Raw genomic sequence first — 113,466 nt, 5'->3', positions numbered from 1 at the left:
CGCGCCCTGCCTCCCACTTGTTGAACGGGTCGGTGTCATGGGCGAGCAGGAAGGCGCGGTCCTGCGCCGACAGGTCGCGCTCGACGATCACCGGCGCGGAGAAATCGCGCAGGATCGAGGCCACGGGTTTCGCGGCCAGCCCCTCGAAGGTGAAGCTCTGTTCGGCCTCGGTGAGTTCGAGCACGCGGGTCGGCACGACCTCGTCGCCATTGGGCGAGAGCAGCCCGACCGCCACCGGGATCACCAGCGGCTGCTTGTCCGGCTGGCCGGGCGTCGGCGGGGTCTGCTGCGAGAGGGTGAGCGTGTAGGTGCCGTCTTCGAAGCATTCATCGACCGCAAGGCGCGGTGTGCCGGCCTGGGAATACCAGCGCTTGAACTGCGAGAGATCCCGCCCCGTGGCGTCCTCGAAGACCTTGAGCCAGGCCTCGATCGTCGTCGCCTCGCCATCGTGGCGCTCGAAATAGAGATCGAGCGCCCGGGCGTAGCCCTCGTCGCCGACGAGACGCTTGAGCATCCCGATCACCTCGGCACCCTTTTCATAGACGGTGGCGGTGTAGAAATTGTTGATCTCGACAAAGCTTTCCGGTCGCACCGGATGGGCCAGCGGGCCATTGTCCTCGCGGAACTGACGACCACGCAGCGCCAGCACGTCATTGATCCGCTGCACGGCGCGGGAGCGCTCGTCGCCGGAAAACTGCTGGTCGCGGAAGACGGTCAGCCCTTCTTTCAGGCAGAGCTGGAACCAGTCGCGGCAGGTGATGCGGTTGCCGGTCCAGTTATGGAAATATTCATGCGCGATGATGCCCTCGATGCGCTCGAAATTGGCATCCGTCGCGGTCTCGGGCGAGGCGAGCACGGCGGAGGAGTTGAAGATATTCAGCCCCTTGTTCTCCATCGCGCCCATGTTGAAATCGTCCACGGCGACGATGTTGAAGATGTCGAGATCGTATTCGCGCCCATAGACCTCCTCATCCCATGTCATCGAGCGCTTGAGCGCGTCCATGCCGAAGGCGCATTTCTTCAGGTCGGGCGCGCGGACCCAGATATTCAGCTCGACCTCCCGGCCCGAGCGGGTGGTGAAGCGGTCGGGATGGTTGACGAGATCGCCCGCCACCAGCGCGAAAAGATAAGCCGGTTTCGGCCAGGGGTCGGACCATTCAGCCCAGCCCGCGCCCTCGGCCGTCTTGTTGCCGTTGGAGAGCAGCACCGGCAGGTCGCTCTCGATGCGAATATCGAAGGGCGCCATGACGTCCGGGCGGTCGGGATAATAGGTGATCTTGCGGAAGCCCTCGGCCTCGCATTGCGTGCAATACATGCCGCTGGACATGTAGAGCCCTTCCAGCGCGGTGTTGGTCTCGGGGCTGATCTCGACCTCGGCCTCCCAGGTGAACGGACCGTCAGGAATGGCGACGGTGATGCCATGTTCGACCGTGTGCGGGGAGACCTCCTTGCCGTCGATCTTGGCCCAGATCAGCTTGAGCGTTTCGCCATGCAGGAAAAACGGTCCGTCGGCGTTCTCCGGATTGGGCACGAAGTCAATTTTCGAGATCACGCGTGTCGCCTGCGGGGCGAGGCGGAAGGTGAGGTGAACCTGCGTTACGCGGTGGGTGAAGGGCGCGTAATCTGCGAGAAAAACAGTGGTCTGGCTGTCCTGCGACATCAAGAAATCTCCGGCTGAGAGTCGCGCGCACCCTAGTCTTCTGTGGCGGCAGCGTCCATCGGGTTGGCGGAGAGGCCAGCGGGACGTTGGGCCAGCAGGAACATCCCAATGGAGCGCTGACCGGCACGGCTCCCGTCACCTGTTCCTGCAAGCGAGTCGAACTCTTCAGTCTGCAGGTCTACAGGACGACCGAAAGGGCGATCCAAAGCCCCCAGATCAGCAGAACGCTGCCCGACGCCAGGTCGAGCCAGCGCATCGCGTCGGCATTCATCCGGTTTCCGACCCATCCAGCGAGTTGGACCAGCATCAGCCACCAGAGCGCGGACCCCATGAAAACACCGATCACCAGCAGATATGGCGCTGTCGGATTGCCGGAGGCGGCCGAGCCGAGGGCCGCGATCATGCCGATAAAGGCGAGGATCGTCATCGGATTGGAGAGCGTCAGCGCAAAACTCGTGGCCCAGGCAGACAACACGCCGCGATAGGGGCGCCCATCGCTCACCGCCACCGGTTCCGCCGCGCGAACCGCAATGAAATAACCGCGCAGGGACAAGGCGCCGAGCGTGGCGATCAGCAAGCCGCCGGCGATGGCCAACGAATCCGCATAGGAGACGAGCAGACCCGTCGCCGCGAACCCCGCCGCAACCATGAGCCCGTAAAGACCATCGGCGGTCGCCGCGCCGAGCCCCGTCGCGAGCCCTGCCGCGCGTCCATCCATCAGCGTCCGGCGAATGCAGAGCAGGCCAATGGGGCCGACAGGGGCGGCAATGGCGAAGCCGATTCCGATCCCCTTGACGAGCGGCTCGATCAACCTCCGGCCTCCCGGTCGAGCCCGTCAATCGGGATGGCGCCGCTTTCCTTCAGAGCTTCCAACGATACGAGCGTCTCTGTTCTGCGAATGGCGGGCAGGGGCTTCAGGACCTCCTGCAGGAAGGCCTGCAGGTTACGGCTATCCTTCACGCGGATCTTCATCAGGTAGGAATGCGGCCCGCTCACATGATGAAGCTCCATCACCTCCGGGCGCGCGATGAGCGCGGCGCAGGCCTCTGCCTCGCCGCTATACTCCATGTCGATCAGCACCAGCGCGCAGAGCGCGGCGCCAACAGCCTCCGGGTCCAGCCGCGCCTGCCAACCTGTCACAATGCCCTGCGCGACGAGGCGCCGGACACGCTCATTGGCGGAGGAAACGGAGAGACCAACCTCCTCGGCCAGTTCCGCGCTTGACGCGCGGCCGTTGACCTGAAGAAGGCTGCAAATTTTTCGGTCTATTCTGTCCATGTCTGTCTATTTGACGGAAAAAATATAATAGTGCAATAAAAGAACCTGAAGTATAGTGAAAATTTGCTATACTTGCTGGATTAGCCCGACCCGCTTCGGTAGATCCGCGCCGATCCGATCCGAGAATGCCCGCCCTTCCCCAGACTGGCTATTCCTGTCAAAATGGCCCACAACATCTGGCAACCAACACCAAGAAGAGCAGCAGTATGCCCGACGATCTCCTCTCCGGCGGCGAGAGCCCCCAAGCCTATGACGCGTCCTCCATCGAGGTGCTCGAAGGGCTGGAGCCTGTCCGCAAACGCCCCGGCATGTATATCGGCGGCACCGATGAGCGCGCGCTGCACCACATGGTCGCCGAGGTGCTCGACAACTCCATGGACGAGGCCGTCGCAGGCTACGCCAACCGGATCGAGGTCGAGCTGCACGCCGATTACGCCGTCACCATCCGCGACAATGGCCGTGGCATCCCGGTCGATCCGCATCCGAAATTCCCCGACAAATCGGCGCTCGAAGTCATCCTTTGCACCCTGCATGCGGGCGGCAAGTTCTCCGGCAAGGCCTACCAGACCTCCGGCGGTTTGCACGGCGTCGGCGCATCGGTCGTCAACGCGCTCTCCGACAGCATGGTCGTCCAGGTCGCCCGCGACCGCCAACTCCACGAGCAGCGTTTCTCCCGCGGCCTCCCGCTCGGCCCGGTCGAGATCGTCGGCAAGGCGCCCAACCGGCGTGGCACCACCGTCACCTTCCATGCCGACGAGGAAATCTTCGGCCATCACCGCTTCAAACCGGCCCGTCTCTTCAAGTCGATCCGTTCCAAGGCCTATCTCTTCTCCGGCGTCGAGATCCGCTGGAAATCCGAGATCGACGACGGCGAGACCCCGACCGAAGCCACCTTCCACTTCCCCGGCGGCCTCGCGGACTACCTGCGCGAAACCATGAACGGCTCGACGACCTATGCCGAGAACCCCTTCGCCGGAAAGGTCTCCTTCCAGGAGAAATTCGGCGAGCCCGGCTCCGTGGAATGGGCGATCAACTGGACGCCGACCCGCGACGGCTTCCTCCACTCCTATTGCAACACCGTGCCGACCCCCGAAGGCGGCACGCATGAGCAGGGCTTCTGGAACGCGATCCTCAAGGGCATCCGCGCCTATGGTGAGCTCAGCAACAACAAGAAGGCCGCGCAGATCACCCGTGACGACCTGACATCGGGCGGCTGCGCGCTGGTTTCCTGCTTCATCGCCGAACCCGCCTTTGTCGGCCAGACCAAGGACCGCCTCTCCACCGAAGCCGCCGCCCGGATGACTGAAAACGCCGTGCGCGACCATTTCGACAACTGGCTGGTCTCCGACCCGAAATCCGCCGGCTCCATCCTCGATTTCCTCGTCCTGCGCGCCGAGGAACGGCTGCGGCGCCGGCAGGAAAAGGAAACCGCCCGGAAGTCGGCCACCAAGCGGCTGCGCTTGCCCGGAAAGCTGGTCGATTGCTCGGCCACCAACCGCGCCGGCACCGAGCTTTTCATCGTCGAGGGCGACTCGGCGGGCGGCTCGGCCAAGATGGCCCGCAACCGCAAGACGCAGGCGCTGCTGCCCCTGCGCGGCAAGATCCTCAACGTGCTCGGCGCCGCCTCCTCCAAGCTCGGCTCCAATGCCGAGATCTCGGACCTGACACAGGCGCTCGGCACCGGCATCGGCACGAGATTCAACCTCGACGACCTGCGCTATGACAAGGTCATCATCATGACCGACGCCGATGTCGACGGCGCCCATATCGCTGCGCTGCTGATGACCTTCTTCTTCGCCCAGATGCGCCCGATGATCGACGCCGGGCACCTCTACCTCGCCTGCCCGCCGCTCTACCGTCTCACGCAGGGGGCCAAACGCGTCTACTGCCTCGACGAGGCCGAGCGGGACGCGTGGATGGAAAAGGGGATCGGCGGCAAGGGCAAGATCGACGTCTCCCGTTTCAAGGGCCTCGGCGAGATGGACGCCAAGGACCTCAAGGACACCACGATGAACCCGGCGACCCGCAAGCTCATCCGCGTCAGCATCGACGAGGACGAACCGGGCGAGACCGGGGATCTGGTGGAACGGCTGATGGGGAAAAAGCCGGAACTGCGCTTCCAGTATATTCAGGAGAATGCGCGGTTTGTGGAGGAGTTGGATGTTTGAGGTATTGCGGTGCGGGTCTTCAAATTCTGTAACCTAGAGTTCGGCCGAGACAACCTCAAACGACACCGGCTCAAGATTTCAACGCTTTCTGACCTCAACGATCCCTTTGAGTTTCGAGGTTTCAAGGTCAAAGGAAAGGCTTCGCGTCTAACTTGGGATCGAACGCGGTCAAGCCTACTGTCAAACAAAGGGATCATTTGCTTTAGCCGCGATTGGAGCGATCCAGTTCTTTGGAGCCACTACGCCGACTCGCATCGCGGCCTTGCGCTTGGCTTCGATATTCCCGATGACTTATTGGTTGGCGTCGACTATCGAAAGAAGCGAAAGAACTATGGCGATATCTCTTCGTTGTCGAAGAACGAAAAAGAAGCACTCATTCTGAGTTCGTTGGCCACCAAATACAAACGATGGGAGTACGAAAACGAAGTTCGCGTTTTTGTATCAATTGAAACTAAAGATCCAGAAACAAAACTATTTTTCAAGAACTTCGACGAAAAACTAGTTTTGAAGGAAATCGTAATAGGTCCTCTCGCCAAGGTCTCATCACATGAACTTCGGAAGGCTTGCGGACAGCCAGACATAAAAGTCACCACGTCTAGGTTAGCCTTCACAAAGTACGGCGTCGTATCGCAAGAGAACCCAAAGTTTTGGAAGTAGACCGAAGCCACAGCTTTCTTGTCCATTCGCTCGTTTCCGAGGGCCGCGCCCGACCCTGGGTGGGCGCTTCGCAACGCCGGTTCAACGCGATTTATCCCAAAGCCCCGAACGACGTCTCAATGACGCAAGACCTTGCCAGAGCGCCCTCCCGGGGGAAGGGTCGGGCGCGGCCCGGGCTAGTCGCCCGGGCCAACATTTGATCGGCGAGCGACCTCGAATCCGAAGGTCAGCCCGTCCGCGCCCGCTTTCTCCTCGCCGCCGCCACCCCTTCGCGCTATGCAGCGCGGATGAATACCGACAATTTCGAAATCTACCTCACCGCCACGCCCGGGCTTGAGGCCACGCTGTGCGAGGAGGCGCTGGAGCGCGGCTTTGCCGGCGCGCATGTCTCCGAGGGCGGCGTGGTGTTTCGGGGCGGCTGGCCAGATGTCTGGCGCGCCAACCTGGAGCTGCGGGGCGCGACGCGGGTGCTGGCCCGGCTCGGCGCCTTCCGCGCCTTCCACCTCGCGCAGCTCGACAAGCGGTCGCGGAAATTCCCCTGGGGGAGCTTCCTGCGGCCGGGTCAGGCGGTGCGGGTCGAGGCGGTGACGAAGAAGTCGAAGATCTACCATGCGGGGGCGGCTGCGCAGCGGATCGAACGGGCGCTGCGCGAGGAGGCGGGTGTCGAGATCTCGGCGGAGGCCACGTTGCGGCTGATGGTGCGGATCGACGACAACCTTGTGACCATTTCGGCGGACACGACGGGCGAGTCCCTGCACAAGCGCGGCCACAAGGAATATGTCGGCAAGGCGCCGATGCGCGAGACCATGGCGGCGATGTTCCTGCGCCAATGCGGGTTTGACGGGACCGAGCCGGTGCTCGACCCGATGTGCGGCTCGGGCACCTTCGTTCTGGAAGCCGCCGAGATCGCTGCCGGGCTGCTCCCCGGCCGCACGCGCAGCTTTGCCTTCGAGGAGCTGACCAGCTTCGACGCGCAGTCCTGGGAGGCGATGCGCGCGCCCGGGGAGCGCCGCCCGGTCGAGACCCGTTTTTACGGCTCGGACCGCGATGACGGCGCCATCCGGGGGGCTCTGGCCAATGCCGAGCGCGCCGGGCTGTCCGATCTGTGCAGCTTTACTCGCTCTGCTGTCGCCGACCTGCAGCGCCCCGAGGGACCGCCGGGACTGGTGATGATCAACCCGCCCTATGGTGCCCGGATTGGCAACCGCAAGCCGCTCTTCGCGCTGCACGCCGCACTCGGGCAGGTGCTCAAGGAGCGTTTCCGGGGCTGGCGCGTCGGGATCGTAACCTCCGACGGTGGATTGGCGAAGGCGACGAGCCTCCCCTTCGAGTCGCTCGGTCCGCCGGTCGCACATGGCGGATTGAAGGTGAAGCTCTATCGAACGGGCGCGCTCTAGGCGTTGCGGGGTGCCGGATGGGGCGCGAGAAGGTTCCATCGGGAGCCGTGCCAGCGCCTGCCCGTGGGGTGGCGCTGCAACATCCGGGGACTGCACTTGATCCCGGTCAAACTCGAAGAAGTTCAAGCCGGTGCGCGCGGATGACAAAGCGCCAGCCCGCGGGGACGGGCAGGCGCTGCCTCTCGGCGATTGCAAGCAATCGCCTGCCGGTTGGGCATTGCAGGGCAATGCCCAATAGGACGGCGGCTTCGCCTTTATTCCGTGCCTGACGGCGCATCGGCCCCAAACCCGCGATTGGTTCAGAGCATGCGCCCAGCCTCAGCCGAGCTTCTTCGCCACGATCTCGTTCACGGCCTTCGGATTGGCCTTGCCGCCCGTCGCCTTCATCACCTGTCCGACAAACCAGCCCGCGAGCTTGGGATTGATCTTGGCCTTCTCGACCTGGGACGGGTTGGCCTCGATGATCTCGTCCACCACCTTCTCGATGGCGCCGGTATCGGTGACCTGCTTCATGCCGCGGCTTTCGACGATCTCGGCCGGGTCACCACCTTCGGTATAGACGATCTCGAACAGGTCCTTGGCGATCTTGCCGGAGATATCGCCCTTGGAGATCAGGTCGATGATCCCGCCGAGCTGGGCGGCGGAAACCGGGCTGTTGGTGATGTCGTGATCTTCTTTTTTCAGCCGGCCGAAAAGCTCGTTGATGACCCAGTTGGCGGCGAGCTTGCCGTCGCGCCCGGTGGCCACGTCCTCGAAAAAGGCGGCTGCCTCGGCTTCGGCGGTCAGCACCGAGGCGTCATACTCGGTCAGCCCAAAATCGCTCACGAAGCGCGCCTTCTTCTCGTCCGGCAGTTCCGGCAGGGTCTTGGCAATGCCGTCGACCCAGTCCTGTTCGATCTCCAGCGGCAGCAGGTCCGGACAAGGGAAGTAGCGATAGTCATGCGCTTCTTCCTTGGACCGCATGGAGCGGGTCTCGCCTTTGTCAGGGTCGAAGAGGCGTGTCTCCTGATCCACTGAGCCGCCATCTTCGAGGATGGCGATCTGGCGGCGGGCTTCGACATCGATGGCCTGCTGGATGAAGCGCATGGAGTTCATGTTCTTGATCTCGCAGCGCGTGCCGAGATGGGCGAAGTCCTGTGTTGCCTGGTATTTCTCGTACTGGCCGGGGCGGCAGACGGAGACGTTCACGTCGGCCCGCAGGTTGCCGTTCTGCATGTTGCCATCGCAGGTGCCGAGATAGCGCAGGATCTGGCGCAGCTTGACCACATAGGCCGCTGCCTCTTCGGGGCCGCGAATGTCTGGACGGGAGACGATCTCCATCAGCGCCACGCCGGTCCGGTTGAGATCGACGAAGGACATATGCGGGTCCATGTCGTGGATCGACTTGCCGGCATCCTGCTCGATATGGATGCGTTCGATGCGCACGAGGCGGGCAACGCCGGGCGCCATATCGACCAGCACTTCGCCTTCACCGACGATCGGGTGGTAAAGCTGCGAGATCTGATAGCCCTGCGGCAGGTCCGGGTAGAAATAGTTCTTCCGGTCGAAGGCGGAGAAGAGGTTGATCTCGGCTTTGAGGCCCAACCCGGTGCGCACGGCCTGCTCGACGCAGAACTCGTTGATCACCGGCAGCATGCCCGGCATGCCGGCATCGATGAAGGCCACGTTGGAGTTCGGCTCGGCGCCGAAGGTGGTCGAGGCGCCGGAGAAGAGCTTGGCCTTGGAGGCGACCTGGGCATGAACCTCCATGCCGATCACCAGTTCCCAATCTTCCTTCGCACCGGAGATTACCTTGGGTTTGGGGGCTTCGTAGGTGAGGTCGAGCATTGCGGCAGGTCCCTTTGACTGATCGCAGCGGTCTTAGACCGGCATGCCGTCCGGGGCAAGACGGCACGGCTCAAAGCGGGCGCTTCGGCACGTCGAGGGAGGGTAAAAGCGGCGGTTCGAGCGCAAGATGCCGCCGATTGTGACTGCCCCCCTTTGCCAGTGCGGCCGATCCCGGGTATTCCGGGCGCAATGAGTCCGCTGCCACGAGATATCAAAATGTTCCATACGCTCCCTCGCGCTGTGTGCGCATCGTTCCTGCTTGGGGCCTTTGTCCTGAGTGGCTGCGCCGAGACATCTGGCGATACGACCGCCTCCACGAAAGCGCCTACGGTTGATTACGACATGCGGTGGGACCATCGGACTGAGTCCGATGACTGGACGAAGAGCGCCCTGTCCGCACTGCGCAGCCATGGTTCGGTCCTGCCCAGCATGGTGCCGCGCGATATCGAGACCTGGTGCCCGGGATATATCGATGCCAGCCAGGAAGATCGCGAGGCGTTCTGGATCGGGTTGATCTCGGCGCTGGCCAAGCATGAGAGCACCTGGAACCCGAGTGCTGTCGGCGGCGGCGGCCGCTGGTTCGGGCTGGTGCAGATCGCGCCGCCCACGGCGCGCGGCTATAGCTGCAAGGCGACGAGCGGGGCGGCGCTGAAGAACGGGTCGGACAATGTCAGCTGCGCCATCCGCATCATGTCCCACACGGTGGCGCGCGATGGCGTTGTCAGCCAGGGGATGCGGGGGGTGGCCGCCGATTGGGGGCCGTTCCATTCGTCGAGCAAACGCTCCGACATGATTGCCTGGACCAAGGCGCAGCCGTTCTGCCAGCCCAATGCGTCCCTCGTGGAAGAGATGAAGGACAAGGGGCCGATGGTTCTGTTCAAGGGCAAGAGCGAAGGCTGATCGGCGGTCCGGCGTCGCCGGGACCGGGAAGACGGAGCCGGCATGGGCAGGTGTCGCCATTGCGGCCTTCCGTCCCGAAACCGCGCATTTGGCGCTCGGCCCCGATGTTCCTGAACGGCTCACGTCATCGCAAGCTATAGACCCGAATGAGAAAGGCCCGGCGCTCTCGCGCCGGGCCTTCTTCATTCGGTTGACCGAATAGCCGCCTCAGCCGCCCCAGATATAGACGGCGAAGAAGAGGAAGAGCCAGACGACATCCACGAAGTGCCAGTACCAGGCCGCCGCCTCGAAGCCGATATGGCTCTCGGGGGTGAAATGGCCGGCACGGGTGCGCAGGTAGCAGATGAACAGGAAGATCGTGCCGATGATGACATGCGCCCCGTGGAAGCCGGTCGCCATGAAGAAGTTGGCGCCATAGATGTTGCCGGCAAAGCCGAAGGCGGCGTGGCTGTACTCATAGGCCTGGAAGACGGTGAAGATCAGGCCGAGCACAACTGCGATGATCAGGCCCATCTTCATGTCCTTGCGGTTGTTGTTGTCATGGACCAGCGCGTGGTGGGCCCAGGTCGCCGCACAGCCCGAAAGCAGCAGGATGAGCGTGTTGATCAGCGGCAGGTGCCAGGGATCGAAGGTCTCGATGCCGGCGGGCGGCCAGACGCCGTCAACAGCCGGGCTTTCCGGCCCCATCGGGTAGAGCGCGTGCTTGAAGAAGGACCAGAACCAGGCCGCGAAGAACATCACTTCGGACATGATGAACAGGATGAAGCCATAGCGCAGCCCGATCAGCACCACCGGGGTGTGATCGCCCGCCTTCTCTTCGGCAACGGTTTCGGAAAACCAGGCAAACATCGTGTAGCAGACGCCGATCAGCCCGGCGAAAAACAGGAAGGGCGTGATCTCGTGCATCCAGAGCACAGCTCCGAAGAGCATCACGAAGCCGGAGACCGCGCCGATGAACGGCCAGATCGACGGCGGCAGGATGTGGTAATCGTGGTTCTTGGCGTGAGCCATAGTAAGGTCCCTTTGCGCGTTTCTTGTCAGGGGCTGGTCAGTCTGTTCAGTCGTTCAGGACCAGCGCCGCCTGCTCTTGCGGCAGGTCGATTTCGTGGAATGTGTAGGAAAGCGTGATGCGCGGCGCGTGCTTGGCGTCGCGATCATTGACGATATCGGGGTCGACATAGAAAGACACCGGCATGATGACGCTCTCGCCGGGCTGAAGGACTTGCTCCTCGAAGCAGAAACAGTCGATCTTGACGAAGTAGCTGCCGGCGTCGAACGGGGCCACGTTGTAGCTGGCGGAGCCGGCCACGGGGCGATCGGTCGGATTATGGGCCTCGTAGAAGGCCAGGCCGGTCTCACCGATCCGGATCTCCATCTCGCGTTGCATCGGCTTGAAGGACCAGGGCATGCCCCGTTCCAACGAGCCATCGAACCGGACCTTGATGGTCTTGTCGAGAACGATGTCGGAGCCGGCTTCGGACGTGTTTGTTGTGCCGCCATAGCCGGTGACACGGCAGAAGAAGTCGTAAAACGGCACCGAGGCCCAGGCCAGCGACCCCATCAGCACGACCACGCCCAGCGTCTGGGCGAGGGTGCGCTGCGGTCCCTGGAGCCTACGGAAGATCACTGGCCAGACTCCCCGTTCGCAGAGGTGTTGACCATGCCCGTGCCGAGCACGTCCTGCCCGCCGCCGACCTTGACGATGGTCATGCCGAAGACGATGCCGACAAAGGCGATCAGGATCAGCCCGAGCCCCATGTTGCGGCCCCGGCGGCGGTCGTGCATCTCATGGGTTGCGCGGATCATGAAAAACCTCCCCAAAAGCCGAAGCTGCGCAGGGCGGCATCGACCAGAAGTGCGGTGAAATGGGCGAAGAGATACCACAGCGAGAGCTTGAAGAAGCGCTTCTCCTCGCCATAAGCGTCGGCTTCTGCCTGCGCCGTGTCGCGTTTCCAGATTTTCCAGGCGCCCACGAGGAAGCGGAAATTCATCACCAGGGCGCAGGCCAGATAGGCCGGTCCGCCGATGGAGGTGAAAGCCAGCCCCAGCGAGGTGACTGCGAGCAGCACCGTGTAGGCGAGGATATGGCGGCGCGTGGCGTCGTGACCGTGGGTCACGGTCAGCATCGGCACCTTCGCCTCGTCGTAATCCGACTTCATGAACAGCGCCAGCGCCCAGAAATGCGGCGGCGTCCAGATGAAGATCAGCGCGAACATCAGCACGGATTCGACAGACACCCCGCCCGTTGCAACTGCCCAGCCGATCATCGGCGGGAAGGCCCCGGCGGCACCGCCGATGACGATGTTTTGCGGCGTCCAGCGCTTCAGCCACATCGTGTAGACCACGACATAGAAGAAGATGGTGAAAGCCAGCAGCGCGCCGGCAACGATATTGGCCGACAGCGCCAGCATCATCACAGCGAGACCGGACAGCGCGAGGCCCAACCCGAGCGCTTCGCCCTCGGAGACCTTGCCGGCCGGGATCGGACGCTTCTGGGTGCGGCGCATGATGCGGTCGATATCTGCGTCCCACCACATGTTCAGAGCGCCGGAGGCGCCGCCGCCAAGGGCGATGAAGAGCACAGAGGTGAAGATCAGGAAGGGATGCACGGGCGTCGGCGCCACGAGCAGACCCACCAGCGCGGTGAAGACCACCAGCGACATGACGCGGGGCTTCAGGAGCGCGAAGTAATCCTTCAGCTCCGGCTCCGCGCCACGGGTCGCGGCGGGCGCGACGCTATGCAGGGACGTATCGGACATCTGCGGTTACTCGGCAGAGGCCAGGTTCAGGTCGCGCGGCTTGCCCGCATATTCCTCGATCGCACCGTCGAGCCACTGCTCATAGGCCTCTTCGCTGACAACTTTCACGGTGATCGGCATATAGGCATGGGCGATGCCGCAAAGCTCCGAGCACTGACCGAAATAGACGCCTTCTTCCTCTGCCTTGAACCACAGCTCGGCAAGGCGACCCGGTACGGCATCCTGCTTCACGCCGAAGGCGGGGATCGTCCAGGCATGGATCACGTCGGCGGCGGTCACCTGAACGACCACGGTCTTGTTCACAGGAACGACGACGGCAGTGTCGGTCGCGAGCAGGAAATGCTCCTTCTCGTAGCCAGCCGCTTCGAGCTCGGCCACGACCTCGTCGGTCAGTTTGTTGTCGGCATCCTGGCCGATCATGTAGCTGTCGAACTCGAATTCGTGGTCCTGGTATTCATAGGTCCAGTACCACTGGTTGCCGATCGCCTTGATGGTGATGTCGCCTTCCGGGATGATCTGCTGCTTGAACAGGACAGGCAGCGAGAAGGAGCCGATGAAAATCAGGATGATGATCGGAACAACCGTCCAGGCAATCTCGATCGGCGAGTTATGCGTGAACCGTGCCGGCTCCGGATTGGCTTTGCGATTATGGCGCAGGAAGACATAGCCCATCAGTCCCATGACGAAGAGCACGATTGCAAAGATGATCCAGTTCAGCAGCCCGTCAAGAAAGTGGATATCGCGGGCAAGCTCGGTCGCAGCCGGCTGGAATCCGATACCGCCGGGCACCGGTGCCCCCTTCACTTCGAGAGTGCCTGCATCCTGTGCCAGCGCAGTGCCAGTCACAAAAAAACTCGCAAGGGCAGCCGACAGGCCGCTCTTAAGCGTCAAAAGTCGCATCAATATTTTGTCCCGTTCGCTAAGCGGCTTGCGCCGCGACGGGCCCCCTCCCAGATGGCACTTGGCCAGCAGGACCCAGAGCCCGCTTGTGTCCTCGCGGCAGCAGACCATATTAAACAAAACCGCACAAGCCGGTGATTTGAAATTTCGACTCACTCGCGAATGCACAGGACCCTTGCACCGGCAACAGGAGCCATCCCCTTGACCTCAATCGAAAATACAGCTTTTCGCCCGTTTGAGACCCATCTGGAGCGCGAGACGGCGCTGTCCGTGCTGGTTGATGCCTGCCAAGGCGCTGATGACGGGGAGATTTTTCTCGAAAGGCGGCGCTCGGAAGCCCTGGTATTCGATGATGGTCGGGTGAAGACGGCGAGCTATGACGCGGCTGAAGGTTTCGGTTTGCGCGCGGTTCGGGGCGAAACAACCGGCTATGCGCATTCGACCGAGATCAGCGAGGCGGCCCTGAAACGCGCGGCCGAGACGGCGCGTCTGGCGGTGGGAGATGGCGGCGGAACGCTGGCCGAGGCGCCTCTGGCGACGAATCGCCGCCTCTATGGGGATGCCAACCCGATCGCGGATGCCGAATTCCCCGTGAAGATCGAGACACTTCGCGAGATCGACGCCTTTGCCCGCGCGCTCGATCCCCGGGTCGTCCAGGTCTCCGCGACCCTCGCCGCTTCGCTGCAGGAGGTCACCATCCTGCGTCCCGACGGAACGCTGGTCACCGACAGCCGCCCGATGAGCCGGCTGAATGTGAGCGTGATCGTCGAGCAGGACGGGCGGCGCGAACAGGGCGGGACGGGCGGCGGCGGTCGGGCAGGCCTCGATGGCCTGATCGACCGCCCCCACTGGGAGGCCACGGCCCGCGAGGCGCTGCGCATCGCGCTGGTCAATCTGGAAGCCGAACCCGCCCCCGCCGGCGTGATGGACGTGGTGCTTGGCCCGGGCTGGCCCGGGATCCTGTTGCATGAGGCCATCGGCCACGGGCTCGAAGGTGACGCCAACCGCAAGGGCAGTTCCGCCTTCGCCGGGTTGATGGGCCAGCGCATCGCCGCACCGGGCGTCACCGTGCTCGACGACGGCACCATCCCGGACCGACGTGGGTCAATTTCCGTCGATGATGAGGGCACACCCTCAGGCAAGAACGTGTTGATCGAGGATGGCATCCTCGTCGGTTATATGCAGGACCGGCAGAATGCCCGCCTGATGGGGGTCGCCCCCACCGGCAATGGCCGGCGCGAGAGCTACGCCCACCCGCCCATGCCGCGCATGACCAACACCTACATGCTCGGCGGCGAGGCAGATCCTGGCGAGATCCTCGCGGATCTGGAGGATGGCCTCTACGCGGTCGGATTCGGCGGTGGGCAGGTCGACATCACCTCCGGCAAGTTCGTCTTCTCCTGCACCGAGGCCTACCGGGTGAAGAACGGCAAGCTCGGTGCCCCGGTCAAGGGCGCCACACTGATCGGCGACGGTGCCACGGCTCTGCGCCAGATCACCGCGATCGGCAATGATATGGCGCTCGATCCCGGCATCGGCAATTGCGGCAAGGCCGGCCAATGGGTCCCGGTCGGCGTTGGCCAGCCGACTTTGCGGATTGGAGGTCTGACCGTCGGCGGATCGGCTGCCTGACCCGGCTACCAACGTTAACCCGCGACCTCTTCCGCAGGGGGGGGCGCGGCGAGGACGTTTCGAGGCCAATGGGAATTTGAACCCAATACCAGAAACTTGCGAGATAGTCGGGAATCTTGTTCATCCGTTTACCCGTGGTTAACGCTTTCACCTTAGCCATGATGTCAGCAAGAGATGGAGTAGCGACGGTTTGGAGATAGTTTCTTCCCCACCCCCCCTCGCACCACCCACCTCGGAAGGAACCAGATTGTGCTGGCTTCGTCTCTTGCGCTCTCACCGCGTCGGGACGAGCACCTTTTTCCGCTTGATGACAGAGACTGATGGCGACGCCGCCGCCGCGCTTGACGCGCTGCCCGGCCTTGCCCGCTCCGCAGGCGTCTCCTCCTACAGCCCTTGCCCGCTGGAAACGGTCGAGCGCGAGTGGCAGGCGGGCGCGCGCGCGGGCGCAAAGCCAATCTTCATCGGCGAATCCGCCTATCCCGCGCTGCTTCAGCACATTCCGGATCCGCCCCCGATGCTCTGGGCGCGCGGGGACACCGATCTCACCGCCCGCCCCGCGCTCGCCCTTGTCGGAGCCCGCAACGCCTCAAGCCTCGGCCGCCGCGCCGCCCGTGCGCTGGCCGAAGGACTGGGCGCGGCGGGCCATGTTGTTGTCTCAGGCCTTGCCCGTGGCATTGACGGAATCGTGCATGCCGCCGCGCTGGAAACCGGAACCATCGCGGTCGTCGCCGGTGGGGTCGATGTCATCTACCCGCGCGAAAACGCCGACCTCACCGCCCGGATCGCGGAATCCGGCCTGATCCTCTCTGAAATGCCCATGGGCATGCGCCCGCAGGCGCGCCATTTCCCGCGCCGAAACCGCATCGTCGCCGGCATCTCCCAGGCGACCATCGTCATCGAGGCCGCCCTGCGCTCCGGCACGCTGATCACCGCCCGAATGGCGCTCGAACAGGGCAGGGACGTGCTGGCCATCCCCGGTCACCCGCTCGACCCGCGCGCGGCCGGTTGCAATAAGCTCATCCGGGACGGCGCCACCCTGATACGTGGCGCTGAGGATGTGCTCGACTCCCTCTCGCCGATCGTCGCCCCGCCGCGCCCCAGTCGCGCGCAGCCAGAGCGCGACGCCGCGCCGGAACCGGTTGCGCCTCGCCGACCGGCCCCGACCGAAGATAGGGACGACGGCGCAACCGTCCGTGCGCGGATCCTGTCGTTGCTCGGCCCGGCTCCCGTCGCCGAGGACCAGCTTCTGCGAGACCTCGCGCTGCCCAGCCAGAAGGTCGCCGGCGAACTTCTGGAGCTCGAAATGGAGGGCGCTGTTCAGCGCCAACCGGGCGGGCTTTTGGCCCTTTCTGCATAAGGTCGGAAAAAACCCACCCGTAGGGTGCGCGCTTTTCTGCCCCGACACCGCATTGACAAGCTCTCGCGACCGCCACATGTATCCCCGCCAGTTGAGCGACCCATTTCCGAAGGTTTTCCCATGCCCGTCGTCGTTGTCGAATCGCCTGCCAAGGCCAAGACCATCAACAAGTATCTCGGCGACGATTATACCGTGCTGGCCTCCTACGGGCATGTGCGCGACCTGCCGCCCAAGGACGGATCGGTCGATCCGGAGAATGAATTCGAGATGCTCTGGGAGATCGGCAACGATTCGCGCAAGCATGTGAAGGCCATCGCCGACGCACTCAAGGACGACAATGCGCTGATCCTCGCAACCGACCCCGATCGCGAGGGGGAGGCGATTTCCTGGCACCTGGAAGAAGCGCTGCGCAAGCGCCGGGCGATCAAGAAGGACACGCCGGTCTCCCGCGTTGTCTTCAACGCGATCACCAAAACGGCCGTCACCGAGGCGATGAAGAACCCGCGCCAGGTCGATCAACCGCTGGTCGATGCCTATCTCGCCCGCCGCGCTCTGGACTATCTCGTCGGCTTCAACCTCTCGCCGGTGCTCTGGCGCAAACTGCCCGGCTCGCGCTCGGCGGGCCGCGTACAGTCGGTCTGCCTGCGGCTGATCGTCGAGCGGGAGATGGAGATCGAGGCGTTTCGGCCCCAGGAATACTGGACCGTCAAGGCCATCCTATCGACGCCGCGCGGCCAGACCTTTGAGGCCCGCCTGACCACGCTCGCGGGCAAGAAGCTCGACAAGTTCGATATCGGCAATGACACCGCGGCCGAGATGGCCGTGCAGGCGATCAATTCGCGCGATCTGACCATCTCCGCTGTCGAGGCCAAGCCCGCCAGCCGGAACCCGTCCGCGCCCTTCATGACCTCGACCCTGCAGCAGGAAGCCAGCCGGAAATTCGGCATGGGCGCGCGACAGGCGATGAACGCCGCCCAGCGTCTCTACGAAGCCGGTCTTATCACCTACATGCGGACCGATGGCATCGACATGGCGCCGGAAGCCGTATCGGCTGCCCGCGACGCGATTGCCGCGCGCTATGGCAAGGAATACGTCCCTGCCAGCCCGCGCATCTACAAGAACAAGGCCAAGAACGCGCAAGAGGCCCACGAATGTATCCGCCCCACGGATATGACCCGCGACGCGGCGAGCCTGCGCGTCTCCGAACCGGATCAACGCAAGCTCTATGACCTGATCTGGAAGCGGACCCTCGCGAGCCAGATGGAAGCGGCGAAGATGGAACGGACCACGGTCGATATCGCCAGCGCCGACGGTCAGGTCGGTCTTCGCGCCACCGGTCAGGTTGTACTCTTCGACGGTTTCCTGCGGGTCTACGAGGAAGGCCGCGACGATGTCGCCACCGATGATGACGACAAGCGTCTGCCGCAGGTGATGCAGGGCGAGCCGGCCGAGAAGCGGCAGGTCACGCCGGAGCAGCATTTCACCCAGCCGCCGCCGCGTTACACGGAGGCTACGCTGGTCAAGCGGATGGAGGAGCTCGGCATCGGCCGGCCCTCGACCTATGCCTCCATCGTCACCACGATTCAGGACCGTGGCTATGTCCGAAAGGAGAAGAACCGGCTGTTCCCCGAGGACAAGGGCCGGCTCGTCATCGCCTTCCTGATGAACTACTTCCGGCAATATGTCGGCTATGAATTCACCTCCGGGCTGGAAGCGGAGCTGGACCATGTCTCCGCCGGCGAGGCCGATTACAAGGCGGTGCTGACCGCGTTCTGGCGCGATTTCTCGGCCGCCGTCGCCGAGACCGCCGAGTTGCGCATCACCGAAGTGCTGGAGAAGATCAACGAGGTGCTGGAGCCGCATCTCTTCCCGCCGACCGAGGATGGCAGCAACCCGCGCACCTGTCCCAATTGCGGCAATGGGCGCCTGAGCATGCGCACAGCGCGTTCGGGCGGCGCCTTCATCGGTTGCTCGAACTACCCCGAATGCCGCTACACGCGCCCCTTCGGCCCGCCGGGCACGGAGGAATCCGGCATCGGCCCGGATGGCAAGCTGCTGGGCATGGATGGCGAGGACAAGATCACCCTGCGCGATGGCCGCTTTGGTCATTACGTCCAGCGCGGTGACCTCACCGAGGAAAACCCCAAGCCCAAGCGGGCAAGCCTGCCGCGCGGCTGGCAGGCCGAGGACATGGATCTCGAAAAGGCGCTGACGCTGCTCAGCCTGCCGCGAGAGATTGGCGAGCATCCCGAAGGCGGGATGATCACCTCCAATTTCGGACGGTTCGGACCATATATCGCCCATACCGCCGAAGGTGCTGAAAAACCGACCTATGCCAACCTGAAAGATCCGGGAGAGGTCTTCGAGGTCGGCATGAACCGCGCCGTGGAGATGCTGGCCGAGAAACGCGCCAATCCGGGCGGGCGGGGTCGCACGGCGGCCAAGCCACTCAAGGAACTGGGCGAGCATCCCGATGCCGGCGGGCCGGTCAATGTCATGGAGGGGCGCTATGGTCCCTACGTGAAATGGGAAAAGATCAACGCGACCCTGCCCAAGGACACGGACCCGCTGACAGTGACCATGGAGCAGGCCGTCGAACTGATCACGGAGAAGGCCGGCAAGAAGCCGACGCGCAAGAAGGCGGCGCCGAAGAAGAAAGCTGCCGCGAAGAAGAAACCAGCGGCCAAGAAACCCGCGGCGAAGAAGACGGCGAGCAAGGCCAAGACGGAAGAGTAGGGCGGGGGGTGGTCCACGGACCAGGCCGCCGTTATCTGCGATTTCAAATCGCCCTGGCTGACGGGCACCGTGACCGCGCTGGACCGTGGCCCGGCGCCCCTGTCCGGAGCCAATCAAAGCTCATCTCCAATGTTCCGGACTGGCGCATCCCGGTCGCCGGCCGGGTGCGCTGACCTCTCTTTTTGACCGCTTTGACACCTAGGGTCCGGCCCAATAGGGTGCCGCGAAATATGGACAGCCGGTGAAAATGATGACGGATCTCCCAGAATTCTATTTCCGCGTGCGCGAGAACGGCGCGGCTGTGTTCCGGATCGATACGGAAAATCGCCAGCGCCGCATCGACATGGAGCAGATCGCCGTGCTCAACATCCGCAATGGCGATGTCCGTCCCCAGGGCGCGCGTGTCCTGAATGATCATGAGCGCGCCGCCATCGACGCCTGGATGGAGGAGCGGCGTGCGCTGCTTGCCCGGCGCGATGTCGACGACATCCTGCGTGCGGTCGATCACATGAACATCACCACGCAATGGGTCCAGTCCAAGGCCACGGATAAACAGCTCGAAGAGATCACGGACTCGCTTCTTCTGGCCATGCACGATCTGCGCTCGACCCTCGTGCGCAAGAAGGCCGACAGGCTGAGCAAGGTACAGACAAGCCGGGACTGACGCCGTTCAGCGGGCCGATGCGTCCAGGGCCGGAAGGCTCCGCGCCCAGAAGCGGAACATCAGCAGGATCCCGGCTACGACCAGCCCGAAGACGAGGCCTGACCAGATCCCCATAACGCCATATTCCATCCGTATTCCAAGGATATAGCCCGAGCCGAGACCGATCGGCCAATAGGAGATCACGGAGATGATCAGCGGTTTGCGCGTGTCCTGGATGCCGCGCAGCAGCCCATGGGCAATGATCTGACCACCATCGGCAAGTTGAAACAGGGCGGCCATGGTCATCAGCCCGACCCCGAGCGCGAGGATCTCCGGTTTGCGTGGATCCGACGGGTCGATGAACAGGCTCAGGAACAGCTCCGGCCAGGTCAGGAAAGCGGCGATGGTCACCGCCGACACCACGACCGACATCGCGATGGCAACTTCCGCGCCACGCCGTAGGTGTTGAAAATCCTTTCGCCCCATCGCCTTGCCGACCCGGATCGTACAGGCGTTGGACAGACCCAAATGGACGAGGAAGGTTGCCGAGGCACATTGCAGAGCGATTCCGTGCGCGGCCAGTGGAATTGCGCCGAGCCAGCCGACCATCACGGCGGAGAACGTGAACAGCCCGACTTCGGAGACGGTGGTCAGACCGATCGGCCAGCCGAGCCGGAAGACCTGTACGAAAGCCGGCCAGTCCGGGCGCCAGAACCGCTGGAACAGCGCGTGTTGCGGGAATCTGCGCGCTGCATAGAGCGCAAGCCCGAGCAGCGAGACGATGTGGACCGAGAGCGAGGCCACGGCCGCGCCGCGGACGCCCATTTCCGGGAAGCCGAAGGACCCGAAGATCAGCAGGTAGTTCACGCCCGCATTGACCAGCGCAGCGATGATGGTGACCCAGAGAACAACCTGCGCCCGCTCCAGAGCCGAGAGGTAGGATTTCAACACCATCACGCCAAGCGCCGGCACGATGCCCCAAGCCGCAATGTCGAGGTAGAGCGCGGCATCAGCGGCGATCTCAGGTGTCTGCCCGATCGCAAGCAGGATCGGCTCGGCGAAGAGCAGCGGCGGCAGGGCGACGGCCGAGTAGAGGAGCGAGATCCACATCCCCATGCGTGTCACGCGCCGGATCTGGGCATCGCCCTCGCCATTCTCGCTGGCGGCGGCCACGAGCGGCATGACGGCGAAAGCAAAGCCCGAGCCCATAATGAAAAGGGTGAAGAAGAAAGACCCGGCCAAAACGACGGCTGCCAGCGCTTCGATATCGTACCAGCCCAGCATGATCGTGTCGGTCACCTGAACCGCGAATTGCGCCAGGTGCCCGCCGACAAGAGGCAAGCCGAGAACGAGCAACGCGCGGGCGTGCCCGGAAGGGGTCATCGATTTGGACATAACGCCCCCTTAGGCCCGCTGGCGGCAAACAACAAGCCGCCAGATTCACCTGATCGGCAGGAAACAGCCGCACATCTCGGGTCAGACCTTTCAAAAGGCTCTCTCGCAGCGCTCCGCGCCTGCGGGACATTTCCGGGACCATCTCGGCGGCTTGGAGCGGCCACTCCTGCGCAACGCACGGACGTCATGCGGGCGCTCGAATAGGCTCACTGCTGAAATGACGCCGCGCCAGACCTCGGTTCGAGGTTGGCGAGCCGTCCCGTGACGTGCGTCAGTTGGCGCTGCCACTCGGGGCGCAGGAGGTCTCGATCAGGCTTTCGAACTTGTCGGTCAGCCATTTCAGGGCCGTTTCCTGATCCGCGATCTCGCCGCTGACGCTGTCTTTCATCGAGGCAAAGACCTGCGCCGACCGGCTGTCATCGACGGGCGCGTAACCCTCGTTGCCAAGGGCGAACTCGTAGACCACAAGGGCGATCACCACGAGCAGCATGCCGCGAAGCACACCGAAGAGGAACCCCAGGCCCTGGTCGATCGCATTGAGCGCCGAGCGTTGCACAAGCGAGGAGAAGACCGGCGTGAACAGCGCGAAGACGATCAGCGCCAATGCGAAGACGCCGGCAAAGGCGGCGATGGTCGAAGCGGTACAATTGTCGAGGAAATCCGAGAGCACCGGGATCTCGCGCACCAGGGGTTCGACCTGTGGCGCGAAGATATAGGCGAGTACGGCCGCCGCAATCCAGCCGGCGATCGCCAACGCTTCACGAACGAAGCCGCGCGAATAGGCGAGGATTGCCGAAAACAGAATTATGACCGCGACGCCTGCGTCGACGATTGTGAAGCCTTCCATGTGCTTACCTTCCTGCCCCCGGACAGTTCCGTTACCGGCGTCTAACCTGCGCCGAATATTTCACCCACAAACCCCGCCAGATCCGTGATCCGACGCAAGGACACACCCTCCGGCAGGGGCCCCGCGGACCGCTCCGGAAGAGTCGCTTGGGAGAAACCAAGTTTTCGCGCCTCTTTCAACCTGTTTTCTGTCTGACCCACAGGACGCAGCGCGCCCGAGAGGCTGATCTCGCCGAAGACGACCATATCCGCCGGCAGGGCAGCGTCCTCTCGGGCGGAGAGCAGCGCGGCGGCGACAGCGAGGTCGGCGGCCGGTTCGTTGACGCGCATGCCGCCCGCCACGTTGAGATATACATCGAGTCCGGCGAAGGGAATCCCGCAGCGCGATTCCAGCACCGCGAGGATCATCGCCAGCCGCGAACCGTCCCAACCGACCACTGTGCGGCGCGCCTGTGGAGTGGGAGATGGGGCGACAAGAGCTTGAAATTCAACGAGAACCGGGCGTGTTCCTTCAACGCCGGCAAAGACCACCGCGCCCGGCGCGCGGGCTTCTCGATCCGACAGGAAGAGTGCCGAGGGGTTGGACACCTCGCTCAACCCGCCGCCGGTCATCTCGAAGACACCGATCTCGTCGGCCGGCCCGAAACGGTTCTTCACCGCGCGCAGGATGCGGAACTGGTGGCCGCGTTCGCCCTCGAAATAGAGCACCGTATCGACCATGTGCTCGACAACGCGCGGACCGGCGATCTGTCCCTCTTTGGTCACATGTCCGACAAGCACGACTGCCGTGCCGCGCCGTTTGGCGAAGGTTACGAGTTCATGTGCGGCCGAGCGGACCTGGCTGACAGAGCCGGGCGCGGCCTCGACATTGTCCGCCCACATGGTCTGGATCGAATCGATGATGGCGAGATCGGGCCTTGCCTCGTCCAGGGTGGTCAGAATGTCACGCAGGTTGGTCTCGGCGGCGAGTTTGACATCGGCCTTGCCGAGCCCGAGTCGTTGCGCCCGCATTCGCACCTGCGCGCTGGCCTCTTCACCAGAGACATATACCACCGAGAGCCCGGCTTCGGCAAAGCGCGCCGCGGCTTGCAGCAGCAGGGTCGATTTGCCGATCCCGGGATCGCCCCCAACCAGCGTCGCGGAGGCCGGGACAAGTCCGCCGCCGAAGACGCGGTCCAGTTCCTCCATCCCTGAACAGGTGCGAGGCGGCGGGGCCTCTTCGGTCGCGAGATCCATCAGTTCGAGTCGCCGCCCCTTGGTTCCGAGCGATTTTTTCGCCGGACCGGAGGAGAGCGGCGTCTCTTCCTGGATCGTGTTCCAGGCGCCGCAGGCGTCGCAACGCCCCGACCAGCGCGGATGTTTCGCGCCACAGGCGCTGCAGGTGAAGATCTGGGATTTGGCCATGCGCCTTTCCTGCCCCAGCGGCGCGGCGCGGGCAAGGGCGAGTCCGGGGGCGTGTCAGCTGCGCTTTTCGGTCAGGAAGCCGATGGCGAGCGAGGCGAGGATGCAGGCGGTGAAGAGATAGAGCCCCCAGGCGGTCTCAACCGAGCCGACGCCGACGCCCTTGGCGAGCACGATATAGAGCGCGATCAGGAAGATATCTGCCATGGCGAGCTTGCCAAGGACGTGCAGCGGGGCCAGCAACCGCCGCCGCGCAAACCGGAAGTGGACGAGCGCCAGGCCGACGGTTTTCAGATACGGCGCGAAGAGGGCGAAGACGGTCACGGTCAGGGCCAGGAAGACATCGGTCTTCCAGAGCGACTGCAGTCCGGAGATGACAGAGATCTCGCTCATCCCGAAGAGCGGCAGCAACCCTGCTCGCATCAGCGGAGCGAACCAGGCGACAGGATAAAGGATCAGGAGCGCCAGATTGGCGAGTTTCAACGGGCTCATAAGCGCGCGTATAGGGGCTTCCGGAGCGAACTGAAAGGTCGGGAAGAGCTTTCCCTGCAGCAAAGCGGAGCAGGGTGAGGCAGGCACGTTTCGGAAACAGTCCGTCGTCCATCCGGAGGCGCGGCTCGGCTTTCGGTCGCCAAAAAGAAAGAACGCCGGGGAGGTTCCCGGCGTCCTTCGATTTTTCGCCCTTAGCGCCATTGCCGCCGCAGGGCTGCGATCAGACCAGCGTTGCCGTGGTTGCGGCCCGGAGATCCTCTTCGGAGACTCCCGGCGCACATTCGACGATCTTCAACCCGCCCTCTACCACGTCCAACACACCAAGATTGGTGATGATACGGTCGACGACGGCCTTGCCGGTCAAGGGCAGGGTGCACTCGTGCAGGACTTTGCTCTCGCCCTTCTTGTTGGTGTGATCCATCACCACAACAACGCGGCCGACGCCGGCAACGAGATCCATTGCCCCGCCCATGCCCTTCACAAGCTTGCCGGGGATCATCCAGTTCGCGAGGTCGCCATTCTCCGCCACTTCCATCGCACCGAGAATCGCCATGGCGATCTTGCCGCCACGGATCATGCCGAAGCTGGCAGAACTGTCGAAATATGCCGTCTGGGGCAGCTCGGTGATCGTCTGCTTGCCGGCATTGATCAGGTCTGCATCTTCCTCGCCCTCATAAGGGAAGGGGCCCATGCCGAGCATGCCATTCTCGGATTGCAGCGTAACTTCAATGCCTTCGGGGATGTAGTTGGAAACCAGCGTCGGGATGCCGATGCCGAGGTTCACATACCAGCCATCCTGAAGTTCCTGCGCGGCCCGCGCCGCCATTTCATTGCGATCCCAGGGCATTACGACGCCTCCTTGCTACGGGTGGTGCGCTGCTCGATGCGCTTTTCGTGCTCGCCCTGGACGATGCGGTGCACATAAATCCCCGGCAGGTGAATGAGGTCGGGGTCGAGCGAGCCGGTGGGCACGATCTCCTCGACCTCCACAACGCAGGTCTTGCCGCACATTGCCGCCGGCGGGTTGAAGTTCCGCGCCGTCTTGCGGAAGACGAGATTGCCCGTCGGGTCGGCTTTCCAGGCCTTGACGATGGAGAGATCGGCGAAGATGCCCTCTTCCATGATATAGGTCTCGCCGTTGAAGTCCTTGTGGTCCTTGCCCTCGGCGATCACGGTGCCCACGCCAGTCTTGGTGTAGAAACCCGGGATGCCGCAGCCTCCGGCGCGCATGCGCTCGGCCAGCGTGCCCTGCGGGTTGAATTCCAGCTCCAGCTCGCCGGAGAGATATTGCCGCATGAACTCCGCGTTCTCGCCCACATAGGACGACATCATCTTCGTGACCTGCTTGGTCTGCAGCAGGATGCCGATGCCGAAATCATCGACGCCGGCATTGTTCGACGCGAAGGTCAGGTCCTTCACGCCGCTATCCTTGATCGCATTCAAAAGCAGCTCCGGAATGCCGCAGAGGCCAAAGCCCCCCGCGGCAATGAGCATTCCGTCTTGCAACAAACCGTCCAGCGCCTCGGTGGCGCTGCCGTATACCTTGTCCATGGAGAACCTCCCGTTATCCCATTGGGTACAGGGTAGTGGCGGCAGATCCGGCGTCTGTCAAATGAATGCTGCGATGCGGCAGGTGCCGAAAGGGGAATCTATGTGCTGCGTGGACACGGCTCCTGACAGAACGCTGTCAGGAGGGCTATGCGAGAAGGTCGCTATCGGATTTTATGAACCCAAGGAGTTACCGATGAGCTATCTGCCGCAACATGCAGTCGTCTGGACCGAAATCCCTGTGAGCGATCTCGACCGGGCCATGGCCTTTTATGCCAAGACGACCGGGATCGGCCTCAAGAAGATCACGGATATGGGCCCCAACCCGATCGCGATGTTCGTGACCGAGGATGAGAAGAGTGGCGTGGCGGGCCATCTCTATCCCGGCAAGCCGGCCGGCGACGGCAGCGGCCCGACCATTCATTTCGCCGCAGCCGGCTCGCTGGAAGAGGCGGTGGAGCGGGTGACACAGGCCGGCGCGACGGAGATTTCGCCGGTCATCACCATCCCGCCGGGGCGGTTCTTCTACTGCAATGACCCCGACGGTAACTCTATCGCCTTCTTCGAGGCCGCCGCCTGATGCGGCGGGCCGACCGCCTCTTCCAGATCGTGCAACATCTGCGCGGCGGTCGGCTCGTCACGGCGCGGCAACTGGCTGAACGGCTCGAGGTCTCGGAGCGGACGATCTATCGCGACATCGCCGATCTCCAGGCCTCGGGCGTGCCCGTCGATGGTGAGGCCGGGGTCGGCTACGTGATGCAGGGTGGTTACGAGATGCCGCCGCTGATGTTCTCGCGCGACGAGATCGTGGCGCTGGTCGCCGGAGCGCGGCTAATCCGCGCCTGGGGCGGTGCCTCGATGGCGCGCGGGGCGGAGGAGGCGTTGGTGAAGATCGCCTCCGTGCTGCCGGAACCAGAGCGCGAGAGGGCCGCCGCAGTGCAGGTTCACAGCATTGCACCGGAGATGACGGATGCCTTGCGTGAGCGTGTGGACTTCCTGGAGGCGTCGGTGGAGGCGCGCAAGCTGCTGGAGATCGCCTATTCCGATGCCGAGGCCCAACCGAGTCGCCGGCGAATCCGCCCGCTTGGTCTGTGGTTCTGGGGAAAGGTCTGGACCCTGGTGGCCTGGTGCGAGTTGCGGGAGGATTTCCGCATGTTCCGGCTCGACCGGATCGGCGCATTGACGGAGACCGGCGAGACGTTCCGCGCCGAGCGCCGCAAGAGCCTGGCGGAGTTCTATCGACGGATGGAGCGCGAACGGTCCACGGGCAGCGGGTGTGATCTGTAGGCCGGAATTGCGGGTGTTAGGCAGAGCGCGAACGAGATGTCGGTGGCCCATCGATGTTTGGGGGTAACTACGCTGCGCGGACGAGGGCGCGGTTTCCTGTGTTTCTGTGAGAAAGGTCGATGGGTCTTCAACCTTGGCTTTCCCAAACAAAAACGCCGCCCCCCGAAGGGAGCGGCGTGATTTCTGGTCTGGTATGGCTCAGCTGAGCGAGGCGCAGAAATCCTTGATCCGGCTGCAGGCTTCCTTGAGATTCTCGTCCGAGGTCGCATAGGAAACGCGGAAGCAGGGTTCCAGGCCGAAAGCCGCACCGAAGACGACGGCAACGCCCTTCTCCTCCAGCAGCGCCGTGGCGAAGATCTCGTCATTCTCGATCTTGACGCCCGCCGGCGAGGTCTTGCCGATGCAGCCCTCGACGGAGGGATAGACATAGAAGGCGCCTTCCGGCTTCGGACAGGTGATGCCCTCGGCCTCGTTCAGCAGGTCCACGACCATGTCGCGGCGACGCTTGAAGACCACATTGTTCTCGGGGATGAAGTCCTGTGTCCCGTTCAGCGCCTCGACCGCGGCCGCCTGGCTGATGGAGCAGGGGTTGGAGGTCGATTGCGACTGGATCTTGCCCATCGCCTTGATCAGCTTCTCGGGGCCGCCCGCATAGCCGATCCGCCAGCCGGTCATCGCATAGGCCTTGGAGACGCCGTTGCAGGTCAGCGTGCGGTCATGGAGCGTGGGCTCGACCTCGGCGGGCGTGCAGAACTTGAAGTCGTCATAGACGAGATGCTCGTACATATCGTCCGTCATCACCCAGACATGCGGGTACTTGACCAGCACATCCGTGAGCGCTTTCAGCTCGTCCCAGGAATAGGCCGCGCCGGTCGGGTTCGACGGCGAGTTGAAGATGAACCACTTGGTCTTGTCGGTGATGGCAGCTTCGAGCGCCTCCGGCGTCAGCTTGTAGGAGGTCTCGGCCGTGGCCTCGACGATCACCGGCTCACCACCCGACAGCAGCACCATGTCCGGGTAGGACACCCAGTAGGGGGCCGGGATGATGACTTCGTCGCCGGGGTTGAGCGTGGCCATCAGCGCGTTGATCAGGATCTGCTTTCCGCCATTGCCGACGGACACTTGCGCCGGCGTGTAGTCCAGCCCGTTATCGCGCTTGAACTTGGCGCAGATCGCCGCCTTCAGGGCGGGCGTGCCGTCCGGCGCGGTGTATTTGGTGTCGCCGGCATCAATCGCGGCCTTGGCGGCGGCCTTGATGTTGTCGGGCGTGTCGAAATCGGGCTCGCCTGCGCCAAGGCCGATCACGTCCTTGCCGGCGGCCTTGAGTTCGCGGGCTTTGGTCGACACGGCGATGGTCGGCGACGGTTTCACCCGGTCGAGGGTCGCGGACAGAAAAGACATTCAGGGCCTCCGGTCTTGTTGTCTCAGGGTAAGGTCCGCAGGCTTCTTAGGCTTGCACTCCGGGCCATTCAAGGATTAACCGACCGCATGGAGACCCCGATGCATGACAAGACCGACTGGTATGGCGCGGAAACCGCGACATTCGGAGACCGTGTAGCTGGCGCGCGCGAAGCGCTCGGGCTGGATCAGCCGGGCCTCGCCCGGCGACTCGGGGTCAAGGTGAAAACCGTTCGTGCCTGGGAAAACGATCTCAGCGAACCGCGCGCCAACAAGCTGCAAATGCTGTCGGGCGTGCTGGGCGTGTCGCTGATGTGGCTGCTCAATGGAGAAGGCGAGGGGCTGGACGGCCCCGCCGAGGAGGAGGCGACGCTTGTGCCAGAAGTGCGCGCATTGCTTCTGGAAATGCGCCAGATCCGTGCCGAGGTCGATGATGCGGCCGATCGGCTGGCCCGTGTCGAGAAAAGGCTCCGGACGGCCCTTTTGGAGGCGACCGAGGAATGACTGAAGAAACGCGCGAAAACCGTCTGAAGCGGCTGCTTATGCGCTCCTGGCGGCGGGGCATCAAGGAAATGGACCTCGTTCTGGGGCACTACTCGGATGACAAGCTTGCGGGCATGGACGATGCCGAGCTGGATCTCTACGAAGCGCTGTTGGGCGAGATGGATCAGGACCTGCTGCGCTGGATCACCGGGTTGGACCCGATCCCGGAGCAATATGTCGAGCTCTTCGCGAAGATCTCCGAACATGCCAAGGCTCACGGTACCGCGCATTGATTGCGTCGATTGTCGTAGTTTTTGAGCCGACTTAACGGCTTGTTGGGACTTTTGCCTCTATGAATTGGCCAAAGAGAGAGCCAAGCGGAGGCCAGCAATGAGCATTCACAGCAGTGTCGCACCCGGGCGGGGCCATGGGTTCATGACGGGGTATCTCGATACGCTGGCATTGGTCGAGCGCCTGCACCGGTTACTGCTGGACGTGATCAAGGACGAGTTCGAACGTGTCGGGATCCTTGATATCAACGCGGTCCAGGCGCTCCTGCTGTTCAATATCGGCGATAACGAGGTGACGGCCGGCGAGCTCAAGACCCGCGGCTATTATCAGGGCTCGAACGTCTCCTACAATCTCAAGAAACTGGTGGAGATGGGCTACATGCATCATCAACGCTGCGAGATTGACCGGCGGGCGGTCCGCGTCCGTCTGACGGAGAAAGGACGGGAGATTCGCCGTATCGTCACCGAGCTCTTCGAACGCCATGCCGGCGGATTGGTGGATCGCGAGATCATTACCATGGAAGGGCTGGAGGATATCACCACGGCTCTCCGGCGCATGGAGCGCTACTGGACGGACCAGATCCGTTATATTTACTGACGGTCTTTCCGAGGCGCCATCCGCTATTCGGCATTCGGACGACCTTCTTCAAACCGCTCGCTGGTTGGACCGGCGGGCGGTTTGCCGTTTTGGAACGGCCTTGGAGGCGGTTGACGTCGGAGGTTGTTCCCGAAGCTCTCCCAAGACGGTGAGACCGGAGGTTTCGGCGTTGGTGATTGGGGCGCGGGAAGGAGGGAGGAGGCATCTGCTGACGACAGATGAGTTGCTCAGAGAGGAATCGGTGCGATCAGGCACGTGTCGTTTCGATATGCGGGGCGCGAGGTTAGGTTTCTCGGATCGATCAGGTCAGTTTTGGAAGCGAAGTGGAGCCTGTCCAATGACGATGACCTGTAACTCCTTGAGAAGTTTTCGTTTCATTGCCTCGGCATAGTCGTCGTATCCCTCGGCGACCTCGACAAAGGCATCCGGCCCGCGCAGGACATAAGCGCGGAAATATGCCGTGAGCTCAGTTGCCTCCCGCGCCTGCGCGCCAACCGCGCCGGGACGATTCGGGCCAATGATCAGGGCGTTGACATGCAACCCCGCGAGCGCGGCGTCATCGGCGTCCTGGGGGCGTGGGCCATCATTGTTCTTTCCGTCGCCAGAAATGTCGAGAACATTGCGCGAGCAAGCAGGGGCCGCGCTCAGCCGGGTTGCGGCGAAAAGCATCGCCGCGCCCAATCCGGTACTGACAGACATCTCGCGGCGCGTGGCCCGGCGCAAGTGATCGGCGAGTGTCAGGAGGTCCGCCTCGTTCCGCATCAGTTTCCAGTCAAACACCAGGCGTTGCGATCCGCGGCCGCTCCATTCGAAGACAGAGATCGCGACCGGGATCTGCGGCATGGAAAGCAACGCGGCCTGGACCTCCGGGTCCAGAAGCGCTTGGGCCAGCCCGTCGAGTTGCAGCCGGTACTCGCTGGAATCGACCGAGCCAGAGACATCCAGCCCCAGTTGCAACGACATTCGGCAAGGGCCCTGCGCCGCAAGCGGCGACGCAGAGAGCAGGCAGGCCAAGCCGAGCAGCATGGCCAGCCGACCGAAGACCCTACCAGTGGCCAATGTTCTCCATGCTGGTCCAGGGCTCGGCGGGTTCCTTGCTCTCGCCGGCCTGCAGCAACTCCACGGAGATATTGTCCGGCGAGCGGACGAAGGCCATCCGGCCATCGCGCGGAGGCCGGTTGATGGTGACGCCATTGTCCAACAGGTTCTGGCACATGGCGTAGATATCCTCGACTTCATAGGCGAGGTGGCCAAAATGCCGGCTGTCGGAGGGCAACTCGTCATCACCATCCCAGTTCCAGGTCAACTCGACCGGGCAATCCGGCTGGTCCGGCGGCGCCATGAAGATGAGCGAGAAACGGCCCCCTTCGCTGTCGTGGCGCCGGGTCTCCTCGAGACCGAGGAGCTTGTAGAACGCCATGGATTTTTCGAGATCCTTCACCCGGACCATCGTGTGCAGATAGCTGATCTTCATTGCCGTCTTCTCCCGTAATTCGGTTGTCCGCACCCTAGCGGGATTTGCGGCGAGAGGAAATCGGCAAGCGGGTCAGAAATTCGAACGGAAGCCGAAATGGACGCCGGTATCGACCGTGTCATAACGGTCGTCAGTGGACTGGGTTTCCGCGTGGCGCAGGGTCACGGTGGGGGAGAAGCCGTAATAATCGACCTGGTCGAAAAACAGGCTCAGGCCGAGGGCGCGGCGGTGGTCGAGGCGCTCCGTGTCGCGCAAAACGATGAAGGGGCCGACCGTGTCGAGGGTCGGGAAAGCGTCGTAGAGCTTTTGCTCATAGTCGAATTCCAGGGTGGCACGGGCTTTCGCGACAGGTTTGGGCAGCGTGTAGGCGATGCCGGCGAGCTTGCGGGTGTAGTCGAGCGACCCGAGATCGGAGTGGCTGTCGCGCAGGCCGAAGGAGAGGCGCAGCCCGCCGCCATTTTCGAACTCGTGCAGCAGCGTTGCGCCGGCATGATAGGAACGTTGGGTGGCGTCATCGATGACCCGGTAGAAATGCTCACCGCCGGCCTCGATCCGCAGCAGGGTGCTCTTCGACAGGATGAAGGGGCGGCCGACGGAGGATCGGGTGTAGCGCGAATAGTCCTCGCCGCCATACCAGCCGCGCCCGTAGAGGAGCGAGAATTCCAGCGGGGTCCTCCAGTCGCCCGGCCGCCATTTGTGGCGCAGGCCGATCGCGACGGAGCTATAGGCAAAATCGTCGCCCTCGGCATCGGGGGCGATCTCTTGTGCCTCGTCGGAGAGGATGTAGCTCTCGTGGAAGAGGTGCAGGCCAACCTCGGTCTGGTGATGCTTGCCTTCGGAGAAGCGGTAGCGCGTGGTGACCCGGCCGGAATAGGAGAGCCCGGACAGCGCCCTTGCCGCCCCGTCGAGCACGACACCCTGCAACCCGCCATAGCTGATCGTATCATGGGTGGAGCCGTCATTGACGTTGGAGGTCGGTGCGAGCGAGAAGCTGAGCCGGGTGTTCCAGCGGTTGCGGCTGCGCACATACTGGAAATCGCGAATGGCGCGGGCGCGGGCTTCCTCGTTGGGGGCGTGTTCGCTGGCCATGCGCAGCCAGAGTTGCGCGCGTGTGCGGGCGCCGAGCGAGGAGAGGGCCTGGGCTCGGGCGAGGGCGGCGGCGTAGATCTCGGGATCGGTTTCGGCCAGCCGGTAGGCGGCGCGCGCCTGTTCGAGCGCCGCGTCATACTGGCCGAGATCGCGCAGGGCGCGGGAGTTGAGAACCATCGCTTCGACATCGGCGCTGTCACGCCCAAGCAAAGCGTCGGTGAGGCGTCGGGCCTGTTCGGCATTGCCGGTCTCGAGCGAGAGGACAGCCGCGTCACGCATCTCAACTGGCGAGAGGGTCACGGTCTCGGCCCACGCGGACAGGGCGCCTCCCACGGCAAGGGAGGCGCCAAGCGCGAGGCTGAGCCAGCGGCGGGCACGCAGCCCACTGCCGGGTTTATCGATAGAGAATGAAACCACCGGTCTCACGAGCAGTCACGCCTTCATAGCGGGGGTCATCCGACTCGATGACGATCACCCCAACGATTTCTTCGGCGCTGTTGCCGGAGATAACCGCGTAGTAGTTCCCGGATTCAAAGGTCTCGAGCGCGCCGCTGCTGTTGTAGTAGTAGGAGGCGAGTTCGCCGGTCAGTTCGCCATTGTCGGAGAGCACGCCTGGCCCGATTGAGAATGTAACTGTCGGAAGCGAGTCAGAGCTGCTGCCAATGGCTGTTAGGATGTCGTCGGTAACGTCGTTGCCGCTCGTGTCATAGACGCGGCGGTTGTAGACCGACCCTTGAACGGCGCTGCCGTCGTTGAAATCCTCGAAATCGATGGCGACATTCATGTCTCCGGTGACATATTCGAGATCGCCACGGCTTTTGAAGTCACGCAGGCCGGCATAGTCACCCGTATAGGACGCCTGGCCTGAGGTCGGCAAAGTGACCGAGCCGTTGCGCGCATACATGTAGCCACCGAAGCCGTAATCCACGTAGGCGCCGGTACGCACGATGGCGAATTCGGTCTGGCCGCTGGTCGAGACACCGTAGAGCGCCTTGTAGTCGGTCAACTGGCTGATCTTCTCACCGGTGACCGAGTCGTAAAACGTGTCAGAGGCTTCATACAAGGCGAAGGGGCCAAGCGAGGCGACCTGATCATCGCGGTCATAGACGTTGTCGGCGTCGAAACCGATATTGTCGACGGTGAACGTATCGTTCTCCGCATCATAGCTGACGGAGGTTACGTAGCCGTTCCCGGTGCTTTCGTCCTGTTCCTCGTAACGTATGATCGAATCCGACGCGGTTTCGGTTTCATCGTCCTCCGTTTCGGAGTCGTCGGTTTCTTCGTCGCTGCCCGGATTGTTGACCGGGTTTGTCCCGTCGCCATCTCCGCATGCCGCAAGCATGCCGAGCAGCGCTAGGAGTAGCGCCAGGTTCTTTGTCATTGGACTGCTCTGCCTCGGTTTGTTTTGTCCAAAACTGCGCAAAGGGGAGTCCGACTGTCAACTGTCAACACTCAGTGTGGAGAAAGAATGGAGGCCCTGTGACTCAAAAGCTTGATAGTAAAGGCCGGATCAGCGTCGCAGGTATTCGTGCAATGTGCAGGCCGGATCTTGGGTTCGTAGGATGGCTTGTCCGGTCTCGCGCCACTCGGCAGGGTCGAATTCCGGGAAGACCGCGTCCGCTGCGTCTATCGTTATCCCGACCTCGGTGATCATGAGGCGGTCTGCCTGTGGCAGGAGCGCTCGGTAAATCGCTTCGCCGCCGATGCCGTAGAGGCGGTGATAGCCGGCGGATCGCGCGGCGTCGATGGCGGCAGCGGGGGTGGCGAAGACATGCTCGGCCAGGGTCAGATCCGAAGAGACGACACAATTCAATCTCTTTTTCAAAGGTTTGACGGGAAGGCTTTCCCAGGTGCGTCGACCCATGATGAGCGCGCCGCCGAGCGTTTCGCGCTGGAAGTGGGCGAGATCCTCGGGCGCGAACCAGGGGATGGTGTTGTCCTTGCCGATGGCGTCGTTGCGGGCGCGGGCCGCGATCAGGGTCAGCATCAGACGGCCACCGGGGCGCGGATTGCCGGGTCCGGCTCATAGCCGATGACCTCGAAATCCTCGTATCGGAAGTCGAAGATCGAGCTCACGTCGCGTTTGAGGCGGAGGCGCGGGAGCGGTTTCGGCGTCCGGGCGAGTTGGGTTTGGACCTGTTCCATATGGTTGGAATAGATATGGGCGTCGCCGAATGTGTGGACGAAATCACCTGGCTCATAGCCGGTGACATGGGCGAGCATGGTTTGCAGCAGCGCGTAGGAGGCGATGTTGAAAGGCACGCCGAGGAACATGTCCGCGGAGCGCTGGTAGAGTTGCAGGTGGAGCTTGCCCGACAGGATACGGACCTGCCAGAGCGTGTGGCAAGGCGGCAGTGCCATATCGGGAACGTCGGCGGGGTTCCAGGCGGAGATGATGAGGCGACGGGAGTCGGGGGATTTCTTTATGGTTTCAACAAGATCCGTAATCTGATCGACCTCGCCCGCATGAAAGAGCGGACGGCCATATTTCTTCGTGCCGGTGGCTTCGAGCTTCGGGAAATGGCGCCATTGATGGCCGTAAACGGGACCGAGATCGCCGTTTTCGTCGGCCCATTCATCCCAGATCGAGACGCCGTTCTCCTTCAGGTAGCCGATATTGGTGTCGCCGGAGAGGAACCACAGAAGTTCGTGGATTATGGAACGAAGGTGGAGCTTCTTCGTCGTGACGAGAGGGAAGCCGTCCGAGAGCGGGAAGCGCAGTTGCAGGCCGAAATGGGAGATCGTGCCGGTGCCGGTTCGGTCGCTGCTTTCGTGCCCTTCGTCGAGGACGGTGCGCAGCGCGTCGTGATACTGCTTCATGTCAGCTCCCTGTGGTCCTTCCGGGCGTGACCGAATCCGCCGGTCCTCGCAGTGTTTCCCCCGCTATAGCGCGTGGACGCGCGGAACGGCAACGATGGGAGCGCGGTTCCCGCTGCTGGGGCTGGCCGGGGCAGGGGCGCCGTCACTGTGCATAGGCCGCACTGACCGTGGCAATGCGCCAGTTACAGTGCCGAATGGCAAAACCTCAGCGGGCGCGGATTGTCGAACATCCACACCCGTTTCTGGGTCGGATCAGCCGATCGCTGCTTCGAAAGCGCCGTGATAGAGCGCGGAGAGGTCCTCGAGCGGGGCCTCGGAGCCGCCCATTCGGACCGTGTCGCCAGTGAAGCGGCCAACGGTCTGAAGCGGCACACCGGCTTGTCCGGCCGCGACCATGAGGGCTTCGGCCTTGTCGAAAGAGCAGGCGATCAGGTAGCGGCCCTGGTCTTCGCCGAAGAGAGTGGGCGTGTCGGCTGCGTCGAGAATGATGCCGACGCCGGCACTTTCGGCCATCTCGAAGGCGGCGAGGGCGAGGCCGCCATCGGAGAGGTCCGTGCAGCCGTCGATCCAGTCGCGATTCTCGCGGATGAAATCACCGTTACGTTGCTCGGCGGCGAGATCGACCGCAGGTGCATCGCCATCTTCTCGGTTGAAGACCTCGTAGAGGAGGGCGGATTGACCGAGATGGCCTTCGGTTTCGCCCAGAAGCAGCAGGACATGGCCGTCGCGGGCCTCGCGGCCGATCATGTGGGAGAGGTCGTCGATCAGGCCGATGGCGCCGATGGTCGGCGTCGGCAGGATCGGCTCGCCATCGGTCTCGTTATAGAGCGAGACATTGCCTGAGACGATGGGCATGTCGAGTGCCGCGCAGGCGGCGCCGATGCCCTTGATAGCGCCGACGAACTGGCCCATGATTTCCGGCTTCTCGGGATTGCCGAAATTCATGTTGTCCGTTGTGGCCAGAGGCTTGGCGCCAACGGCGGTCAGGTTGCGATAGGCTTCGGCCACGGCCTGTTTGCCGCCCTCTTCGGGGTTCGCGCGGACATAGCGCGGGGTCACGTCGGAGGTGAAGGCGACGGCCTTGTTGGTGCCGTGGATGCGGGTGATGCCGGCGCCGGCGCCAGGGTTGCGCACCGTGTCGCCCATGACCGATTGGTCATATTGTTCGTAGACCCAGGACTTGCAGGCGTAGTTGGGCGAGCCGATCAGGGCTTTAAGCGCGTCGATGGCGTCGATTTCCGGCACGGCGTCCATGTCGGCCGCAGGCGGCGTCTCGACCCAGGGACGGTCGTATTCCGGCGAGGACCCTGCCAGTGTTGCCAGCGGAAGGTCGGCGACAAGCTTCCCCTTGTGTTCGATGAGGAAGCGGTCTTCGGGAATGGTCTCGCCGACGATTGCGAAGTCGAGTTCCCACTTCTCGAAGACGGCCTTGGCAGCGTCTTCCTTCTCGGGGCGCAGGACCATGAGCATGCGCTCCTGGCTCTCCGAGAGCATCATCTCGTAGGGAGTCATGTTTTCTTCGCGCTGCGGCACGCGGTCGAGATCGAGCTTGATGCCGAGCTTGCCCTTGTCGCCCATCTCGACAGCGGAACAGGTGAGGCCTGCCGCGCCCATGTCCTGGATCGAGATCACGGCGCCGGTCTGCATCAGCTCCAGCGTGGCTTCCATCAGGCGCTTTTCGGTGAAAGGGTCGCCGACCTGCACGGTGGGGCGCTTCTCCTCGATGGTCTCGTCGAACTCGGCCGAGGCCATGGTGGCGCCGCCGACGCCATCACGGCCGGTCTTGGCACCGAGATAGACGACGGGCATGCCGACGCCGGAGGCGGCCGAATAGAAGATCGAGTCGGTCTGGGCGAGACCGGCAGCAAAGGCGTTGACCAGGCAGTTGCCGTTATAGGCGGCGTGGAAGCGAACCTCGCCGCCGATGGTCGGCACACCGAAGCAGTTGCCATAGCCGCCGACGCCCGCGACGACGCCGGAGACGACGGATTTCGTCTTCGGGTGGTCCGGCATGCCGAAGGAGAGGGAGTTCATCGCCGCGATGGGGCGGGCGCCCATGGTGAAAACATCGCGCAGGATGCCGCCAACGCCGGTGGCCGCGCCTTGATAAGGTTCGATATAGGAGGGGTGGTTGTGGCTCTCCATCTTGAAGATGATAGCCTGCCCGTCGCCGATATCGACAATGCCGGCATTCTCACCGGGACCACAAATGACTTGTGGGCCTTCCGTGGGCAGGGTGCGCAGCCATTTCTTGGAAGATTTGTAGGAGCAGTGCTCGTTCCACATTGCCGAGAAGATGCCGAGTTCGGTGAAATTCGGATCGCGGTTCAGGATCCGCAGGATCTCTGCATATTCCTCGGGCTTCAGGCCATGGGCCTCGATGATTTCCGGCGTGATGGCTGGATCGTGCATGCTCATTCCCTCTTGTCGGCTGCGTTTTAGGCGTTGCGGACGAAAAGGGAAAGGGGGCTAAGGGAAGCGGGTCGGGGAAGGGGCGATGCCCCCTCGACGACCCTCCGTGATGCTTCCGGACAGGGAAAATGGGGCGGTCAGCTGTCGATCTGTGCGCCCATCACGGCGAGAGATTGCTGGTAGACCGTGGCCGCGTTCCATTGCTTGAGAACGTTGTAGTTATGGCTGCCCGGCTGGTAGCTCTGGCCGGGCTTCCACCCCTTGCTGCGCAGGTAATTCGCGGTGGATGCCAGCGCGTCGGCCATGTTGTTGAGGTCGACCTTGCCGTCGCCATTGCCGTCACGGCCGTATTGATAGGCATTGCCGGGCAGGAACTGGGTATGGCCGAGCTCACCATGCTTGGCGCCGATGGCGTTGGGCGACATCATGCCCCGGTCGATCATCGCCAATGCGCCGATCAGGTGCGGACGAAAGAAGTCCGGACGACGGCAGTCATAGGTGAGCGTCGCGGTGGCGTTGAGAACGTTGGAATCGCCCATGAAACGGCCGAACCCGGTTTCCATTCCGTGAATCGCAATCAGCACGCCGGCGGGGACGCCATAGGTCTTCTCGAGCGAGGCGTAGAAGCCCGCGTTCTTGGCTTTTTTCTTCTTGCCCTGGGCCACGATGGTGTTGCAACCGCGTACCTGGCAAAACTTCTCGAAGCTGTATTTGAAGCTCTTCTGGTTGCGGTCGGCGCTGATCGTGCCCTTGGAATAGGAGGTCTGCGAGAGTGCAGAGAGACCGCGCTTGGAAACGCCTGCGCGCGCTGCCTCCTTGGCGAATTCCTGTTTCCAGGCCTCGAAGCCGCTGGAATTGTTGCCGCAGGAGGCTGCGAAAGATGGTGCGGCGAGGCCAATGGCGAGCAAGGTGGAAAGAAGGAGTTTACGGGTAAGCATTGGAATCCTCCGATGAAATTACCGTCACCTTAGCGCAAGCCCCACGGATTCCAAATGCTGCTTTACCGGGGAGGCGGCGCGGTCCTCCTGCCGGTTCCACCTTTCGGGAGGGTCGGCCTGAGTATGTCACACGTCAGCCTGTCGCTTCTGGCAGGGCGGCTTGCGACCATGATTCCGTGAGATTGGACGGCGCTTCCTGCCCCTCGTCGGTTTAGGACGGACGCACGGGACTGGCGACTGTCAGCGCAAAAAAAAGGCCGAGATCAAGTCTCGGCCCAAGTCCAACAGGGAGGTAAAGACGAACGAAACCGTCCGTCGATACATTCGATTTAGAAAGCGGGGGCCGCGCTTTCAAGGCCAAAATTGCCGCGCTGCCGAATAGCAGTCATGTCTGTGTTGCATGAGCAACGAAAATCGGGGGTTAGCCCTCGTCACTGTCGCCGCGGCGCCGCGCGAGCTGGATTTCCTCAACCACGAAGTCGCGGAAGGCCGCGATACGTTTGGATTGACGCAGCTCTTCCGGATAGGCGAGGAAAACCGGCACTTCGGCGCTTTCGACCTCCGGCAGGACGCGGACCAGATTCGGATCTGTCTCGACGATGTAGTCGGGCAAGACGCCGACGCCGAGATGGTTCTGCACGCATTGCAGCACGCCGAAGTAGTTGTTCACGTTGAGACGCGAGGTCACGCCGTGGCCGAGCATCCATTGCACCATCGCCGCGCCGGCAGCGACCTGGGTCGAGGACGTGCCCTGGCAGATCAGGCGGTGGGTCTTCATGTCGTCCGGTGTGGCCGGCAGGCCGTGCTGCGCGACATAGGTCTCGGTCGCGTAGAGGCGCATGCGGACCGTCATCAGCCGCTTTCGGATCAGGTCTGCCTGAGAAGGTTCCTTCATGCGGATGGCGACATCGGCTTCGCGCATGGGCAGGTCGAGCACGCGCTCTTCGAGCATCAGATCGATATTGAGGTCCGGATAGCGACCATAGAGCTTTTCAAGGCGTGGCGCGAGCCAGAGGCAGCCGAAACCATGGGCGGTGGTCACGCGGAGTTCGCCGAAGACTTCCTCCTCCGAGTCGCGGATGCGAGCCGAGGCGGCTTCGAGCCTTTTGCTCATGCCGGAGGTGGCGTCATAGAGCAACTCGCCCTGCTCGGTCAGGATCAGGCCACGGGCGTGGCGGTGGAAGAGCGTGGTGTTCAGGCTCTCCTCGAGGGCGCGGATCTGGCGTGAGACGGCCGATTGGGACAGGTGGAGCGAATCTCCTGCATGGGTCAGACTGCCGGCGGATGCCACGGCGTGGAATATTCTCAGCTTGTCCCAGTCCATCTCTACTACCCGGTTTGTTGTTGGCGCCCTTAGACTTGAAGCGCCTTTTGGCATGCTCTGCACCGAGATCATATCCCCGTTGCAAGAAAAATCTATATGTGCCCGCGCGCCATGCGGCACGTGGGCGATTCGGCGCAGGTCCGGAACCGGCCAAAACCGTCCCCTGGCGGCCCTCCCAATCGTCGCATTGCCCTCATATATGGTGACATACCTCCCCGATCCGGGGTAAGCCGCAGGTCAATACGGGAGAAAGCCCAGATGCCCGACAGGCACGTCGCGCGCGACATCACTTATGCGAATTCCGTCCGCTCCCGTGGCGGACGTGCCGTTGTGCGGGTGCTGGAGAATGCAACCGGACGGATCGGGCTGATCCGGCGTGCCGAGGGGTACGAGCACGAGGTCGCGCAGGGCAAGGATTTCTGGGGCGTTATGGTCTCGCGCTATGGGCTGAGCCTCGACGTGATCGGCGGGGCGCTGGACAATATTCCGAAAGACGGGCCGCTGGTCGTGATCTCCAACCATCCCTATGGCATTCTGGATGGGCTGATGATGGGCTATATCCTCTCCATCGTGCGTGGAGAGTTCCGGATCCTGGCCAATAACGTGTTTCAGAGGGCCGAGGATCTCAACAAGGTGATCCTGCCGATCTCCTTTGACGACACGAAGGAAGCCGTGCGCGAAAACCTGGCCACGCGCCGCGAAGCGCTGCGGTATCTCGATGCTGGCGGAGCTATTGGCGTTTTTCCGGGTGGAACGGTGTCGACTTCGGCCAAGCTCTATACGAGGCCAATGGATCCGGGTTGGCGGAGTTTCACCGCGAAGATGGTGGCCAAATCGAACGCGACAGTGATTCCGATTTTCTTCGAAGGGCATAACAGCCGGTTGTTCCAGTTCGCCAGTCACTTGCACTCGACGCTGCGGCTGGCATTGCTGATCAAGGAGTTCCGCAAGCGGATCGACGACCCGGTGCGGGTGGTGATTGGCGAGCCGATCGCGCAGGAACGGCTTGAGGAACATGTTGGCGACCCCAAGGCAATGATGGATTTCCTGCGGTCCGAAACCTATTCACTCTCGCCGAGACCGTTGAAATCGCTGGATTACGGTTTCGAGTTCGAAGAAAAGCATCGGGATGACAAGGTCGACAAGGGAGCGCGGGTTTACTGATGGCTGTAGGTATTTTTGACAGTGGGTTGGGTGGTCTGACCGTTCTGGATGCGGTGAGCAAGCGTCTTCCTGAGATGCCCTTCGTCTATTTCGGAGACAACGCACATGCGCCTTACGGGGTGCGGGACGCGCAGGATGTTTATGAGCTGACCACCTCCGCCGTGGAGCGGATGTGGGCGGAAGGGTGCGATCTCATCATCCTGGCCTGCAACACCGCCTCGGCAGCGGCGCTGCGGCGGATGCAGGAGAGCTGGATTCCGCCGGAGAAGCGCGTGCTGGGCGTGTTCGTGCCGCTGATAGAGGCTTTGACCGAGCGTCAGTGGGGGGACAATTCGCCGCCGCGCGAGGTGGCCGTGCAGCATGTGGCGCTGTTCGCGACGCCGGCGACCGTGTCGAGCCGGGCCTTCCAGCGCGAGCTGGCCTTCCGAGCCATCGGGGTCGATGTCGAGGCGCAGGCCTGTGGCGGCGTTGTCGATGCGATCGAGGACGGAGACCTGATCCTGGCCGAGGCGCTCGTGCGGAGCCATGTTGATGCGCTCAAGCGAAAGATGCCGAATCCTGAGGCGGCGGTGCTGGGTTGTACGCACTACCCGTTGATGGAAGAGATCTTCTCGAAGGCGCTTGGGCCGGATGTGAAGGTTTTCTCGCAGGCCAATCTCGTGGCTGACTCGCTGGCGGACTATCTCGAACGGCATCCGGTGATGGCCGGACCGGGGCAGAAATCCATGTTCCTGACCACGGGCGATCCGGCCACGGTGTCCAATCGCGCGACGCAGTTCCTGCGACGAAAGATCGAGTTCGAAGCCGCGTGATTGCGGTCCGCCCCGATTCTTCTTAAGAAACCGACCACTTCATAAGCAGGTCCCGTCATGACTCATAACGTCGCCATTCTCGGGGCGTCCGGCTATACCGGCGCCGAACTTATCCGTCTGATTGCTACCCATCCGGGGCTGCGCATCGCTGCGCTTTCGGCCGACCGAAAGGCGGGGATGGAGATGGCAGCGGTCTATCCGCATCTGCGGCATCTGGACCTTCCGGTGTTGCAGCGGATAGAAGAGTTGGACTTTTCCAACATAGATCTGTGTTTCTGCGCCCTTCCGCACGCGACGAGCCAGGCGGTTATTTCCACGCTCCCTGAAGCAGTTAAAGTGGTGGACCTGAGCGCTGACTTCAGGCTGCGCGACCTCGCGGACTATGAAAAATGGTACGGAAAGCCGCATTCGGCGCCGGAGTTGCAGAAGACAGCAGTTTACGGGCTGACCGAGTTCTACCGTGACGAGATCCGGAGCGCCCGGTTGGTTGCCGGAACGGGATGTAATGCGGCAACGGGGCTGTTTTCACTGATCCCGCCGATCAAGGCCGGCGCGGTCGATCTCGACGAGATCATCATCGACATGAAGGTCGGTGTCTCGGGCGCGGGGCGCTCGCTCAAGGAGAACCTGCTGCAGGCCGAACTGGGCGAGAACTGGTATGCTTATGCCATGGGCGGCAAGCACCGGCATCTGGGCGAGTTTGACCAAGAGTTTTCCAAGGCTGCGGGCCGCAAGGTCGAGGTCCAGTTCACGCCGACGCTGGTGCCGGCGAGCCGGGGAATCCTGGCGGCTTGTTACGTTCGCGGGAAAGCGGAAGAGATCCACGCTGTGCTGTCCGCGGCCTATGCGGATGAGCCCTTTGCCCATGTCCTGCCTTTCGGCGAGGTGCCGGCGGTGAAACATGTGCGGGCGACGAATTTCGTGCATATTGGGGTCGTGGCCGAGCGGAAATCCGGTCGGGCGACGATCTATACGGTTCTGGACAACCTGGCCAAGGGTTCGGCCGGGCAGGCAGTGCAGAATGCGAACCTGATGCTTGGATATGAAGAGACGGCAGGGCTTGTGCTGTCGCCTGTCTATCCGTGATGAGTGAAGCCATTCGACGCAGGGGAGAGCGACGATGACGGGAATGAAGGGGCTGAAGAAGCGCCGGCGGGTGCAGATCATCCTGGTGGCCTTTGTGGCGCTGGCGGCCAGCACGGCGCTGATCGGCTATGCGATGCGCGACGGGATCAACTATTTCCGCGCGCCGACGGATGTGGCCGCCGCACCGCCTGAGGCGAGAGAGACCTTCCGGATCGGCGGTCTGGTGGAGGAGGGCACGCTGGTGCGTGGAGAGGGCGAGACGATCACCTTCTCCGTGACCGATGGCGGCGCCTCCGTGCCGGTTTCCTTCACCGGCGTGTTGCCGGATCTCTTTGACGAGGGGCAGGGCATGATCGGCACCGGGAATCTGGTCGAAGGGGTGTTCGTGGCGACCGAGATTCTGGCACGGCACGACGAGACCTACATGCCGAAAGAGGTTGTGGACGCGCTCAAGGAGCAGGGCGTCTATCAGCATATGGAAGAGGATAGCGGCAGCTGATACTGCCCCGGTTTTCTGACAAATACGCCGCGCATCCCTTTGGACGTGCGGCGTTTTTTTGTTTGTGCGGGTCCTGCGAGCCTCATGCGCGCGGCCCTGCGCGGCGTTCGGCGCGCGCTATGGTTTACTCTTCTTAAACTCTTTGGAGGAGCTTCGAAGGCATCAATTTTCGCCGGGGAACAGGCTCCATGAAAGACATTGAGGCAATCGCACATGAAATCGTCGCCCGCGAGGGCGGATATGTAAATGATCCGGACGATCCGGGAGGCGCCACGAAATATGGCGTGACCATCGGGACCATGCGCAGGCTTGGGCTCGATCTCGACGGGGACGGGCGCGTGACCGTCAATGACGTCCGCAAACTGGATCGCAAGACGGCCGAGAAGATCTTTATCGAGCATTACTTTCAACGCCCGCGCATCGCGGAGCTTCCCGACTGCCTGCATTCGAGCGTTTTCGACATGTATGTCAACGCAGGTTCCAACGCGGTGAAGATCCTGCAGCGGCTTCTGGTGCAGATGGGAGAGGAGGTTTCGGTCGATGGTGCCATCGGTCCGCAAACCATTGCGGCAGCCGGGCGGGCAGCGCAGAAAGCGCCGGACCACCTGGCTGATGCCTACGGCATCGAACGTCGGAGCTATTACTACGCGCTAGCCGATCGTCGTCCGAAGAGCCGGAAATATGCCCGCCGTCGCGATGGCGGCAAAGGCGGCTGGATCAAGCGGGCCGAGGAGTTCATCTCTCCGCGTTTCCATCTGTCCCCGGCGCAGCACCAGTCGAGGATCGCGGCATGGGGGTGATCGAAAACATCCTGACGACCGTGTTCGGCAACGGCCGGAACGTTGTCGCCCAGACGGTCGAAGTGTTTCGCGAGAACAGCGAGAACGGGGCGGCGCGCGAGGCGGCGCTGTCCCAGGCCGCACTGGCCCAGTTCGCCGCCGAATTCGCGCTGGAGCGGCAATCGACCTTCGATGCATTGATAGACGGGCTCAATCGGATTCCGCGCCCCGCAATGGCGCTCGGGACGCTGGGGCTCTTCGTGTCGGCCATGGTGGATCCGATCTGGTTTGCCTCCCGGATGCAGGGCATCGCGCTGGTGCCGGAGCCACTCTGGTGGCTGTTGGGGGCAATCGTCGGATTCTATTTTGGGGCGCGTCATCAGGCGAAGGGGCAGGCATTTCAACGCTCTATCGCCTCGACGCTGGCCCGTGCCGGGCAGGTGACCGAGGGCATCGCTGCGCTCCAGGCACTGCAGGCCGGTTCGAGCGGGGAGGCGACGCAGATCGCGGCGCCAGATGTTGTCGAGGGCGAGGTTCAGGAGAACGCAGCCCTTGCGGAGTGGAAGAATGCCGGTCGCTGACAGTTTCTGGATCGCGCTGATCACCGAACATGGGCCATGGGTGCTCCTGGTCTTCTACCTGCTGTTCCGCGACCATCAGAAGGACGATGCGACCCGGACCATCCTGAACCGCAACACCGAGATCATCGTGGAGATCACCACGCTGATCCGCGAACGTCTGCCGCGCGACCGCGTGAGTTGAGAGGAGACCAGGGACGTGAAACAGGCCCTTTCTATCTTTGTCATTACCCTTGCCGGGACGCACACATCTTTCCTGCTGCAAGGTTATCTCGACACATCGGAAATCCTTTACGGCGCGTTGACGATCATGGCGCTGATGATTTCGGCGATCTTCCTCTGGCTCTGGGGAATGCGGATGTCGCCGCTGTCCCTGGGAATGGCATTCTCCTGGGCAGGGTCGGCCTTGGTCATGGGGTGGTGGTGGCTTTCGGCGCAACTCGGGAGGCCAGCCTGGATGAGTGAGAACGAGGTTCTATTGCTCGTCATGGGGCTGATGATGACCGGTGCTGTCCTGCATTTCGAGGTTCTAGAGACCTCATTTGGCTATCGTCGTGGCGCGTTTCTTGTCCCGGTGGCCGGGGCGCTTCTGCTCTCGACGCTGCTTCTCGTGCTGGTGAGGTAAACACCGTGGCGTGGTCAGAAGAAAGCATGTGTTTCGGACGCGCAATGGCCGCGCTCTGGCGTCTGGCGCAAAAGAGTATGCGGGGTGTGCGCAAATTGTTGCTGGGGCGGCGTTTCATCCACTCGTTGGAGAGGAACCAGGAGGCAGCCGATCACCTCGACACAGCGCTCAAGGAGATCTTTGAGCAACAGGGCTGACAGGTAGCGACCGCAGGAAAAAAAGGCCGGGGACATCCCCGGCCTTTTGCTGTTTCGTGCTTGCGGCGTTTATCCGCGTTCGTCCACCGGCACGTAGTCGCGATAGGCGGCGCCGGTATAGAGCTGGCGCGGGCGACCGATCTTGTGCTCCGGGTCGGACAGCTGCTCGTGCCATTGGGAGATCCAGCCGACGGTGCGCGAGAGCGCGAAGATCGGTGTGAACATCGAGGTCGGGAAGCCCATCGCTTCGAGGATGATGCCCGAGTAGAAGTCGACATTCGGGAAGAGCTTCTTGTCGGCGAAATACGGATCGGCGATGGCCTGCTTCTCCAGTTCCTTGGCGACCTGCAGCGTCGGGTTGTTCTCGACGCCGAGCAGCTCCAGAACTTCGTCGGCGGACTGCTTCATCACTGTCGCGCGCGGGTCGAAGTTCTTGTAGACCCGGTGGCCGAAACCCATCAGGCGGAACGGGTCGTTCTTGTCCTTGGCACGGGCGATGAATTCGGGGATCCGGTCGACGGACCCGATTTCCCGCAGCATCTCGAGGCAGGCCTGGTTGGCGCCACCGTGAGCCGGGCCCCAGAGACAGGCCGCGCCCGCCGCGATACAGGCGAACGGGTTGGCACCCGAAGAGGAGGCGAGGCGCACCGTCGAGGTCGAGGCGTTCTGCTCGTGATCCGCATGCAGCGTGAAGATGCGGTCCATGGCACGGGACAGGATCGGATCGACCTCATAGGGCTCAGCCGGGACCGAGAAGCACATGTTGAGGAAGTTCGAGGCGTAGTCGAGCTCGTTCTTCGGATACACGAAGGGCTGACCGATCGAGTATTTGTAGGCCCAGGCCACGAGCGTCGGCATCTTGGCGATCAGGCGGATCGAGGCGACCTCGCGCTGCCAGGGATCGGTGATGTCGGTGGAGTCGTGATAGAAGGCCGACATGGCGCCGAGCACGCCGACGATGATCGCCATCGGGTGGGCGTCGCGACGGAAACCGCGATAGAAGAAGGTCATCTGGTCGTGCAACATCGTGTGACGCGTCACGCGGCCTTCGAAATCCTCCATCTGTGCACGGGTCGGCAATTCCCCGTAAAGCAGCAGGTAGCAGACTTCGAGATAGTGGCTGTCACCGGCCAGTTGGTCGATCGGATAGCCGCGATGCAGCAGCTCGCCCTTGTCGCCATCGATGAAGGTAATGGTGGATTCACAAGCGGAGGTCGAGGTGAAGCCCGGATCATGGGTGAACACGTCGCCCTGGGAATAAAGCTTGCGGATGTCGAGCACGTCCGGGCCCAGGGTGGGCGAATGGATCGGCAGTTCGAGCGTCTTGTCGTCGAACGTCAGCGTCGCTTTTCTGTCAGTCATTTTGGGCATCCCCTCTCTGTCGTCATCCGGCTCGGGAGTGGACCCGGCTGGCTTTGAATTCTCTTCGCGGGCCGGTGGATCACTCCTCCGTCTGGCCCGCGGCATCGTCAATTCGGTCAAGTGTCTCCTCCCGACCGATTACGAGCATCATGTCGAAGACACTCGGTGTCACCGTCCGCCCCGCAAGGGCGGCGCGCAAGGGCTGGGCGATCTTGCCGAGCTTGAGCTCTTTGCCCTCAGCGAACCCGGCGACAGCTTCCTCCAGCCCGTCGCGGGACCAGCTAGCATTTTGCAGGTGCGGCGTCAATTCATTCAGTATACCACGGGATACCGGATCGAGCGCCTTTGTCGATTTTGCGTCAGGCTCAAAAGGCCGATCTCCGAGAATGAAGTGCGCCTTTTCAAGGAGTTCACCGAAAGTCTTAGCGCGCTCCTTGAGGCAATACATTCCGCGAGACAGCCCGTCTTTCTTTTTTTCGGTGAGAGATTCGGCTCCAATGGCGTCCAGAAACGCCAGGATTTCGGCCAACAATCCAGAATCTTCTGCAGCTGCAATATGCTGTCCGCAGAGATTCTCCAGCTTCTTGAAATCGAACCGGGCAGCGGATTTGTTGATTCCATTGAAGTCGAACCAGTCGCGCGCCTGTGCGTCGGTGAAAAACTCGTCATCGCCGTGGCTCCAGCCAAGCCGCGTGAGGTAGTTGCGCATGCCCGCGGCCGGGTAGCCCATCTTCTGGTATTCCTCGACGCCTGTCGCGCCGTGACGCTTGGAAAGCTTCTTGCCATCCGGGCCGAGGATCAGGGGGATATGGGCATAGACCGGCAGCTCCCAGCCCATCGCGCGGTAGATCAGCGACTGGCGGGCAGCATTGGCGAGGTGGTCGTCGCCGCGAATGACATGGGTGACGCCCATATCGACATCGTCGACCACAACGGCGAGCATATAGGTCGGTGTGCCATCCGAACGAAGCAGGATCATGTCGTCGAGTTCGGAGTTCCGGAAGGTGACCTCGCCCTGGACCTGGTCATCGATCACCGTCTCGCCATCGCGCGGGGCCTTGATCCGCACGACATAAGGCGCGTCAGGGAAACTGGTCGGGTCAGCATCGCGCCACGGTGAGCGGAAGAGGGTGGACTTGCCTTCGGCTCGGGCCGCATCGCGGAAGGTCGCGATCTCTTCCTGTGTCGAGAAGCACTTATAGGCGCCGCCGTTTTCGAGCAATTGCCTGGCCACATCCGCGTGGCGCTCGACGCGGTCGAACTGGCTGACGGCTTCGCCATCCCAATCCAGTCCGAGCCATTTCATGCCAGCCAGAATGGCGTCGGTGGCCTCCGGGGTGGAGCGCTCGCGGTCGGTATCCTCGATGCGCAGCAGGAATTTACCACCGCGGCCTCGGGCATAGAGCCAGTTGAACAGAGCCGTTCGCGCGGTCCCGATATGCATGAAGCCAGTGGGAGAGGGGGCGATGCGGGTGACAACCTGTCCGGAGTCGGCCATGAGGATCTGCCTTTCAATCTATGCTGGGCTTGGCGGGATGGGCCATGCGGCCCGGTCGGATCGACTCCGCCCCCGCCCGAAGTCTTCGTTTCGCTCGGATATATGGCAGCGCTTGGGGGAAGGGAAGCCAAAGGCGGGTTTCGCTGCACGCGACGGACCGACGAGAAGTCCTGTCACAAGAACCGCTCTTCGGGTGTCGCTGAGCTGGATCCGCGCCGAACGACAAAACCAGACGGCTTCCACGGCTGGATTAACCCTTTCCTAACCATGTTTAACCTAGCGTCGCCCTGATGTATGCCGATCCTCTGGACGCGGCTGTCCCAAGCCGCAAGGTGACCCTGCCGGGGCCGCTTCGCGCAGCGCTTCTGGCGCAGCGCGGTCACCTGCTGTCCTGGGTGCCCATCAGCCTGGCCCTCGGCATCGGTGTCTGGTTCTCCCTGCCGGTTGAGCCTGGCGCGGCTTACTATGCGGCCTGTGGAACATCCGCGCTGGTGCTGGCGGCGCTGGGCCTACGGGCGGGTGAGGCCGTGGCACCACTTCTCTGGATGATGGTCATGGTTCTCTGCGGCGCCATGTTGGCTGGTGCGCGCGCCCATTCGGTCGCCGAGCCGGTGCTCGGCTTCCGATATTACGGTGCGATCCAGGGGCGGGTCGTGGATATCGACCGTTCCAGTTCCGACAAGATGCGGCTGACACTCGACCGCGTCGTGCTTGAGGACATGCGCCCCGAACGGACACCGGCGCGAGTGCGTGTTTCGCTGCATGGGGACCAGGGCTACACGCGCCCCGAACCCGGCCTGACCGTGATCCTGTCCGGCCATCTCTCGCCCCCCAACGGACCGGTCGAGCCCGGCGGCTTCGACTTCCGGCGCATGGCATGGTTCCAGGGGCTCGGTGCGGTGGGGTATACTCGCACGCCGGTTCTGACGCTCGCACGGGCCGAGGAGGGCCAGACGGGACTGGCCATCTTCCGCGTCCGCGTCGCGCTTAGTCAGTGGGTCCGGGACCGGGTTCCCGGGCGGGCAGGGGCCTTCGCCGCCGCAATCCTGACTGGTGACCGTTCGGCCATGCCGCGCGAGGCAGTTGAAGCGCTGCGCAATTCCAATCTCGCGCATCTGCTTGCAATTTCCGGCCTGCATATGGGACTCCTGACGGGGTCGGTCTTCGCCTTCCTGCGCGGGGCAATGGCGCTCATGCCATGGTTTGCCCTTCGCTATCCGATCAAGAAATTCGCGGCTACCGGTGCTCTGCTCGTGGGCGCTGGCTACCTGGCGCTCTCCGGCGGGGCGGTCTCGACGGAACGGGCCTTCATCATGGTCTCGGTCATGCTCTGTGCGGTGCTGCTGGAGCGGAGGGCGATCTCGTTGCGCTCGGTCGCCGTGGCCGCGACGATCATCCTGTTGCGCGCGCCCGAGGCGCTGTTCAGCGCCGGCTTCCAGATGTCCTTTGCTGCCACAACCGGGCTGGTCGCCGCCTTTGGCCTGATCCGGGACAATCGCGACCGCCTGCCGCGTCCGCCGCGGTGGCTGGGACCGGTGATCGCTGTGGTTATCTCCTCCGTTGTGGCCGGCGCGGCGACGGCGCCCTTCGGCGCAGCCCATTTCAACCGGATCGCTGATTACGGGCTGATTGCCAATCTCCTCTCCGTGCCACTCATGGGCGCACTGGTCATGCCGGCGGCGGTTGCGGCGGCGGTGCTCTGGCCGCTGGGGCTGTCCTTCCTGCCGCTCTGGGTGATGCGATGGGGGCTGGAATGGATCCTGCTTGTGGCCGAAACGGTCGCCGGTCTCGACGGCGCGGTGACACATGTCGTCGCTCCGGGGCCGCTTGTCCTGCCGCTCCTCAGCTTCGGTTTTCTGTTTCTGATCTGTTGGCAGGGGCGCGGCCGCCTGTTCGGCACGCCCCTGATGCTCGCGGCCCTGTTGCTCTGGAGTCAGGCCGAGCGCCCGCCGATCCTCATCGCCCAAAGCGGCGGTCTGGTGGGCGTGCTTGGCCCTGAGGGACGCGCCCTTTCCAAGCCGCGGGGCGACGGGTTTGCCGCGGACAATTGGCTGGAGAATGACGGCGATGGCGCCGATCAGGAAAGTGCCGCGGCTCGCCCCGGCTTTGACGGTCCAAAGGGACAGCGTTCTGCGCAGAGCGGCGAAGTTACGCTTCGCCACCTGACCGGCAAGAAAGGCGCGGAGAGCTTTGACGGAACCTGCCGTGCGGATGTCATCATCGCCAACAAGGAATTGCCGCCAAGCGCCTGTCAGACTTTCGACCTGCTGACGCTCCGGAGAACCGGTTCCGTCGCAATCTGGAACGAGGCAGTGCCGCCACGGATTGTCACCAGCGCAGAGATTGCCGGGGACCGTCTCTGGACCCGCTGACGTCGAAGTATAGACCTATCCACCGGACCGCGCGCACGGAACGCGCGCGCCACGCCCGACGGGAGAGGTCGGATCTCCGATCCGGCGGACCCGGCGGGACGCCCCCTCGTCCTGTGTCGCGGTCAGGACAGGTAGGAGCGGATCAAACCGACGAGCCGGCCCTGCACCTTTACCTGATCATCGGGCAGGATACGGGGTTCGTAGGCTGGATTGGCAGCTTCAAGCGCAATCATGCGACCCTTGCGGCGGAAACGCTTCAACGTCGCCTCGTTCGCGTCCACGACCAGCGCAACGACGATATCGCCGTCATCTGCCGTCTTCTGCTCGCGGATCACAACGATGTCGCCGTCGTTGATCCCGGCCTCGATCATCGAGTCGCCCCGGACCTCCAATGCGTAATGCTTGCCGTCGCCGACCATTTGCCCCGGAACAGCCACCGAGTGGCTCACCTGGCTAATCGCCTCGATCGGTACACCGGCCGCGATCCGGCCCATCACCGGCAGCTCCAGCGCATGGATCTGGACCGGCATCGCGCCGCCCGGCGGCGGCGCATCCGGCGCATCGCCTTCGATCACCCTTGGCGTGAAGCCAGTCCCTTGCATCGAGTCCGGCAGCTTCACGATCTCGATCGCGCGCGCCCGATGGGCCAGGCGCCGAATGAAGCCCCGCTCTTCCAACGCCGTGATCAGCCGGTGAATGCCCGATTTCGAGCGCAGGTCCAGCGCGTCCTTCATCTCGTCGAAGGAGGGCGGTACGCCGTCGCGCTGCACCCGCGTGTGAATGAACTCCAATAGATCGAGCTGTTTCTTCGTCAGCATGGCATTCCCTCTCCCGACGCAAATCCGACGTGTTTACGGGATGTTCTGCCAGTGTTCACGTTTTGTGTCAACTGTTCCGCTCAAATCGGGAGGATCGGCACCGAGTCGCCGGCTTTGCGTGGCCCATCGCCCACAGGCCGGACCAGCAGCGCATTGGCGCCCGACAACACGGTGAGCAACGCTGAATCCTGGCGGTCATATGGGGTCACGATACCGGCTTCGACTCGCGCGCGCATGTAGTGCTCCCGGATGCCATTGGCGGCCATGTCGCAGCGCAGGACGGCCTGCGTGCGCGGCGCGGAGCTGGTTCCGAGACCGAGCATCGCCCGCAGCATCGGCAAAACGAAGATATGGCCACAAACCATTGCCGAGACAGGGTTTCCCGGCAACCCCACCATCGCCGCCCGGTTCAGCCGACCCGCCATCAGTGGCTTGCCCGGCCGCATTGCGACCTTGTAGAATGCGCGCTCCATACCGAGATCGCCGGCAACCTTGCCGACGAGATCATGGTCGCCCACGGAGGCCCCGCCAATCGTGACCACGAGGTCGGCGCCTTCGGCCAGCGCGAAGGCCATGCGCAGGCTCGCCTCGGTGTCCCGCGCGATGGGCAACATCCGAGCCTCGGCACCAGCCGCCTGGAACATCGCCTTCAACCCGAAGGAGTTCGAGGCCACGATCTGGTCGTCTCGCGGCTCTTCGCCCGGCATGACCAGCTCATCCCCCGTTGCCAGCAACGCCACGACAGGCCGCCGCCGCACCACGAGTGCCGGCACGTTCATCGCCGCGGCCAGCGCAACATCGCTCGGTGTCAGCAGGCGCGGCGCCTCGATCCGGTCGCCGGGACGGAAATCGCCGCCGGCGGGACGGATATTGTCATTATGTGCATCGGCGTCGGCAATCGTGATCGTGTCGCCATCTCGCGTGACATTCTCCTGGATCACGACGAAATCCGCGCCCTGTGGCACCACGGCGCCTGTAAAGATCCGCAACGCCTCACCGGGCCCGATGGCCCCGTCAAACGCCCGCCCGGCCGGTGCCTCGCCGATGACCCGCAGCTGTACACCCTGCGCCAGATCCGCAGCCCGGATCGCATAGCCATCCATCGCAGAGGCCGCGAAAGGCGGTTGCATACGCAATGCCACGACCGGCTCTGCGAGAACCCGCCCCGCGGCCTCCTGAAGCGGCACGACTTCCGTCGCCAGCGGCGTGGCGAGGGACAGCACCTTCTCCAGCGCTTCAGAAACCGGGATCATTCGGTCACCTCGTAGCGCCCGGATTTGCCGCCATCCTTGAGCGCGACCCGCACGCCGCCGATCTCCATGCTCTTCTCGACCGCTTTCAGCATATCATAAACCGTCAGCGCCGCCGTCGAGACCGCCGTCAACGCCTCCATCTCGACACCTGTCTGGCCGGTCGTCTTCACCGTCGCCGAGATCCGCACGCCGGGCAGGTCCGCATCCGTCTCAAGCTCGACCGACACCTTGGTTATCGGCAGCGGATGGCAGAGCGGGACCAGCTCGGAGCATTTCTTCGCCCCCATGATCCCCGCCAGCCGCGCGATCCCGAGCACGTCGCCCTTCTTGGCCGAGCCGGCCTCGACATGGGCCAGCGTCTCCGGAAGCATCTTCACGAAGCCTTCCGCCACGGCGACCCGCGCCGTCACGGCCTTCTCGGACACATCGACCATATGGGCCTGGCCTGCTCCGTCGAAATGGGTGAGCGCCATCACATGCCCCCGCCATGGGCGGCGGTCAGCGGGTTGGCCAACAGCTCCCGCGTGGCGGCTTCGACATCGTCCTTCCGCATCAGGCTTTCGCCGATCAGGAAGCAACGCGCGCCATACATGGCCAGTTCCGCCAGCTCTTTCGGACCGGTCAACCCACTCTCGGAGACGATCAGCTTGTCCTCCGGAATATGCTTGATCAGCCCGCGTGTGGTATCGAGCGAGGTGACGAACGTGTTCAGGTCGCGGTTGTTGATGCCGATCAAGCGGGACTTCAGACCCACCGCGCGGTCCAGCTCTTCGCGGTTATGCACCTCGATCAGCGCATCCATCCCCCACTCGGCGGCGGCGGCTTCCAGCTCTTCGGCCTGCGCGTCCGAGACCGAAGCCATGATGATCAGGATGCAATCGGCCCCAAGTGCGCGCGCTTCGGCGACCTGGTAAGTGTCATACATGAAGTCCTTGCGCAGTACGGGCAGCGAGACCGCCTCCCGTGCGGCCACGAGAAACGGGTCATCGCCCTGGAAAGACGGGCCGTCTGTCAGCACGCTGAGACAGGTCGCCCCGCCGCGCTCATAAGCCTGCGCCAGTTCGGGCGGGTTGAAATCTTCGCGGATCAACCCCTTGGACGGGCTGGCTTTCTTGACCTCGGCGATCAGCCCGTACCCGGTCTGGATCGACTTGGCGAGCGCGTCGGCGAAGGGTCGCAGCGGCGGGGCCGACTTGGCGGCGGCTTCGACCTCTTCCAGCGGGCGCGCGTCCTTGCACGCTGCGATATGGTCCAGTTTATAGGCCTTGATGTTTTCGAGAATGGTCGGGGTGCTCATGGGGCGGCCTCCGGGCGGGTCCAGTTGATCGGGGTCTGACCGCGCGCGCGCAGCCAGTCATTCGTTCGGGAGAAGGGCTTGGAGCCAAAGAACCCCCGGCGCGCGGAGAGCGGCGAGGGGTGGGCGGTCTCGATCCTGAGATGATCGGTGCCGGTGACGGATTTTGCAGCCGCCGCCTGCGCGGGCTTGCCCCAAAGCAGGAAGGCGTGCGGGGTCTCGGAGAGCCTGGCGAGGATCTGCGCGGTCAGCGCCTGCCAGCCAAGCTTCGCATGCCCGCCGGCGGCACCCGCTGGCACGGTCAGCACGGAGTTCAGAAGCAACACGCCCTGGCGGGCCCAAAAACGCAAATCCGCAGTCTCCGGCGCGTCTCCAAGATCCTCTCGCATCTCCTTGTAGATATTTCCCAAAGAGCGGGGAAGGGGGCGTACATCCGCCTCCGCCGAGAAGGCCAGCCCATGGGCGTGGCCCGGCGTCGGATAGGGGTCCTGCCCGAGGATAACCACGCGCACATCCTCCGGCTGGGTCAGCTCCAGCGCGGCAAAGACCTGCCCGGGCGCAGGCAACACCTGTCGCTCCTCGCGCGCAAGCGCGGCTTCGATGCCGGGCAGCGTGTCGGCAAAGAAGGGCAGGGCGCTCCAGGCGCCGATATGCGAGGTCTCAAGCGTCATCCGGCCTCGGAGGTCAGTTTCGCGAGCGCGGAGATCTTGGCCTTGGCGGCCCCGCTGTCGATGGAGGCGCGAGCAAGCTCGACCCCCTGCGGCAGATCCGCAGCCTTGCCCGCCACGACCAGCGCTGCCGCCGTATTGAGCAGGACGGCGTCGCGATAGGCACCTTCCGCACCGTCGAGCAGGGCGGAAAAGGCACGTCCGTTCTCTTCCGGCGTTCCGCCGAGAATCGCCTCGAACGGGTGGACCGGCAGGCCGGCATCCTCCGGCGAGATCTCGCGATCCGTTACCGTTCCGTCCTTCAGCTCGGCGACCCAGCTCGGCCCGGCGATGGACAGCTCGTCCGTCCCGTCGGAGCCGTGGACCAGCCAGGCGGCGTCGGAGCCGAGCGATTGCAATGTCTCGGCCATCGGCCGGATCAGGTCCTTCGAGAAGGCGCCGGTGAGCTGGCGCTTCACGCCGGCCGGGTTGGTCAGCGGCCCGAGGATGTTGAAGATCGTCCGCGTGCCGAGCTCGGCGCGCGTGGGCATCACGTGGCGCATCGCCGGGTGGTGCATCGGCGCCATCATGAAGGCGATGCCGACCTCTTCCAGCGCGGCCTGCACCACTTCGGCGCCGACCATCACGTTGATTCCCATCTGCCCGAGCGCATCCGCCGCGCCGGATTTCGAGGACAGGTTCCGGTTTCCATGCTTGGCCACCGGCACGCCCGCGCCGGCCACGACAAAGGCGGTCGCGGTCGAGATATTGAGCGTCCCCTTGCCGTCACCGCCCGTGCCGACGATGTCCATCGCGCCCGCCGGTGCGGTCACGGCGTTGCATTTGGCGCGCATCACCCGCGCAGCGGCGGCGATCTCGCCCACCGTCTCGCCACGCGTGCGCAGCGCCATCAAGAAGCCGCCAACTTGGGATGGGGTGGCCTCGCCCTCGAACAGCGCGTCAAAGGCCGCTTCCGCTTCCTCTGTGGTGAGCGGGCGGTCCGCGGCGAGCCCGATCAGGGGTTTGAGAGTGTCGCTCATGCCGGCACCTTCATCATGTCCAGGAAATTGCGCAGCATCCGGTGCCCGTGTTCGGAGCGGATGCTTTCGGGGTGAAATTGCACGCCCTCGATAGGGAGCGTCTTGTGACGCAGGCCCATGATTGTGCCGTCCTCGAGCCAGGCCGAGATCTCAAGACAGTCCGGCAGGCTCTCGCGTTCGACGACGAGCGAGTGATAGCGCGTCGCTTCGAAAGGCCCGTCAATGCCGGAAAAGACGCCGCGCCCGTCATGATGGATCTGGCCCATCTTGCCATGCACGATCTCGTGGCAGCGGATCACCTTGCCGCCAAATGCTTCGCCGATGGTCTGGTGCCCGAGGCAGACGCCGAGCAGCGGCGTGCCGGCCTCCGCGGCGGCCTTGGCCAGCGGCAGGCAGATCCCGGCGCTCGCCGGATCGCAGGGCCCGGGCGACAGCACGATTCCCTCCGCCCCCAGCCCCATCGCCGCCTGCACGTCCAGCGCATCGTTCCGCCAGACCTCTACATCGGCTCCCAGCTCGCCAATGTAATGGACGAGGTTGTAGGTAAAGCTGTCATAGTTGTCGATCAGGAGAAGCATGTGCATGGTCCGAAGCAATAGGGGGTGAACCGCCGAACGGGTCGGGCTATACATGCTCAGAGGCATTCGCCGGGGTCAAGGTCAAGGCTCGCCCGAATGGGCACCCGAGGCGGAAGCACAACGAAAACAACAGGGGTAAGGCATGGGACGTGGTATCCTGTCGGGCCTGATCTGGGGCAGTATCATATCGGTCGCCGTGCTTGGCACCGTTTCACAATTGACACCTTTGCCGGTGCCGGTCGCCGAGGCGACGGGCGGGGACGCAACGGCGGATGTGCCGACGCGACCCGAGGCCGAGGCGGCGTCGCAAGAGGTCGCGAAAGCACCGGCTGAGCCCGTGCAGGCTGAGGTCGCTCAACAAGACGCGCAGTCGGCAAATCCGGACAAAGCTGCGCCGGTTTCACCGCTGATGGAGAGCCCTGAAGCCGAAACAGTGCCGGAACCTGCCGCCGATCCTGACGGTTCAGAGACGGCCCGCTCCGTCGAAACGGCCTCGGGCGGGGTCGAATTGCCGGCCGGCTCCGAGTTCCGCAAGGCGCTGCCCGAGACGGAGGCCGCGCTGCCCGGCAGCGCCGGCGCGCCGATGGCGAGCCACGCGCCGATGGCGCCGCCGCCTGAAGCCGAGGATGGCGGTGCAGCGCTCGCGCTCGATCCCGCGCCCCGTCCCGCCACGCCGGGCATGTCCGTGACCGCCCCTGCCGCGCCCAACGCCCAAGTCAGCGACAGCGCTGCCCTGGCGATCCCGCCCGAGCTGTCCACGACGCCGGACGCGCCCGCCATACCCGCGCCCAAGGCCGTCGATTCCGGCGACAGCGCGCCTGCTACGGCGCTGTCCAAGGGGTTCCCGCCGCCCACACGTCCCGAAACCGTCGCGCCGGAAGATATCGCCGCCGCCGCAACCGCGCTGGAGCAGATCGATACCAGCGCGCCGGAAGCACGCGTCTCGCCGGAAGCGGCCGAGGCCGCCGCGACGGCAATGGCCGAGACCGTTACCGCCGGTGGTGCCGATGCGGCCGACCGCGTGTCCAGCGAGACAGCGCCAGCAGCCGAGGCCGAGAGCCTTTCCGGCCTGTCCTCGCAGGCCGGGGAACCTGCCCCGGTGCCGGTGCCGGATGTGGCCGCGGTCGAAGAAGCTGCGACAACGCAAGCCACCCCTGCCGAGGCAACGCTTGAAGGCGCGCAGGATGCGGTCTCGGCGGACGCCCCGCCCGAGGTCAGTGACCTCGCGCCACGCGTCCCGCCGGTTCCGGTGCCGACAGGGAGCGCGGAGGCCGTGACGGGCTCGACCGAGAGCACCCCTGCCGTCTCTCCCGCGCCCGAGGCCACGGAATCCGCCGCGCCGGCTGACCCCGCCCAGACAGCAGAAGCCGACCGTTTGAACGGAACGGAACTGGCCTCGGCGCCGACCACCGGTCTTGCCGCGCGGGTACGCCCGCTGACGGAGCGGACCGGCTCCAGCGCGCGTCTGCCGCAGGTCGGTGCCGCGGCGCCAGAGGCTGCGGAGGCCGCTGTGGACGCAGTGGACACGGCGGATGCCGAAATCGACGCCGAGGCGGCGGATGCACCGCGCCTCGACGCGCTGGTCCGCAATGCCCGTCCCTTCGAAAACCCTGACGGCAAACCGCTCTTTTCGGTGATCCTGATCGATGATGGCACGGGCGCGATCGACCGCGCGGTGCTTGGCACCTTCACCTTCCCGGTGAGTTTCGCCATCGATCCGACACGGCCGGAGGCGCGGGTCGCGGCAGAGGAACTGTCCGCAGCCGGGTTCGAGATCGTGGCGCTGGCCACCGGCCTGCCCGACGGGGCAACGCCGGGCGATGTCGAAACCACGCTCGAATCGCACCTGGCGCAACTGCCGCAGGCGGTCGCGGTGATGGATCTCGCCGAGAATGGTCTGGCCGGACGCCGACAGCTCGCCCAACAGGCGCTGACTTTCGCCGCCCGGGACGGCCATGGCGTTCTCGGCTGGTCGGGGGGGCTCGGCCCGCTGGAAGCCGCAGCACGCAAGGGCGACGCGCCGGTGGCACTGGTCTACCGCGCGCTGGACAATCAGGATGAGCGCAGCCCGACCATCCGGCGCTATCTCGACCGCGCGGCGTTCAAGGCGGCGCAGGACGGATCGGTGATCATGGTTGGCCGGGCCCGGCTGGAAACGGTGACGGCCCTGTTCGAATGGGCGCTTGGCGGCAAATCCGGCCAGGTCGCGCTTGCCCCGGTCTCGGCGGTATTGCGGCAGCGCTAAGGCGGCGGCGCCAAGCTGGAGGCTTGCATCGCCCCCTGCGCCCGGGAACAATCGAACTGTCCGGAGGGATCCGGACGGGAGGAACCAGACATGTGGGTCACGATCTCTGCCGCCGCCTATGTCCTTCTGGAGGGGGTTGCGATCTATTTTTCCTATCGCGCCGTTGCCAAGGCCCGGACCCCGCAGGGCTCCATCGCCTGGGTCGTTTTCCTGATATCGACACCCTGGTTCGCGGTTCCGGCCTTTCTCTTCTTTGGCCATACCCGCTTTCGCGGCTACGTGATCGCACGGCGCGATTCCGAGGAGGTGATCAAGGGGGTCGAGACCTATTCCAAGGCGCATCCGGCCAACGGAACCGGCGCGCCCTTCGGGTTTGACTCCTTCGAGGCCATCGCGAACCTCCCGGTTGTGGGCGGCAATGGGTTCGAGCTGCTGATCGACGGGGCTCGGACCTTCGATGCCATCTTCGAGGCGATCGACATGGCCGAACGCTATGTGTTGGTGCAGTTCTACATCATCCATGACGACCGGCTCGGACAGGATTTCGCTGAACGGCTCAAGGCGGCCGCCGAGCGTGGGGTCATGGTGCGGCTGCTCTTTGATTCCGTTGGCTCGGCAAAGCTCCCGCAGGCATATCTGGACGAGCTGCGCGACGCCGGGGTCGAGGTGGTCAATGCCCATGCGCTCTACGGTCCGCGCCACCGTTTCCAGGTCAATTTCCGCAATCACCGCAAGACGGTGGTCGTGGACGGTCAGGTCGGCTTCATCGGCGGGTTCAATGTCGGCGACGAATACCTGGGCCGCGACGCCGCCTTCGGCGCCTGGCGCGACACGCATTGCCGCCTGACCGGCCCGGTGGTGATGCAGCTCCAGCTCGTCTTTGCCGAGGACTGGCACTGGGCAACGCAGACACTACTGCTTTCCAGGCTCGACTGGGAACCCGAACCGTCGGAGCAGGATATGGACGCGCTGGTCGTCGCCACCGGTCCGGGCGACATGCTGGAGACCGGCTCGCTCTATTTCTGTGCCTGCATCACCCGAGCGATGGAGCGGATCTGGATCGCCTCGCCCTATTTCGTTCCGGATGTGGATATCCTCACGGCGCTGAAACTGGCGGCCCTGCGCGGGGTCGACGTGCGTATCCTTGTGCCGGAGGTGATCGACCACCGGCTTCCCTGGCTCGCCGCCTTCGCCTATTTCGACGAGGTCCGTTCTGCGGGCGTGCGGGTCTGGCGCTATGATGCCGGCTTCATGCATCAAAAGGTCGTGTTGGTGGATGACGAGATTGCCTCTGTTGGCACCACCAACATGGATAATCGGTCCTGCCGGCTTAATTTCGAGGCAACGGTGCTGGTGTTCGACCCGCGCGCGGCGGAGGCGGTCAAGGAGATGCTGGAAGACGATTTCGCCCGTGCTTATCTACTTGAGACGGATCTCAACGCGCAGCCCTGGCAGCGCCGCGTCGGCGCGCCCTTCGCGCGGCTGTTGGCGCCCATTCTTTAGAGAGGAGACCCGATGCGACAGGGCCTGCGGCTGGCCAGCTACAATATCCAGAAGGCGGTGGGGGTCGATTTCCGCCGCGATCCAAGTCGAATCGTTGATGTCATCAACGGGCTCGGAGCGGATGTCGTGGCATTGCAGGAGGTCGACAAACGGCTGGGCGAGCGGCCCTCGGTGCTCTGTCGCGAGATGATCGAGTCGGAGACGGATTTTCGCATCGCGCCACTGGCACAGAACGATGTCAGCCTTGGCTGGCATGGCAACGCGGTGTTGGTCCGGCGCGATCACGCGATCCTGGCCACTGGCCATATCGACCTGCCGGGGCTCGAGCCGCGCGGGGCGGTGCGGGTGGACGTGGCAACGCCGGACGGGCCGCTGGCGCTGGTTGGTGCGCATCTCGGCCTCGTGCGCCATTTCCGCCGTCTGCAACTGGAGACCATCCGGGGTCATCTGGATGACGCGCCGGAGCGCACGGTGCTGCTCGGGGATTTCAACGAATGGTCCGAGGATCGCGGGCTCGAACCGTTGGCGGCTGCTTATTCTGTGGTCTGCCCGGGCAAGTCCTTCCACGCCGCGCGCCCGATCGCGTCGCTTGACAGGTTCGCGCTCGGCCGCGAAGTGTCGCTGTCCGATGCCGGGGTTGAGGAGGGAACGCTGGCCAGCCGCGCCTCGGACCACCTGCCGGTCTGGGCCGATGTCACGCTGGCGCCAGCCGAACCAGGGATGCCGGTGCTGCCGACCTATGAGAGCAGCGTTGCGCTGGTCATGGGATCACAGGAATGGTGGGACACGTTTCGCGGCGGTCAGGGTGGTCCGAATTGACCTTGCTGGTCTTCGCGCGCCGCAGGCTGCGGACAGAACTGTAGGGCAAGGGGCAGATCGCGCAGGAGGGCAGGGGGCATCCGTGCTTTCCTCTGCGCCGACCCGTCCCAAGCCAGTGCCTATCTCTGTCGCATTGTCCGGACCAGCGCGCCCCAACCGCCCGGTTGCAGCACGGCCGAGAGCAGGAAGCCGGTCATGAATCCGGCCAGTTCCGCCACCCAATCCTTGTTGGCCCCGAAGATCAGCCCGAAGAGTAGCTGAATCCCCATCAGGAACCCGATCAGCCGGAAAGCCTGCATCTGGTTCTGCCCGTTCTGCCCGTACCCGACCCAGAGGATGAAGGTGAACGCGCCAATCAGCCCGTAGGCCCCCGTATAACCGCCATAGAGCGGCTGGCCCGTGTTCAGAAGCAAGCCATAGGCCAGCGCGCCGACAATGCCCGAGGCCAGGAAGATGACCAGCACTGTCCATTGCCGGAAGGTTTCTCCGACCATCTTGCCGAGCGCCAGCACGAAGACGCAGACCATGATCATATGCGTGAAGGAGGCGTGCACGAAGAGATAGGTGACGAAGCGCTTGAGATGCTCCATCGGCCAGCGTCCTGTTTCTATCATCCAGCGAAAGATCTCGCCGGAGAAGGCGTAGTCCTGGATGGCGAAGATGCGCCAGTCGGCGCCGCCGCGCGTGCCGCCGATCAGCCCTGACTTGGACAGGTAGAAGAGCAGCTCGACCCCGAAGAGCACCGCCACGAGGGCGACCACCACGGGCGGGATCGAGTTGAACGGACTATCATGTGGCTCGGCCTTCATGGCTGCCTCCGGTTGACGCGATATGCGCGCATGGGTAAGCGGTTGCCGGCGGAATATCCAGCCGGAGAAACCAATGTCCGATCTTTCGAAGTTCACCCCGCGCGTCTTTTCCGGGATCAAGCCCTCTGGCGGGCTGACCTTGGGCAACTATCTTGGTGCGATAAAGCGCTTCGTGGACTGGCAGGAGGCCGGCAGCCACGAGACGATCTATTGCGTCGTCGATATGCACGCGATCACCGTCTGGCAGGACCCGGCCGAGCTGCATGCTGCCACGCGCGAAGTGGCCGCCGGTTTTCTCGCCTCGGGCATCGACCCGACCAAGTCGATCCTGTTCAACCAGAGCCAGGTCTCGGCCCATACCGAGCTGGCCTGGATCTTCAACTGCGTCGCGCGGGTCGGCTGGATGAACCGCATGACCCAGTTCAAGGACAAGGCCGGGACCAATGCCGAGAAGGCGAGCCTCGGCCTCTATGCCTATCCGGCACTGATGGCCGCTGACATCCTGATCTATCACGCGACCCATGTTCCGGTGGGCGAGGACCAGAAGCAGCATGTCGAGCTGACCCGCGACATCGCGCAGAAGTTCAACCATGACTACAAGGTGGACTTCTTCCCCGAGACCGCCCCGGTGATCGAGGGGCCGGCGACGCGGGTGATGAACCTGCGCGACGGGACCAAGAAGATGTCCAAGTCCGGCGAGAGCGACATGGAACGCATCAACATGACCGATGATGCGGCCACGATCGCCAAGAAGTTCAAGAAGGCCAAGACCGATCCCGAGCCGCTGCCCGAGACGCTGGAGGGGCTTGCGGGCCGGCCGGAAGCCAAGAACCTTGTCGACATCTATGCCGGGCTGTCCGGTCAGACGGACGAGCAGGTCATCGCCGAATATGCGGGCGCCGGCTGGGGCCGGTTCAAGCCGGCGCTGGCGGATCTGGCGGTGGAGAAGATGGCGCCGATCTCGGAAGAGATGTCGCGGCTGATGGCCGATCCGGCAGAGATCGACCGCATCCTGGCCCATGGCGCCGAGCAGGCGCGCGAGATCGCCGAGCCGATCCTGAGCGAGGCGTTCCGGATCGTCGGGCTCGTCGGCCGCTGAGGCATAGCCGCGGCTGCCGGAGGGCCCAAGAGCTGAAACGGAGCTTTGATTGGCACGGAATCAAGCCGAAGGCGCCGTGCCAGCGCCTGCCCGTCCCGGCGGGCTGGCGCTTTGTCATCCGCGCCCAATGGATTGGACGTTTCCGGGTTTGGCCGGAATAAAGTGCCGATCACAATCGTTTCAGCGCCATCCCAAGGGCAGGCGCAGGCACGGCTACCGTTGCGCGCGCAGCGAAGGTCCGCTCCGTCCGCGTTTTGTCCCCAGCCCATGTTCCCATGCCGCACCCCACGGGTCTGGACGCTTCCACCGCAGGCTCCTAGTGTCGCGCCGGCTGAGAGAAAGGAATTCCCGATGGCGGTGGGCATCAATATCCGAACCTATTTCGATGGCGCCTGGCACGAGGGCGACGTCCCGATCATGCGCGCGGCCGATCACGGCTCCTGGCTGGGGACAACCGTCTTCGACGGCGCGCGCTATTTCGATGGCGTTGCCCCGGACCTTCAGGCCCATTGCGCCCGCATCAACCGCTCCGCCGAAGCGCTGATGATCACCCCGACCGTGTCGACCGAAGACATGGTCGAGATCGTCCGCGAGGGGCTCAAGGCCTATGCACCCGCTGAAGCCGTCTACATTCGGCCGATGTATTGGGGACTCGATGGTGGCGCCTCCGGGGTGCTTCCCAAGCAGGGCAGCACCGGCTTCGCCATCTGTCTCGAACAGATCCCGATGCAGGAGGCCGGTGCCTCCACCACGCTGACCCGGACCCGCTTCCGCCGCCCGACACTCGAGTCTTCGGTCTGCAACGCCAAGGCCGGCTGCCTCTACCCCAACAATGCCCGCATGCTCGCCGAGGCCCATGCCAAGGGCTTTGGCAATGCGCTGGTCGCTGACGCAATGGGCAATGTCGCCGAGACCGCCACCGCCAATGCCTTCATGGTCAAGGATGGCACCGTCTTCACCCCCATCGCCAATGGCACCTTCCTGGCCGGCATCACCCGCTCCCGCCATATGACCAACCTGCGCGCGGATGGCTACGAAGTGATCGAGAAGGTCCTGACCTTCAAGGAATTCGAGGAGGCGGACGAAGTCTTCCTCTCCGGGAACATGACCAAGGTCACCCCGGTCACCGCCTTCGACGACGTCTCCTACCAGGTCGGTCCGGTCACGCGGCGCGCCAGAGAGCTTTACTGGGACTGGGCGCTGTCGGAAGCCTGACCCGCTTTCTCTTGCTCCACCCCGCGCCCGGGGGCAGACTGCGCAAGCCGGTCCCCGCAGGGGCTGGCAAGAGGAGGGAACCGAATGCGCAAGTTTCTCGTCGTTCTGGATGACAGCCGCGAATGCCTGAACGCCATGCGTTTCGCCGCCATGCGGGCGTCCAATACCGGCGGCGGGGTCGAGATCCTCTCGATCATCGCGCCTGAGGAGTTCAACCACTGGATCGGTGTCGGCGACATCATGCGCGCCGAAGCCCGCGAGCGCATCGAGGCGCATTTCAACGTTTTCGCCAAGTGGATGCATGACCGCCAGGGCATCGACCCACATCTGGTTATCCGCGAGGGCGAGCCGCTGCCCGAGCTGCTCACCCAGATCCGCGAAGACAAGGAGATCGGCGTTCTTGTGCTGGGTGCCGCCACCGGCAAAGGCGGCCCCGGGCCGCTCATCACCCAGCTCTCCAAGAGCGCCGGAACCCTGCCGATCCCGCTGACTATCGTGCCCGGCGGGCTCTCCAAGGACCAGCTCGAAGCGATTACCTGAGCCGGCGGTGACCAGTTTAGAATGATTCCAAGATATTGACTCCCCCCGGTGAAGGGCGCATATACACACGACCCTGCCAGAGAGGCCCATCCGATGTTCATCCAGACCGAAAACACGCCGAACCCGGCCACCCTCAAGTTCCTGCCCGGCCAGACCGTCCTCGAGACCGGCACCGCCGATTTCCCGAGCGCGGAGACGGCGGGAACGTCGCCGCTTGCAAGCCGGATCTTCGCGGTGAACGGCGTGGCGGGCGTCTTTTTCGGCAATGATTTTGTCACCGTGACCAAGGCGGATGCAGTCGAGTGGGAACATGTGAAGCCCGCGATCCTCGGCGCCATCATGGAGCATTTCCAGTCCGGCCAGCCCGCCATTGCCGATGGCAGCGATGCCGGTGCCGGCGGGCATGCCGAGCATGACGGCGAGGATGCCGATATCGTCAACCAGATCAAGGAGCTGCTGGACACACGCGTGCGTCCGGCGGTGGCCCAGGATGGCGGCGACATCACCTTCCACGGCTTCGACCGCGGCGTCGTATATCTCCACATGCAGGGCGCCTGCGCCGGCTGCCCCTCCTCAACGCTGACGCTGAAGATGGGCATCGAGAACCTGCTGCGGCATTACATTCCGGAAGTGCTCGAAGTTCGCCCCGTCGCCGTCTGAGCGACGCCGACACTCCAGGAGGTCAGCCCGGATCGATCCGCCACATGACGCATCCCACCCTCCTTGCCTTTGACACCTCTGGTCCGCATTGCGCCGCCGCCCTGATCCGGGGCGGCGAAATTCTTGCCGAGGCCCTCGAGCCAATGGCGCGCGGGCAGGCCGAGGCGCTCTTCCCACTGCTCGAGGCGATGCTCGAACAAAACGCCCTGACATGGAATGATCTCGACGCGATCGCGGTCGGCATCGGTCCGGGCAATTTCACCGGTATACGGATCTCTGTCGCCGCCGCGCGCGGCCTTGCGCTGTCGCTTGGCATCCCCGCGATCGGCGTGTCGAATTTCGAGATCATGGCCGCGGCCCATGCAGAGGGCGGGAATTGCCTCGCACTCCTCTCCGCGCCGCGCGACCGGGTCTATGTCCAGCAGCTGACAGAGGGCACAGCCGCCACTGCCCCGGAACTCATGGATCCTGCCGACCTCGCGTCCTACCCGGACTTGCCAAGGGGTGGAGCTGTCATCGGCCCTTGTGCCGAGGAGATCGCCCGCCAAACCGGTGGCACCGCCCATCCCGCCGATCTGGAACAGATCGGCCCGCGTCTCGCCCGCATCGCGGCGGCTCGCATGAGCCGCCCCGGCTTTGCGCCCGAACGCCCCTCGCCGCTCTATGTGCGCCCGGCCGATGCCGCCCCGCCATCGGACCCGCCCCCGGTAATCCTGCCGTGAGTCCGGCAGATCTCGCCGCCCTGCACGCCGCCTGTTTCGAGACCCCGCGCCCCTGGACAGAGGGCGAGTTCACCGACCTGCTCGACATGCAGGGCGTTTTTCTCTGTACGCGCCCGGACGGCTTCGCCCTTGGCCGGATGTTGCTCGACGAGTGCGAATTGCTCACTCTCGCCGTCGCCCCATCCGCGCGTCGAGCCGGCTCCGGACGCGCCTTGCTCTCCGAATTCGAGGCCCATGCCCGCGCGGAAGGGGCCATCACCGCGTTGCTCGAGGTCAGTGCCGACAACGCCCCCGCCCGCGCCCTGTACGACTCGCAGGGCTACAGCGAGGCTGGACGCCGCAACAGCTATTACCGGGCCCCGGACGGCCGCCGGATTGACGCCTTGATCCTGACGCGCCATCTCGGCTGACACCCACGGCGCGCGTCCTCCGCCGAGCCATTGGCCCGGCGGATCGACCCGCGACCCGAGCCTGGGATCATGGCAGCACCCGTTCGACACTCAGGTGCGGCGTGCCGTCTGATGTCTTGCGGTGGCTGCGCCTGTCCATGTCGAGCGTGCCGCGAATGCGGTGGCGCCAGTTCGAGAAGCTCTCGAACCGGACAGTGTCGACCGGCTGGTCAAGCTTTATCTCCACATGGCGATGCGCTTCGGAGCCGGACAGGCCGACGATCTCGCCGCAATAGGCCTGACCGAGATATTGCCCTTTTACCCGGACGCCGAGGGCGAGCTCGGGCGCGGTATTTCGCTGTGTGAGCCGGGCGTGCAGGGTGTTCCAGTCGCGCGCGCCATGTTGCCGGGCGATGAGTTCAAGCGCCTGCGCATGGCTGACCTGTGTGCCAGCCTGTTCCAGAGCCTGCCGGAGTGCCTTGGCCTGTGCCTTGGCGTTTTCGAGTGTTGGCTGGGTCATGCGACCTCCCAAACGTGCAATGCTGCCGGGAGAGCGCCCGACGCGCGGAATTGAATGATGATTTTGGACGCCAGCGCAGGCCTCTGCGCCGCCCGCCGCTTTCCCGCGCCCACAAACAGGCGCAACGCCGACCGTAGCCTGGCGCCCGAATGACCTTCGACACTGATATCGTCCCGGACGGTTCCCTGGCCGCTCATCGACGGAGCAAACGGTCCCGGTGGGACATTGGACAGGGATACCCGCCCGGCCAACCCGGTCGGATGGAAGTATTCTACAAAAATGGCAGCGCGTCTGACAGACATCGCTCACTCCTCCAAAGAGGCATCTCGTATTGGGAGGGGGCCTGCATTACCCACCTGCGAAATGCTTCGAGGGTGAGGTATCTTCATATTCCGGGCTTCACCGTGACTCGCGTCCGCAGGCGGCAGGTGCCCGGCACCTTGGCGCTTCGATACGAAGAAATCCTTCGCAAGGCAACCCATCGCGGCCAACACCCCCAGCGTCCGCCGATTCGGCGGACGCCTCGGGACGCTCCGAGCGATTGGCCGACCTGTCAAAAGGTAAGACCTCCCGCATCATGGCGCCGGTGTGATCAGGATCGGGTCAGAGACAGGCGGACCGCCGCACCCATAGTTCGGTTTTTCCCAAGGAATCGAGAATTCGCTTTAGACAAAAGAGCGCACAACCCGTGCACCGCGCCTAAATGCGCCACTGCCACAGATAAAATCGGTTGACCCCCCCGGCAGGCTGCGGCCTTATTCCCTTCGTGATCCGAAACGAGATCTATCTCGCAAGACGCGAGCAGGGCCGCTCCGGCCCGCTGCCAAAAACTGACCCAATCGGGAGACAATTCATGACCATCATGCGGAGCATCCTCGGCGCAGCCGCCACTCTGGCCCTCACCGCCGGTGCGACCCTCGCCGACCCCGCGATCATTTTCGATCTCGGCGGCAAGTTCGACAAGTCGTTCAACGAATCCGCCTATAACGGCGCCAAGCGCTGGGCCGATTCCACCGGCGGCACCTTCAAGGAAATGGAGATGCAGTCCGAGGCGCAGCGCGAGCAGGCCCTGCGCCGTCTCGCCGAATCCGGCGCCAACCCTGTTGTCATGACCGGCTTCGCCTTCGGCAACGTGCTCAACGAGGTCGCTCCCGACTACCCCGACACCTCCTTCGCCATCGTCGACATGGTCGTCGACCAGCCGAATGTGCGCTCCGTGGTCTTCTCCGAGCATGAAGGCTCCTTCCTCGTCGGCATGCTGGCCGCCAACGCCTCCAAATCCGGCACTGTCGGCTTTGTGGGTGGCATGGACATCCCGCTGATCCGGAAATTCGCCTGCGGCTACGCCCAGGGCGTCAAGGCCGTGAACCCCGACGCGACCGTCATCTCCAACATGACCGGCACCACGCCGGCTGCCTGGAATGACCCGGTCAAGGGCTCCGAGCTGACCAAGGCCCAGATCTCCCAGGGCGCCGACGTGGTCTTCGCCGCTGCCGGCGGCACCGGCGTTGGCGTGCTGCAAGCTGCGGTTGATGGCGGCATCCTGTCCGTCGGCGTGGACAGCAACCAGAACCACCTGCACCCGGGCAAGGTCCTGACCTCGATGGTCAAGCGCGTGGACAACGCGGTCGAGAAGGCCTTCTCCGACGGTCCCGGCTTCGAGACCGGCGTGATGGTCATGGGTGTTTCCAATGACGGCGTGGGCTTCGCGATGGACGAAAACAACGGTCCGATCGTTGACGCCAACTGGAAAGCCGCTGCCGACGAGGCCGCTGCCAAGATCGCGTCCGGCGAGCTGTCCGTACATGACTACATGTCGGACGACACCTGCCCGGCGCTCGAATTCTAAGTCGCTGACGGCAAACCAGATGCGGGACCCGGCAAGGGTCCCGCTTTCTTAATCCAGGTCGAAAGACAGCCCCCTTCCAGCCCATCAAGGGGGAGCGAAGGCAGACGCATCTGCCGGGTGGAGTAGCACAATGGGTGACCAAGCTCCCGCGATTGAATTGCGTGGAATTTCGAAGGCCTTCGGTCCGGTCCAGGCAAACAAGGATATTTCGCTCTCGGTGGCCAAGGGCGCGATCCATGGCATCATCGGCGAGAACGGCGCGGGAAAGTCGACCCTGATGTCGATCCTCTACGGCTTCTACAAGGCCGATCGGGGCGAGATCCTGATCAACGGACAGGAAACCCAGATCCCCGACAGCCAGGCCGCGATCGCCGCCGGCATCGGAATGGTCTTCCAGCATTTCAAGCTGGTCGAGAACTTCACCGTTCTCGAAAACGTGGTCCTCGGCGCCGAAGAGGGCGCGCTGCTGCGCACGACAATGTCGAATGCGCGAAAGCACCTGACCGAGATCGCCGAAGAATACGAGATGGATGTGGACCCGGACGCCGTGATCGAGGAGATCGGCGTCGGCATGCAGCAGCGGGTCGAGATCCTCAAATCGCTCTATCGCGAAGCAGAAATCCTGATCCTCGACGAGCCCACCGGCGTGCTGACGCCGGCAGAGGCCGACCACCTCTTCCGCATCCTCCGGGGCCTGCGCGACGAGGGCAAGACGATCATCCTGATCACCCACAAGCTGCGCGAGATCATGGATGTGACCGACACGGTCTCCGTGATGCGGCGCGGTGAGATGACCGCCACCGTCAAGACCGCCGAGACCTCGCCCGAGGCGCTGGCCGAGTTGATGGTCGGCCGCAAGGTGCTGCTCAGGGTGGACAAGAAACCGGCCCAGCCGGGCAGGACAGTCCTCAAGGTGGACAATCTCAAGGTTGTCGATGACGACAAGGTCGAGCGCCTCAAGGGCATCAGCCTGGAGGTCCGCGCCGGCGAGATCCTCGGCATTGCCGGCGTCTCCGGCAATGGCCAGTCCGAGCTCCTGCGGGTGCTCGGCGGGATCGAGCGGGCAACCGGCCAGGTCGAAATCAACGGCCAGCAGATCGACCTGACGGGGCGGCATTCCGACGGCCGCTCGCGCCGCGAACGCGGCATCGCCCATGTGCCCGAAGACCGACAGCGCGCCGGCCTGATCATGGATTTCGCCGCCTGGGAGAACATCGTCTTCGGCTATCAATGGGACCCGACCTATAACAATGGCTGGCTGATGGACAATGCCGGTATCCGCGAGGAGACCGAGGGCAAGATGGAGCGGTTCGATGTCCGTCCGCCCCATGCCCACCTGGAGGCGAAGAGCTTCTCGGGCGGCAACCAGCAGAAGCTGGTGCTGGCCCGCGAGATCGAGCGCAACCCGGACCTGCTGCTGGTCGGGCAGCCGACCCGCGGCGTCGATATCGGTGCCATCGAGTTCATCCACCAGCGGATTGTCGACCTGCGCGATGCCGGCAAGGCGATCCTTCTGGTCTCGGTGGAGCTGGACGAGATCATGGGCCTTTCGGACCGGATCGCCGTCATGTTCGACGGCAAGATCATGGGCGAACGCCTTCCGGGCGAAACGAATGAAGGCGAGCTTGGCCTGCTGATGGCGGGCGTGACGAACGGGGGGAGCGCCTGATGGACGCGATGCCGAAATGGGCCGACATGCTGCTGGTGCCGCTGATCTCGCTGCTGCTGGCAATGGTGATCTCCGCGCTGGTGATCCTGGGGATCGGCGAAGACCCCTGGGCGGCGCTCAAGCTGATGGTGCAGGGCTCCTTTGGCTCGACCTATGGCTGGGGCTACACGCTGTTCTACGCCACCAATTTCATCTTCACCGGGCTGGCCTTTGCCGTGGCTTCTCATGCCGCGATGTTCAATATCGGCTCCGAGGGGCAGGCGACGCTCGGGGGGCTGGGCGTCGCGCTGGTCTGCCTGGCGCTGCCCTGGCCGCACTGGACGGTGGCGCTTGTTGCGGCGATGGCGGGGGGCGCGCTTTTCGGGGCCGCCTGGGCCTTCCTGCCAGCTTGGCTGGCCGCCCGGCGCGGCAGCCATATCGTTATCACCACCATCATGTTCAACTTCATCGGCCTTGCCGTGCTGAACTACATGCTGGTCAACGTGATGCGCCCAGAGGGCTCGATGGACCCGGCCTCGGCCAAGTTCCCCGACAGCACCAACCTGCCTTCGTTGCATGACATCCTTGCCCTTGTCGGCATCCCGTTCTCGAAAACGGCTCCGGCCAATGTCGCCTTCCTGGTGGCGCTGGTGGCCTGCGTGCTGGTCTGGCTGCTGCTCTGGCGGACGCGGTTCGGCTTCGAGCTGCGCGCCTTCGGCAAGTCCGAATCGGCGGCGGTCTATGCCGGCATCTCGCCCACCAAGATCATCGTCGTCGCGATGCTGATCTCCGGCGGGCTCTCCGGGCTGATGGCCGTCAACAACGTGATGGGCGAGGCCGAACGGCTGGTGCTCAACTCGGTCGAGGGGGCCGGCTTCATCGGCATCGCCGTGGCGCTGATGGGGCGCAATCACCCGCTCGGGGTGCTGCTCGCCGCGATCCTGTTCGGCTTCCTCTACCAGGGCGGGGCGGAGCTGGCGCTCTGGACCTCGATCCCGCGCGAGCTGATCGTGGTCATCCAGGGCCTCGTCATCCTCTTCACCGGTGCGCTCGACAACATGGTGCGCATGCCGATCGAACGTTTCTTCCTGTGGCGACGCCGCAACGCGCAGGCGGGGGAATAAGACATGGATACCTTCTCCACCCTCATCCAGGTCCTCGACTCGACCCTGCGCCTGGCCACGCCGCTGCTGCTGGCCTGTCTCGCCGGGCTCTTCTCGGAACGCTCGGGCATTTTCGATATCGGGCTGGAAGCCAAGATGCTGGTTTCGGCCTTTTTCTCCGCTGCCTTTGCCTATACGACCGGCTCGGTCTGGATCGGGCTGATGGCCGGGGTCGCGGCCTCGATCGTCTTTGCCGGTATCCACGGCATCGCCTCGATCACCTTCCGTGGCAACCAGCTGATCTCGGGCGTGGCGCTCAACTTCCTCGCCTCCGGCATGACGGTTCTGATCGCCCAGAGCTGGTTCCACCAGGGCGGGCGCACGCCCTCGCTGATGGGCGGGGCGCGGTTCGAAGGGGTCGAGCTGCCCTTCGCCATCGGTCCGACCGAAGCCGCCGAGACCGGGCGGCCGCTCAACCCGCTGATCGCCGAGGCCGGACCGCTCCAGCAGCTCTACTCGGAGCTGATCTCGGGGCATTCGATCCTCGTCTATATCGCGCTTCTGGCCGTGCCCGCGACCTGGTGGGTGCTCTACCGGACCCGGTTCGGCCTGCGCCTGCGCGCCGTGGGCGAAAATCCCGCCGCGGTCGACACCGCTGGTATCTCCGTGGTCGGGCTGCGGTATTCCTCGATGATCATCGTGGGTGTGCTGTGCGGCCTCGCCGGTGCCTACCTAGCCACCGGCCTCCAGGCCGGCTTCGTCAAGGACATGACGGCGGGGCGGGGCTATATCGCGCTGGCCGCGCTGATCTTCGCCAAGTGGCGGCCCTGGCACGCGCTTGGCGCCTGCCTGCTCTTCGGGTTGCTGCAGGCGCTGGCGCTGCGGACCGACGTGGTCGAGGCGCTCTTCCCGTTCAAGATGCCGGTGCAACTTCTCGACAGCATGCCCTACATCCTGACGGTGGTCATCCTCGCCGGCTTCGTCGGCAAGGCGATCCCGCCGCGCGCGGGCGGGCAGCCTTATGTGAAGGAGCGCTGAGTCGGGCAACCGGCCAGCTTCACCGCAGGGTAAACTGGAAGACACGGGGACGGCAGTCACAGGCTGCCGTCCCTTTCATTTCTCTGCGGTCGCCAAACGCGGGTGACTATACTGCGCCGAGCCAATCGCGCATGCTCGGACTGATTGCCGATCAGCCCGATGGCAAAACGAAGCCGTTATGGCTAACAGCGAATTCCCGGAGTGTCCGCAGCCAGACCGGCACGCCTTGCAGATCCGTCTAAGCTGCACTGCAAATACGGCTATTGTGACAGGGGGATGGCGGGTCTAAGCCGCGCCCATGCAGATCTACCTCCCGATTGCTGGAATCTCCCTCGACATCTTCCTGCTGCTCGGGCTTGGCGGGCTCGTCGGGCTGCTCTCGGGCATATTCGGGGTCGGCGGGGGGTTCCTGCTGACACCGCTGCTGTTCTTCGTCGGCGTCCCGCCAGCGGTTGCTGTCGCGACAAGCGCCAACCAGATCATGGCCTCCTCCGTCTCCGCAGTGTTGAACCACCTGCGCCGCCGAACCGTGGATATCCGGATGGGACTGGTCCTGCAGGCTGGCGGGTTGGTGGGCGCCGTGCTTGGCATGTTTCTGTTCAACGAGCTCAAATCGCTTGGGCAGATCGATCTGGTGATCAATCTCTCCTATATCGCGCTGCTCGGCACCGTGGGCAGCCTGATGTTTGTCGAGGCGCTCGCCGCGTTGAGGCGATCCCGGCGCAACGAAGCGCCGCCTGCGCGTCGGCGTGACCGCAACTGGGTCCACACATGGCCAATGAAACGGCGGTTCCGCGCCTCCGGCCTCTATATCTCCGTCATCCCGCCGGTGCTGGTCGGTATCGTCATCGGCCTGCTCTCCGCGATCATGGGAATCGGCGGCGGTTTCATACTGGTGCCGGCGATGATCTACGTCCTTGGCATGCCGACCAAAGTCGTCATCGGCACGTCACTCTTCCAGATCATCCTCGTCTCCGGCGCCACGGCCCTGATGCATGCCGTAACCAACCACACGGTCGATGTGCTGCTCGCAACGGTGCTGTTGGTCGGTGGGGTGACCGGCGCGCAGCTCGGTTCGGTGCTCGGGTCGCGGCTGAAGGCCGAGCAGCTCCGGTTTCTGCTCGCAGCGCTTGTGCTCGCTGTCTGCCTCAAGCTCGGACTGGATCTCGTCCTGCCTCCCGCCGAATCCTATTCGCTCGGTGCCGCCGCATGAGCGCCCGATGGGACCCTGCCGCCACGCCGCGCTGGATTCGTCCTGCTGCGCCGGATCTGCGTTGCCCCTGGCGAGACGAAACGTCTAGGGTTGAGCCATGCAGATCTACCTCCCCATTGCAGAAATCTCCGTCAATGCCTTCCTGCTGCTCGGACTGGGCGGCATGGTGGGAATCCTGTCGGGCATGTTCGGTGTCGGCGGCGGCTTCCTGATGACGCCGCTGCTGATGTTCATCGGGATCCCGCCGGCCGTTGCCGTGGCCACGGAAGCCAACCAGATCGTCGCTTCTTCCTTTTCCGGTGTGCTGGCGCATCTGCGACGAAAAACGGTGGATTTTCGAATGGGGATCGTGCTGCAGATCGGCGGCCTGATCGGCGCCGGGATCGGCGTCATCGTCTTCAACTTCCTGAAATCGCTGGGCCAGGTCGACCTGCTCATCACGCTGAGCTATGTCGTTTTCCTCGGCGTTGTCGGCGGGCTGATGTTCATCGAGTCGCTCGGTGCCCTGCGCCGCGCCCGCTCGGCAGAGGCCGCTCCGCCACCGAAACGGCGTCATCGCGGTTGGGTTCAGGCCTTGCCCTTCAAGATGCGCTTCCGGGCGTCCGGGCTCTATATCTCCGTGATCCCGCCGATCCTCGTCGGTATTTGCGTTGGCATCCTCGCCGCGATCATGGGCGTGGGCGGCGGCTTCATCATGGTCCCGGCAATGATCTACATTCTCGGCATGCCGACCAAGGTCGTCGTTGGCACCTCGCTCTTCCAGATCATCGTCGTCACCGCCTTCACCACGCTGATGCACGCCACGACCAACCATACGGTCGACATGGCGCTGGCGGTGCTGCTGCTTGTCGGCGGCGTGATCGGCGCCCAGATCGGCACCCAGATCGGCACCAAGCTCAAGGCTGAGCAGCTCCGCGTGTTGCTGGCCGGGCTGGTCCTCCTGGTTTGCGGGAAACTGGCGCTGGACCTGCTGTTGGAGCCCTCCGAACTCTTTTCGCTCGGCGCGTCGGGAGGGCATTCCTGATGCGTCTCATCGCCCTGCTTCTCAGCTTCTGGACCCTCGTCCTGCCTGCCGCGGCGCAAGAGATCGTCGCTGATCTGAGCCAGAGCCGGGTTGCCATCACCGCCAGTTTCTCGGGATCCGAGATCCTCGTCTTCGGGGCGGTGCGCCATGTGCAGGGCGCCGCCGACTTCGATCCCGCCAATCCCGAGATCGACGTGATCATCACCGTCTCCGGCCCGTTGGAGGCGGTGACCGTGCGCAAGAAAGCCCGCAAGGCCGGGATCTGGATCAATGCCGAGGCGCTGGAGGTCGATGCCGCACCTGCGCTTTACAAGGTGGCCTCCTCGCTGGCGCTGAGCGACATTCTCAGCGAGTCCGAGGACCGTCGCCACCACATCTCGATTCCCCATGCAATCCGCGAGATCGGCGGCGTGAACGAGGTTGGCGATGCCGAGGCCTTCACCGAGGCGCTGATCCGTATCCGGACCGAAGACGGCCTATATGAAGAAATGCCCTATGAGGTTCAGCTCCAGAAACAGACTCTGTTCCGGACCGACTTCAAGCTGCCTTCAAATCTCGTCGAAGGTATCTACACGGTCCGCATCTTCCTGACGCGCGACAAGCAGGTGGTGTCGCAATACACCCGTGTCCTGAATGTTCGGAAGGTCGGGATCGAGCGCTGGATCTACAATCTCGCGCAGGATCATGCGCTGATTTACGGCATCCTGTCGCTGGCCATCGCCATTGCAGCGGGCTGGGGCGCGTCTGCCGCTTTCCGCTACGCTCGCGGCTCCTGATCCGGGAGCGGCAGCAATCGGCGCGCAGACAGGAATGCGCCCGTCAGAAGCCTCCCCTCTTCCAACGGGCGCGGCAGGACCGGGTCGCGTGGATCAGCCGGCGATGAGTTCCGCCTGTTTCACGATCACTTCGGCCTGCTTGATCGAGGCAATGTCGACCAGCCGTCCCTTGTAGACGGTTGCGCCGGCCCCCTCGGCCTTTGCTTTCTCCATCGCCGCGAGAATTTCCTTCGCCTCGGCCACGGCGGCCTCGGACGGCGTGAACACCTCGTTGGCCAGGCCGATCTGCTTGGGATGGATCGCCCATTTGCCGACCATGCCCAGCGTCGCCGAGCGCCGTGCCTGAGCGACATAGCCGTCATCGTCGGAGAAATCACCGAACGGCCCGTCCACCGGCAGCACGCCATGGGTCCGGCAGGCCGCGACGATCGCCGCCTGCGCCCAGTGCCACGGATCCGACCAGTGCTTTACGCCCTCGCGGATCATGTAGTAATTCTCCTGCGTGCCGCCGATGCCGGTGGTTTGCATGCCCATCGAGGCGGCGAAATCGGCAGCCCCGAGGCTCATTGCCTCCATGCGGGGGGAGGCTGCTGCAATCTCCTCGACATGGGCGATGCCGGCGGCGCTCTCGATGATGACCTCGAAGCTGATCGGCTTGCTCCGTCCCTTGGCGCTCTCGATGGCGGTGACCAGCGCGTCAACGGCATAGATGTCGCCGGCGCAGCCGACCTTCGGGATCATGATCTGGTCGATGCGGTCCGAGGCCTGCTCCAGCAGGTCCACCACGTCGCGATACCAGAAAGGCGTGTCGAGTCCGTTGATGCGGACGGAGAGCGTCTTGGCGCCCCAATCCACGTCGCCGATGGCCTGGATGATATTCTTGCGCGCCTCCGGCTTGTCATCCGGGGCCACCGAATCCTCAAGGTCGAGATTGATCACATCCGCAGCGCTCGCGGCCATCTTCTCGAAGATCGCCGGTCGGGAGCCGGGGCCGAAGAGTTGGCAGCGGTTCGGACGGGCAGGGGCGGCGGGCTGAATGCGGAAGCTCATGACTCTCTCCGGCAAGGATATTTCGATATTTGCTCGGAGTTGGGTAGATTATTGCGCAGGCTCTTGCAAGGGGCTTTTCGCAGTGGCAGCATTTCGCTGCGTCGCCGCATGGTCTGCTGCAGGCCATTGAGGGCTGCAGATGTCGCGCGATGGGGATGGTAGAGACTTGGAAGCTGCCTCTTCAGGCCACGTTTCGATTGGAGTGCGAGGGTACTCAACCCGACATGGCCCGGTTGGCTATTCCAGAGTCCCTTCCGACACGAAATGCCGTTTGCGGACGTTGGGTTTGCGCATTGATCGGCACGGAATCAAGCCGCAGGCACGGCTTGGGGGCGCTTCATTGCCAACGGTGCGAACGGCAGACATGTCCGCAGCCTGGCGTTCAGCTGTTGCCGCCGCGCACGAATCGTCCGGCATCCTGCGCCGCCGCGCGAATGGCCCGGGACTTGTTCACCGTCTCCTGCCACTCGGCTTCCGGATCGCTGTCATAGACCACGCCACCGCCGGCCTGGATATAGAGCGTCTCGTCCTTGAGCACCGAGGTGCGCAGCGCGATGCACATGTCCATCTCGCCATCGGCCGCGAAATAGCCCACGCCGCCGCCATAGACGCCGCGCTTCTCCGGCTCCAGCTCGTCGATGATCTCCATCGCCCGGACTTTTGGCGCGCCCGAGACAGTGCCCGCCGGAAGCCCCGCGAGCAGGGCAGACAGGGCGTCCTCGCCATCTTTCAGCTCGCCCACGACGTTGGAGACGATATGCATCACGTGGCTGTAGCGCTCGATGACGAACTCCTCGGTCGGCTTCACCGTCCCGATCTTTGCCACCCGGCCGACATCGTTGCGGCCGAGATCCAGCAGCATCAGGTGTTCTGCCATTTCCTTCTCGTCGCCGAGAAGATCGGCCTCCAGCGCCCGGTCCTCTTCTTCGCTCGCACCGCGATGACGCGTGCCGGCGATGGGTCGGATCGTCACCTCGCCTTCGCGCAGCCGCACGAGGATCTCCGGGGACGCCCCGATGACCTGGAAGCCACCGAAGTTGAAGAAGAACATGAAGGGCGAGGGGTTGGTCCGCCGCAAGGAGCGATAGAGCGAGAAGGGCGGTAGCGGGAAATGCAGCGACCAGCGCTGCGAGGGAACGACCTGGAATATGTCGCCCGCCTTGATGTATTCCTTCGCCCGTTCAACGGACTTCATGTAGTCCGGCTTGGTAAAGTTGGAGATGGGCTCGCCCACATCCAACTCATCGGAAAGGTTGCGCGTCTCGCCCCGCAGGCCGGCATCGAGGTCGCGCAGGGCGTCCATCACGCGTTCGGCGGCCTGCGCATAGGCCGCCTTGGCCGAAAGCCCGCCTTCGGTGAAGGCCGGCGAAACGAGCATCACCTCGCCTTTCACCCCGTCGAGCACCGCAACGACCGAGGGGCGCATCATCACCGCGTCGGGCAGGCCGACCGGGTCCGGGTTGACGTCGGGCAGGTGCTCGACCAGCCGGATCATGTCATAGCCGAGATAGCCGAAGAGCCCGGCGGAGGCCGATGGCAGGCCGTCGGGCAGCTCGATGCGGCTCTCGGCGATCAGGCTGCGCAGGGAGGTGAGCGGATCCGTCTCCTCCTCGACCCAGGCGTTGGAATCGAACCGTGCCTGCCGGTTGATCCGCGCCGTCGTGCCATTGCTCTGCCAGATCAGGTCCGGCTTGAGGCCGATCATCGAGTAGCGTCCGCGGACCTCGCCGCCGGTGACCGATTCCAGCATGAAACTGTCGGTCCGGGCGCCCGCGAGCTTGAGCATCAGGCTCACCGGCGTGTCGAGATCCGCCGCGAGCCGCGTGTAGACGACCTGGTTTGCGCCAGCTTCGAAGCCCTTGGCAAACTCGTCGAAGGAAGGAGAAAGCTGTGTCATGGCCTCAGCGGAAGAGTTGCGTATGCACGGCGTTGAGCCCGGCATCATTGATAGAAATCCCGGCCGTCGCGGTCATCTGGCGGGCATACAAGGTGAAGAGGTCCTCGGCGATGCCCTGCTCGGCTTGCTGGGACATGGCCATGCGGAAGAGCGCGATCTGCGGATCGTCCGCGTCCGGTCCGTCCACGCTGTCGAGCACCACCAGCACCGCACCGTCCGAGGTTTCCACCACGGCGGCGGCGCCAGTCTCCAGCGAGAAGACCGCGTTGGCGACATCCGGCTCCAGACCTTCGACAAATCCCGAGCGGATCACGTTTTCAGCCGTTTCAACACCGAGCCCGGCGACGTCGACCAGGGTCTCTCCGGTCTCCAGCTCGGCCAGGGCGGCCTCGGCCTCGGCGACCAGCGCCTTGCGGATTTCGGCGGTTTCCCAGCCGGCCATGACTGCGTCGCGCACCTCGTCCAGCGGCTGCAGCCGCGGTTCGATCACCTTGTCCAGCCGCATCGCGTAGATCGAGCCGTCGTCCAATGTCAGGATCTCGGCAAAATCCTCATCCGTCAGCGCATCTGCCGCCGCGCGGAAATCGGTATAGGCGGCGATATCGGCCTCGGACCCGGCATGGTAATCGACCGTGCCAAGCTCCATCTTGGTCTCTTCGACGAGATCCTCGACGGTCGCGCCGCCAGCGAGCAGATCGTCGAGATCGGTGATCATGTCCTCGATCACCCGCCGTGCCCGCTCACGTCCCAGTTCGGAGCGCAGCTCCGGCTCGGCCTGCTCGAAGGTGGTCTCGCGCGATTGCAGGATACCGTTCATCCGGAACAGCGCGGGGCCAAGATCGGTGGGGTAGGGGCCGACAAGACCCGGTTCCTCCAGTCCGAAAACCGCCGCCCCGGCCTGGCCGAGATCTGCCTCGGCCATCTCGCCAAGATCGACATCTTCCAACGTCAGGCCGCGGCTTTCCACCGTGGCCACGAAATCGGTGTCGCCAGCCTCGATCGCCTCGCGGGCGGCCGTCGCCTCTTCGGCGGTGCCGAAGACCAGCCGTTCCACCAGCCGCCGCTCCGGGACGATATACTCGTCCGCCCGCTCCGAATACAGCGCCCGCAGGGCCTCTTCGTCGATCGCGATCTCATTCAGCAGCATGTCCGGTGTCAGCCAGGCATAGGTGATGTGCTTCATCTCCGGCAGGGTGAACGCGGCTTCGTTCCCGGCGTGATAGGCTTCCAGGTCGGCCTCGGTCGGGCTCGGGATTTCGCTGGTCAGGCTGTCCGGCGCGAAGGTCGCCCAACGGAAGCTGCGGCGCTCGCCATACCAGTTCGTGAGCACCTCGCTCAGCGTCTCGGGCGGGGCGACGCCGGCGACAACGCTGGCCTGCAGGATGTTGCGGCTGCTTTCCTCGCGGACGGATTGCTCGAAGCCGGCGACGTTCCAGCCGTTCTGGTCGAGCATGAACTCATAGGCATCACGGTCGAACTCGCCGCTCACGCCCTGAAAGGCGGAGGAGCCGGTGATCATCCGGGCGACTTCCTCGTCGCCCACGGAGAGGCCGAGCCGGTCGGTTTCGTTGTTGAGCGCCTCGGTGCCGATGAGCTGGCCGCGGACCTGTGCCGTGACACCCGTCGCCTCCAGCGCTGCAAGGCTCACGTCGGTGGCACCCGAGGCTTCCTCGACCCGGATCGCCTGAACCATCGCGCGGTAGTAATCCTCGGCGGTGATGTCCCGGTCGCCGACCGTGGCGATGCTGGTGCCGCCACCGGAGAAATTGGTGATGCCGAAGCCGCCCAGTCCGAGGATCAAAAGACCCATCAGGCCCATCATAAGGTAGTCGCTAAACGACTTTTTCTTGGTGCTCATCGCTCGGTGGCCTCCTGCGCAGCGTGTCGCGTTTGTCTAGGCGTTGCGCGGCAGGGAGGCAAGCGGACTCAGCGCTCGAAGCTCACGCCCGCGAGCCGGTCGAACAGCGTCTCGATGCCGTCCGCGTCGATATTGGCATAGGCAAGCCGCAGGTGGCGCCTGCCCGAGGTCGCGCCTTTTGGCTCGAACATCGTGCCGGGGAGGCAGAGCACGCTGGCCTCCTCGACCAGCGCCTTTGCCAGAGCGTCCGAGGACAGGGCAAAAGGGTGCTCGACATAGGCGAAATAGGCGCCACAGCCTTTCAGGCACCACCCCTGCTCGGCCAGTTTCGGGAAACCGGCCTCGATGGAGGCGCGGCGGGCGAGGATCTCGCGGCGCTCGCCGGCGAGCCAGTCGCCGAGAGTCTGGATGCCCAACAGGGCGGCGCGCTGGCCGATCTGGCTGGGGCAGATGGTGACAGTGTCGATGAATTTCTCGACCTCGGCGAGGCGCGCCGGGCTCGACATCAGCGCGCCGACGCGGTGTCCGGTCAGGCGATAGGACTTTGAAAAACTGTAGAGGCGGATCAGGGTCTCGTCCCAGTCCGGATCCTCGAAGAGCGGGTGCGGGGCACCGTCGCGGCTGTGAAAATCCCGATAGGTTTCGTCGACCACGAGGGCCAGTCCCCGTGAACGGGCGAGTTCGGCGAAAGCGGCGACACGCTCGGGCGGGTACTCGACCCCGGCCGGGTTGTTCGGCGTGACCAGCGCGATGGCGCGGGTGCGCGGGCCGATCAGCGTGGCCGCGACCTTCGGGTCCGGCAGCAGGTCAGGACCGGTGGGCAGCGGGACGGTGCGGATCGAGCTCATGTCGAGCCACATCTTGTGGTTGAAATACCAAGGGATCGGCAGCAGGACCTCGTCGCCCGGACCGGCCAGCGTGGCGATGGCGGCGGCGAAGGCCTGGTTGCAACCCGACGTTATGGCGGTCTGCTCGGGGCGGATCGTGCCGCCATATTGCGCCGAGACCTGCTCGGACAGGGCCGCGCGCAAGGCGGGCAGACCGAGATCGGGACCGTAAAGATGGCTTGCGGGCTCCTGCATCAACGCCTCTGCCATCGCCCGGCGCAACGGCTCGGGCGGCGGCGCGACGGGGGCAGCCTGGCTGACATTGATCAGCGGGCGATCTGCAGGGAAGGTCCGGCCGGCGATCCAGCGGCCGGCTTCGGGGACCGGCGAGACATCCGTGGCCTGCATGGCCGGGTTCAGGGGCAGGGACATGGGCGGCTCCGGGATTGCGGTCGGATCCTGTCTAGCAACCGCGCCGGAACGCCGAAAGGTGTTTGAGACCCGGACCGCGAAGAGAGAGGCGTCGCTGGCCTGTGGTGCCTGTTTGCTGGGCGTCAGACCGCGGGGAACGGCTGTTCCGGCCGTGCGATCCCGTGAAGTTCGACCGTCAAAGGATTGAAACGTCGCCGGTATTTTCACCAATCCTCAGGCGTGTCCCGATAGCGGAGCGCCCGCCGTCACGGAGAACGCGGTGGCGATCAATCCGTGCCGCGATAGGGTTCCACATATTGCAGCGCCATGTCCCACGGGAAGAAAATCCAGGTGTCCTGGCTCACTTCCGTGATGAAGCTGTCCACCATCGGCCGGCCCTTGGGCTTGGCATAGACGGTGGCGAAATGGGCGTTCGGATAGAGCCGGCGCACCAGTTCGAGCGTCTTGCCGGAATCGACAAGGTCGTCGATGACGAGGATGCCGGTGCCATCTCCCATCAGCTCCTCGTTCGGCGCGTTGAGCACGACAGCGTCCATCTGGGTCTGGTGGTTGTAGGATCTCACCGAGATCGTATCGACAAGCCGGATATCGAGTTCGCGCGCGATGATCATCGCCGGGGCCATGCCGCCGCGGGTGATTGCCACGATGGCCTTCCAGGCGCCGTTATCGGGCCCCTGTCCGTCCAGCCGCCAGGCCAGGGCCCGGCTGTCACGGTGGATCTGGTCCCAGCTGATGTGGAAGCCCTTCTCATGGGGCAGGCGGTCGGGACGGGGGCGGTCGCTCATGGCAGGCTCACTTCTTTCCGGTTACAGCGTCGATATCGGGCGCATCCACGGCCTTCATGCCGACAGAGTGATAGCCCGCATCGACATGATGCAGCTCGCCGGTCACCCCCGCGCCCAGATCGGAGAGCAGGTAGAGTGCGGAATTGCCGACATCCTGAATGGTGACATTGCGGCGCAGCGGCGAGTTCAGCTCGTTCCACTTCAGGATATAGCGGAAATCGCCGATACCCGAGGCGGCCAGCGTCTTGATCGGGCCGGCCGAGATGGCGTTGACGCGGATTCCGTCCTTGCCGAGATCCTCGGCCAGATAGCGCACCGAGGCTTCCAGGGCTGCCTTGGCCACCCCCATCACATTGTAATGCGGCATCACCCGTTCGGCGCCGAGATAGGTCATGGTCAGCGCCGAGCCGCCATTCTTCATCAGCTTTTCGGCCCGCTGCATCACGGAGGTGAAGGAATAGACCGAAACATCCATGGTCATGGTAAAGTTCTCGCGGGAGGTCTCAACATAGCGTCCGCGCAGCTCGTTCTTGTCGGAGAAGCCGATGGCGTGGACGATGAAGTCCAGCGAGCCCCAGGCTTCCTCGATCTGTGCGAAGGCGGCATCGACCGACGCGTCGTCGGTGACATCGCAATCGGCCAGCAATTTCACCCCCAGTTGCTCGGCCAGCGGGATCGCGCGCTTGCGGAAGGCGTCGCCCTGATAGGTCAGCGCCAGCTCGGCGCCGGCGTCGGCGCAGGCCTTCGCGATACCCCAGGCGATGGATTTGTCATTGGCCAGCCCCATGATCAGGCCACGCTTTCCGGCCATAAGTCCGTTTGTCATCTCACCCTCCGCCTGTTGGCTCAGCTTTGCGCCCGTTTAGGCCAAGCAGCGGGTCAGAGGCAAGAACAACGCTTCAATGCTGGCGTCCGGGCGCCGAGCGGTGTAGCCAACACACATCACGACAGGAGACCCGCATGAGCGACCGCAGCGGCATCTTTGCCGGAAATGATCCCTTCACCCTCGCCCGCGACTGGCTGCGCGAGGCGGAGGCGAGCGAGCCGAACGATCCCAACGCCATCGCGCTTTCAACCGTCGATTCGGAGGGCATGCCCAATGCGCGCATGGTCCTGCTCAAGGAGATCGATGCGGACAGCTTCGTCTTCTACACCAATTACGACTCGACCAAGGCCGCGGAGCTGGACAGCACCGGCAAGGCCGCCTTCGTGATGCACTGGAAGAGCCTGCGCCGGCAGGTCCGTGCCCGCGGCGTGATCACCCGGGAAGAGGGCCCGCAAGCGGATGCCTACTACGCCTCCCGCTCGCTCAAGTCCCGCCTGGGCGCCTGGGCGTCGCAACAGAGCCGGCCATTGGCCTCGCGCGGCGTGCTGATGGCCGAGGTGGCGAAGGTGACGGCAAAACACGGTCCCAATCCGAAGCGCCCGCCCTTCTGGGGCGGCTATCGGCTCACGCCCGTCGAGATCGAGTTCTGGGCCGATGGCGCGTTCCGCCTGCATGACCGCTTCCGTTGGACAACGGATGGGAAGGGCGGCTGGGATGTCGAAAGGCTGTCACCGTAAACAGGAATCTGTCCTGCCTGCCCGTCCTGCAAGAACAAACGATTGCAAATGGTTGCCACTTTTTAACGATCATGCGGTTGATGTATCTCAGGCGATGGCTTATGCACTTAACCTTGTTGACGTTGCCTTTGGGTAATGGCCTGTGGATTACTCGCAAGCGGATTCATTATTGCACTGTTACTTGATGAAGCTGACCCGATGAACGGGAGTGGTGCAATGGTGGCCTCTTAGTGACCGATAGTGTTGAAAACATGGAGCCGCGCTCGATGCGTGGCAATGTGAAGTGGTTCGACCCCTTGAAGGGGTTCGGCTTCGTTCTTGCGGATGAGGGTGGTCCTGACATTCTCCTGCACGCGAATGTTCTGCGGAATTTCGGGCAATCCTCCGTTGCGGATGGCGCGGAGATCGAGATTCTCGTGCAACGGACGGCGCGGGGGATGCAGGCCGTGGAGGTTCTGTCCATCGTGCCGCCAAATGAGGGCGAAGGGCCACCGCTGGAAGACCTTGCCACCATTTCCGCGGAAGAACTGGCCAGCCTGCCGCTGGAACCGGCGCGGGTGAAGTGGTTCGACAAGGCCAAGGGGTTCGGTTTTGCCAATGTCTTCGGTCAGTCAGAAGATATCTTCGTACATATCGAGGTGCTGCGGCGGTCCGGCCTTGCAGATCTTCAACCGGGCGAAGCGGTCGGCATCCGGGTCACGACCGGACGGCGCGGCCTGATGGCGATCGAAGTCGCCGCCTGGGAGCGGGCGATCCGCACTGACGAGTGATGCGGATCGCGGGGCACCGTGTCGCGGTTCTGCTGGCGGCCTGTCTGTCGCCGCTTGCGGCCCTGGCGGAATGTACTCCGGACACGGCGGAACTGCGCGGGTCCTGGGGGCAGGCGCAATTCCGGATTGAATTGGCCGATACCCCCGAAGAGCGCGCGCGCGGGCTGATGTTTCGGGAGACCCTGCCGCGCTCGGCTGGCATGCTTTTCGTCTATGAAGAGCCCGGTCGGGCCAGTTTCTGGATGAAAAACACGCTGATCCCGCTCGACATGCTCTTTATCGATACCACCGGCATCGTCACCCATGTGCATGCGCGGGCGATCCCGGGCGACCTGACGCCGATCGATGGCGGCGATGGGGTACGGCTGGTGCTCGAAATCAATGGTGGACTGGCCGAGGCGATGGGGATTGGTCCGGGCAGCGAATTGCGGCACCCGGCCATTGGACCGAACGCGGCCTGGCCCTGTACCGAGTGACACAGCGTTTTTAAGCTGCCCTGAACGGCCCCCTGCCTGAGCTTGGCACCCTGCCGGACATCCATCTCACGCGCCCTTTCTATCCGTGGACGACGGCAGGATGGCCGGACCGGATCGGCCGTCTGACCGCTTCGTTTCGCGGCAATTGGGGCAAGTCGAGCGTCTCCTCTCAACGGGTGTTTCCGGCGTCGCCGGACCTGCGTTTCGGTCAGGACTGCGGCACAGTCGCCACAGGTGCGAAGGCGCTTTTCCTTCCTCTCAATGCGCTCTATCGCTGGACAAAACTCATGGAAAAATCATGCTAGATCTTGCTCTGGTCGTTGTGCTTGGCCTGTCGGGCGGCCTTGCCGTTGGTGTCCAGTCACCGATGGCGGGGGCGATGGGAAGTCGAATCGGGGGGGCTGCCGGCAGCTTCATTCTCCATCTGAGCGGGACGATCGCCTCGCTTGTCCTGCTGATCGCGCGCGGCGGCGAGAACATCCATGCCTGGCGCAGCCTGCCTTGGTACATGCTGTGCAGCGGCGTTTTCGGGTTGGTGCTGATCCTGACGCTCAGCCAGACCGTTCCGAAACTGGGGGCTGCCTCCGCGATCACGCTCGTCGTTGTCGGCCAGCTCGTGGGCGGTTTGCTGATCGATCATTTCGGTTTTTTCGACGTGACGGTACGGCCGGTGGATCTGCAGCGGATTGCGGCTGTGACGCTTCTCCTCGCCGGAGCCTACCTGATGGTGCGCTGACAGCGGACCGGGCGGAGAGGATTTTCCGGACGGAGAGGATTTTCCGGACAGGGCAAAGCGATGCTTGTGATTTGCCGCAACTGCGGTCATATAGCGCTGATCCGCGCGCGACGTGTCGCAGCATGGGTCAGATCGGGGCGTAGCGCAGCCTGGTAGCGCGACGGTTTTGGGTACCGTAGGTCGCAAGTTCGAATCTTGCCGTCCCGACCATTTTTCAAAAGACAAACAGGGCTTTATCCGCCGGCCGCCGGGTTCGGGGGCTCTCAGAGCCGTGCGCCGGTCCCCTGCAACACGCCATGTTCCAGCGCGTAGCGGGTCAGCCCGGCGGTGGAGGAGATTCCGAGTTTGCGCTTGATGTTCTTGCGATGCGTCTCGACCGTGCGCACCGAGATACCGAGATTGTTGGCGACCTCCTTGTTCGACCGTCCCTGTGCAAGTTGCAGCAGGATTGTCTGCTCGCGGCTGGTCAGCGCCTCGCGGCCACTATCCGTCTCCGGGGTCAGCGAAGCTGTGGCACCGGTACAAAGATAGCGCTCGCCGGCCATGACCCGGTCGATGGCCTCCTTGATCTGCTCGGTGGGCACATCCTTGAGAACGTAGCCGCGCGCTCCATGACCGAGGGCAGTGGAGATGTATTCCGGCGAGTCGTGCATCGACAGGATCAGGATGCGCAGATCCGGATTGTCCTCCAGCAGCATCTCCGTCGCGTTGAGCCCGTTCACCGCGGGCATGTTGAGATCCATCAGCACGACATCCGGGGTGAGGGTGGCGACATTGTCCACCGCCTCCTGCCCGTTGGAGAGTGTGCCGACCACCTCGATGTCCGGGTAGCTCTCCAGGATCGCCTCGATTCCGGCCGCGACCATCGGATGGTCGTCCACGATCATCACGCGAGTGGCGCTCATGCGCTCTTCCTTTCCTTGTTCTGGGGCGGCGGGCCGCTTTCCGGCGCCAGCATATGTGTCAGCGGCACCTGTGCCTCGATCACCGTGCCATTGCGCGAGCTCTGGATGCGCAGCTGGCCGCCAAGCTGCTCGATCCGCTCCTGCATGTTGCGCAGTCCGAGCCCCTGTGGCGGGCCGGCGGAGTCCCGCGCGGCGGCAAGCCCACGACCATTATCCGCGATCCGCAGCGTTGCACCGTCGGTATGTCCGAAGACATGCAGGCTCACCCGGCTCGCCTCGGCATGGCGCTCGATATTGGTCAGCGCCTCCTGGGCAACGCGGTAGAGCGAAATCTTGGCGTCCTGGTCGAGCCGGTTGCGGAAGACGACGGTCTCGAACTCCATCTCGATGCCGGTTCGGGCGCCGAATTCCTCGGTCAGCGATTGCAGCGCCGGGCCGAGGCCGAGATCGTCCAGCACCCCAGGGCGCAGGTCACGGCTGATCCGGCGCACCTCCTGGATCGCTCCGCCAAGCGCGTCGATACCGCCACCGAGATTCTCCTCCGCGCGCGCATCGCCGGTCCGCAGGCGCCGGCGTGCCAGTTCCAGCATGTAGCGGACGCCCACGAGCATCTGGCTGATCGAGTCGTGCAGCTCACGAGCGACGCGGCCGCGCTCCTCTTCCTGGGTGTCGAAGATCCGCTGCGTGAGCGCCTTGAGCTTGGCATCGGCGAGGCGGCGTTCCCGGATATTGAGCCAGAGCCCGGAGAAGAAGACCAGCAGCAGCGCCGCCATGGTGATCCCGGCGATCCAGAGGAAGGTCTCGCGGATCCGTGCTTCGGTCTCCGAGCGGGCGGCGGCGACGGTTGCCAGCACGTCATCGATGAAGATGCCGGTGCCGATGGCCCATCGCCAATCCTGCAGCCCGACCACAAAGGAGACCATCTGCGCCTCTTCGCCGGTCGAGGGCTTGTGCCAGAGATAGCTGTGATAGCCGCTGCCGCGCCGGGCGATGGAGATAAGCTCGTCGACGATGGGCGTGCCTGCGGCATCCGTCAGCCCGGCCCAGTTGGCGCCAATCAGCTCGGTCTGGCGCGGGGCGACGAGATTGTTGCCCTCATAGTCATAGACAAAGAAATAGCCGTCCTGTCCGTAGATCATCGCGGCGAGCGTGTGGATGACGCGCTCCTTGGCATCCTCGTCATCGGGCAGGGCGCGACCGTAATCCTTCGAGATCGCCGTTCGGGCGAGGGCAAGATAGTTCTTCAGTTCCGTGCGCTTGGCCGCGATCAGCCTGTTCTCCAGCTCGGCGATCTCGCGGTCGGCGAGGCTGCGCGCCTGTACCGCGACGAGCACCGAGATCGCCGCCATCGCCAGCACCAGCGGTACCGTCGCCAGAAGGAACAGCTTCTGGGCATAGCTGAGCCTGACGCCTTGAAACAGGCGAAACGGGCGTCGGTCCACGGGCAAATCGGCCTCCCTTCCGATTGCAGGGCTGGGAGAAAATACGCGCTAGCGTGGGCGAGATGCAAGCTGTCGCAGCCGGGGGCGGGGGCCCACCGTGATCGGTTGGGGAATAGGCATCAGAAAGGGTACGGCAGTGCTCGCCGCCGCGGGCAACCATCTCTCCCGTCTTCAGGCCTTCTGGAAACGTCACCGTGGCGTCGTGACTCGTTCTCGCGGGGAATCAGGCCTTGTGGTGTCGTGTACTCGCCCGAATCGGCGGAGATCCGGTGGCTCGGGAGATGTCCCCGGCGGCTTGATTCGAGGAGGGCAGGAGCAAATCGAGACCCGTGTGCAGCGCGCACGCGACGCGAAATGGTTGGTTCTCGGTCTCGGCCTGCCCGGAAATTGGTCAGAAATCTTCGCCATTTGCCTCGATCTACGCATTTGTCGGTATTTGAGCTTCGCAATGAGATCGCTAACCTCCCGCTCACTTTAAACGATCCGCCTGCCAAAAGGCGGGCTCCAAAGTACCAACGGGAGGACACTCACATGGATCGTCGTTCATTTCTGAAGACGTCTGCTATTGGCGGCTCGGCCGCTGCGGCCACAGCGCTGGCCGCGCCGGCCTATGCCCAGGGCAAGCGCACCCTGACCATGGTCACCACCTGGGGCCGTGGCCTCGCCGGCGTGTTCGACGCCGCGCAGCGCGCCGCTGATTCCATCACCGCCATCACCGACGGATCGCTGACCGTCGAGGTGAAGGCCGCGGGCGAACTCGTCGGCGCCTTCGAGGTCTTCGACGCGGTCACCGCCGGCCAGGCCGACATGTATCACGCCGCCGACTATTATTTCGTCGGCCAGCATCCGGGCTATGCCTATTTCACCTCCGTGCCCTTCGGCATGACCGCGCAAGAGCTGGTGAACTGGTACTACTTCAATGGCGGCGCCGAGATGCATGACGAGCTCGGCGAGCTCTTCGGCCTCAAGTCCTTCCTTTGCGGCAATACCGGCGCGCAGGCTGGCGGCTGGTTCCGCAAGGAGATCAACGGCCCCGAAGACTTCAACGGCCTGAAGTTCCGCATGCCGGGCCTCGGCGGCGAAGCACTCGGCAAGCTTGGCGCTTCCGTGCAGAACCTTCCCGGCTCCGAAGTGTATCAGGCGCTGGCCTCCGGCGCGATCGACGGCACCGAGTGGATCGGCCCCTGGGCGGACGAGAAGGCCGGCTTCCAGGAGATCACCAAGTTCTACTACACCGCCGGTTTCCACGAGCCGGGCGCGGGTCTCTCGCTGGCCGTCAACCGTGAGGTTTTCGAAAGCCTGACCCCGGCTCAGCAGAAGGCGATCGAGATTGCCTCCGCCGAGACGCATCAGTGGAACCTTGCCCAGTTCCTCTCCAATAACGGTGCCGCCCTGCAGCGCCTCCAGTCCGCCGGTGTGAAGGTTCTGTCCTTCAACGACGCCGTCTGGGATGCGATGGGTGCGGCCGCCAAGGAGACGCTGGAGAGCAAGCGTGATGGCGACATCTACGACAAGATCTATGACAGCTACCTGACGTCGATGAAGGCTTCTTCCGACTGGATCAAGGCCTCCGAGGGCGCTTACCGCACGCAGCGCGACCGTATCCTCGGTTAATCCATAACATCAAGAACACAGGGCAGGCCCATGAAAGGGCCTGCCTTTTTCATCCTGCCTGATGGGCGGGACGACAAGAATACCTTCGGGGGACAGGCCATATGGGACTGGTCGAGGCATGGGGCGGCACCTTCATCGGGTGGGTCGTCGCCAATATCATCGAAGCCTATTACAACTTCTTCTACGCGATCTCGCATCCGGGTCTATGGCTCGACTGGTCGAGCAAGGAAGCAATCATGCGCTTCGCCTATTACGGCGGATCGGTTGAGTTCTTCTTTGTCGTTTTCACGGCGTTCCTGACGATCACCGCAATCGGGATATTCTCGCGCAGATTGCTCTGGGGCGTTGTCATCGGACTGGAATTCTTCGCCAACTCGGTCGGCCGCTTCTTCGCCTGGGCCGGCCTGTTGATGGTGCTGCAGCAGATCGTCATCGTCTTCATGCAGCGCATCTTCGCAGCCTCCCAGATCTCCATCGGCTTCGGCAAGACGATCACCTTCGATGTCTCCTGGTGGTCGGAGGAGCTCAAGCTCTACAACGCCATGATCGTCGCGCTGTGTGCCACCTACACCTTCGTGCAGGGCGGCCATGTCCGTGTCGACCTGGTCTATGCCGTGGTGCGCGAGCGCACCCGCAAGATCATCGACATGGTGGGCAGCCTGATCTTCATGATGCCGATGGCCGTGCTGATCTGGATGTATGGCTGGTTCTTCATGTGGCGCCATCTCATCACGCCCAAGATCTCGGCCTCCGACAAGCTTGAGCTGATGCTGAAGAAATCCCGCATCGTGAAGTGGAATGTCGAGACCATCGGGTTCTCGCCCAATGGATTCAACGCCTATTTCCTCTTCAAGCTGCTGCTCGTCGCCTTCGCCGGCATGGTCTTCCTGCAGGCCATCGCCTTCTTCTACCGCTCCTGGCTGGAGCTGCGGGAAGGTCACGAAAGCGAAGGCAAATACCTCGACAAGGACAAGCTGGGCGATGCGGATGCCGAGCTGGTCGCAGAAATCCACTAAGGGGCAGGACAGATGTTTCTTGGACTCGACGGGGTCGAAATCGGCCTGATCATCGTTTTCCTGTGCCTTTTTGGTGCAATCCTCTCCGGCTTCCCGGTGGCTTTCGCCATCGGTGGCGCCGCCATCATCTCCTTTGGCATAATCGCCTCGCTGGACTCGGCCGGACTGCTGATCCACCAGGCGATCGACAAGTCGTCCGAAGCCTACAAGGAGGTTGTCAGTTCCGGCGTCGCGGCGGATGCGATCTCGGTGTTTCGATATCCGGACCTGCCGCGCGAGGCCATGCCGGTCTTCCCGGGGGGCTGGGAACAGGCGATGGACCGGAACCTCTCCTTCATCGTCAACCGGATCAACGAGCGCGTGCTCGCCGGCGCCTCCATCGAGACCCTGCTGGCGGTGCTGATGTTCGTGCTGATGGGCATCACGCTGGAACGCTCCAAGATCGCCAATGACCTGCTGACCACGATGGCCAAGGTCTTCGGGCCGCTGCCGGGCGGTCTCGCGGTCTCCATCGTGGTCGTTGGCGCCTTCCTTGCCGCTTCCACCGGCATTGTCGGCGCCACGGTCGTGACCATGGGTCTGCTCGCCCTGCCGACCATGTTGCGCAACAACTATTCGCCCGAGCTGGCCACCGGCGTCATCGCTGCGTCCGGCACGTTGGGACAGATCATCCCGCCCTCCATCGTCATCGTGCTGCTCGGCACGCTGGCGGGGGACCTCTACTCGGCGGCACAGGAGGAACGCGCCCAGCTTGTCGGGTGTTCGGATGCGCTGACCTATCTCGGCCAGCCTGCCGTGGTCTCGGTCGGCACGTTGTTCCAGGCCGCCCTCGTCCCGGGCATCCTGCTGGCAGTGCTCTATGCTGCCTATGCGCTCGGCTACGCGCTCCTCAACCCGTCCAAGGCGCCCCCCGTGGCGATGGATGACGGCGACGGGGAGCATATCGGCCGCCGCCACGGGCTCACATGGTTCCTCTTCGTCCCGGTGGCGCTGATCGCTGGCACGATTTTCCTCTCCTCGGCCAATGTCATCGGCTCACAGGATGTGACCGTCGACAGCTTCTCCGATGCCGGCAAGACCGCAAGCCTGCGGACCAATGTTGGCGAGCAGTGCCAGGCGGCGATGATCGACCTGCATGGTCAGGAGGCCTGGAATGCGGCCGTGACCCAGCAATCGGACATCGATGCCGCGGGCGGCGTGCAGGAGAGCCGCAAGCTGACAGAGGAAGAACTCGTTTCGGCCAAGGCCGAGAAGATCGCCAACGCGCCGATCCTCTCGGGCTCCCTTGTCACCGGCTTCCTGCTGCTGAGCCTCGTGCTGACCACCGCGCGCGGTGTGGCGCCGAAGGGCGATCCGCGCGATCTGCTGATCGGCGGGGCAGGGGTGCTTCTGGCCCTTGGTGTGGACGCCGCCTTGATCGGCCCGCTCACAACGCCCGGCCAGACCGTGCTGCTGCTGGCAATCCCGCTGGCGATGGTGCTCTATAGCTGCCGATCGGCGGCCCGGGTGCTGGGGCAGAACGAACTGCTGCGCGTGGTCTTCCCGCCGCTGGTGCTGATTGTCGCCGTGCTCGGCTCGATCCTCGGCGGCATCACCAACCCGACGCCGGCCGCCGCACTTGGCGCTGGTGGCGCGCTGATGCTGGCGGCCTATCGCCGGCTGGCGGAGGATGACGGCAAGGGCGGGGTGATCATCTGGGCCACTTTCGCGATCATCATCATGATCCTTGTTGGCGTGAATTTCGACCTGCGGGTGAACCAGGAAGTGGTCACCTTCGAGAACTGGATCGCCTTCCTCGTCGCCAAGGGCGCCTATCTCTACGCGATGTTCGGCATCCTCTATGCCTGCTGGGTGCTCTTCGCCAAGGGCGTGTTGCGGCCGGTCGTTCGGGAGACGGCAAAGGTGACCTCGATGGTGTTCACCATCCTGATCGGTTCGCAATTGCTGAACCTCGTCGTCATCTCCTTTGGCGGCGAGCACTATATCCAGCAATTCCTGCGCAGCTATGACAGCGAGATCACCGTCTTCCTGATCGTGATGCTGGTGCTCTTCATCCTCGGCTTCGTGCTCGACTTCCTGGAGATCATCTATATCGTCATCCCGATTGTCGGGCCGGTGATCTATGGCGGCACGATGGACCCGAAATGGGTGACGATCATGATCGCGGTGAACCTGCAGACCTCCTTCCTCACGCCGCCCTTCGGCTTCGCGCTGTTCTACCTGCGCGGCGTGGCGCCCAAGGAGGTCACGACGGGCCATATCTATCGCGGCGTGATCCCCTTCGTGCTGATCCAGGTCGCGGGGCTGGGCTTGCTGTGGCTCTTCCCGTCGGTGGTGACCATCCTGCCCAACCTGATCGGCAACTGAGCCGATCCCATAGCGAGATGCCAAACCGGGCGGCCCTTGGGCCGCCCGCGTGATTTTGGCGCCGGAACATGTTATCCTGAGCGGGTTTTCAGAACCTGTCCGAAACCAAGGCGTGCCATATTTCGGCATGCGCCGGAGGAAATCATGTCCCTTTTTCGCATTCTTCTCGCCAACCCATATGCCTTTCAGCAGAACTGGCAGGAGCAGGTCGAGGACGTCAAACGCATGTTCGATCCGATCCTCGAATTCAGCAGCAAATTCAGCCGGATCCGCGTTCGGTCCGAATATGTGGAGCCTGCGGCATTCGACTGCGATCTTTGCATCTATATCGTGCCGGATGCCGATCGCTCGGTGGTTGGCGCGCATTTCGCCGGCTATGAGCCGAGCGAGCTGGCCGGCTCTGATGGCGCGACTGAGGGCAAGATGGTCGATGGGCGGCTTGTCGTCGGTTCAGAGGTATTCCTGACCAACCTGAAGACCGTGCACCAGCGGTCGCTGATCATTTATCACGAGGCGATGCACAACGTGCTGCGCAAGAACAACGCGCAGTTGCACAAACATGGTGGGTTGGCCGGCGGCGAGATCAATGAGGATACCGAACGCAAGGCGGCCAATGACAAGAAGATGGGCCAGGCTATCGGCAATATGGCAGCGCAATGGGAAGGCGGTTTTTCTGCCGCGACCTGAGAGACAAGTCGTGCGGTAGAGCGAAGGAGGGCGCGGAAACAGGGTGAGGCTGCCGCGTCAGGACCGTCCCGGGGACAGGCGTTTGCCCGGTTCCCTGTGCGCATGGCCGACGGCCGCCCCCCTGCATGTCGGGCATGAAACGAGGCGCGTAGAGAGAGGCAGCCCCTAGCCCTTCGGCTCGATCAGGTCCCAGCTATTGCCGAACGGATCCTCCCAGACCGCCACAATGCCATAGGGCTCGTGGCGCGGATCTTCGCGGAAGCGGACCCCGGCGGCGCGCATGGCGGCGTGGTCGCTGGCGAAATCATCCGTGCTGAGAAAGAACGCGACCCGACCGCCCGTCTGGTTTCCGATGGCAGCCTTCTGCGCGGCCCCTTCGGCGCGCCCCAGCACGAAACGGCACTGGCTCCCTTCCGGCGCGATGGTGACCCAGCGTTTGCTGCCCTGGGGGATGTCTTCCAGCAAGGCCCAGCCGAGCTTGCCACAATAGAAGGCGATGGCCGCGTCGTAATCTGGCACGACAAGAGTGACGGCGGACAGGAATTGCATGTCAGCCGCCGGTCGGGCGGGTGTCCGGCAGGGTGATACGGGCGACCTGCTCGGCGATCGGGTCGACCGAGAGCGGGTGGGTCTCGCTGTCATGCGCGGTCGGATCGCCGATGGGTTGCCACTGACCGCCCTTGAAGATCTCCAGCGCGTCGAAGCTGGCCTTGTAGCCCATCTTGCGGCTGCCCGGGACCCAGTAGCCGAGATAGACATAAGGCAGCCCGGCAGCGCGGGCGATCTCCACATGGTCGAGAATGATATGGGTGCCGGGCGAGCGCTTCGTCAGCGTCGGTTCATAGAAGCTGTAGACCATGCTCAGCCCGTCATCGAGCACATCCGTCAGGCAGACCGCGGCGAGATCGCTGTCGGGACCGTCGCATTGCTCCAGCCCTTTCTCGCGATATTCGACCATCCGGGTGCGGATCGGAGTCTCTTCGATCATCGCGGCGAATTCGAACACGTCCATGTCGGCCATGCCGCCATCGGCGTGACGACTGTCGAGATAGCGGCGGAAGAGGGTGTATTGCTCGTCTGTCGCCCAGGGCGAGGTCGCCTCGCGGCGCAACGCGCTGTTGCGTTTGAGCACGCGGCGCTGGTTGCGCGACGGGGTGAAGTCATCGACCCGGATTCGCGCCGAGAGGCAGGCGGTGCAATCGGCGCAGGAGGGCCGGTAGAGCACGTTCTGCGAGCGCCGGAAGCCTTGCTTGGAGAGCGTGTCGTTGAGCACCTCCGCATGTTCGCCCTGCAGCGCGGTGAACAGCTTCCGCTCCATGCGCCCTTCGAGATAGGGGCAGGGTTGCGGCGCCGTCACGTAGAACTGAGGGGCGAGGGGGAGGGTGTGCCGCATTCTCGGTTGCTTGTCGCGAAATGGTTTATGAAACGGTAACAGGGGTTGGAAGCGTCGCCAACCCCCCTTGCCGAGCGCGCGGTTATCGGCCGCGATTTACCGCTGCTGTGCCGAGGGCGAAGTCATGGATGCCTTGCGCGCGGGCGGTTGTCAGCATCAGGCCCATCGAGACGATCTGCGGCAGCAGGAAGGAAAAACAGACCGAGTAGATCAGCGTGTGCATGAAGGCTTCGGGCAGGCTCAGCTTCTCGCCGCGCCAGTTGCGCAATTCGATGGACATCAGCCGCATGCCGAACGTCGCCGAACCGCCAGCGATGGAGAAGGTCCGGTAGACAAAGCTTACGAAGAGCCAGAGCAGCGGGTAGAAGAGGATCCCGATGAAGGCCGTTCCAAGCAGGACCGGCAGGGTCAGCAGGGCGATGATCACGGCATCAATGACCCAGGCGATGGCGCGTTTGACCGGGATATCGGCATAATAGGCGCCCTCGCGGTCGGGGTCGGGCAGGCCGGAATAGGGTTCGCTCATATAGCTCATCTGTGAATTGTTCTCCGAATTTGCAACGGCGCGCGGCTTCGGGGAAAGCCGCGCGCCTTTGTGGGAGCGCCCGTCGGGCAGGCGCCCCGGGGGGGAAGGGTCAGGCCGGTTGGGCCTCTTCGGTGCCGTCGTCACCGGTGCGGGCGGCACGGGCACGGTCATCCATGAAGCTGTCGAACTCGGCCTTGTCCTTGGCCTCGCGCAGCCGTTGCAGGAAGGCTTCAAAAGCGCCCTGCTCCTCTTCGAGGCGCCGCAGGGTCTCTTCCTTATAGGCGTCGAAGGCGGAATTGCCGCTGGATTTCATGGCGGCACGGTAGTTGCGGTGATGCGCCCGGCGGGCGCTGCGGCAGGAACCGTTGAACATGCGTTTGCTCCAGATCATGTAGGCAAGAAGGGCGAGGCCGACAGGCCAGAAAAAGATGAAGCCGAGGATCATCGCGGCGATCCAGGCCCCTTTGCCGCGGTCGTCGAGCCAGCCTTCGGCCCGGGCAAACCAGGACGGGTTGGTGACGTGGGTAACGGTTGTCATTGGTCTCTCCTCGTTTCGATTGATGTGAATGCCTTTCACATTATGAAAGATGGGGGGGCTGGCGGGTTGGGTCAATAGGTGATGTGAAAAGAGTTTACATTTTTTTGGATGAGCCTGTCTGGCGGGTTATTCGGACGGGAGGAGCGTTCCCGGCCGACGCACACAGCGAAACCTCAGCCGTGTTCCGTGCCGGTCAAAACTCGGTTCAGTGTCCGTTGGCCGTCCGAAGCCGGTTCCAGCCCCGGTCAGTCCTCGACAAACCCGGCCGCCTCTGCGCCACAGAGCACACGCAGATCGTCCGGGGTGATGCCAAAGACATGTCGCGGGGTGCCGGCCGCCGCCCAGACCGTCTCAAAGGCGGATAAGCGCGGGTCGAAATAGGCCTGGATCGGGGTCTTGTGCCCGACCGGCGAAACGCCGCCAATGGCAAACCCGGTGACCGCGCGAATGCGGGCGCCGGAGGCGGGGTGGGTCGGCTCGCCGAGGATCCCGGCGATGCGCGCGGTCGAGACACGGTTTCCCCCGGCGGTGACGAAGAGCGTCAGGCGGCCGCTCTCCTCCCCCTCGACGACGATGGATTTGGCGATCTGGTCAAGCGTGCAGCCAATGGCGTCGGCCGCGTCGCGCGCGGTTCGTGTGCTGTCTGGCATCTCGCGCAGCTCATGGGAAAACCCGGAGGCCTCCAGCGCCGCGCGGACCCGTTTCAGGCTCTTGCTCATGTCGACACTCCCTTTCGGCGGCGGATGCCGACCGCTGCGGCGTCACCGCGCTACCGTCTCTCATTGACCCGCGCGCTCCGCCTTGCCATCAAACCCACATGAGTTTTGCCGCCCGTATCACCCGCACACCCATCCCGTTCAACCCCGAAGCCGGGGCCGATGCGCAATCTCTCTTCGCCAGCTTGCCGCCGGAGACGCGCGCGGTCCTTGAAGGGGCTGCCGGGTGCTCGAGCTATCTGCGCTCGTTGATGACGCGGGAAACGGACTGGCTGGCCGAGGCGCTCAGTCGCGACCCGTCGGAGGTTCTGCCGGCAGAATATGAACGGCTGCGACCGATGTCGCAGGGCGAGCTGAAATCCGGCTTGCGGCGGGCGAAGGGGCGCGTGGCGCTCTTTGCCGGGCTGGCGGATCTCGCCGGTGTCTGGTCGCTGGAGCAGGTGACCGGCGCATTGACGGATTTCGCCGACCTCTCGGTCGATCTGGCGATGAAGGCGGTGCTGGCGCGCGAGTTCGAGCGCGGCAAGTTTCCCGGCCAGACGCTGGACGATCTGCCGGAGGCGGGGGGCATGGTGGCGCTGGCCATGGGCAAGATGGGCGCGCATGAGCTGAACTATTCCTCCGATATCGACCTGATCATGCTCTTTGACGAGAGCCGCTACGAGGAAGCCGACTTTCTCGACGCGCGCGCGGGCTTCATCAAGGCCACGCGGCGGATGACGGCGCTGCTGAGCGAGATCACCGGCGAGGGTTATGTCTGGCGCACCGACCTGCGGCTGCGCCCGGACCCTTCGGTCACGCCGGTCTGCCTCGCGATGGAGGCGGCCGAGCGCTATTATGAGAGTGTCGGGCGGACCTGGGAGCGCGCGGCGCATATCAAGGCACGTCCCTGTGGCGGCGACCTTGCCGCCGGGAATGCCTATCTGGAGCGGCTGCGGCCTTTCATCTGGCGCCGCCATCTCGACTTCGCTGCCATCCAGGACGCGCATGACATGCGGCTGAAAATCAAGGAGCACAAGGGGCTGCACGAGACCGGCAGCCTCGACGGGCGCGATCTCAAGCTCGGCCCGGGCGGCATCCGGGAGATCGAGTTCTTCACCCAGACACGGCAGATCATCGCCGGCGGGCGCGACCCCTCCCTGCGTCTTCGCGAGACCGTCCCGGCACTGGCGCAACTGGCCGAAAAGGGCTGGATCCCGGACCGGCTCGCGGCGAGCTTCACCGAGCATTACCGTTTCCTGCGCGAGATCGAACACCGGGTGCAGATGGTCGCCGATGCCCGCACACATGCGCTGCCCTCGACCGAGGAAGGCTTCGATCTCATCGCGCGCATGTGCGGGCAGGGCGATACGGCGGCGTTCAAGGAAGAGATCGCCGCGCGGCTCTCGGATGTGCGCGAAACGGCGGAGGGGTTCTTCGCCCCCGGAGTCGCGGGGGCCGAAGAGGTTGTGATCGCCGATGAACCGGAGATCGTCGCGCGTTGGCGGCTCTACCCGGCGATGCGCTCCACCCGCGCGCAGGAGATCTTCGAACGGCTCAAGCCGGACCTGCTGGCGCGCCTGCATGCCGCCCCGAAACCGGAGGAAGCGCTCTCGGCCTTTGACGGTTTCCTCCAGGGGCTTCCGGCCGGGGTCCAGCTTTTCTCCATGTTTGAAGCGAACCCGCATCTGCGGGCGCTCATTGTCGATATCGCCTCCACGGCACCGGCGTTGGCGAGTTATCTCTCGCGCAATTCCCGGGTGCTGGACGCGGTGATCGGCGGCACCTTTTTCGAGCCCTGGCCGGGCCGGACGGCGCTGACGCTGGAGCTGGGGCAGCTTCTGTCGGAGACCGAGGATTACGAGACCCAGCTCGACGTGACCCGGCGCTGGCGCAAGGAATGGCATTTCCGGGTCGGCGTGCACCTGCTGCGCGGCATCGTCGATTCCGCCGAGGCGGGACGGCAATATGCGGATCTGGCGGAAGCCGTACTGGCGGCGATGCTGCCAGTGGTCTCCTACGAGTTCGCCCGCAAGCATGGCACACCGCCGGGACGCGGCGGTGTTGCTGTTGGAATGGGCTCGCTCGGGGCGGGATGGATCAATTCACGCTCCGATCTCGACCTGATCATGATCTATGATGCCGGCGATGCCGAAGCCTCGGACGGCCCGCGCCCGCTGCCCGTCGCGACCTACTACGCGCGGCTGACCAAGGCCATGCTCACCGCGATCACGGTGCCGACTTCGGAGGGACGTCTCTATGAGGTCGATATGCGGCTGCGGCCCTCGGGCAAGCAGGGGCCAGTGGCAACCTCGCTCGCCGCTTTCGACAGCTATCAGAAGGGGGAGGCCTGGACCTGGGAGCATCTCGCGCTGACCCGGTCGCGGCCCGTGGCCGGTAGCCTCGCGCTGCGAGAGGATATCGAAGCGGTGCGGCTGTCAGTGCTGGCACAGCCGCGCGATGGGGCCAAAGTGCTCGAAGATGTGCGCGACATGCGGCGGCGGCTGGCGGAAGCCAAGGGGCAGCAAGGGGTGCTGGATGTGAAACGCGGACCGGGCGGGATGCAGGATGTCGAACTGGTCGGGCAGGCGGGCGCGCTGCTGACCGGGGCCCATGCGCGCCGGACGGCGCCACAACTGGCGGGGAGTGCGCGTCGGGGCTGGCTGAGCAAGGCGGAAGCCGAACAGCTCACCGCGACCTACCGTCTGGCGCGGGCGGTGCAGAGCGTTGGCAAGCTGCTGGTGGATGGCCCGCTCGATCCGGAGACGCTGGGGCAGGGCGCGCGGGAAGTGCTCGCCCGGGAGACCGGTTTCGAGGATCTGGAGAGCCTGATTGCGGCGTTGCAGGCGCGCCGCTCCGCGGCTGCGGAGGTCATCGATGCGGCGCTGGACCGTCCGGTCGATGCCGGGGAGGGCGGGGCATGAAAGGCGACAGGTTGGACCCCAAGGCGCTGATCCGCGAAGCCTATCGCATCGAGGGGATTACCGAGCCGGAATGCCGCTCGATCTTCATGGATTGGGCGTTGTCCCTGCCGGAGGGAATGGAGGCGGCGGAGGCGCTGCCAGCGCTGGTCGCGCGCCATGCCGAAGCCGCGCCGGACCACCCGATGAGTGGTGTGCTGCGCGAAGGGCTGGCCGAGGGCGCAGGACCGCGCCGGCGGGGCGGTTGGAGGGGGCGTCGCGGACGCGCCTGAGGTGGTCTTGGGGCTGTGCGGACGCCATCGCGTCGAGAGGCGAAACCTGCCTCGAAATCGGGCAAAACGGCGATATTCCAGCCCGAGTCGCGGCAAATCCATGAATGCAACCGCAGCGTAACTATCTTGCCGGTTTCGTCGGCGATCTTTAGCTATGCATCTTTTGCGATCCGCCATGCTCTGAGCGCATGGCGGAAATTCCACCCGGGCAGGACTCGCCGAAGTCAGGGCAGGACTCCTTACCAATTTTTACATGTTGGGCCGAATGGCTCGGGTTAGCGGTCACAACGCGAAGGTGCGGCATCAAAAAGGCCGTTTCGGTCCTTAATCCATGATAGGGTGCCTTGGGCAGACCTGCGCGCGCGGCGTGTTTGCGGAAGATCCCGTGTCCGAAGGTGACATGTATCGTCCGACCAAAAACACATAGAATCGACCCGAAAGAAAAACGGTGAGCAAGATGAAAGATACTCTAGCCAAGACACCGGAGTTCCCCGGTGTACCCAGCGTAATCCACGGCAACGGCGCCATCGCCCAGGTGATGGGGCAGGTTTGCGGCGGGGTCATCGGTTACCCGATCACGCCCTCGACCGAGATTGCCGAGATCTACGAGGCGTTCCGCGCCGGGGGTGGGCAAAATATCTGGAACAGGCATCCGTTCTTCTTCGAACCCGAGGGCGAGCATTCGGCCCAGTCCGGCGCGCTTGGCGCCGCGCTCACAGGCGGTCAATATATCTCCAACGCCTCCTCCTCGCAGGGCATCCTCTACGGCATCGAAAGCCATTACGTGACCGTCGGCAAGAAAGTCGGCGGTTTCGTCATGCAGGTCGCCGCGCGCTCCGTCTCCCGCCACTCGCTCAACGTGATGGCCGGGCATGACGATGTCTACGCGCTGCTGCCCTCCGGCTACACCATCCTCTTCGGCTCCAACCCGCAGGAAGCGGCCGATCTCGCGGCGATCTCCTACAAGGTCTCCTCGATGTCGATGATCCCCGTCGCCAACGCGATGGACGGCTTCGTCACCTCGCACATGATGAGCGAATGCATGATGCCGGAAGATGCGCTGCTCGAGCGCTTCGTCGGCGACCCGAACGGGCGGATTCCGTGTCCGACCGTGGCCCAGGAAATGCTCTTCGGCGCCAAGGGCCGGGTCTTCCATCTCAAGCGCTATCTCGGCCGCCACAGCGCCGATCTCGTGCAATCCGACTATGTCGCGCTCATCGACTATCTCGACGCCAATGCCGAGGCGGTGGAAATCGACAATGCCGGCGATCTGGTCGGCGAAACGCTCGCCCATCTGCCCGAGGAACTGCACGCACAATGGCGCCGCCAATGGCTCGGCGCGCATGAGAAGGGGACGCGGCAGCGCGTTCCGGCGCAGGTCGACGTTCACAACCCCGGTCTCACCGGCGGGGTGCAGAACCAGCCCGACTACCAGGCCGGCGCCGTCGACCACCGCACCCATTTCGTCCGCGACGTGCCGCGCTTCGTCCGCGAAGCGATGGCCGAATACAGCGAGCTGACGGGCCGCGAATACTCCACCGTCAAGACCTTCGAATGCGACGACGCGGAGACCGTGCTTGTCGGGCTCGGCTCGGTCACCGATGACGCCGAGGCGATTGCCTCCTACCTGCGCCGCCAGGGCCGCAAGGTCGGCGTTGTGTCGGTCAAGATGCTCCAGCCCTTCCCGGAGGCCGAGATCGTCGAGGCGCTCAAGGGCAAGCGGGCGGTCACCATTCTCGAACGCTCCGACGTCACCGCGCTGACCGGTCTCGTCAATCAGGCGCTGGTCAAGGCGGTTGAGAACGCCGCCGAGCTGCGCTACCCGGACATCCCGGCGCTGACGGAGCTGCCCAAGCTGACCACCGCGATCTTCGGCCTCGGCGCGCATGACCTGCAGCCGCGGCACCTGATCGCCGCCTATGACAACATGGACGAGCGCTGCGAACCCTTCGTCTTCCTCGGCTCGCAATTCTTCTCCAAGACCCCGAGCCCGCAGCTTGCCGAGCTTCAGGACCGCCTCCGCGCGGCCTATCCCGAAACCGAGCTTATGGCGCTGGAAACCAAGCCCAACCCGCGCCTGCTGCCCGATGGCGGCCTGCGCATCCGGTTCCACTCGGTTGGCGGCTACGGCACCATCGCGACCGGCAAGCTCTTGACGGATATCCTCGCCAACGCCTTGCAGCTTCATTCCAAGGCCGCGCCGAAATACGGCTCCGAGAAATCGGGCGCCCCGACGAATTACTACATCACGCTCAGCCCCGAACAGGTGAAAATCACCAACGCGGACCTGGAAGATGTGGAAGTGGTGGTCTCTCCGGACCACAAGGTCTTTGCGCATTCCAATCCGTTGCGCGGATTGGTCGAGGGAGGCACTTTCGTTCTCCAATCGCAGCTCTCGCCGTTGGAGGTTTGGAACGAACTCCCCTCCACGATGCGCAAATTTATTGTCGACAAGAAGATCCGTTTCTTCGTGCTCGACGGGTTCTCCATTGCCAAGAAACACGCGCCGCGTCCCGAGCTGGAAACGCGGATGATGGGCATCGCCTTTATCGGCGCCATCTGCGGCAATGTTGAACGCATCACCGAAGGCGCGGATGCCGAGGCGGTGATGGAGAAGATCCGGACCCAGATCGCCAAGAAGTTCGGCGGCAAGGGTCAGGCGGTTGTCGATGGCAACATGGCGGTGATCCGCGATGGCGCCGAGGCGACGGTGCGGGTCGACTATTCCGCGCCCGACTTCGCCGCGGTGACCGAACAGGCCGATATCGCGCCGCAATTCTCCTCCGCAATTTCCGGCTCCATGTGCCGGATCGCGCAGGATGCCTCGCCCACCGGCCTGTTTGACGCCGAGTATTTCGAGGAAACCGTTGGCCGCCCGACCCGCGAGGGCACGGTTGGTGAAGCACCTGTTCTGCCCGGTGTCGGCATGTTCATGCCCTCCGGTACGGCGGCGGCGCGCGACAAGGGGCTCTTCCGGCGCGATGTGCCAGTGCTGGATCCGGAGCTTTGCACGGGCTGTCTCGAATGCACCATGGTCTGCCCCGATGCCGCCATCCCGGCCACAGTTGTCGATATTGACGACCTGCTGAAGACGGCGCTCAAGGAGATCGAGATGCCGGCGGCCGCCGCCGAGACGGTGCGCGATCATATCCGCGATATCGGCGCCAATGTCCGCGCCGCCTATCTCGCCACCAAGGAGCCGAAGGGCTTCGGCCAGCTGGTCGCCGAGGTGGTGGACTCCATCGAGGCCGAGAGCGCGGTCGTGAAGCGCAACCTCAAGCTGATGGCGGAAGGCGCGGCCCTGCTGCCGGTCTCTCGCACGCGGCCCTTCTTCGACGCGATGGAAGCGGAACGGGGCGGCTCAGGCGGTCTCTTCTCCGTGGTCGTGGACCCGTGGAAATGCTCCGGTTGCCTCGAATGCATCGATGTCTGCGGCCCGGCGGCGCTGAAGGAGGCGGAGCAGGATGAGCCGCTTCTGGAGAAGCTGCAGGCCGAGTTCGAGTTCCTCTCCAAGACCCCGAACACGCCGGCGCGCTTCATCGAGCACGCTTTCGATCCGGGCGGCGACATCAAGCGCATGATGCTGGACCGCGACACCTATTACGCCACGACCGGCGGGCATGGTGCTTGCCGCGGCTGCGGCGAGGTGACGGCCCTGCGCCAGGTGGTTTCGGCCACCCATGCGATTCATGACCGCAAGCTCAAGGCGCATGTGCATGAGCTGGAGGACCTGATCGCCGAGTTGGAAGCAAAGCTTCCGCAGGTCGGGGATGACGCGGCCCGCACGGCCCGCATCACCGAGGCGGTGTCGGTGCTCAACAAGCGGCTCTTCCTGATGGAAGGCGGCCCGACCGGCAATGGCCCGGCGGCGATGGTCGTGGCGAACGCCACCGGCTGTTCCTCGGTCTATGCCTCCACCTTCCCCTACAACCCCTACCAGGACCCCTGGGTGAACTCGCTCTTCCAGGACGGCCCGGCGCTTTCCAAGGGGATCTTCGAAGGGATCACGGCCTCCGCCAATGTCGACTTCAAGGCGATGCGGGTGGCCAAGCTCGAGCTGGCGGATGCCTATGACACCGCCGATGACGCCTTCCTGCGCAAGTTCGAATGGCAGGATTACAACCCGGCCGAACGGGCGCTGCTGCCGACGGTGATCAACATCTCCGGCGACGGCGCGGCCTATGATATCGGCTTTGGCGCGCTCTCGCGGCTGCTGGCGTCCAACACGCCCGTGAAGGTGATGGTGCTCAACTCGGGCGTCTATTCCAACACCGGCGGGCAGGCCTCCACGGCCTCGCTCTCGGGGCAGGACAGCGACCTTTCCCGCTTCGGACCTGCCAGCCAGGGCAAGCAGGAAGACCGCAAGGAACTCGGCATGATCGCCGCCTTCCACCCGGAAGTCTTCGTGGTGCAATCGGCAGCGGCGATGCCGGGGCACTTCCTCAAGAGCCTGATGGGCTACCTTCAGCACAGCTCCAGCCCGGCCCTGCTCGATGTCTACACGCCCTGTCAGGCCGAGCATGGCATCGCCGACGCAGCCGCCTCGCAGCGCGCCAAGCTCGCCGTAGAGGCCCGCGTCTCCCCGCTCTTCGTGCATGACCCGAAGGCCGGTGAGACCATCGAGGAGCGCTTCTCGCTCGACGGCAACCCGGCGGTGGACAAGGACTGGACCACCTTCACCCTCGAATATATCGAGGATGGCAAGCTCCAGCTGAAGGACGTGCCGCTGACGCCAGCGCATTTCGCTTTCGACGAGACCCGCTTCAAGAAGCAGTTCCGTCCGCTGGCCGCCAATGCCAACGGGGTTCCGGTCGAGCTGTTCATCGACATGACCCCGGCCGAACGCGCCGATAAAGTGCCTTACGTGCTGGTCACTGATGCCGACAAGCGCCTCGTCAAGCTGGAGGTGGGCAACACGGTGGTGCATCTGGTCGAGGAACGGCGGCGGTCCTGGCGGACGCTGCAACACCTCGCCGGGCAGGTGGTCGACAAGCTCGACGCCGCGCATCACGCCGAGATCGACGCATTGCAGCAGCAATACGAAGAGGCGGTCGAGGCGCGCGAGGCGACGATGGACTCCATCGCCACCGGCATGAGCGAGCTGGCAGCAGCCTCCGGCGCCCCGGCGGCGGTCGGTCTGACCGGCGGTCTGGCGCCTGTTGCGGGGGCTACGGCACCTGCGGCGGCACCGGCACCGGCAGCGGCAGGCAATGGTGGTGCACTTCCGCATATCGCGGAAGAGGACATCCCGCTCTGTTCGGACTGCAAGACCTGCTACCAGGAGATCCCGGAGCTCTTCGAGCTGACCAAGATCGTCGTGGACGGGGAGGCCAAGTCGGTCGCCCGCACCATCCCCGGCGCGCTTGAGAGCCTCGAGATCACCGACGAGCTTCGGGCGCGGGTCGCCAAGGTGGCCGCAAACTGCGACTCGGAGATCATCAAATGAACGTAGAGGCTTCAACCACACAGGACGATCTGTTCCAGCAACAGATCGAAGTCCTGAAGAAGCACCTGATGGCGGATCCACGCTCGCTCAGGAACATCTTCGTCGCCGACGGAACCCAGGCCATGGCCTGGGAATTCCAGCAGCCTGAGATTTCCGGCAAGTTCATCGGTGTGCTCTGGAACCTGCTGCTCAAGGAGGACGATATGTCCACCACGCTGCAGCGTTTCCTCTGGGACCTGCCGCTCAAGTACAAGCGCAAGTTCGTCAAGGCGCTCGATACCCATCTCTCGGGCCGCTACCCGATGTTCGACGGGCTCTCCAAGGGCTGGCCGGCGGAAAGCTTCATCCCGCCCTATGTCCGCCCGCCCGAAGATCGCGCGGAGGATTTCGAGCTGGTGAACACCGGCTATCTCGGCTACCGCGCGCTCGGCTATTCCCTGCGCGAGGTGGATTTGTTCGTCTGGCTGGAGGTCATGCGCGACAAGCAATGCGATGACCGGCCTTGCGAACTTGGCGTGCTCAAGGAGCGCATCGCCAACCGCGCCGAGACCAAGATCGGCGGGTGTCCGGTCAAGATCCACATCCCCGAGATGCTGGACCTGATGGGCAAGGGCAAGATCAAGCAGGCGTTGCAACTGATCGAAAGCGCCAACCCGCTACCGAACGTCACGGGCCGGGTCTGTCCGCAGGAGAACCAGTGCCAGGGGGTGTGCAAGCACACCAAGCGGCCGATCGAGATCGGGCAGCTGGAATGGTACCTGCCCGAGCATGAGAAACTCGCCGACGAGGATCGGCTGGAGCGCTTCAAGGGTATCGTCAGCCCCTGGGAACGCGCCGAGAAGCCGCCCGTGGCCATCGTGGGCTCCGGCCCGTCCGGCCTGATCAACGCCTACCTTCTGGCGGTCGAGGGATATCCGGTCACCGTCTTCGAGGCCTTCCATGAGCTGGGCGGCGTTCTGCGCTACGGTATCCCGGAGTTCCGTCTGCCGAACACGCTGATCGATGACGTGGTGCAGAAGATCGACCTTCTGGGCGGCAAGTTCGTCAAGAATTTCGTGGTCGGCAAATCGGCGACGCTGGACGATCTCAAGGAAGCTGGCTTCTGGAAGATCTTCGTCGGCTCCGGCGCCGGCCTGCCGACCTTCATGAACGTTCCGGGCGAACACCTGAACGGGGTGATGTCGGCGAACGAGTTCCTGACCCGCGTCAACCTGATGCGCGGCCGCTCGCCGGAATTCGAGACCCCGCTTCCCGAGGTGAAAGACCGCCACATCCTGATCGTCGGCGGCGGCAACACGGCGATGGACGCCGCGCGCACCGCACGGCGGCTGGGTGGTAAGGTGACCATCGTTTACCGCCGCACCAAGGCAGAGATGCCGGCCCGTGTCGAAGAGCTGCATCACGCGCTGGAAGAGGGGATCGAGGTGGCCGAGCTGCGCGGCCCGACGGAATTCGTCGGCGACAGCCACACCCATTTCGTCACCCATGCCATCGTCGATGTGAACGAGCTGGGCGAGCCGGATGCCTCCGGGCGCCGGCGTCCGCAGGCCACTGGCGAGCAGATCACCATTCCGGCCGATCTGGTCATCATGGCGCTTGGCAACAAATCCAACCCGATCATCCCGGAGGCGGAGCCGGATCTGAAGCTCTCCAAATGGGGCACCATCGAGGTCGAGGAAGGCCAGGAGACCTCCATCAAGGATGTCTACACGGGCGGCGACGCGGCGCGTGGCGGTTCGACGGCGATCCTTGCGGCGGGCGACGGCCAGGCGGCTGCGCGCCAGATCGTCGGCGACATTCCCTTCGATGCCGACGAGATCAAGAAGCGCGTCGAAGGCGCCAAGGCCTATACCGATATGGGACAGGCGCGGCAGGTCATCACCGTGCATCGCGACGTGGCCGATGGCATCGTCGAGATGTCGGTCCATGCGCCGGTCGTGGCCAAGGCGGCGAAGGCCGGGCAGTTCGTCCGCGTGTTGGCCAGTGACGATGGCGAGCTGATCCCGCTGACGCTGGCCGATTGGGATGCCGATAAGGGCACGATCGACATCGTGATCCAGGGGCTCGGAACCTCTTCCAAGCTGATCAACCTGATGCAGGAAGGCGAGGCCTTCTCCGGCATTGCCGGCCCGCTCGGGCGGCCCAGCGATGTGCATGCCTACGGCGCGGACGAGACGGTTGTCTTCACCGCTGGCGGTGTTGGCCTTCCGGCGATCCTGCCGATTGCCAAGGCGCATCTGAAGAAGGGCAACCACGCCACTATGATCATCGGCTTCCGGTCCGCAGGGCACCTGTTCTGGACCGGCGAGGATGACCGGATGGGCAAACTGAAGGCCAAATATGGCGATCAGCTCGACATCATCTACTGCACCAATGACGGCACGTTCGGCACCGAGGGCTTCGTGACCGGTCCGCTGGGCGAGATGCTCAAGGACGGCAAGATGTCCAAGGGGCGCAAGCTGGCCGAGGTTATCTCCGTCGGTCCGCCGATGATGATGCGGGCGGTGAGCGACCTGACGCAGCCTTACGAGGTGCCGACGGTTGTCAGCCTGAACTCGATCATGGTCGATGCGACGGGCATGTGCGGTGCCTGCATGGTGCCGGTGCTGCGCGATGGCAAGCCAATGCGGATGCATGCCTGTATCGACGGGCCGGAATTCGACGCCCATACCGTCGAGTGGGACAAGTTCATGCCGCGCTTCAACCAGTTCAAGGCGCAGGAAGTGCGCAGCCTGGAAGAGCACGGGCTGGCCTGAGCCTGATCGCCGACGCGGAGTTTGGCCGGTGCGCAGAGATGCGCGCCGGCCTTGGTTTTTTGAGCTTGTTGCCGTGCCAGCGCCTGCCCGTCCCGGCAGGCTGGCGCTTTGTTATCGGCGCGCAACGGATAGAACTTCTTCGGACTTGGCTGGGTTTGAGGGCAGACATCGGACATCTCTGCGCCATCCCACGGGCAGGCGCCGGCATGGCTCCCGCTGCGCGCTGCGAAGGTCCGCTCAGGTCGCATGCATGGTTTCTGTCGCCCGGCGCGGCCCGATCCGTTCAGCTCTCGAACGCGTAACCCACGCCATAGACCGAACGGATCGGGTCCCAATCCCCGGTCACGGCTTTCATCTTCTGCCGGATGTTCTTGATATGGCTGTCGATTGTCCGGTCGATGACGGCGGCGTCATCCGGAAAGACCAGATCGAGCAGTTGCGCCCGCGAGAAGACCCGTCCCGGGCGTCGGTGCAGCGCCTCCAGTAGCTGGAACTCGCGCCGGGTCAGGTCCACGGGTTTGCCGCCAAGGCTGACCTTCCAGGTCTCGCTGTCGAGGTCGAGCCGGTGCGGATCAACCGTGTCAGACGTCTCACGAGGCAGGGAGCGCCGCAGGATCGCCCGCACCCGCGCCACCAATTCGCGCGGCGAGAAGGGTTTGCAGAGATAGTCGTCCGCCCCGAGCTCCAACCCGAGAAGACGATCGATCTCCTCGACCTTCGCCGTCTCCATGATGATGGGAACATCGCTCTTTGCCCGCACCTCGCGGCAGATCGTCAGCCCGTCCTTGCCCGGAAGCATCAGGTCGAGCACCACCAGCGCCGGCGCGACGTCCAGGATGCGCTTCACGGCATGTCGGCCCTCGGACAGGATCTCGACATCATATCCGGCCTGCTCGAGATATTGCTTCAGGATATCGGCCAGTGCGGCCTCGTCCTCCACGATCAGGATCTTGTCATTCACGTCCATTTTCCGGTCCTTCCAGCGGCAGCGCGATGCGAATGCGCAGCCCTCCAAGCGGTGAGAGATCGGCCGCTATTGTGCCGCCATGGGCATCGACCATGGCGTGGCAGATGGCAAGGCCGAGGCCGGAGCCGCCATGTGCCCGTGAACGCGACGCATCGGCGCGGTAGAACCGTTCGAAGAGTTGCGCCATCGATTCCTCCGGCGGGGCTGGCGGCGTGTCCTCGAAGGTCACGAGGGCGCGGCCATCCTCGATGCCTGCGCTCACGCGCAGCTCTCCCGGCGCCGTCGTGTAGCGCAGCGCATTTGAGAGCAGGTTGTCGAAGACCTGTCCGAGCCGTTCCGGGTCGCAGGTCAGCGGGATCGGCCCATCGATATCCTGTGACAGCCGCAGCCCGGCCTCTTCCATGCGCTGCGCGACCAGGGTCAGCCGGGTTTCGAGCAGCGCGGCAAGATCCGTCTGCCTGCGAACGGTGGTGATCCGCTGCTCCCGCGCGAAGGAAAGCGTCTTCAGATCGGCGACGAGCCGCGACAGCCGCATGATAGAATCATGCATCTCCTCCAGCGTCTTGTCGTCTGCCTGCCGAAGACCGTCCTGCATTGCCTCGATCTCGGCGCGCAACACGGCAAGCGGGGTCTGCAACTCATGCGACGTATCGGAGATGAGCTGCTGTGTCGCGTCGCGTGCGGCCTGCAACGAGGCAGCGAGGGAGTTGGTGTGGTCGATCAGCCGTCCCAACTCGTCGCGGCGGGTGTTTGGGATACGGGCTTCGAAATCGCCATCGGCCAAGGTGCGCGCGCCGGCTTCCAATGCGCGGATCGGGGCGAGCAGTTGGCGCGCCATAAGGATCGCGGCGAGCGCCGAGAGCGCCGTCGCGAAGAGCGCCGCGATGCCGAGAGTGACATACTGGCTGCGCAGGAAGACGAGGCCGACCATGGTTCGTGCCCCGCGCGGGGCGGTCAGCCCGACATAGCCGAGCACCGGCGCGTCCGGATCGGCGGCAGGGATCGGGCGGCGGGCGGAAAGCGGTTCCCGCGTGCCGGGGGCGATCAACTCCTCGCCATCCGGACCGAGCAGGAATGTCCGGTCGCCGAACTGGAACGGATCACCACCGGGGGGCGGCGGCTTGGGATGTCCCGGCGGCGCGGCAAGGAGCGCGGGCCTACGGGGAGGGCCTTTGTCGTCGGGGCCGGTCGTCTTTATGAGGATCTCGTGCCAGAGCAGGGTCTTGGCGACGAGATCCGGCCAGTTGGGGGCGTCGGGATCATGGCGGTCGGTCAGGGCAACCACGAGGTCGTCCAGCCGCGACAGCTCTGCCTGCAGCAAATAGCGGGAAAACCCGTCCCGCATCGACAGGGCGGTCAGGCCGACAAGGGTCGCGATGATCAGGACCGCGGCAAGGGCAAAGGCGACGAAAAATTGCGCCGCCAGGGAATGGCGGATGGATGTCATGGCGGCAGGTCTATCCACCTTTGTGAAGCCAGTATGAAGCCCCCGAAGAGGAATCCGCAGGTGTTTCATTCCTGCCGCAGGTGCGATCACGGGAATAGCTCCGATCAGTGTATTGAAAGAACAGGGAAAAGTGGATTTCTGTTTGTTTTTTCGCGGGATCAGAGCGTTTTTCGTATTCGCTTCCAACTGGCTCCACCTTCGAGCGCGAGATTGCCCCTTGAGGCGGTTGCCCAACGAGGCACCACGCGCAAATCGAGAAGGACCCGCAGCATGACCCCGAACCCCTGTCTGTCCGGCGATACCTGCCCCCGTGGTGCTGCCGTCGATCTATCTCCAGTCCCGGGCTGACACCCCGGATCGAAGGCTTTCCTCCGACCCTGTCGACGACCAATCCAATGTCCTTCCTGGACACGTGACATCGGAGGATCGTCCTGTCCGGCGCCACGGCGCCGTGCAGGACACCCAACCCGTTCGGAAAACCGGGCGGGAAAAACAGAACCGATTGATGCGGAGTTTCAACATGACCCGACTGACAAAAGACCTGCGCCAGATGATGCTGGCACGTGTGGTCGTCATCACTGTTCTCGCCACCTCTGTACTGGCGGCGGCCAGCATTGCCGATGCCCAGCAGCAAGGCGACCGCCCCGAGGGGCCTCCGCCCGAAGCCATCGAGGCCTGTGCGGGCAAGGCGGTGAATGACGCCTGTTCAATGACCATGCGCGGCAAGGGCGAGACCGTTTCAGGGCAGTGCACGGCCACGCCCGACAAGAAGATTGCCTGTTTGCCGGAGGGTGCACCGCTCCCGCCGAAATCCTGATCTGTCCCCGTAAACCACAGGATTGCCGGAACCGGCTCACTTGCCGGCCTGTCGACTTCCCCGACAGGCCGGCCTTTTTCCATGTCCCGATCCGGAGCGGCAGAGGCCTCAGGGCGCGTTCAGCTCAGCGCGCCATCGAGATAGGTTTTGAGTGTCGCTTCCGTTCCATTGACCCAGAGCGAATTGAGCGCACGGGCGAAGGCTTCCCGAAAGATCGGGGACTGGCCGACCTCGCCATAGATATCGCTCATCTCCAACCAGGCCTCGGGGCGGTTGCGCGCTTCCTTGGAGGTTTCGACCAGGCGGTCCCAGGCGGGATCGTTCTCGGGGATCTCTTCGTGCAGTTCCCCGGTTCCGAAGCAGTAGCGGCACCAGAGCGCGCTCGCCAACGCAAGGCCATCGACGGAGCGGCCCGCCGCGAGGCAGTCGGCGGCGGATGGGACGATGAATTTCGGTTGCCGGTTCGAGCCGTCATGGCAGAGCCGGGCCAGGGTGTCCTCGACGCGCGGGTTGGAAAAGCGCGCCTCGATCAGCTTGAAATACTCGGTGAGCGACGTGTCCGGCACCGGCGGCACGATCGGGATCACTTCCTCGGTCTCGACCTTCTCCAGGAAGCCGCGTACAAGCTCATGCGCCATGGCGTCATGGGCATAGGTCAGCCCCAGCAGAGCCCCCGCATAGGCGATCATCGCGTGGCCGCCATTGAGGATACGGATCTTCATATGCTCGTAAGGCGTGACGTCGGGGACGAACTGCACACCCACCTCTTCCAGCGCTGGCCGCCCGGCGGTGAACTTGTCCTCCAGCACCCATTGCCGGAAGGGCTCGCAGAAGACCGGCCGCGCATCCTCGATACCGAAGGTCTCGCGCAGATGGGTGACGCGGGCCTCGGTCGTGGCCGGGGTGATGCGGTCGACCATACCATTGGGGAAGGCGACATTTTCGCCGATCCAGGCGGCAAGTTCCGTATCCTGTCCGGCGGCGATGCCGAGGACGGCGGCGCGGCAGACATCGCCGTTATGAGGGACATTGTCACAGGACATGACCGTGAAGGGCACCTGACCGGCAGCCCGGCGCGCCCGCAGTCCGGCGACGATGGCGCCGAATATCGTGCCCGGCGCATCCGGGTTGGCGATATCGGCGAGGATCGCGGGGTGGTCGGGATTGAACCCGCCGGTCTCGGCGGAGACGAAATAGCCACCCTCCGTGACCGTCAGCGACACAATCCGGATTGCAGGATTTTCCATCGCCCGCAGGATCCCGGCATGGTTGGCGCTCACCGGTGCGAAGTCTGTCATCACGCCGATGATCCGCCCGGCATCGCCGGAAGCATCCTGTTCGAGCACCGTGTAGAGGCAGTCCTGCTCCTTCAGGCCCTCCCGCATCGTGGTGTCGGCCGGCATGACCCCGGCGCCGAGAATGCCCCAGTCCGGCGCGCCGCCCTTTGCCAGCAGATCGTCGAGATACACCGCCTGGTGGGCGCGGTGGAAATTCCCCAGACCGACATGGAGAATACCGGCGGTCACTTTCGAGCGGTCATAGGCGGGGCGTGCGATCTCCGGATGCAGATCACCAAGCGTGTCGGCGGAAAGTTTCATGGTTTCAGCTCATCCATTGGCCGCCTTCGACAGGCATTGCTCGGGGCGGCGATACAATCGGCCTCTGCGGAGGCTCTGTGCAATCTCCGCGCCGGCCCCGGGACCGACGCGGCAGGCTGTCTGGTCGGGCTCAGCCGATTGCCAATCCCTGTGCGTCGAACCTGTGGAGGTGTTCCTTCATC

104 protein-coding genes and 1 tRNA gene (1 of these 105 only partly in view) are annotated in these 113,466 nt (G+C 64.0%); 53 read left to right on the top strand and 52 right to left on the bottom strand.

Going from position 1 to position 113,466, the window contains the following annotated elements; genetic code table 11:
- From pepN to R3X27_RS04550, 3 genes are all read right to left on the bottom strand, one after another.
- Positions 1-1,660, bottom strand: the 5' portion of a protein-coding gene (gene pepN / locus R3X27_RS04560; protein WP_317707647.1) for an aminopeptidase N. It extends 893 nt beyond the left edge of the window; only the first 1,660 of its 2,553 coding nucleotides appear in the window; its start codon is at positions 1,658-1,660; its stop codon lies beyond the left edge, outside the window.
- Positions 1,661-1,838: 178 nt separating this feature from the next.
- Complete coding sequence (locus tag R3X27_RS04555) at positions 1,839-2,471, bottom strand: LysE family transporter (RefSeq protein WP_317707646.1); 633 nt, start codon at positions 2,469-2,471, stop codon at positions 1,839-1,841.
- The gene (locus R3X27_RS04550; protein WP_317707645.1) at positions 2,468-2,938 is read right to left on the bottom strand and encodes an Lrp/AsnC family transcriptional regulator; all 471 of its coding nucleotides are present in this window, start codon (positions 2,936-2,938) and stop codon (positions 2,468-2,470) included. Before R3X27_RS04550 ends, R3X27_RS04555 begins: the two co-directional genes overlap by 4 nt.
- Before the next feature lie 206 nt (positions 2,939-3,144).
- On the opposite strand from R3X27_RS04550, the gene parE reads away from it, so the two are divergent.
- The 3 genes from parE to R3X27_RS04535 all read left to right on the top strand — a co-directional run bounded on the left by parE (position 3,145) and on the right by R3X27_RS04535 (position 7,160).
- Complete coding sequence (gene parE, locus R3X27_RS04545; protein WP_317707644.1) at positions 3,145-5,106, top strand: DNA topoisomerase IV subunit B; 1,962 nt, start codon at positions 3,145-3,147, stop codon at positions 5,104-5,106.
- A 9-nt stretch (positions 5,107-5,115) separates the two neighbouring features.
- Positions 5,116-5,763 (top strand): DUF2971 domain-containing protein, encoded by a 648-nt coding sequence (locus R3X27_RS04540; RefSeq protein WP_317707643.1) that lies wholly within the window; start codon positions 5,116-5,118, stop codon positions 5,761-5,763.
- Between the two features lie 287 nt (positions 5,764-6,050).
- A complete protein-coding gene (locus R3X27_RS04535; RefSeq protein WP_317707642.1) occupies positions 6,051-7,160 on the top strand; it encodes a class I SAM-dependent RNA methyltransferase in 1,110 nt (369 codons plus the stop codon).
- A 318-nt stretch (positions 7,161-7,478) separates the two neighbouring features.
- Here the strand turns inward: R3X27_RS04535 and gatB are convergent, their stop codons facing one another.
- Positions 7,479-8,987: an Asp-tRNA(Asn)/Glu-tRNA(Gln) amidotransferase subunit GatB gene (gene gatB / locus R3X27_RS04530; protein WP_317707641.1), complete on the bottom strand. Its 1,509-nt coding sequence runs from the start codon at positions 8,985-8,987 to the stop codon at positions 7,479-7,481.
- A 216-nt stretch (positions 8,988-9,203) separates the two neighbouring features.
- Between gatB and R3X27_RS04525 the strand changes: the two genes are divergently transcribed.
- Positions 9,204-9,887 (top strand): transglycosylase SLT domain-containing protein, encoded by a 684-nt coding sequence (locus R3X27_RS04525; protein ID WP_317707640.1) that lies wholly within the window; start codon positions 9,204-9,206, stop codon positions 9,885-9,887.
- Between the two features lie 207 nt (positions 9,888-10,094).
- Here R3X27_RS04525 and R3X27_RS04520 read toward each other — a convergent pair whose 3' ends face one another.
- The 5 genes from R3X27_RS04520 to coxB are packed head-to-tail and all read right to left on the bottom strand — an operon-like array spanning position 10,095 to position 13,546.
- A complete protein-coding gene (locus R3X27_RS04520) occupies positions 10,095-10,898 on the bottom strand; it encodes a cytochrome c oxidase subunit 3 (protein WP_317707639.1) in 804 nt (267 codons plus the stop codon).
- Between the two features lie 46 nt (positions 10,899-10,944).
- A complete protein-coding gene (locus R3X27_RS04515; RefSeq protein WP_317707638.1) occupies positions 10,945-11,514 on the bottom strand; it encodes a cytochrome c oxidase assembly protein in 570 nt (189 codons plus the stop codon).
- Entirely contained in the window at positions 11,511-11,693 is a 183-nt protein-coding gene (locus R3X27_RS04510) for a hypothetical protein (protein WP_317707637.1), read from the bottom strand. Before R3X27_RS04510 ends, R3X27_RS04515 begins: the two co-directional genes overlap by 4 nt.
- The gene (gene cyoE / locus R3X27_RS04505) at positions 11,690-12,646 is read right to left on the bottom strand and encodes a heme o synthase (protein WP_317707636.1); all 957 of its coding nucleotides are present in this window, start codon (positions 12,644-12,646) and stop codon (positions 11,690-11,692) included. Before cyoE ends, R3X27_RS04510 begins: the two co-directional genes overlap by 4 nt.
- A 6-nt stretch (positions 12,647-12,652) precedes the next feature.
- The gene (gene coxB, locus R3X27_RS04500) at positions 12,653-13,546 is read right to left on the bottom strand and encodes a cytochrome c oxidase subunit II (RefSeq protein WP_317707635.1); all 894 of its coding nucleotides are present in this window, start codon (positions 13,544-13,546) and stop codon (positions 12,653-12,655) included.
- 210 nt (positions 13,547-13,756) lie between these two features.
- Between coxB and tldD the strand changes: the two genes are divergently transcribed.
- The 4 genes from tldD (at position 13,757) to R3X27_RS04480 (ending at position 19,935) form a co-directional block, all read left to right on the top strand.
- Positions 13,757-15,178 (top strand): metalloprotease TldD, encoded by a 1,422-nt coding sequence (gene tldD, locus R3X27_RS04495; protein ID WP_317707826.1) that lies wholly within the window; start codon positions 13,757-13,759, stop codon positions 15,176-15,178.
- A 247-nt stretch (positions 15,179-15,425) separates the two neighbouring features.
- On the top strand, positions 15,426-16,535 hold the full coding sequence (gene dprA / locus R3X27_RS04490; RefSeq protein WP_411572460.1) for a DNA-processing protein DprA: 1,110 nt from the start codon (positions 15,426-15,428) through the stop codon (positions 16,533-16,535).
- Positions 16,536-16,655: 120 nt separating this feature from the next.
- Complete coding sequence (topA, locus tag R3X27_RS04485) at positions 16,656-19,271, top strand: type I DNA topoisomerase (protein ID WP_317707633.1); 2,616 nt, start codon at positions 16,656-16,658, stop codon at positions 19,269-19,271.
- Between the two features lie 247 nt (positions 19,272-19,518).
- Positions 19,519-19,935: a hypothetical protein gene (locus R3X27_RS04480; protein ID WP_317707632.1), complete on the top strand. Its 417-nt coding sequence runs from the start codon at positions 19,519-19,521 to the stop codon at positions 19,933-19,935.
- A 6-nt stretch (positions 19,936-19,941) separates the two neighbouring features.
- Here R3X27_RS04480 and R3X27_RS04475 read toward each other — a convergent pair whose 3' ends face one another.
- From R3X27_RS04475 to R3X27_RS04450, 6 genes are all read right to left on the bottom strand, one after another.
- The gene (locus R3X27_RS04475) at positions 19,942-21,309 is read right to left on the bottom strand and encodes an MATE family efflux transporter (RefSeq protein ID WP_317707631.1); all 1,368 of its coding nucleotides are present in this window, start codon (positions 21,307-21,309) and stop codon (positions 19,942-19,944) included.
- A gap of 271 nt (positions 21,310-21,580) precedes the next feature.
- Positions 21,581-22,156, bottom strand: coding sequence for a CvpA family protein (locus R3X27_RS04470; RefSeq protein WP_317707630.1), 576 nt, complete (start codon positions 22,154-22,156; stop codon positions 21,581-21,583).
- A 41-nt stretch (positions 22,157-22,197) separates the two neighbouring features.
- The gene (radA, locus tag R3X27_RS04465; RefSeq protein ID WP_317707629.1) at positions 22,198-23,559 is read right to left on the bottom strand and encodes a DNA repair protein RadA; all 1,362 of its coding nucleotides are present in this window, start codon (positions 23,557-23,559) and stop codon (positions 22,198-22,200) included.
- A 54-nt stretch (positions 23,560-23,613) separates the two neighbouring features.
- Complete coding sequence (locus R3X27_RS04460; RefSeq protein ID WP_317707628.1) at positions 23,614-24,048, bottom strand: paraquat-inducible protein A; 435 nt, start codon at positions 24,046-24,048, stop codon at positions 23,614-23,616.
- A 220-nt stretch (positions 24,049-24,268) separates the two neighbouring features.
- On the bottom strand, positions 24,269-24,895 hold the full coding sequence (locus R3X27_RS04455; RefSeq protein ID WP_317707627.1) for a CoA transferase subunit B: 627 nt from the start codon (positions 24,893-24,895) through the stop codon (positions 24,269-24,271).
- Complete coding sequence (locus R3X27_RS04450; protein ID WP_317707626.1) at positions 24,895-25,599, bottom strand: CoA transferase subunit A; 705 nt, start codon at positions 25,597-25,599, stop codon at positions 24,895-24,897. The genes R3X27_RS04455 and R3X27_RS04450 overlap by 1 nt, the downstream gene beginning before the upstream one ends.
- A gap of 193 nt (positions 25,600-25,792) precedes the next feature.
- On the opposite strand from R3X27_RS04450, the gene R3X27_RS04445 reads away from it, so the two are divergent.
- The gene (locus R3X27_RS04445) at positions 25,793-26,176 is read left to right on the top strand and encodes a VOC family protein (RefSeq protein WP_317707625.1); all 384 of its coding nucleotides are present in this window, start codon (positions 25,793-25,795) and stop codon (positions 26,174-26,176) included.
- On the top strand, positions 26,176-26,883 hold the full coding sequence (locus R3X27_RS04440; RefSeq protein ID WP_317707624.1) for a YafY family protein: 708 nt from the start codon (positions 26,176-26,178) through the stop codon (positions 26,881-26,883). The genes R3X27_RS04445 and R3X27_RS04440 overlap by 1 nt, the downstream gene beginning before the upstream one ends.
- A 198-nt stretch (positions 26,884-27,081) precedes the next feature.
- On the opposite strand, the gene R3X27_RS04435 is transcribed toward R3X27_RS04440, so the two are convergent.
- The gene (locus tag R3X27_RS04435; RefSeq protein WP_317707623.1) at positions 27,082-28,284 is read right to left on the bottom strand and encodes a pyridoxal phosphate-dependent aminotransferase; all 1,203 of its coding nucleotides are present in this window, start codon (positions 28,282-28,284) and stop codon (positions 27,082-27,084) included.
- 99 nt (positions 28,285-28,383) lie between these two features.
- Here R3X27_RS04435 and R3X27_RS04430 point away from each other — a divergent pair, with 99 nt between their 5' ends.
- The 3 genes from R3X27_RS04430 (at position 28,384) to R3X27_RS04420 (ending at position 29,652) form a co-directional block, all read left to right on the top strand.
- Entirely contained in the window at positions 28,384-28,785 is a 402-nt protein-coding gene (locus R3X27_RS04430) for a multiprotein-bridging factor 1 family protein (RefSeq protein ID WP_317707622.1), read from the top strand.
- Positions 28,782-29,057 (top strand): succinate dehydrogenase assembly factor 2, encoded by a 276-nt coding sequence (locus R3X27_RS04425; protein WP_317707621.1) that lies wholly within the window; start codon positions 28,782-28,784, stop codon positions 29,055-29,057. Before R3X27_RS04430 ends, R3X27_RS04425 begins: the two co-directional genes overlap by 4 nt.
- Positions 29,058-29,154: 97 nt before the next feature.
- Positions 29,155-29,652: a MarR family winged helix-turn-helix transcriptional regulator gene (locus R3X27_RS04420; RefSeq protein WP_317707620.1), complete on the top strand. Its 498-nt coding sequence runs from the start codon at positions 29,155-29,157 to the stop codon at positions 29,650-29,652.
- Between the two features lie 306 nt (positions 29,653-29,958).
- Here R3X27_RS04420 and R3X27_RS04415 read toward each other — a convergent pair whose 3' ends face one another.
- From R3X27_RS04415 to R3X27_RS04375, 9 genes are all read right to left on the bottom strand, one after another.
- Entirely contained in the window at positions 29,959-30,711 is a 753-nt protein-coding gene (locus tag R3X27_RS04415) for a DUF1194 domain-containing protein (RefSeq protein WP_317707619.1), read from the bottom strand.
- Positions 30,698-31,126 carry a VOC family protein gene (locus R3X27_RS04410; protein WP_317707618.1) on the bottom strand — a complete coding sequence of 143 codons (429 nt, stop codon included), beginning with the start codon at positions 31,124-31,126 and terminating at the stop codon, positions 30,698-30,700. Before R3X27_RS04410 ends, R3X27_RS04415 begins: the two co-directional genes overlap by 14 nt.
- A 72-nt stretch (positions 31,127-31,198) precedes the next feature.
- On the bottom strand, positions 31,199-32,632 hold the full coding sequence (locus R3X27_RS04405; RefSeq protein ID WP_317707617.1) for a surface lipoprotein assembly modifier: 1,434 nt from the start codon (positions 32,630-32,632) through the stop codon (positions 31,199-31,201).
- Positions 32,610-33,596, bottom strand: a complete 987-nt coding sequence (locus R3X27_RS04400; RefSeq protein WP_317707616.1) for a hypothetical protein — start codon at positions 33,594-33,596, stop codon at positions 32,610-32,612. The genes R3X27_RS04405 and R3X27_RS04400 overlap by 23 nt, the downstream gene beginning before the upstream one ends.
- Before the next feature lie 129 nt (positions 33,597-33,725).
- Entirely contained in the window at positions 33,726-34,202 is a 477-nt protein-coding gene (locus R3X27_RS04395; protein ID WP_317707615.1) for a dihydrofolate reductase, read from the bottom strand.
- A complete protein-coding gene (locus R3X27_RS04390; RefSeq protein ID WP_317707614.1) occupies positions 34,202-35,035 on the bottom strand; it encodes a thymidylate synthase in 834 nt (277 codons plus the stop codon). Before R3X27_RS04390 ends, R3X27_RS04395 begins: the two co-directional genes overlap by 1 nt.
- Positions 35,036-35,287: 252 nt before the next feature.
- Positions 35,288-37,447 carry a phosphoribosylformylglycinamidine synthase subunit PurL gene (gene purL, locus R3X27_RS04385; RefSeq protein WP_317707613.1) on the bottom strand — a complete coding sequence of 720 codons (2,160 nt, stop codon included), beginning with the start codon at positions 37,445-37,447 and terminating at the stop codon, positions 35,288-35,290.
- A 137-nt stretch (positions 37,448-37,584) separates the two neighbouring features.
- Positions 37,585-38,385, bottom strand: a complete 801-nt coding sequence (locus tag R3X27_RS04380; protein ID WP_317707612.1) for a lytic murein transglycosylase — start codon at positions 38,383-38,385, stop codon at positions 37,585-37,587.
- Between the two features lie 421 nt (positions 38,386-38,806).
- Positions 38,807-39,709, bottom strand: coding sequence for a LysR family transcriptional regulator (locus R3X27_RS04375; RefSeq protein WP_317707611.1), 903 nt, complete (start codon positions 39,707-39,709; stop codon positions 38,807-38,809).
- Between the two features lie 258 nt (positions 39,710-39,967).
- Here R3X27_RS04375 and R3X27_RS04370 point away from each other — a divergent pair, with 258 nt between their 5' ends.
- The 9 genes from R3X27_RS04370 to R3X27_RS04330 all read left to right on the top strand — a co-directional run bounded on the left by R3X27_RS04370 (position 39,968) and on the right by R3X27_RS04330 (position 45,449).
- A complete protein-coding gene (locus R3X27_RS04370) occupies positions 39,968-40,873 on the top strand; it encodes a lysophospholipid acyltransferase family protein (RefSeq protein WP_317707610.1) in 906 nt (301 codons plus the stop codon).
- Complete coding sequence (gene murI / locus R3X27_RS04365; RefSeq protein WP_317707609.1) at positions 40,873-41,685, top strand: glutamate racemase; 813 nt, start codon at positions 40,873-40,875, stop codon at positions 41,683-41,685. The genes R3X27_RS04370 and murI overlap by 1 nt, the downstream gene beginning before the upstream one ends.
- Before the next feature lie 57 nt (positions 41,686-41,742).
- Entirely contained in the window at positions 41,743-42,771 is a 1,029-nt protein-coding gene (gene argC, locus R3X27_RS04360; RefSeq protein WP_317707608.1) for an N-acetyl-gamma-glutamyl-phosphate reductase, read from the top strand.
- Between the two features lie 43 nt (positions 42,772-42,814).
- The gene (gene ccmE, locus R3X27_RS04355; RefSeq protein WP_317707825.1) at positions 42,815-43,270 is read left to right on the top strand and encodes a cytochrome c maturation protein CcmE; all 456 of its coding nucleotides are present in this window, start codon (positions 42,815-42,817) and stop codon (positions 43,268-43,270) included.
- 188 nt (positions 43,271-43,458) lie between these two features.
- Complete coding sequence (locus tag R3X27_RS04350; protein ID WP_317707607.1) at positions 43,459-44,070, top strand: holin-associated N-acetylmuramidase; 612 nt, start codon at positions 43,459-43,461, stop codon at positions 44,068-44,070.
- Complete coding sequence (locus tag R3X27_RS04345; protein WP_317707606.1) at positions 44,061-44,630, top strand: holin family protein; 570 nt, start codon at positions 44,061-44,063, stop codon at positions 44,628-44,630. The genes R3X27_RS04350 and R3X27_RS04345 overlap by 10 nt, the downstream gene beginning before the upstream one ends.
- Positions 44,617-44,811, top strand: coding sequence for a hypothetical protein (locus R3X27_RS04340; RefSeq protein ID WP_317707605.1), 195 nt, complete (start codon positions 44,617-44,619; stop codon positions 44,809-44,811). The genes R3X27_RS04345 and R3X27_RS04340 overlap by 14 nt, the downstream gene beginning before the upstream one ends.
- 15 nt (positions 44,812-44,826) lie before the next feature.
- Positions 44,827-45,252 carry a hypothetical protein gene (locus R3X27_RS04335; protein WP_317707604.1) on the top strand — a complete coding sequence of 142 codons (426 nt, stop codon included), beginning with the start codon at positions 44,827-44,829 and terminating at the stop codon, positions 45,250-45,252.
- A 26-nt stretch (positions 45,253-45,278) separates the two neighbouring features.
- Positions 45,279-45,449 carry a hypothetical protein gene (locus R3X27_RS04330; protein WP_317707603.1) on the top strand — a complete coding sequence of 57 codons (171 nt, stop codon included), beginning with the start codon at positions 45,279-45,281 and terminating at the stop codon, positions 45,447-45,449.
- A 69-nt stretch (positions 45,450-45,518) separates the two neighbouring features.
- On the opposite strand, the gene gltA is transcribed toward R3X27_RS04330, so the two are convergent.
- Together gltA and gltX are read right to left on the bottom strand one after the other, a co-directional pair.
- Positions 45,519-46,811 (bottom strand): citrate synthase, encoded by a 1,293-nt coding sequence (gene gltA, locus R3X27_RS04325; RefSeq protein WP_411572459.1) that lies wholly within the window; start codon positions 46,809-46,811, stop codon positions 45,519-45,521.
- 79 nt (positions 46,812-46,890) lie between these two features.
- Complete coding sequence (gene gltX, locus R3X27_RS04320) at positions 46,891-48,309, bottom strand: glutamate--tRNA ligase (protein WP_317707601.1); 1,419 nt, start codon at positions 48,307-48,309, stop codon at positions 46,891-46,893.
- A gap of 290 nt (positions 48,310-48,599) precedes the next feature.
- Here gltX and R3X27_RS04315 point away from each other — a divergent pair, with 290 nt between their 5' ends.
- Positions 48,600-50,681 carry a ComEC/Rec2 family competence protein gene (locus tag R3X27_RS04315; protein WP_317707600.1) on the top strand — a complete coding sequence of 694 codons (2,082 nt, stop codon included), beginning with the start codon at positions 48,600-48,602 and terminating at the stop codon, positions 50,679-50,681.
- Between the two features lie 122 nt (positions 50,682-50,803).
- Here R3X27_RS04315 and lexA read toward each other — a convergent pair whose 3' ends face one another.
- The 7 genes from lexA to R3X27_RS04280 form a co-directional block, all read right to left on the bottom strand.
- Positions 50,804-51,499 (bottom strand): transcriptional repressor LexA, encoded by a 696-nt coding sequence (lexA, locus tag R3X27_RS04310; protein ID WP_317707599.1) that lies wholly within the window; start codon positions 51,497-51,499, stop codon positions 50,804-50,806.
- Between the two features lie 80 nt (positions 51,500-51,579).
- Entirely contained in the window at positions 51,580-52,752 is a 1,173-nt protein-coding gene (glp, locus tag R3X27_RS04305) for a gephyrin-like molybdotransferase Glp (protein ID WP_317707598.1), read from the bottom strand.
- Positions 52,749-53,225 carry a cyclic pyranopterin monophosphate synthase MoaC gene (gene moaC / locus R3X27_RS04300; RefSeq protein WP_317707597.1) on the bottom strand — a complete coding sequence of 159 codons (477 nt, stop codon included), beginning with the start codon at positions 53,223-53,225 and terminating at the stop codon, positions 52,749-52,751. Before moaC ends, glp begins: the two co-directional genes overlap by 4 nt.
- Positions 53,225-54,049 (bottom strand): indole-3-glycerol phosphate synthase TrpC, encoded by an 825-nt coding sequence (gene trpC, locus R3X27_RS04295; protein WP_317707596.1) that lies wholly within the window; start codon positions 54,047-54,049, stop codon positions 53,225-53,227. Before trpC ends, moaC begins: the two co-directional genes overlap by 1 nt.
- Positions 54,046-54,717, bottom strand: a complete 672-nt coding sequence (locus R3X27_RS04290; protein ID WP_317707595.1) for a uracil-DNA glycosylase — start codon at positions 54,715-54,717, stop codon at positions 54,046-54,048. The genes trpC and R3X27_RS04290 overlap by 4 nt, the downstream gene beginning before the upstream one ends.
- Entirely contained in the window at positions 54,714-55,733 is a 1,020-nt protein-coding gene (gene trpD / locus R3X27_RS04285; protein WP_317707594.1) for an anthranilate phosphoribosyltransferase, read from the bottom strand. The genes R3X27_RS04290 and trpD overlap by 4 nt, the downstream gene beginning before the upstream one ends.
- Complete coding sequence (locus tag R3X27_RS04280; RefSeq protein ID WP_317707593.1) at positions 55,730-56,311, bottom strand: aminodeoxychorismate/anthranilate synthase component II; 582 nt, start codon at positions 56,309-56,311, stop codon at positions 55,730-55,732. The genes trpD and R3X27_RS04280 overlap by 4 nt, the downstream gene beginning before the upstream one ends.
- Before the next feature lie 142 nt (positions 56,312-56,453).
- On the opposite strand from R3X27_RS04280, the gene R3X27_RS04275 reads away from it, so the two are divergent.
- The 3 genes from R3X27_RS04275 (at position 56,454) to R3X27_RS04265 (ending at position 60,878) form a co-directional block, all read left to right on the top strand.
- The gene (locus tag R3X27_RS04275; protein ID WP_317707592.1) at positions 56,454-58,556 is read left to right on the top strand and encodes a divergent polysaccharide deacetylase family protein; all 2,103 of its coding nucleotides are present in this window, start codon (positions 56,454-56,456) and stop codon (positions 58,554-58,556) included.
- Positions 58,557-58,646: 90 nt separating this feature from the next.
- Positions 58,647-60,059, top strand: a complete 1,413-nt coding sequence (gene cls, locus R3X27_RS04270; protein ID WP_317707591.1) for a cardiolipin synthase — start codon at positions 58,647-58,649, stop codon at positions 60,057-60,059.
- Positions 60,060-60,071: 12 nt separating this feature from the next.
- Entirely contained in the window at positions 60,072-60,878 is an 807-nt protein-coding gene (locus R3X27_RS04265) for an endonuclease/exonuclease/phosphatase family protein (RefSeq protein WP_317707590.1), read from the top strand.
- Between the two features lie 119 nt (positions 60,879-60,997).
- Here R3X27_RS04265 and R3X27_RS04260 read toward each other — a convergent pair whose 3' ends face one another.
- Positions 60,998-61,687 carry a rhomboid family intramembrane serine protease gene (locus R3X27_RS04260; protein ID WP_317707589.1) on the bottom strand — a complete coding sequence of 230 codons (690 nt, stop codon included), beginning with the start codon at positions 61,685-61,687 and terminating at the stop codon, positions 60,998-61,000.
- A gap of 73 nt (positions 61,688-61,760) precedes the next feature.
- Here R3X27_RS04260 and trpS point away from each other — a divergent pair, with 73 nt between their 5' ends.
- From trpS to R3X27_RS04230, 6 genes are all read left to right on the top strand, one after another.
- Entirely contained in the window at positions 61,761-62,786 is a 1,026-nt protein-coding gene (gene trpS, locus R3X27_RS04255; RefSeq protein WP_317707588.1) for a tryptophan--tRNA ligase, read from the top strand.
- 351 nt (positions 62,787-63,137) lie between these two features.
- Positions 63,138-64,001, top strand: coding sequence for a branched-chain amino acid aminotransferase (locus R3X27_RS04250; RefSeq protein WP_317707587.1), 864 nt, complete (start codon positions 63,138-63,140; stop codon positions 63,999-64,001).
- An 84-nt stretch (positions 64,002-64,085) separates the two neighbouring features.
- Positions 64,086-64,541, top strand: a complete 456-nt coding sequence (locus R3X27_RS04245; RefSeq protein ID WP_317707586.1) for a universal stress protein — start codon at positions 64,086-64,088, stop codon at positions 64,539-64,541.
- Between the two features lie 93 nt (positions 64,542-64,634).
- A complete protein-coding gene (locus R3X27_RS04240; protein ID WP_317707585.1) occupies positions 64,635-65,201 on the top strand; it encodes a NifU family protein in 567 nt (188 codons plus the stop codon).
- Positions 65,202-65,245: 44 nt separating this feature from the next.
- Positions 65,246-65,923 carry a tRNA (adenosine(37)-N6)-threonylcarbamoyltransferase complex dimerization subunit type 1 TsaB gene (tsaB, locus tag R3X27_RS04235; RefSeq protein ID WP_317707584.1) on the top strand — a complete coding sequence of 226 codons (678 nt, stop codon included), beginning with the start codon at positions 65,246-65,248 and terminating at the stop codon, positions 65,921-65,923.
- Positions 65,920-66,333: a GNAT family N-acetyltransferase gene (locus R3X27_RS04230; RefSeq protein ID WP_317707583.1), complete on the top strand. Its 414-nt coding sequence runs from the start codon at positions 65,920-65,922 to the stop codon at positions 66,331-66,333. Before tsaB ends, R3X27_RS04230 begins: the two co-directional genes overlap by 4 nt.
- Before the next feature lie 67 nt (positions 66,334-66,400).
- Here R3X27_RS04230 and R3X27_RS04225 read toward each other — a convergent pair whose 3' ends face one another.
- Positions 66,401-66,832 carry a glyoxalase superfamily protein gene (locus R3X27_RS04225; protein ID WP_317707582.1) on the bottom strand — a complete coding sequence of 144 codons (432 nt, stop codon included), beginning with the start codon at positions 66,830-66,832 and terminating at the stop codon, positions 66,401-66,403.
- Between the two features lie 853 nt (positions 66,833-67,685).
- Here R3X27_RS04225 and R3X27_RS04220 point away from each other — a divergent pair.
- The 7 genes from R3X27_RS04220 to R3X27_RS04190 all read left to right on the top strand — a co-directional run bounded on the left by R3X27_RS04220 (position 67,686) and on the right by R3X27_RS04190 (position 75,483).
- Positions 67,686-68,681 (top strand): BMP family ABC transporter substrate-binding protein, encoded by a 996-nt coding sequence (locus tag R3X27_RS04220; protein ID WP_317707581.1) that lies wholly within the window; start codon positions 67,686-67,688, stop codon positions 68,679-68,681.
- 130 nt (positions 68,682-68,811) lie between these two features.
- Positions 68,812-70,350: an ABC transporter ATP-binding protein gene (locus R3X27_RS04215; RefSeq protein WP_317707580.1), complete on the top strand. Its 1,539-nt coding sequence runs from the start codon at positions 68,812-68,814 to the stop codon at positions 70,348-70,350.
- Positions 70,350-71,453, top strand: coding sequence for an ABC transporter permease (locus R3X27_RS04210; RefSeq protein ID WP_317707579.1), 1,104 nt, complete (start codon positions 70,350-70,352; stop codon positions 71,451-71,453). Before R3X27_RS04215 ends, R3X27_RS04210 begins: the two co-directional genes overlap by 1 nt.
- 3 nt (positions 71,454-71,456) lie before the next feature.
- Complete coding sequence (locus tag R3X27_RS04205; RefSeq protein ID WP_317707578.1) at positions 71,457-72,470, top strand: ABC transporter permease; 1,014 nt, start codon at positions 71,457-71,459, stop codon at positions 72,468-72,470.
- Between the two features lie 298 nt (positions 72,471-72,768).
- Positions 72,769-73,683 carry a sulfite exporter TauE/SafE family protein gene (locus tag R3X27_RS04200; RefSeq protein ID WP_317707577.1) on the top strand — a complete coding sequence of 305 codons (915 nt, stop codon included), beginning with the start codon at positions 72,769-72,771 and terminating at the stop codon, positions 73,681-73,683.
- A gap of 97 nt (positions 73,684-73,780) precedes the next feature.
- A complete protein-coding gene (locus R3X27_RS04195; RefSeq protein WP_317707576.1) occupies positions 73,781-74,707 on the top strand; it encodes a sulfite exporter TauE/SafE family protein in 927 nt (308 codons plus the stop codon).
- Positions 74,707-75,483 (top strand): TIGR02186 family protein, encoded by a 777-nt coding sequence (locus R3X27_RS04190; RefSeq protein WP_317707575.1) that lies wholly within the window; start codon positions 74,707-74,709, stop codon positions 75,481-75,483. The genes R3X27_RS04195 and R3X27_RS04190 overlap by 1 nt, the downstream gene beginning before the upstream one ends.
- 93 nt (positions 75,484-75,576) lie before the next feature.
- Here R3X27_RS04190 and R3X27_RS04185 read toward each other — a convergent pair whose 3' ends face one another.
- The 6 genes from R3X27_RS04185 to fabI all read right to left on the bottom strand — a co-directional run bounded on the left by R3X27_RS04185 (position 75,577) and on the right by fabI (position 83,158).
- Entirely contained in the window at positions 75,577-76,533 is a 957-nt protein-coding gene (locus tag R3X27_RS04185; protein WP_317707574.1) for an L-malyl-CoA/beta-methylmalyl-CoA lyase, read from the bottom strand.
- A gap of 382 nt (positions 76,534-76,915) precedes the next feature.
- On the bottom strand, positions 76,916-78,430 hold the full coding sequence (gene trpE, locus R3X27_RS04180) for an anthranilate synthase component I (RefSeq protein WP_317707573.1): 1,515 nt from the start codon (positions 78,428-78,430) through the stop codon (positions 76,916-76,918).
- Between the two features lie 4 nt (positions 78,431-78,434).
- A complete protein-coding gene (locus tag R3X27_RS04175) occupies positions 78,435-80,288 on the bottom strand; it encodes a peptidylprolyl isomerase (RefSeq protein WP_317707572.1) in 1,854 nt (617 codons plus the stop codon).
- A gap of 68 nt (positions 80,289-80,356) precedes the next feature.
- Entirely contained in the window at positions 80,357-81,547 is a 1,191-nt protein-coding gene (locus R3X27_RS04170; protein ID WP_317707571.1) for an aminotransferase, read from the bottom strand.
- Between the two features lie 266 nt (positions 81,548-81,813).
- Entirely contained in the window at positions 81,814-82,332 is a 519-nt protein-coding gene (gene gpt / locus R3X27_RS04165) for a xanthine phosphoribosyltransferase (RefSeq protein ID WP_317707570.1), read from the bottom strand.
- Positions 82,333-82,339: 7 nt separating this feature from the next.
- Positions 82,340-83,158 carry an enoyl-ACP reductase FabI gene (gene fabI / locus R3X27_RS04160; protein WP_317707569.1) on the bottom strand — a complete coding sequence of 273 codons (819 nt, stop codon included), beginning with the start codon at positions 83,156-83,158 and terminating at the stop codon, positions 82,340-82,342.
- 26 nt (positions 83,159-83,184) lie between these two features.
- Here fabI and pdxH point away from each other — a divergent pair, with 26 nt between their 5' ends.
- From pdxH to R3X27_RS04135, 5 genes are all read left to right on the top strand, one after another.
- On the top strand, positions 83,185-83,895 hold the full coding sequence (pdxH, locus tag R3X27_RS04155) for a pyridoxamine 5'-phosphate oxidase (RefSeq protein WP_411572458.1): 711 nt from the start codon (positions 83,185-83,187) through the stop codon (positions 83,893-83,895).
- Between the two features lie 251 nt (positions 83,896-84,146).
- Positions 84,147-84,665 carry a cold shock domain-containing protein gene (locus R3X27_RS04150; RefSeq protein WP_317707824.1) on the top strand — a complete coding sequence of 173 codons (519 nt, stop codon included), beginning with the start codon at positions 84,147-84,149 and terminating at the stop codon, positions 84,663-84,665.
- Positions 84,665-85,141: a DUF192 domain-containing protein gene (locus R3X27_RS04145; RefSeq protein WP_317707823.1), complete on the top strand. Its 477-nt coding sequence runs from the start codon at positions 84,665-84,667 to the stop codon at positions 85,139-85,141. The genes R3X27_RS04150 and R3X27_RS04145 overlap by 1 nt, the downstream gene beginning before the upstream one ends.
- A gap of 298 nt (positions 85,142-85,439) precedes the next feature.
- A complete protein-coding gene (locus tag R3X27_RS04140; protein ID WP_317707567.1) occupies positions 85,440-85,877 on the top strand; it encodes a DMT family transporter in 438 nt (145 codons plus the stop codon).
- Between the two features lie 133 nt (positions 85,878-86,010).
- A tRNA-Pro gene (locus R3X27_RS04135) sits at positions 86,011-86,087 on the top strand.
- A 53-nt stretch (positions 86,088-86,140) separates the two neighbouring features.
- Here R3X27_RS04135 and R3X27_RS04130 read toward each other — a convergent pair.
- Both R3X27_RS04130 and R3X27_RS04125 read right to left on the bottom strand, forming a co-directional pair.
- Complete coding sequence (locus tag R3X27_RS04130) at positions 86,141-86,782, bottom strand: response regulator transcription factor (protein WP_317707566.1); 642 nt, start codon at positions 86,780-86,782, stop codon at positions 86,141-86,143.
- The gene (locus R3X27_RS04125) at positions 86,779-88,131 is read right to left on the bottom strand and encodes a cache domain-containing protein (RefSeq protein ID WP_411572462.1); all 1,353 of its coding nucleotides are present in this window, start codon (positions 88,129-88,131) and stop codon (positions 86,779-86,781) included. Before R3X27_RS04125 ends, R3X27_RS04130 begins: the two co-directional genes overlap by 4 nt.
- Positions 88,132-88,755: 624 nt before the next feature.
- Between R3X27_RS04125 and R3X27_RS04120 the strand changes: the two genes are divergently transcribed.
- The 4 genes from R3X27_RS04120 to R3X27_RS04105 all read left to right on the top strand — a co-directional run bounded on the left by R3X27_RS04120 (position 88,756) and on the right by R3X27_RS04105 (position 93,908).
- Positions 88,756-89,838, top strand: coding sequence for a TRAP transporter substrate-binding protein DctP (locus tag R3X27_RS04120; protein ID WP_317707564.1), 1,083 nt, complete (start codon positions 88,756-88,758; stop codon positions 89,836-89,838).
- Positions 89,839-89,939: 101 nt separating this feature from the next.
- Positions 89,940-90,854: a TRAP transporter small permease subunit gene (locus R3X27_RS04115; protein ID WP_317707563.1), complete on the top strand. Its 915-nt coding sequence runs from the start codon at positions 89,940-89,942 to the stop codon at positions 90,852-90,854.
- Positions 90,855-90,866: 12 nt separating this feature from the next.
- A complete protein-coding gene (locus R3X27_RS04110; protein ID WP_317707562.1) occupies positions 90,867-93,221 on the top strand; it encodes a TRAP transporter large permease subunit in 2,355 nt (784 codons plus the stop codon).
- A 144-nt stretch (positions 93,222-93,365) separates the two neighbouring features.
- The gene (locus tag R3X27_RS04105) at positions 93,366-93,908 is read left to right on the top strand and encodes a hypothetical protein (protein WP_317707561.1); all 543 of its coding nucleotides are present in this window, start codon (positions 93,366-93,368) and stop codon (positions 93,906-93,908) included.
- Between the two features lie 165 nt (positions 93,909-94,073).
- Here the strand turns inward: R3X27_RS04105 and R3X27_RS04100 are convergent, their stop codons facing one another.
- From R3X27_RS04100 to R3X27_RS04080, 5 genes are all read right to left on the bottom strand, one after another.
- Entirely contained in the window at positions 94,074-94,457 is a 384-nt protein-coding gene (locus R3X27_RS04100; protein WP_317707560.1) for a VOC family protein, read from the bottom strand.
- 1 nt (position 94,458) lies between these two features.
- Positions 94,459-95,301 (bottom strand): arginyltransferase, encoded by an 843-nt coding sequence (locus R3X27_RS04095; RefSeq protein ID WP_317707559.1) that lies wholly within the window; start codon positions 95,299-95,301, stop codon positions 94,459-94,461.
- A gap of 82 nt (positions 95,302-95,383) precedes the next feature.
- On the bottom strand, positions 95,384-95,836 hold the full coding sequence (locus tag R3X27_RS04090; protein WP_317707558.1) for an RDD family protein: 453 nt from the start codon (positions 95,834-95,836) through the stop codon (positions 95,384-95,386).
- 100 nt (positions 95,837-95,936) lie between these two features.
- Positions 95,937-96,365 carry a DUF2852 domain-containing protein gene (locus R3X27_RS04085; protein WP_317707557.1) on the bottom strand — a complete coding sequence of 143 codons (429 nt, stop codon included), beginning with the start codon at positions 96,363-96,365 and terminating at the stop codon, positions 95,937-95,939.
- Between the two features lie 245 nt (positions 96,366-96,610).
- Entirely contained in the window at positions 96,611-97,084 is a 474-nt protein-coding gene (locus R3X27_RS04080; protein ID WP_317707556.1) for a YbaK/EbsC family protein, read from the bottom strand.
- A 98-nt stretch (positions 97,085-97,182) separates the two neighbouring features.
- Between R3X27_RS04080 and R3X27_RS04075 the strand changes: the two genes are divergently transcribed.
- The 4 genes from R3X27_RS04075 to R3X27_RS04060 all read left to right on the top strand — a co-directional run bounded on the left by R3X27_RS04075 (position 97,183) and on the right by R3X27_RS04060 (position 108,455).
- Positions 97,183-99,984: a glutamine-synthetase adenylyltransferase gene (locus R3X27_RS04075; protein WP_317707555.1), complete on the top strand. Its 2,802-nt coding sequence runs from the start codon at positions 97,183-97,185 to the stop codon at positions 99,982-99,984.
- A complete protein-coding gene (locus R3X27_RS04070; RefSeq protein ID WP_317707554.1) occupies positions 99,981-100,253 on the top strand; it encodes a hypothetical protein in 273 nt (90 codons plus the stop codon). The genes R3X27_RS04075 and R3X27_RS04070 overlap by 4 nt, the downstream gene beginning before the upstream one ends.
- A 457-nt stretch (positions 100,254-100,710) precedes the next feature.
- Positions 100,711-105,699: a 2-oxoacid:acceptor oxidoreductase family protein gene (locus R3X27_RS04065; RefSeq protein WP_317707553.1), complete on the top strand. Its 4,989-nt coding sequence runs from the start codon at positions 100,711-100,713 to the stop codon at positions 105,697-105,699.
- Entirely contained in the window at positions 105,696-108,455 is a 2,760-nt protein-coding gene (locus R3X27_RS04060) for a sulfide/dihydroorotate dehydrogenase-like FAD/NAD-binding protein (protein ID WP_317707552.1), read from the top strand. The genes R3X27_RS04065 and R3X27_RS04060 overlap by 4 nt, the downstream gene beginning before the upstream one ends.
- Positions 108,456-108,738: 283 nt before the next feature.
- Here the strand turns inward: R3X27_RS04060 and R3X27_RS04055 are convergent, their stop codons facing one another.
- Positions 108,739-109,422 (bottom strand): response regulator, encoded by a 684-nt coding sequence (locus R3X27_RS04055; RefSeq protein ID WP_317707551.1) that lies wholly within the window; start codon positions 109,420-109,422, stop codon positions 108,739-108,741.
- On the bottom strand, positions 109,409-110,869 hold the full coding sequence (locus R3X27_RS04050) for an ATP-binding protein (protein ID WP_317707550.1): 1,461 nt from the start codon (positions 110,867-110,869) through the stop codon (positions 109,409-109,411). Before R3X27_RS04050 ends, R3X27_RS04055 begins: the two co-directional genes overlap by 14 nt.
- A gap of 520 nt (positions 110,870-111,389) precedes the next feature.
- On the opposite strand from R3X27_RS04050, the gene R3X27_RS04045 reads away from it, so the two are divergent.
- Positions 111,390-111,686, top strand: a complete 297-nt coding sequence (locus R3X27_RS04045; RefSeq protein ID WP_317707549.1) for a hypothetical protein — start codon at positions 111,390-111,392, stop codon at positions 111,684-111,686.
- 119 nt (positions 111,687-111,805) lie between these two features.
- On the opposite strand, the gene R3X27_RS04040 is transcribed toward R3X27_RS04045, so the two are convergent.
- Complete coding sequence (locus R3X27_RS04040; protein ID WP_317707548.1) at positions 111,806-113,284, bottom strand: mannitol dehydrogenase family protein; 1,479 nt, start codon at positions 113,282-113,284, stop codon at positions 111,806-111,808.
- Positions 113,285-113,466 lie beyond the last annotated feature (182 nt).

Source organism: Tropicimonas sp. TH_r6, from assembly GCF_033101155.1.
Lineage (GTDB): Bacteria > Pseudomonadota > Alphaproteobacteria > Rhodobacterales > Rhodobacteraceae > Tropicimonas.
This window is presented reverse-complemented; position numbering and strand designations above follow the sequence as displayed.

What these genes read in the sequence shown, in the direction of transcription:
- R3X27_RS04145 (WP_317707823.1), top strand. Translation starts at nt 84,665, where the DNA reads ATGCGGATCGCGGGGCACCGTGTCGCGGTTCTGCTGGCGGCCTGTCTG.
- R3X27_RS04125 (WP_411572462.1), bottom strand. Translation starts at nt 88,131, where the DNA reads ATGGCGGCGATCTCGGTGCTCGTCGCGGTACAGGCGCGCAGCCTCGCC.
- R3X27_RS04435 (WP_317707623.1), bottom strand. Translation starts at nt 28,284, where the DNA reads ATGTCTTTTCTGTCCGCGACCCTCGACCGGGTGAAACCGTCGCCGACC.
- R3X27_RS04195 (WP_317707576.1), top strand. Translation starts at nt 73,781, where the DNA reads ATGCAGATCTACCTCCCCATTGCAGAAATCTCCGTCAATGCCTTCCTG.
- R3X27_RS04410 (WP_317707618.1), bottom strand. Translation starts at nt 31,126, where the DNA reads ATGAAGATCAGCTATCTGCACACGATGGTCCGGGTGAAGGATCTCGAA.
- R3X27_RS04315 (WP_317707600.1), top strand. Translation starts at nt 48,600, where the DNA reads ATGTATGCCGATCCTCTGGACGCGGCTGTCCCAAGCCGCAAGGTGACC.
- R3X27_RS04225 (WP_317707582.1), bottom strand. Translation starts at nt 66,832, where the DNA reads ATGACCCAGCCAACACTCGAAAACGCCAAGGCACAGGCCAAGGCACTC.
- R3X27_RS04060 (WP_317707552.1), top strand. Translation starts at nt 105,696, where the DNA reads ATGAACGTAGAGGCTTCAACCACACAGGACGATCTGTTCCAGCAACAG.
- R3X27_RS04150 (WP_317707824.1), top strand. Translation starts at nt 84,147, where the DNA reads ATGGAGCCGCGCTCGATGCGTGGCAATGTGAAGTGGTTCGACCCCTTG.
- argC (WP_317707608.1), top strand. Translation starts at nt 41,743, where the DNA reads ATGACTCATAACGTCGCCATTCTCGGGGCGTCCGGCTATACCGGCGCC.
- R3X27_RS04100 (WP_317707560.1), bottom strand. Translation starts at nt 94,457, where the DNA reads ATGCAATTCCTGTCCGCCGTCACTCTTGTCGTGCCAGATTACGACGCG.
- gltA (WP_411572459.1), bottom strand. Translation starts at nt 46,811, where the DNA reads ATGACTGACAGAAAAGCGACGCTGACGTTCGACGACAAGACGCTCGAA.
- R3X27_RS04525 (WP_317707640.1), top strand. Translation starts at nt 9,204, where the DNA reads ATGTTCCATACGCTCCCTCGCGCTGTGTGCGCATCGTTCCTGCTTGGG.
- R3X27_RS04240 (WP_317707585.1), top strand. Translation starts at nt 64,635, where the DNA reads ATGTTCATCCAGACCGAAAACACGCCGAACCCGGCCACCCTCAAGTTC.
- R3X27_RS04520 (WP_317707639.1), bottom strand. Translation starts at nt 10,898, where the DNA reads ATGGCTCACGCCAAGAACCACGATTACCACATCCTGCCGCCGTCGATC.
- R3X27_RS04550 (WP_317707645.1), bottom strand. Translation starts at nt 2,938, where the DNA reads ATGGACAGAATAGACCGAAAAATTTGCAGCCTTCTTCAGGTCAACGGC.
- R3X27_RS04045 (WP_317707549.1), top strand. Translation starts at nt 111,390, where the DNA reads ATGACCCGACTGACAAAAGACCTGCGCCAGATGATGCTGGCACGTGTG.
- R3X27_RS04390 (WP_317707614.1), bottom strand. Translation starts at nt 35,035, where the DNA reads ATGAAGCAGTATCACGACGCGCTGCGCACCGTCCTCGACGAAGGGCAC.
- R3X27_RS04430 (WP_317707622.1), top strand. Translation starts at nt 28,384, where the DNA reads ATGCATGACAAGACCGACTGGTATGGCGCGGAAACCGCGACATTCGGA.
- gltX (WP_317707601.1), bottom strand. Translation starts at nt 48,309, where the DNA reads ATGGCCGACTCCGGACAGGTTGTCACCCGCATCGCCCCCTCTCCCACT.
- R3X27_RS04510 (WP_317707637.1), bottom strand. Translation starts at nt 11,693, where the DNA reads ATGATCCGCGCAACCCATGAGATGCACGACCGCCGCCGGGGCCGCAAC.
- R3X27_RS04090 (WP_317707558.1), bottom strand. Translation starts at nt 95,836, where the DNA reads ATGAGCTATATGAGCGAACCCTATTCCGGCCTGCCCGACCCCGACCGC.
- coxB (WP_317707635.1), bottom strand. Translation starts at nt 13,546, where the DNA reads ATGCGACTTTTGACGCTTAAGAGCGGCCTGTCGGCTGCCCTTGCGAGT.
- R3X27_RS04260 (WP_317707589.1), bottom strand. Translation starts at nt 61,687, where the DNA reads ATGAAGGCCGAGCCACATGATAGTCCGTTCAACTCGATCCCGCCCGTG.
- lexA (WP_317707599.1), bottom strand. Translation starts at nt 51,499, where the DNA reads ATGCTGACGAAGAAACAGCTCGATCTATTGGAGTTCATTCACACGCGG.
- fabI (WP_317707569.1), bottom strand. Translation starts at nt 83,158, where the DNA reads ATGACAAACGGACTTATGGCCGGAAAGCGTGGCCTGATCATGGGGCTG.
- R3X27_RS04110 (WP_317707562.1), top strand. Translation starts at nt 90,867, where the DNA reads ATGTTTCTTGGACTCGACGGGGTCGAAATCGGCCTGATCATCGTTTTC.
- R3X27_RS04345 (WP_317707606.1), top strand. Translation starts at nt 44,061, where the DNA reads ATGGGGGTGATCGAAAACATCCTGACGACCGTGTTCGGCAACGGCCGG.
- R3X27_RS04070 (WP_317707554.1), top strand. Translation starts at nt 99,981, where the DNA reads ATGAAAGGCGACAGGTTGGACCCCAAGGCGCTGATCCGCGAAGCCTAT.
- R3X27_RS04215 (WP_317707580.1), top strand. Translation starts at nt 68,812, where the DNA reads ATGGGTGACCAAGCTCCCGCGATTGAATTGCGTGGAATTTCGAAGGCC.
- R3X27_RS04420 (WP_317707620.1), top strand. Translation starts at nt 29,155, where the DNA reads ATGAGCATTCACAGCAGTGTCGCACCCGGGCGGGGCCATGGGTTCATG.
- R3X27_RS04080 (WP_317707556.1), bottom strand. Translation starts at nt 97,084, where the DNA reads ATGAGCAAGAGCCTGAAACGGGTCCGCGCGGCGCTGGAGGCCTCCGGG.
- gatB (WP_317707641.1), bottom strand. Translation starts at nt 8,987, where the DNA reads ATGCTCGACCTCACCTACGAAGCCCCCAAACCCAAGGTAATCTCCGGT.
- R3X27_RS04350 (WP_317707607.1), top strand. Translation starts at nt 43,459, where the DNA reads ATGAAAGACATTGAGGCAATCGCACATGAAATCGTCGCCCGCGAGGGC.
- R3X27_RS04105 (WP_317707561.1), top strand. Translation starts at nt 93,366, where the DNA reads ATGTCCCTTTTTCGCATTCTTCTCGCCAACCCATATGCCTTTCAGCAG.
- R3X27_RS04450 (WP_317707626.1), bottom strand. Translation starts at nt 25,599, where the DNA reads ATGGACAAGGTATACGGCAGCGCCACCGAGGCGCTGGACGGTTTGTTG.
- R3X27_RS04535 (WP_317707642.1), top strand. Translation starts at nt 6,051, where the DNA reads ATGAATACCGACAATTTCGAAATCTACCTCACCGCCACGCCCGGGCTT.
- trpC (WP_317707596.1), bottom strand. Translation starts at nt 54,049, where the DNA reads ATGAGCACCCCGACCATTCTCGAAAACATCAAGGCCTATAAACTGGAC.
- R3X27_RS04460 (WP_317707628.1), bottom strand. Translation starts at nt 24,048, where the DNA reads ATGAGCCCGTTGAAACTCGCCAATCTGGCGCTCCTGATCCTTTATCCT.
- R3X27_RS04330 (WP_317707603.1), top strand. Translation starts at nt 45,279, where the DNA reads ATGTGTTTCGGACGCGCAATGGCCGCGCTCTGGCGTCTGGCGCAAAAG.
- radA (WP_317707629.1), bottom strand. Translation starts at nt 23,559, where the DNA reads ATGGCCAAATCCCAGATCTTCACCTGCAGCGCCTGTGGCGCGAAACAT.
- R3X27_RS04245 (WP_317707586.1), top strand. Translation starts at nt 64,086, where the DNA reads ATGCGCAAGTTTCTCGTCGTTCTGGATGACAGCCGCGAATGCCTGAAC.
- tsaB (WP_317707584.1), top strand. Translation starts at nt 65,246, where the DNA reads ATGACGCATCCCACCCTCCTTGCCTTTGACACCTCTGGTCCGCATTGC.
- trpS (WP_317707588.1), top strand. Translation starts at nt 61,761, where the DNA reads ATGTCCGATCTTTCGAAGTTCACCCCGCGCGTCTTTTCCGGGATCAAG.
- R3X27_RS04065 (WP_317707553.1), top strand. Translation starts at nt 100,711, where the DNA reads ATGAAAGATACTCTAGCCAAGACACCGGAGTTCCCCGGTGTACCCAGC.
- R3X27_RS04455 (WP_317707627.1), bottom strand. Translation starts at nt 24,895, where the DNA reads ATGCCCTGGGATCGCAATGAAATGGCGGCGCGGGCCGCGCAGGAACTT.
- R3X27_RS04175 (WP_317707572.1), bottom strand. Translation starts at nt 80,288, where the DNA reads ATGAGCACCAAGAAAAAGTCGTTTAGCGACTACCTTATGATGGGCCTG.
- ccmE (WP_317707825.1), top strand. Translation starts at nt 42,815, where the DNA reads ATGAAGGGGCTGAAGAAGCGCCGGCGGGTGCAGATCATCCTGGTGGCC.
- R3X27_RS04440 (WP_317707624.1), top strand. Translation starts at nt 26,176, where the DNA reads ATGCGGCGGGCCGACCGCCTCTTCCAGATCGTGCAACATCTGCGCGGC.
- R3X27_RS04220 (WP_317707581.1), top strand. Translation starts at nt 67,686, where the DNA reads ATGACCATCATGCGGAGCATCCTCGGCGCAGCCGCCACTCTGGCCCTC.
- R3X27_RS04200 (WP_317707577.1), top strand. Translation starts at nt 72,769, where the DNA reads ATGCAGATCTACCTCCCGATTGCTGGAATCTCCCTCGACATCTTCCTG.
- R3X27_RS04120 (WP_317707564.1), top strand. Translation starts at nt 88,756, where the DNA reads ATGGATCGTCGTTCATTTCTGAAGACGTCTGCTATTGGCGGCTCGGCC.
- trpE (WP_317707573.1), bottom strand. Translation starts at nt 78,430, where the DNA reads ATGACACAGCTTTCTCCTTCCTTCGACGAGTTTGCCAAGGGCTTCGAA.
- R3X27_RS04380 (WP_317707612.1), bottom strand. Translation starts at nt 38,385, where the DNA reads ATGCTTACCCGTAAACTCCTTCTTTCCACCTTGCTCGCCATTGGCCTC.
- parE (WP_317707644.1), top strand. Translation starts at nt 3,145, where the DNA reads ATGCCCGACGATCTCCTCTCCGGCGGCGAGAGCCCCCAAGCCTATGAC.
- R3X27_RS04210 (WP_317707579.1), top strand. Translation starts at nt 70,350, where the DNA reads ATGGACGCGATGCCGAAATGGGCCGACATGCTGCTGGTGCCGCTGATC.
- gpt (WP_317707570.1), bottom strand. Translation starts at nt 82,332, where the DNA reads ATGAGCGACCGCCCCCGTCCCGACCGCCTGCCCCATGAGAAGGGCTTC.
- R3X27_RS04085 (WP_317707557.1), bottom strand. Translation starts at nt 96,365, where the DNA reads ATGACAACCGTTACCCACGTCACCAACCCGTCCTGGTTTGCCCGGGCC.
- moaC (WP_317707597.1), bottom strand. Translation starts at nt 53,225, where the DNA reads ATGGCGCTCACCCATTTCGACGGAGCAGGCCAGGCCCATATGGTCGAT.
- cyoE (WP_317707636.1), bottom strand. Translation starts at nt 12,646, where the DNA reads ATGTCCGATACGTCCCTGCATAGCGTCGCGCCCGCCGCGACCCGTGGC.
- R3X27_RS04395 (WP_317707615.1), bottom strand. Translation starts at nt 34,202, where the DNA reads ATGCTGACCCTGATCGCGGCCCGCGCCCGCAACGACGCCATCGGCAAG.
- R3X27_RS04190 (WP_317707575.1), top strand. Translation starts at nt 74,707, where the DNA reads ATGCGTCTCATCGCCCTGCTTCTCAGCTTCTGGACCCTCGTCCTGCCT.
- R3X27_RS04140 (WP_317707567.1), top strand. Translation starts at nt 85,440, where the DNA reads ATGCTAGATCTTGCTCTGGTCGTTGTGCTTGGCCTGTCGGGCGGCCTT.
- R3X27_RS04480 (WP_317707632.1), top strand. Translation starts at nt 19,519, where the DNA reads ATGATGACGGATCTCCCAGAATTCTATTTCCGCGTGCGCGAGAACGGC.
- purL (WP_317707613.1), bottom strand. Translation starts at nt 37,447, where the DNA reads ATGCACGATCCAGCCATCACGCCGGAAATCATCGAGGCCCATGGCCTG.
- R3X27_RS04425 (WP_317707621.1), top strand. Translation starts at nt 28,782, where the DNA reads ATGACTGAAGAAACGCGCGAAAACCGTCTGAAGCGGCTGCTTATGCGC.
- R3X27_RS04050 (WP_317707550.1), bottom strand. Translation starts at nt 110,869, where the DNA reads ATGACATCCATCCGCCATTCCCTGGCGGCGCAATTTTTCGTCGCCTTT.
- trpD (WP_317707594.1), bottom strand. Translation starts at nt 55,733, where the DNA reads ATGAGCGACACTCTCAAACCCCTGATCGGGCTCGCCGCGGACCGCCCG.
- R3X27_RS04275 (WP_317707592.1), top strand. Translation starts at nt 56,454, where the DNA reads ATGGGACGTGGTATCCTGTCGGGCCTGATCTGGGGCAGTATCATATCG.
- R3X27_RS04055 (WP_317707551.1), bottom strand. Translation starts at nt 109,422, where the DNA reads ATGGACGTGAATGACAAGATCCTGATCGTGGAGGACGAGGCCGCACTG.
- R3X27_RS04370 (WP_317707610.1), top strand. Translation starts at nt 39,968, where the DNA reads ATGCCCGACAGGCACGTCGCGCGCGACATCACTTATGCGAATTCCGTC.
- R3X27_RS04475 (WP_317707631.1), bottom strand. Translation starts at nt 21,309, where the DNA reads ATGTCCAAATCGATGACCCCTTCCGGGCACGCCCGCGCGTTGCTCGTT.
- R3X27_RS04470 (WP_317707630.1), bottom strand. Translation starts at nt 22,156, where the DNA reads ATGGAAGGCTTCACAATCGTCGACGCAGGCGTCGCGGTCATAATTCTG.
- R3X27_RS04185 (WP_317707574.1), bottom strand. Translation starts at nt 76,533, where the DNA reads ATGAGCTTCCGCATTCAGCCCGCCGCCCCTGCCCGTCCGAACCGCTGC.
- R3X27_RS04290 (WP_317707595.1), bottom strand. Translation starts at nt 54,717, where the DNA reads ATGACGCTTGAGACCTCGCATATCGGCGCCTGGAGCGCCCTGCCCTTC.
- R3X27_RS04280 (WP_317707593.1), bottom strand. Translation starts at nt 56,311, where the DNA reads ATGCTTCTCCTGATCGACAACTATGACAGCTTTACCTACAACCTCGTC.
- R3X27_RS04265 (WP_317707590.1), top strand. Translation starts at nt 60,072, where the DNA reads ATGCGACAGGGCCTGCGGCTGGCCAGCTACAATATCCAGAAGGCGGTG.
- R3X27_RS04095 (WP_317707559.1), bottom strand. Translation starts at nt 95,301, where the DNA reads ATGCGGCACACCCTCCCCCTCGCCCCTCAGTTCTACGTGACGGCGCCG.
- R3X27_RS04445 (WP_317707625.1), top strand. Translation starts at nt 25,793, where the DNA reads ATGAGCTATCTGCCGCAACATGCAGTCGTCTGGACCGAAATCCCTGTG.
- glp (WP_317707598.1), bottom strand. Translation starts at nt 52,752, where the DNA reads ATGATCCCGGTTTCTGAAGCGCTGGAGAAGGTGCTGTCCCTCGCCACG.
- R3X27_RS04130 (WP_317707566.1), bottom strand. Translation starts at nt 86,782, where the DNA reads ATGAGCGCCACTCGCGTGATGATCGTGGACGACCATCCGATGGTCGCG.
- R3X27_RS04400 (WP_317707616.1), bottom strand. Translation starts at nt 33,596, where the DNA reads ATGACAAAGAACCTGGCGCTACTCCTAGCGCTGCTCGGCATGCTTGCG.
- R3X27_RS04375 (WP_317707611.1), bottom strand. Translation starts at nt 39,709, where the DNA reads ATGGACTGGGACAAGCTGAGAATATTCCACGCCGTGGCATCCGCCGGC.
- R3X27_RS04040 (WP_317707548.1), bottom strand. Translation starts at nt 113,284, where the DNA reads ATGAAACTTTCCGCCGACACGCTTGGTGATCTGCATCCGGAGATCGCA.
- murI (WP_317707609.1), top strand. Translation starts at nt 40,873, where the DNA reads ATGGCTGTAGGTATTTTTGACAGTGGGTTGGGTGGTCTGACCGTTCTG.
- R3X27_RS04250 (WP_317707587.1), top strand. Translation starts at nt 63,138, where the DNA reads ATGGCGGTGGGCATCAATATCCGAACCTATTTCGATGGCGCCTGGCAC.
- cls (WP_317707591.1), top strand. Translation starts at nt 58,647, where the DNA reads ATGTGGGTCACGATCTCTGCCGCCGCCTATGTCCTTCTGGAGGGGGTT.
- R3X27_RS04170 (WP_317707571.1), bottom strand. Translation starts at nt 81,547, where the DNA reads ATGTCCCTGCCCCTGAACCCGGCCATGCAGGCCACGGATGTCTCGCCG.
- R3X27_RS04115 (WP_317707563.1), top strand. Translation starts at nt 89,940, where the DNA reads ATGGGACTGGTCGAGGCATGGGGCGGCACCTTCATCGGGTGGGTCGTC.
- topA (WP_317707633.1), top strand. Translation starts at nt 16,656, where the DNA reads ATGCCCGTCGTCGTTGTCGAATCGCCTGCCAAGGCCAAGACCATCAAC.
- R3X27_RS04205 (WP_317707578.1), top strand. Translation starts at nt 71,457, where the DNA reads ATGGATACCTTCTCCACCCTCATCCAGGTCCTCGACTCGACCCTGCGC.
- R3X27_RS04340 (WP_317707605.1), top strand. Translation starts at nt 44,617, where the DNA reads ATGCCGGTCGCTGACAGTTTCTGGATCGCGCTGATCACCGAACATGGG.
- R3X27_RS04075 (WP_317707555.1), top strand. Translation starts at nt 97,183, where the DNA reads ATGAGTTTTGCCGCCCGTATCACCCGCACACCCATCCCGTTCAACCCC.